The 112,346-nt window shown below is 65.6% G+C and carries 98 protein-coding genes, 2 tRNA genes, 3 rRNA genes and 1 pseudogene (2 of these 104 running past the window's edge); 58 read left to right on the forward strand and 46 right to left on the reverse strand.

Translation table 11 applies throughout. The annotated features are described in order from the left end of the window. The 10 genes from PJ259_RS20665 to PJ259_RS20710 all read left to right on the forward strand — a co-directional run. Positions 1 to 178: ribosomal RNA gene (locus PJ259_RS20665) — 16S ribosomal RNA — on the forward strand; it begins 1,359 nt to the left of the window's first position. Between the two features lie 97 nt (positions 179 to 275). After that, positions 276 to 352 (forward strand) — tRNA-Ile (locus PJ259_RS20670). Between the two features lie 6 nt (positions 353 to 358). Beyond that, positions 359 to 434 (forward strand) — tRNA-Ala (locus PJ259_RS20675). Positions 435 to 726: 292 nt separating this feature from the next. Further along, positions 727 to 3,619 (forward strand): 23S ribosomal RNA (locus PJ259_RS20680). Positions 3,620 to 3,778: 159 nt separating this feature from the next. Continuing rightward, a 5S ribosomal RNA gene (gene rrf, locus PJ259_RS20685) occupies positions 3,779 to 3,894 on the forward strand. The 16S, 23S and 5S rRNA genes sit together here with 2 tRNA genes alongside, the layout of an rRNA operon. A gap of 83 nt (positions 3,895 to 3,977) precedes the next feature. Then, entirely contained in the window at positions 3,978 to 4,925 is a 948-nt protein-coding gene (gene birA / locus PJ259_RS20690; RefSeq protein ID WP_271654011.1) for a bifunctional biotin--[acetyl-CoA-carboxylase] ligase/biotin operon repressor BirA, read from the forward strand. Beyond that, on the forward strand, positions 4,915 to 5,667 hold the full coding sequence (locus tag PJ259_RS20695; protein WP_271654012.1) for a type III pantothenate kinase: 753 nt from the start codon (positions 4,915 to 4,917) through the stop codon (positions 5,665 to 5,667). Before birA ends, PJ259_RS20695 begins: the two co-directional genes overlap by 11 nt. Next, on the forward strand, positions 5,664 to 5,843 hold the full coding sequence (locus PJ259_RS20700) for a hypothetical protein (protein WP_059313754.1): 180 nt from the start codon (positions 5,664 to 5,666) through the stop codon (positions 5,841 to 5,843). Before PJ259_RS20695 ends, PJ259_RS20700 begins: the two co-directional genes overlap by 4 nt. Before the next feature lie 28 nt (positions 5,844 to 5,871). After that, positions 5,872 to 6,330, forward strand: coding sequence for a DUF3301 domain-containing protein (locus tag PJ259_RS20705; RefSeq protein ID WP_271654013.1), 459 nt, complete (start codon positions 5,872 to 5,874; stop codon positions 6,328 to 6,330). Positions 6,331 to 6,427: 97 nt separating this feature from the next. After that, on the forward strand, positions 6,428 to 7,720 hold the full coding sequence (locus tag PJ259_RS20710; protein ID WP_271654014.1) for an MFS transporter: 1,293 nt from the start codon (positions 6,428 to 6,430) through the stop codon (positions 7,718 to 7,720). Positions 7,721 to 7,762: 42 nt separating this feature from the next. On the opposite strand, the gene PJ259_RS20715 is transcribed toward PJ259_RS20710, so the two are convergent. Then, positions 7,763 to 8,152, reverse strand: coding sequence for a hypothetical protein (locus PJ259_RS20715; protein WP_271654015.1), 390 nt, complete (start codon positions 8,150 to 8,152; stop codon positions 7,763 to 7,765). A gap of 120 nt (positions 8,153 to 8,272) precedes the next feature. Next, the gene (locus tag PJ259_RS20720) at positions 8,273 to 9,208 is read right to left on the reverse strand and encodes an alpha/beta hydrolase (protein WP_271654016.1); all 936 of its coding nucleotides are present in this window, start codon (positions 9,206 to 9,208) and stop codon (positions 8,273 to 8,275) included. Between the two features lie 120 nt (positions 9,209 to 9,328). Between PJ259_RS20720 and PJ259_RS20725 the strand changes: the two genes are divergently transcribed. The 9 genes from PJ259_RS20725 to PJ259_RS20765 all read left to right on the forward strand — a co-directional run bounded on the left by PJ259_RS20725 (position 9,329) and on the right by PJ259_RS20765 (position 16,373). Beyond that, on the forward strand, positions 9,329 to 9,847 hold the full coding sequence (locus PJ259_RS20725) for a hypothetical protein (protein WP_271654017.1): 519 nt from the start codon (positions 9,329 to 9,331) through the stop codon (positions 9,845 to 9,847). After that, positions 9,844 to 10,230: a DUF3140 domain-containing protein gene (locus PJ259_RS20730; RefSeq protein WP_271654018.1), complete on the forward strand. Its 387-nt coding sequence runs from the start codon at positions 9,844 to 9,846 to the stop codon at positions 10,228 to 10,230. The genes PJ259_RS20725 and PJ259_RS20730 overlap by 4 nt, the downstream gene beginning before the upstream one ends. A 142-nt stretch (positions 10,231 to 10,372) precedes the next feature. After that, positions 10,373 to 11,263, forward strand: coding sequence for an EamA family transporter (locus PJ259_RS20735; RefSeq protein WP_271654019.1), 891 nt, complete (start codon positions 10,373 to 10,375; stop codon positions 11,261 to 11,263). A gap of 56 nt (positions 11,264 to 11,319) precedes the next feature. Then, a complete protein-coding gene (locus PJ259_RS20740) occupies positions 11,320 to 12,102 on the forward strand; it encodes a DeoR/GlpR family DNA-binding transcription regulator (RefSeq protein WP_271654020.1) in 783 nt (260 codons plus the stop codon). 20 nt (positions 12,103 to 12,122) lie between these two features. Continuing rightward, positions 12,123 to 13,256, forward strand: coding sequence for an MFS transporter (locus tag PJ259_RS20745; RefSeq protein WP_271654021.1), 1,134 nt, complete (start codon positions 12,123 to 12,125; stop codon positions 13,254 to 13,256). A gap of 67 nt (positions 13,257 to 13,323) precedes the next feature. Continuing rightward, a complete protein-coding gene (locus tag PJ259_RS20750) occupies positions 13,324 to 15,372 on the forward strand; it encodes an AsmA family protein (protein ID WP_271654022.1) in 2,049 nt (682 codons plus the stop codon). 131 nt (positions 15,373 to 15,503) lie between these two features. Beyond that, entirely contained in the window at positions 15,504 to 15,740 is a 237-nt protein-coding gene (locus PJ259_RS20755; protein WP_058765520.1) for a hypothetical protein, read from the forward strand. Continuing rightward, entirely contained in the window at positions 15,737 to 15,958 is a 222-nt protein-coding gene (locus PJ259_RS20760; protein ID WP_059313765.1) for a YgdI/YgdR family lipoprotein, read from the forward strand. The genes PJ259_RS20755 and PJ259_RS20760 overlap by 4 nt, the downstream gene beginning before the upstream one ends. 13 nt (positions 15,959 to 15,971) lie before the next feature. Then, positions 15,972 to 16,373 carry a Rho termination factor N-terminal domain-containing protein gene (locus PJ259_RS20765; RefSeq protein WP_271654023.1) on the forward strand — a complete coding sequence of 134 codons (402 nt, stop codon included), beginning with the start codon at positions 15,972 to 15,974 and terminating at the stop codon, positions 16,371 to 16,373. 57 nt (positions 16,374 to 16,430) lie between these two features. Here the strand turns inward: PJ259_RS20765 and PJ259_RS20770 are convergent, their stop codons facing one another. The 4 genes from PJ259_RS20770 to PJ259_RS20785 form a co-directional block, all read right to left on the reverse strand. After that, on the reverse strand, positions 16,431 to 17,624 hold the full coding sequence (locus tag PJ259_RS20770) for a class I SAM-dependent rRNA methyltransferase (protein WP_271654024.1): 1,194 nt from the start codon (positions 17,622 to 17,624) through the stop codon (positions 16,431 to 16,433). Between the two features lie 67 nt (positions 17,625 to 17,691). After that, on the reverse strand, positions 17,692 to 17,931 hold the full coding sequence (locus tag PJ259_RS20775) for a hypothetical protein (protein WP_271654025.1): 240 nt from the start codon (positions 17,929 to 17,931) through the stop codon (positions 17,692 to 17,694). Between the two features lie 59 nt (positions 17,932 to 17,990). Beyond that, positions 17,991 to 18,377: a Cu(I)-responsive transcriptional regulator gene (gene cueR / locus PJ259_RS20780; RefSeq protein ID WP_271654026.1), complete on the reverse strand. Its 387-nt coding sequence runs from the start codon at positions 18,375 to 18,377 to the stop codon at positions 17,991 to 17,993. After that, the gene (locus PJ259_RS20785; protein WP_271654027.1) at positions 18,374 to 20,758 is read right to left on the reverse strand and encodes a heavy metal translocating P-type ATPase; all 2,385 of its coding nucleotides are present in this window, start codon (positions 20,756 to 20,758) and stop codon (positions 18,374 to 18,376) included. The genes cueR and PJ259_RS20785 overlap by 4 nt, the downstream gene beginning before the upstream one ends. A gap of 112 nt (positions 20,759 to 20,870) precedes the next feature. Between PJ259_RS20785 and PJ259_RS20790 the strand changes: the two genes are divergently transcribed. Further along, positions 20,871 to 21,065: a heavy-metal-associated domain-containing protein gene (locus tag PJ259_RS20790; protein WP_059313771.1), complete on the forward strand. Its 195-nt coding sequence runs from the start codon at positions 20,871 to 20,873 to the stop codon at positions 21,063 to 21,065. On the opposite strand, the gene PJ259_RS20795 is transcribed toward PJ259_RS20790, so the two are convergent. Further along, positions 21,047 to 21,676 (reverse strand): TetR family transcriptional regulator, encoded by a 630-nt coding sequence (locus PJ259_RS20795; RefSeq protein WP_059313772.1) that lies wholly within the window; start codon positions 21,674 to 21,676, stop codon positions 21,047 to 21,049. The genes PJ259_RS20790 and PJ259_RS20795 overlap by 19 nt on opposite strands. A 112-nt stretch (positions 21,677 to 21,788) precedes the next feature. Here PJ259_RS20795 and PJ259_RS20800 point away from each other — a divergent pair, with 112 nt between their 5' ends. From PJ259_RS20800 to zapE, 3 genes are all read left to right on the forward strand, one after another. Next, entirely contained in the window at positions 21,789 to 22,961 is a 1,173-nt protein-coding gene (locus PJ259_RS20800; RefSeq protein WP_271654028.1) for a multidrug effflux MFS transporter, read from the forward strand. Between the two features lie 66 nt (positions 22,962 to 23,027). Next, positions 23,028 to 23,414, forward strand: coding sequence for an MAPEG family protein (locus PJ259_RS20805; protein WP_271654029.1), 387 nt, complete (start codon positions 23,028 to 23,030; stop codon positions 23,412 to 23,414). Positions 23,415 to 23,499: 85 nt separating this feature from the next. Continuing rightward, on the forward strand, positions 23,500 to 24,549 hold the full coding sequence (gene zapE, locus PJ259_RS20810; RefSeq protein ID WP_271654030.1) for a cell division protein ZapE: 1,050 nt from the start codon (positions 23,500 to 23,502) through the stop codon (positions 24,547 to 24,549). On the opposite strand, the gene PJ259_RS20815 is transcribed toward zapE, so the two are convergent. Then, on the reverse strand, positions 24,546 to 25,190 hold the full coding sequence (locus PJ259_RS20815) for a hypothetical protein (protein ID WP_059313775.1): 645 nt from the start codon (positions 25,188 to 25,190) through the stop codon (positions 24,546 to 24,548). The two genes, zapE and PJ259_RS20815, sit on opposite strands and share 4 nt — an antisense overlap. Before the next feature lie 152 nt (positions 25,191 to 25,342). Between PJ259_RS20815 and PJ259_RS20820 the strand changes: the two genes are divergently transcribed. Next, on the forward strand, positions 25,343 to 26,953 hold the full coding sequence (locus tag PJ259_RS20820; protein ID WP_271654031.1) for an inorganic phosphate transporter: 1,611 nt from the start codon (positions 25,343 to 25,345) through the stop codon (positions 26,951 to 26,953). On the opposite strand, the gene PJ259_RS20825 is transcribed toward PJ259_RS20820, so the two are convergent. Continuing rightward, positions 26,921 to 27,805, reverse strand: a complete 885-nt coding sequence (locus PJ259_RS20825) for a LysR family transcriptional regulator (RefSeq protein WP_271654032.1) — start codon at positions 27,803 to 27,805, stop codon at positions 26,921 to 26,923. The genes PJ259_RS20820 and PJ259_RS20825 overlap by 33 nt on opposite strands. A gap of 150 nt (positions 27,806 to 27,955) precedes the next feature. On the opposite strand from PJ259_RS20825, the gene PJ259_RS20830 reads away from it, so the two are divergent. Together PJ259_RS20830 and PJ259_RS20835 are read left to right on the forward strand one after the other, a co-directional pair. After that, positions 27,956 to 28,381: a VOC family protein gene (locus tag PJ259_RS20830; RefSeq protein ID WP_059313778.1), complete on the forward strand. Its 426-nt coding sequence runs from the start codon at positions 27,956 to 27,958 to the stop codon at positions 28,379 to 28,381. A gap of 90 nt (positions 28,382 to 28,471) precedes the next feature. Further along, positions 28,472 to 29,770 (forward strand): flavohemoglobin expression-modulating QEGLA motif protein, encoded by a 1,299-nt coding sequence (locus PJ259_RS20835; protein ID WP_059313779.1) that lies wholly within the window; start codon positions 28,472 to 28,474, stop codon positions 29,768 to 29,770. Positions 29,771 to 29,856: 86 nt separating this feature from the next. Here PJ259_RS20835 and PJ259_RS20840 read toward each other — a convergent pair whose 3' ends face one another. Beyond that, positions 29,857 to 31,770, reverse strand: coding sequence for an AAA family ATPase (locus tag PJ259_RS20840; protein WP_271654033.1), 1,914 nt, complete (start codon positions 31,768 to 31,770; stop codon positions 29,857 to 29,859). 195 nt (positions 31,771 to 31,965) lie between these two features. On the opposite strand from PJ259_RS20840, the gene PJ259_RS20845 reads away from it, so the two are divergent. Beyond that, positions 31,966 to 32,739: an SIR2 family NAD-dependent protein deacylase gene (locus PJ259_RS20845; RefSeq protein ID WP_271654034.1), complete on the forward strand. Its 774-nt coding sequence runs from the start codon at positions 31,966 to 31,968 to the stop codon at positions 32,737 to 32,739. Between the two features lie 4 nt (positions 32,740 to 32,743). On the opposite strand, the gene PJ259_RS20850 is transcribed toward PJ259_RS20845, so the two are convergent. Next, a complete protein-coding gene (locus tag PJ259_RS20850; protein WP_271654035.1) occupies positions 32,744 to 33,511 on the reverse strand; it encodes a hypothetical protein in 768 nt (255 codons plus the stop codon). A 152-nt stretch (positions 33,512 to 33,663) separates the two neighbouring features. Here PJ259_RS20850 and PJ259_RS20855 point away from each other — a divergent pair, with 152 nt between their 5' ends. Then, a complete protein-coding gene (locus tag PJ259_RS20855; RefSeq protein WP_271654036.1) occupies positions 33,664 to 33,912 on the forward strand; it encodes a hypothetical protein in 249 nt (82 codons plus the stop codon). A gap of 53 nt (positions 33,913 to 33,965) precedes the next feature. Here the strand turns inward: PJ259_RS20855 and PJ259_RS20860 are convergent, their stop codons facing one another. Together PJ259_RS20860 and PJ259_RS20865 are read right to left on the reverse strand one after the other, a co-directional pair. After that, entirely contained in the window at positions 33,966 to 34,238 is a 273-nt protein-coding gene (locus tag PJ259_RS20860) for a hypothetical protein (protein ID WP_059313784.1), read from the reverse strand. Between the two features lie 124 nt (positions 34,239 to 34,362). Further along, entirely contained in the window at positions 34,363 to 35,175 is an 813-nt protein-coding gene (locus PJ259_RS20865; RefSeq protein WP_271655903.1) for an HDOD domain-containing protein, read from the reverse strand. 341 nt (positions 35,176 to 35,516) lie between these two features. On the opposite strand from PJ259_RS20865, the gene PJ259_RS20870 reads away from it, so the two are divergent. Continuing rightward, the gene (locus PJ259_RS20870) at positions 35,517 to 36,536 is read left to right on the forward strand and encodes a GGDEF domain-containing protein (RefSeq protein ID WP_271654037.1); all 1,020 of its coding nucleotides are present in this window, start codon (positions 35,517 to 35,519) and stop codon (positions 36,534 to 36,536) included. Here PJ259_RS20870 and PJ259_RS20875 read toward each other — a convergent pair. Then, the gene (locus PJ259_RS20875; RefSeq protein ID WP_271654038.1) at positions 36,509 to 38,071 is read right to left on the reverse strand and encodes a GGDEF domain-containing protein; all 1,563 of its coding nucleotides are present in this window, start codon (positions 38,069 to 38,071) and stop codon (positions 36,509 to 36,511) included. The genes PJ259_RS20870 and PJ259_RS20875 overlap by 28 nt on opposite strands. Positions 38,072 to 38,276: 205 nt before the next feature. Here PJ259_RS20875 and PJ259_RS20880 point away from each other — a divergent pair, with 205 nt between their 5' ends. Beyond that, positions 38,277 to 38,537: a hypothetical protein gene (locus tag PJ259_RS20880; protein WP_271654039.1), complete on the forward strand. Its 261-nt coding sequence runs from the start codon at positions 38,277 to 38,279 to the stop codon at positions 38,535 to 38,537. A 22-nt stretch (positions 38,538 to 38,559) separates the two neighbouring features. On the opposite strand, the gene PJ259_RS20885 is transcribed toward PJ259_RS20880, so the two are convergent. After that, positions 38,560 to 39,630, reverse strand: a complete 1,071-nt coding sequence (locus tag PJ259_RS20885; protein WP_442964863.1) for an AbrB family transcriptional regulator — start codon at positions 39,628 to 39,630, stop codon at positions 38,560 to 38,562. A 129-nt stretch (positions 39,631 to 39,759) separates the two neighbouring features. Continuing rightward, entirely contained in the window at positions 39,760 to 41,757 is a 1,998-nt protein-coding gene (gene betT, locus PJ259_RS20890; protein ID WP_271654040.1) for a choline BCCT transporter BetT, read from the reverse strand. 217 nt (positions 41,758 to 41,974) lie between these two features. Between betT and PJ259_RS20895 the strand changes: the two genes are divergently transcribed. Next, on the forward strand, positions 41,975 to 42,379 hold the full coding sequence (locus tag PJ259_RS20895) for a response regulator (protein WP_237140569.1): 405 nt from the start codon (positions 41,975 to 41,977) through the stop codon (positions 42,377 to 42,379). 335 nt (positions 42,380 to 42,714) lie between these two features. On the opposite strand, the gene PJ259_RS20900 is transcribed toward PJ259_RS20895, so the two are convergent. The 5 genes and pseudogenes from PJ259_RS20900 to PJ259_RS20915 all read right to left on the reverse strand — a co-directional run bounded on the left by PJ259_RS20900 (position 42,715) and on the right by PJ259_RS20915 (position 48,429). Further along, complete coding sequence (locus tag PJ259_RS20900) at positions 42,715 to 44,544, reverse strand: glycoside hydrolase family 15 protein (RefSeq protein WP_059313792.1); 1,830 nt, start codon at positions 44,542 to 44,544, stop codon at positions 42,715 to 42,717. Next, positions 44,537 to 45,340 carry a glucose 1-dehydrogenase gene (locus PJ259_RS20905; RefSeq protein ID WP_271654041.1) on the reverse strand — a complete coding sequence of 268 codons (804 nt, stop codon included), beginning with the start codon at positions 45,338 to 45,340 and terminating at the stop codon, positions 44,537 to 44,539. Before PJ259_RS20905 ends, PJ259_RS20900 begins: the two co-directional genes overlap by 8 nt. 91 nt (positions 45,341 to 45,431) lie before the next feature. After that, entirely contained in the window at positions 45,432 to 46,490 is a 1,059-nt protein-coding gene (locus PJ259_RS23035) for a methyl-accepting chemotaxis protein (RefSeq protein ID WP_420480505.1), read from the reverse strand. Between the two features lie 63 nt (positions 46,491 to 46,553). Then, positions 46,554 to 47,072 (reverse strand): annotated as a pseudogene (locus PJ259_RS23040) (MCP four helix bundle domain-containing protein); the annotation flags it as partial. Positions 47,073 to 47,199: 127 nt separating this feature from the next. Then, positions 47,200 to 48,429 carry an MFS transporter gene (locus tag PJ259_RS20915; protein WP_271655904.1) on the reverse strand — a complete coding sequence of 410 codons (1,230 nt, stop codon included), beginning with the start codon at positions 48,427 to 48,429 and terminating at the stop codon, positions 47,200 to 47,202. 482 nt (positions 48,430 to 48,911) lie between these two features. Here PJ259_RS20915 and PJ259_RS20920 point away from each other — a divergent pair, with 482 nt between their 5' ends. From PJ259_RS20920 to PJ259_RS20935, 4 genes are all read left to right on the forward strand, one after another. Further along, positions 48,912 to 50,357: a cytochrome ubiquinol oxidase subunit I gene (locus PJ259_RS20920; protein WP_271654043.1), complete on the forward strand. Its 1,446-nt coding sequence runs from the start codon at positions 48,912 to 48,914 to the stop codon at positions 50,355 to 50,357. Continuing rightward, positions 50,354 to 51,376, forward strand: coding sequence for a cytochrome d ubiquinol oxidase subunit II (gene cydB, locus PJ259_RS20925; RefSeq protein ID WP_059313796.1), 1,023 nt, complete (start codon positions 50,354 to 50,356; stop codon positions 51,374 to 51,376). The genes PJ259_RS20920 and cydB overlap by 4 nt, the downstream gene beginning before the upstream one ends. After that, positions 51,376 to 51,537, forward strand: a complete 162-nt coding sequence (locus PJ259_RS20930; protein ID WP_017640936.1) for a DUF2474 domain-containing protein — start codon at positions 51,376 to 51,378, stop codon at positions 51,535 to 51,537. The genes cydB and PJ259_RS20930 overlap by 1 nt, the downstream gene beginning before the upstream one ends. Before the next feature lie 1,028 nt (positions 51,538 to 52,565). Continuing rightward, on the forward strand, positions 52,566 to 53,459 hold the full coding sequence (locus PJ259_RS20935) for a proline iminopeptidase-family hydrolase (RefSeq protein WP_271654044.1): 894 nt from the start codon (positions 52,566 to 52,568) through the stop codon (positions 53,457 to 53,459). Here the strand turns inward: PJ259_RS20935 and PJ259_RS20940 are convergent. Together PJ259_RS20940 and PJ259_RS20945 are read right to left on the reverse strand one after the other, a co-directional pair. Beyond that, entirely contained in the window at positions 53,456 to 54,832 is a 1,377-nt protein-coding gene (locus tag PJ259_RS20940; protein ID WP_059313798.1) for a GTPase/DUF3482 domain-containing protein, read from the reverse strand. The genes PJ259_RS20935 and PJ259_RS20940 overlap by 4 nt on opposite strands. After that, the gene (locus tag PJ259_RS20945; RefSeq protein WP_271654045.1) at positions 54,829 to 56,217 is read right to left on the reverse strand and encodes a DUF2868 domain-containing protein; all 1,389 of its coding nucleotides are present in this window, start codon (positions 56,215 to 56,217) and stop codon (positions 54,829 to 54,831) included. The genes PJ259_RS20940 and PJ259_RS20945 overlap by 4 nt, the downstream gene beginning before the upstream one ends. Before the next feature lie 81 nt (positions 56,218 to 56,298). On the opposite strand from PJ259_RS20945, the gene PJ259_RS20950 reads away from it, so the two are divergent. Together PJ259_RS20950 and PJ259_RS20955 are read left to right on the forward strand one after the other, a co-directional pair. Then, positions 56,299 to 56,814, forward strand: coding sequence for a dihydrofolate reductase (locus tag PJ259_RS20950; protein WP_064308631.1), 516 nt, complete (start codon positions 56,299 to 56,301; stop codon positions 56,812 to 56,814). A 125-nt stretch (positions 56,815 to 56,939) separates the two neighbouring features. Next, positions 56,940 to 57,845, forward strand: a complete 906-nt coding sequence (locus PJ259_RS20955; protein WP_271654046.1) for a hypothetical protein — start codon at positions 56,940 to 56,942, stop codon at positions 57,843 to 57,845. Between the two features lie 417 nt (positions 57,846 to 58,262). Here PJ259_RS20955 and PJ259_RS20960 read toward each other — a convergent pair whose 3' ends face one another. The 4 genes from PJ259_RS20960 to PJ259_RS20975 all read right to left on the reverse strand — a co-directional run bounded on the left by PJ259_RS20960 (position 58,263) and on the right by PJ259_RS20975 (position 62,369). Then, a complete protein-coding gene (locus PJ259_RS20960) occupies positions 58,263 to 58,700 on the reverse strand; it encodes a hypothetical protein (protein WP_017640942.1) in 438 nt (145 codons plus the stop codon). Between the two features lie 164 nt (positions 58,701 to 58,864). Beyond that, positions 58,865 to 59,872 carry a nucleoid-associated protein YejK gene (gene yejK, locus PJ259_RS20965; protein WP_271654047.1) on the reverse strand — a complete coding sequence of 336 codons (1,008 nt, stop codon included), beginning with the start codon at positions 59,870 to 59,872 and terminating at the stop codon, positions 58,865 to 58,867. Positions 59,873 to 59,950: 78 nt separating this feature from the next. After that, a complete protein-coding gene (locus tag PJ259_RS20970) occupies positions 59,951 to 60,829 on the reverse strand; it encodes a GntR family transcriptional regulator (protein WP_271654048.1) in 879 nt (292 codons plus the stop codon). Between the two features lie 85 nt (positions 60,830 to 60,914). Further along, on the reverse strand, positions 60,915 to 62,369 hold the full coding sequence (locus tag PJ259_RS20975; RefSeq protein ID WP_271654049.1) for an amino acid permease: 1,455 nt from the start codon (positions 62,367 to 62,369) through the stop codon (positions 60,915 to 60,917). Between the two features lie 249 nt (positions 62,370 to 62,618). On the opposite strand from PJ259_RS20975, the gene PJ259_RS20980 reads away from it, so the two are divergent. After that, a complete protein-coding gene (locus PJ259_RS20980; protein ID WP_271654050.1) occupies positions 62,619 to 63,632 on the forward strand; it encodes a GlxA family transcriptional regulator in 1,014 nt (337 codons plus the stop codon). 174 nt (positions 63,633 to 63,806) lie between these two features. Next, positions 63,807 to 63,962, forward strand: coding sequence for a hypothetical protein (locus tag PJ259_RS20985; protein ID WP_156428930.1), 156 nt, complete (start codon positions 63,807 to 63,809; stop codon positions 63,960 to 63,962). Between the two features lie 219 nt (positions 63,963 to 64,181). Here PJ259_RS20985 and PJ259_RS20990 read toward each other — a convergent pair whose 3' ends face one another. Next, on the reverse strand, positions 64,182 to 65,081 hold the full coding sequence (locus PJ259_RS20990) for a DMT family transporter (RefSeq protein WP_271654051.1): 900 nt from the start codon (positions 65,079 to 65,081) through the stop codon (positions 64,182 to 64,184). Between the two features lie 97 nt (positions 65,082 to 65,178). Between PJ259_RS20990 and PJ259_RS20995 the strand changes: the two genes are divergently transcribed. From PJ259_RS20995 to PJ259_RS21035, 9 genes are all read left to right on the forward strand, one after another. Next, on the forward strand, positions 65,179 to 66,039 hold the full coding sequence (locus PJ259_RS20995; protein ID WP_271654052.1) for a LysR family transcriptional regulator: 861 nt from the start codon (positions 65,179 to 65,181) through the stop codon (positions 66,037 to 66,039). Positions 66,040 to 66,189: 150 nt separating this feature from the next. Then, a complete protein-coding gene (gene ugpB, locus PJ259_RS21000; protein ID WP_271654053.1) occupies positions 66,190 to 67,506 on the forward strand; it encodes a sn-glycerol-3-phosphate ABC transporter substrate-binding protein UgpB in 1,317 nt (438 codons plus the stop codon). A 74-nt stretch (positions 67,507 to 67,580) separates the two neighbouring features. Further along, a complete protein-coding gene (gene ugpA, locus PJ259_RS21005; protein ID WP_059313818.1) occupies positions 67,581 to 68,468 on the forward strand; it encodes a sn-glycerol-3-phosphate ABC transporter permease UgpA in 888 nt (295 codons plus the stop codon). Next, complete coding sequence (ugpE, locus tag PJ259_RS21010; RefSeq protein ID WP_271654054.1) at positions 68,465 to 69,310, forward strand: sn-glycerol-3-phosphate ABC transporter permease UgpE; 846 nt, start codon at positions 68,465 to 68,467, stop codon at positions 69,308 to 69,310. The genes ugpA and ugpE overlap by 4 nt, the downstream gene beginning before the upstream one ends. 2 nt (positions 69,311 to 69,312) lie before the next feature. Continuing rightward, positions 69,313 to 70,398, forward strand: a complete 1,086-nt coding sequence (locus PJ259_RS21015) for a sn-glycerol-3-phosphate import ATP-binding protein UgpC (protein WP_271654055.1) — start codon at positions 69,313 to 69,315, stop codon at positions 70,396 to 70,398. A 438-nt stretch (positions 70,399 to 70,836) separates the two neighbouring features. Continuing rightward, positions 70,837 to 72,027 (forward strand): MFS transporter, encoded by a 1,191-nt coding sequence (locus PJ259_RS21020; protein ID WP_271654056.1) that lies wholly within the window; start codon positions 70,837 to 70,839, stop codon positions 72,025 to 72,027. A gap of 200 nt (positions 72,028 to 72,227) precedes the next feature. Beyond that, the gene (gene sbcD, locus PJ259_RS21025) at positions 72,228 to 73,433 is read left to right on the forward strand and encodes an exonuclease subunit SbcD (protein WP_271655905.1); all 1,206 of its coding nucleotides are present in this window, start codon (positions 72,228 to 72,230) and stop codon (positions 73,431 to 73,433) included. Between the two features lie 100 nt (positions 73,434 to 73,533). Then, a complete protein-coding gene (locus PJ259_RS21030; RefSeq protein WP_271654057.1) occupies positions 73,534 to 74,373 on the forward strand; it encodes an SRPBCC family protein in 840 nt (279 codons plus the stop codon). Continuing rightward, positions 74,373 to 75,548 carry a zinc-dependent alcohol dehydrogenase gene (locus PJ259_RS21035; RefSeq protein ID WP_059313823.1) on the forward strand — a complete coding sequence of 392 codons (1,176 nt, stop codon included), beginning with the start codon at positions 74,373 to 74,375 and terminating at the stop codon, positions 75,546 to 75,548. Before PJ259_RS21030 ends, PJ259_RS21035 begins: the two co-directional genes overlap by 1 nt. 40 nt (positions 75,549 to 75,588) lie before the next feature. Here the strand turns inward: PJ259_RS21035 and PJ259_RS21040 are convergent, their stop codons facing one another. Next, positions 75,589 to 75,726, reverse strand: a complete 138-nt coding sequence (locus PJ259_RS21040) for a hypothetical protein (protein ID WP_156428931.1) — start codon at positions 75,724 to 75,726, stop codon at positions 75,589 to 75,591. 172 nt (positions 75,727 to 75,898) lie between these two features. Here PJ259_RS21040 and PJ259_RS21045 point away from each other — a divergent pair, with 172 nt between their 5' ends. The 3 genes from PJ259_RS21045 to treA all read left to right on the forward strand — a co-directional run bounded on the left by PJ259_RS21045 (position 75,899) and on the right by treA (position 83,107). After that, complete coding sequence (locus PJ259_RS21045) at positions 75,899 to 79,324, forward strand: AAA family ATPase (protein WP_271654058.1); 3,426 nt, start codon at positions 75,899 to 75,901, stop codon at positions 79,322 to 79,324. Between the two features lie 126 nt (positions 79,325 to 79,450). Next, positions 79,451 to 81,364, forward strand: a complete 1,914-nt coding sequence (locus tag PJ259_RS21050) for an ATP-binding protein (RefSeq protein ID WP_271654059.1) — start codon at positions 79,451 to 79,453, stop codon at positions 81,362 to 81,364. A gap of 99 nt (positions 81,365 to 81,463) precedes the next feature. After that, positions 81,464 to 83,107 (forward strand): alpha,alpha-trehalase TreA, encoded by a 1,644-nt coding sequence (treA, locus tag PJ259_RS21055; RefSeq protein ID WP_271654060.1) that lies wholly within the window; start codon positions 81,464 to 81,466, stop codon positions 83,105 to 83,107. A 326-nt stretch (positions 83,108 to 83,433) separates the two neighbouring features. Here the strand turns inward: treA and PJ259_RS21060 are convergent, their stop codons facing one another. The 9 genes from PJ259_RS21060 to PJ259_RS21100 all read right to left on the reverse strand — a co-directional run bounded on the left by PJ259_RS21060 (position 83,434) and on the right by PJ259_RS21100 (position 96,131). Then, positions 83,434 to 83,586 (reverse strand): hypothetical protein, encoded by a 153-nt coding sequence (locus PJ259_RS21060; protein ID WP_167348555.1) that lies wholly within the window; start codon positions 83,584 to 83,586, stop codon positions 83,434 to 83,436. A gap of 64 nt (positions 83,587 to 83,650) precedes the next feature. Further along, positions 83,651 to 85,462, reverse strand: coding sequence for an ABC transporter ATP-binding protein (locus PJ259_RS21065; RefSeq protein ID WP_271654061.1), 1,812 nt, complete (start codon positions 85,460 to 85,462; stop codon positions 83,651 to 83,653). A 1,166-nt stretch (positions 85,463 to 86,628) separates the two neighbouring features. Continuing rightward, positions 86,629 to 88,044 carry a GGDEF domain-containing protein gene (locus tag PJ259_RS21070; RefSeq protein WP_271654062.1) on the reverse strand — a complete coding sequence of 472 codons (1,416 nt, stop codon included), beginning with the start codon at positions 88,042 to 88,044 and terminating at the stop codon, positions 86,629 to 86,631. A gap of 120 nt (positions 88,045 to 88,164) precedes the next feature. Continuing rightward, positions 88,165 to 90,804, reverse strand: a complete 2,640-nt coding sequence (locus tag PJ259_RS21075; RefSeq protein ID WP_059313829.1) for an MGH1-like glycoside hydrolase domain-containing protein — start codon at positions 90,802 to 90,804, stop codon at positions 88,165 to 88,167. Between the two features lie 264 nt (positions 90,805 to 91,068). Next, the gene (mqo, locus tag PJ259_RS21080; RefSeq protein WP_059313830.1) at positions 91,069 to 92,706 is read right to left on the reverse strand and encodes a malate dehydrogenase (quinone); all 1,638 of its coding nucleotides are present in this window, start codon (positions 92,704 to 92,706) and stop codon (positions 91,069 to 91,071) included. A 490-nt stretch (positions 92,707 to 93,196) separates the two neighbouring features. Beyond that, positions 93,197 to 94,123, reverse strand: coding sequence for a 23S rRNA (adenine(1618)-N(6))-methyltransferase RlmF (rlmF, locus tag PJ259_RS21085; RefSeq protein ID WP_271654063.1), 927 nt, complete (start codon positions 94,121 to 94,123; stop codon positions 93,197 to 93,199). 56 nt (positions 94,124 to 94,179) lie between these two features. Further along, on the reverse strand, positions 94,180 to 95,151 hold the full coding sequence (locus tag PJ259_RS21090; protein ID WP_271654064.1) for an aldo/keto reductase: 972 nt from the start codon (positions 95,149 to 95,151) through the stop codon (positions 94,180 to 94,182). 60 nt (positions 95,152 to 95,211) lie between these two features. Continuing rightward, positions 95,212 to 95,916 (reverse strand): pseudouridine synthase, encoded by a 705-nt coding sequence (locus tag PJ259_RS21095; RefSeq protein WP_271654065.1) that lies wholly within the window; start codon positions 95,914 to 95,916, stop codon positions 95,212 to 95,214. Next, complete coding sequence (locus PJ259_RS21100) at positions 95,916 to 96,131, reverse strand: cysteine-rich CWC family protein (RefSeq protein ID WP_271654066.1); 216 nt, start codon at positions 96,129 to 96,131, stop codon at positions 95,916 to 95,918. The genes PJ259_RS21095 and PJ259_RS21100 overlap by 1 nt, the downstream gene beginning before the upstream one ends. Positions 96,132 to 96,443: 312 nt before the next feature. On the opposite strand from PJ259_RS21100, the gene PJ259_RS21105 reads away from it, so the two are divergent. The 4 genes from PJ259_RS21105 to ung all read left to right on the forward strand — a co-directional run bounded on the left by PJ259_RS21105 (position 96,444) and on the right by ung (position 99,219). Then, positions 96,444 to 97,565: a glycerophosphodiester phosphodiesterase gene (locus tag PJ259_RS21105; RefSeq protein ID WP_271654067.1), complete on the forward strand. Its 1,122-nt coding sequence runs from the start codon at positions 96,444 to 96,446 to the stop codon at positions 97,563 to 97,565. Between the two features lie 49 nt (positions 97,566 to 97,614). Continuing rightward, a complete protein-coding gene (locus PJ259_RS21110) occupies positions 97,615 to 98,067 on the forward strand; it encodes an NUDIX hydrolase (protein ID WP_271654068.1) in 453 nt (150 codons plus the stop codon). 95 nt (positions 98,068 to 98,162) lie between these two features. Next, positions 98,163 to 98,459, forward strand: a complete 297-nt coding sequence (locus tag PJ259_RS21115) for a hypothetical protein (RefSeq protein ID WP_271654069.1) — start codon at positions 98,163 to 98,165, stop codon at positions 98,457 to 98,459. Between the two features lie 64 nt (positions 98,460 to 98,523). Continuing rightward, entirely contained in the window at positions 98,524 to 99,219 is a 696-nt protein-coding gene (ung, locus tag PJ259_RS21120; RefSeq protein WP_271655906.1) for a uracil-DNA glycosylase, read from the forward strand. A 30-nt stretch (positions 99,220 to 99,249) separates the two neighbouring features. On the opposite strand, the gene PJ259_RS21125 is transcribed toward ung, so the two are convergent. The 4 genes from PJ259_RS21125 to plsB all read right to left on the reverse strand — a co-directional run bounded on the left by PJ259_RS21125 (position 99,250) and on the right by plsB (position 104,120). Next, entirely contained in the window at positions 99,250 to 100,191 is a 942-nt protein-coding gene (locus tag PJ259_RS21125; RefSeq protein WP_271654070.1) for a DMT family transporter, read from the reverse strand. Between the two features lie 90 nt (positions 100,192 to 100,281). After that, positions 100,282 to 101,007, reverse strand: coding sequence for an AraC family transcriptional regulator (locus PJ259_RS21130; RefSeq protein ID WP_271654071.1), 726 nt, complete (start codon positions 101,005 to 101,007; stop codon positions 100,282 to 100,284). A gap of 71 nt (positions 101,008 to 101,078) precedes the next feature. After that, positions 101,079 to 101,561, reverse strand: a complete 483-nt coding sequence (locus PJ259_RS21135) for a YbaY family lipoprotein (protein WP_271654072.1) — start codon at positions 101,559 to 101,561, stop codon at positions 101,079 to 101,081. 48 nt (positions 101,562 to 101,609) lie between these two features. Next, positions 101,610 to 104,120, reverse strand: a complete 2,511-nt coding sequence (plsB, locus tag PJ259_RS21140; RefSeq protein ID WP_271654073.1) for a glycerol-3-phosphate 1-O-acyltransferase PlsB — start codon at positions 104,118 to 104,120, stop codon at positions 101,610 to 101,612. Between the two features lie 371 nt (positions 104,121 to 104,491). Here plsB and PJ259_RS21145 point away from each other — a divergent pair, with 371 nt between their 5' ends. Then, positions 104,492 to 104,704, forward strand: a complete 213-nt coding sequence (locus PJ259_RS21145) for a cold-shock protein (RefSeq protein WP_059313843.1) — start codon at positions 104,492 to 104,494, stop codon at positions 104,702 to 104,704. 42 nt (positions 104,705 to 104,746) lie between these two features. On the opposite strand, the gene PJ259_RS21150 is transcribed toward PJ259_RS21145, so the two are convergent. The 3 genes from PJ259_RS21150 to dapE are packed head-to-tail and all read right to left on the reverse strand — an operon-like array spanning position 104,747 to position 107,087. Continuing rightward, on the reverse strand, positions 104,747 to 105,130 hold the full coding sequence (locus tag PJ259_RS21150) for a hypothetical protein (protein WP_271654074.1): 384 nt from the start codon (positions 105,128 to 105,130) through the stop codon (positions 104,747 to 104,749). A 5-nt stretch (positions 105,131 to 105,135) separates the two neighbouring features. Next, positions 105,136 to 105,948 (reverse strand): putative RNA methyltransferase, encoded by an 813-nt coding sequence (locus PJ259_RS21155; RefSeq protein ID WP_271654075.1) that lies wholly within the window; start codon positions 105,946 to 105,948, stop codon positions 105,136 to 105,138. Continuing rightward, on the reverse strand, positions 105,945 to 107,087 hold the full coding sequence (gene dapE, locus PJ259_RS21160) for a succinyl-diaminopimelate desuccinylase (protein WP_017641148.1): 1,143 nt from the start codon (positions 107,085 to 107,087) through the stop codon (positions 105,945 to 105,947). Before dapE ends, PJ259_RS21155 begins: the two co-directional genes overlap by 4 nt. An 84-nt stretch (positions 107,088 to 107,171) precedes the next feature. Between dapE and tcdA the strand changes: the two genes are divergently transcribed. Continuing rightward, positions 107,172 to 107,957, forward strand: coding sequence for a tRNA cyclic N6-threonylcarbamoyladenosine(37) synthase TcdA (gene tcdA / locus PJ259_RS21165; protein WP_271654076.1), 786 nt, complete (start codon positions 107,172 to 107,174; stop codon positions 107,955 to 107,957). Between the two features lie 700 nt (positions 107,958 to 108,657). On the opposite strand, the gene mltF is transcribed toward tcdA, so the two are convergent. Then, positions 108,658 to 110,142 (reverse strand): membrane-bound lytic murein transglycosylase MltF, encoded by a 1,485-nt coding sequence (mltF, locus tag PJ259_RS21170; protein WP_059313848.1) that lies wholly within the window; start codon positions 110,140 to 110,142, stop codon positions 108,658 to 108,660. 316 nt (positions 110,143 to 110,458) lie between these two features. On the opposite strand from mltF, the gene purL reads away from it, so the two are divergent. Further along, positions 110,459 to 112,346, forward strand: partial view of a phosphoribosylformylglycinamidine synthase gene (gene purL / locus PJ259_RS21175; protein WP_271654077.1) — the beginning only. The gene runs 2,012 nt beyond the window's last position; the window shows 1,888 of its 3,900 coding nt (coding positions 1-1,888); it begins with the start codon at positions 110,459 to 110,461; its stop codon lies beyond the right edge, outside the window.

A 112,346-nucleotide genomic window follows, 5' to 3' on the forward strand; every position in this document is an offset into this window, starting at 1 on the left:
GTCACGGTGAATACGTTCCCGGGCCTTGTACACACCGCCCGTCACACCATGGGAGTGGGTTGCTCCAGAAGTAGCTAGTCTAACCTTCGGGGGGACGGTTACCACGGAGTGATTCATGACTGGGGTGAAGTCGTAACAAGGTAGCCGTAGGGGAACCTGCGGCTGGATCACCTCCTTAATCGAAAGATGTCAGCTTGCTGGCAAGCACCCACACGAATTGCTTGATTCACTGATAGAAGAGCAATTGAGTTAGTTAGACTCAAGGTAAGACGATTGGGTCTGTAGCTCAGTTGGTTAGAGCGCACCCCTGATAAGGGTGAGGTCGGCAGTTCGAATCTGCCCAGACCCACCAATCGATGGGGCCATAGCTCAGCTGGGAGAGCGCCTGCCTTGCACGCAGGAGGTCAGGAGTTCGATCCTCCTTGGCTCCACCATCTCCACCTACCGCTAACGCGATTGCTTGAAAAGCTCAGACATGAGCGTTTGATACACCATCCGGTGTAGCCCAAACTCTGATGTCTGGTCTTTGATCAGAACTGTTCTTTAAAAAATTGGGAAAGTGATAGAAGTAGACTGCATTAACTGTTTTCACTGGCAGTTAGTGTCGTCAAGGTAAAATCTTGCGAACTCAAGCGCAAGTTTTCGGCGAAATGTCGTCTTCACTCATCTAACGCTTTGCAGATCGGTAGCGTCCTTGGACGCCAGCGAGATTGCTTGGGGTTATATGGTCAAGTGAAGAAGCGCATACGGTGGATGCCTTGGCAGTCAGAGGCGATGAAAGACGTGATAGCCTGCGATAAGCTTCGGTGAGGTGGCAAATGACCTGTGACCCGGAGATCTCTGAATGGGGAAACCCACCTAGCATAAGCTAGGTATCTTAACCTGAATCCATAGGGTTAAGAGGCGAACCAGGGGAACTGAAACATCTAAGTACCCTGAGGAAAAGAAATCAACCGAGATTCCCTTAGTAGTGGCGAGCGAACGGGGACCAGCCCTTAAGTTGATTTGAGAGTAGCGGAACGCTCTGGAAAGTGCGGCCATAGTGGGTGATAGCCCTGTACGCGAAACGCTCTTATCAATGAAATCGAGTAGGACGGGGCACGAGAAACCCTGTCTGAATATGGGGGGACCATCCTCCAAGGCTAAATACTCCTGACTGACCGATAGTGAACCAGTACCGTGAGGGAAAGGCGAAAAGAACCCCGGAGAGGGGAGTGAAATAGAACCTGAAACCGTATGCGTACAAGCAGTGGGAGCCCACTTTGTTGGGTGACTGCGTACCTTTTGTATAATGGGTCAGCGACTTATTTTCAGTGGCGAGCTTAACCGAATAGGGGAGGCGTAGCGAAAGCGAGTCTTAATAGGGCGTCTAGTCGCTGGGAATAGACCCGAAACCGGGCGATCTATCCATGAGCAGGTTGAAGGTTAGGTAACACTGACTGGAGGACCGAACCCACTTCCGTTGAAAAGGCAGGGGATGACTTGTGGATCGGAGTGAAAGGCTAATCAAGCTCGGAGATAGCTGGTTCTCCTCGAAAGCTATTTAGGTAGCGCCTCATGTATCACTCTGGGGGGTAGAGCACTGTTTCGGCTAGGGGGTCATCCCGACTTACCAAACCGATGCAAACTCCGAATACCCAGAAGTGCCGAGCATGGGAGACACACGGCGGGTGCTAACGTCCGTCGTGAAAAGGGAAACAACCCAGACCGTCAGCTAAGGTCCCAAAGTCCTGGTTAAGTGGTAAACGATGTGGGAAGGCTTAGACAGCTAGGAGGTTGGCTTAGAAGCAGCCACCCTTTAAAGAAAGCGTAATAGCTCACTAGTCGAGTCGGCCTGCGCGGAAGATGTAACGGGGCTCAAACCAGGCACCGAAGCTACGGGTATCACCTCTGGTGATGCGGTAGAGGAGCGTTCTGTAAGCCTGTGAAGGTGAGTTGAGAAGCTTGCTGGAGGTATCAGAAGTGCGAATGCTGACATGAGTAACGACAATGCGAGTGAAAAACTCGCACGCCGAAAGACCAAGGGTTCCTGCGCAACGTTAATCGACGCAGGGTGAGTCGGTCCCTAAGGCGAGGCTGAAAGGCGTAGTCGATGGGAAACGGGTTAATATTCCCGTACTTCTAGTTACTGCGATGGGGGGACGGAGAAGGCTAGGCCAGCTTGGCGATGGTTGTCCAAGTTTAAGGTGGTAGGCTGACTGTTTAGGTAAATCCGGACAGTTAAGGCCGAGAACTGATGACGATCCTTCTTTTAGAAGGAGAAGTGGTTGATGCCATGCTTCCAGGAAAAGCCTCTAAGCTTCAGGTAACTAGGAACCGTACCCCAAACCGACACAGGTGGTCGGGTAGAGAATACCAAGGCGCTTGAGAGAACTCGGGTGAAGGAACTAGGCAAAATGGCACCGTAACTTCGGGAGAAGGTGCGCCGGTGAGGGTGAAGGGTTTACCCCGTAAGCTCATGCCGGTCGAAGATACCAGGCCGCTGCGACTGTTTATTAAAAACACAGCACTCTGCAAACACGAAAGTGGACGTATAGGGTGTGACGCCTGCCCGGTGCCGGAAGGTTAATTGATGGGGTTAGCGCAAGCGAAGCTCTTGATCGAAGCCCCGGTAAACGGCGGCCGTAACTATAACGGTCCTAAGGTAGCGAAATTCCTTGTCGGGTAAGTTCCGACCTGCACGAATGGCGTAACGATGGCGGCGCTGTCTCCACCCGAGACTCAGTGAAATTGAAATCGCTGTGAAGATGCAGTGTATCCGCGGCTAGACGGAAAGACCCCGTGAACCTTTACTGTAGCTTTGCACTGGACTTTGAGCTTGCTTGTGTAGGATAGGTGGGAGGCTTTGAAGCGTGAACGCCAGTTTGCGTGGAGCCATCCTTGAAATACCACCCTGGCAACCTTGAGGTTCTAACTCTGGTCCGTTATCCGGATCGAGGACAGTGTATGGTGGGCAGTTTGACTGGGGCGGTCTCCTCCTAAAGAGTAACGGAGGAGTACGAAGGTGCGCTCAGACCGGTCGGAAATCGGTCGTAGAGTATAAAGGCAAAAGCGCGCTTGACTGCGAGACAGACACGTCGAGCAGGTACGAAAGTAGGTCTTAGTGATCCGGTGGTTCTGTATGGAAGGGCCATCGCTCAACGGATAAAAGGTACTCCGGGGATAACAGGCTGATACCGCCCAAGAGTTCATATCGACGGCGGTGTTTGGCACCTCGATGTCGGCTCATCACATCCTGGGGCTGAAGCCGGTCCCAAGGGTATGGCTGTTCGCCATTTAAAGTGGTACGCGAGCTGGGTTTAGAACGTCGTGAGACAGTTCGGTCCCTATCTGCCGTGGACGTTTGAGATTTGAGAGGGGCTGCTCCTAGTACGAGAGGACCGGAGTGGACGAACCTCTGGTGTTCCGGTTGTCACGCCAGTGGCATCGCCGGGTAGCTATGTTCGGAAGAGATAACCGCTGAAAGCATCTAAGCGGGAAACTTGCCTCAAGATGAGATCTCACTGGAGCCTTGAGCTTCCTGAAGGGCCGTCGAAGACTACGACGTTGATAGGTCGGGTGTGTAAGCGCTGTGAGGCGTTGAGCTAACCGATACTAATTGCCCGTGAGGCTTGACCATATAACACCCAAACAATCTGACCGCAGGTCAGAGCGTGAGGAAGACGACGCCGAAAACGGGCGCGTGGGTTCGCAAGACCCAAGACGAATTGTCTACTTCGATCACAGACCCAATTGGGCCAGCCAGGCAGCCTTATCGCCTGGCCAGCCAACCGAATTGCTTGACGAACATAGAGCATTGGAACCACCTGATCCCTTCCCGAACTCAGAAGTGAAACGATGCATCGCCGATGGTAGTGTGGGGTTTCCCCATGTGAGAGTAGGTCATCGTCAAGCGCCTAACACCCAGCACCCCCGCTCAGATCACTCTGACGGGGGTGTTGTCTTTGGGGCGGAATAAAGTCGAACGGAGTTCGGGCATGCCGTTGCTGAACCTGCTGAGTGATGGGAAATTTCATTCCGGCGTCGAGCTTGGTGAGGCCTTGGGCGTCTCCAGGAGTGCCATCTGGAAGCGGCTGAAGACGCTTGAAGAAGACTTTGGCGTCGAGGTGTTCAAGGTTCCGGGTCGGGGTTACCGCCTGGAGGAGCCATTGTTCCTGCTAGATGCCGAGCGGATCGCTCGGCAGGGTGGGTGGCCAGTCACCGTCCTGGCTTCGATAGATTCCACCAATGCCGAGGCGCAACGCCGGCTGCACCAGCACGAGCAACCACCCTTCGTCTTGCTGGCCGAGCATCAGCAGGCCGGGCGCGGACGTCGAGGTCGTGCCTGGGTCAGCCCCTATGGCAAGAATCTCTATCTCACCGCCGTGGTGTCCAGCCAGGGTGGCATCCAGAAGCTGCAGGCACTAAGCCTGACCATGGGCCTGGCCGTGATCCGTACCCTGCAACGGCTGGGTGTCGAGGATGCCTGGCTGAAGTGGCCCAATGACGTCCTGGTTCGTGGTCGCAAGCTGGCTGGCATTCTGATCGAGCTGTCGGGTGATCCGCAGGACGTCTGTCAGGCAATCATCGGAATTGGCATCAACGTCAACATGCGCCTGGCCGAGAACATCGATCAGCCGTGGATTTCCATGGCCGAGGCGCTGGGTGGCCTGCAGGATCGCAACGAGGTCGCCAGCCTCCTGCTCCAGGAGATAGACAACCTGTGGCGTATTCATCGCCAGTCGGGATTCACCGCCCTGCGGGACGAGTGGGAGCGTTATCATGGCTGGCAAGGTCGAGCGGTAACCCTGTCTTCGGGGGTTCGCTGTATCCAGGGCACAGTGGAAGGAGTTGCCGAAGATGGGGCTATCCTCATGCGCGTAGACGGGCAGACGCAGGCTTTCAGCGGTGGCGAATTGAGCCTGAGCCTAGATCATGATTCTTGAACTCGATTGTGGTAACAGCCTGATCAAGTGGCGGCTCTTGGCCAAGGGTGGCGGCGTGGTCGCTACCGGCATCGTCGACAGCGACGAAGCCCTGATCGCCGCATTGTCCCAGCCGGACACACCCGCCCTGGCGGCCTGTCGCCTGGTCAGCGTGCGCAGTGACGAAGAGACCCAGCAGCTCAAGGAGCTTCTCACGGCGACCTTCGGTATCGTCTGCCACCAGGCCTTGCCGGTAGAGATCTGGAACGGCGTGCGTAATGGGTATCGGGACCACCAGCGCCTGGGCATGGACCGTTGGCTGGTGGTCCTGGCAGCGGTGCAGTTGGCAGAAGGCAAGGCTTGTGTAGTGCTTGACCTGGGTACTGCGGTCACCGCCGATCTGGTCGATGCCCAGGGCGAGCATCAGGGTGGGTTCATCTGTCCGGGTATTCCGTTGATGCGTCGGGAACTGCAGACCCATACCCGTCGTATCCGCTACGATCCACATTGGGCCAGTGGTGAACGCTACGAGGCGCCGGGACGTACGACCATCGAGGCCGTGGAGCGTGGGTGTCTATACATGCTCAAGGGTTTCGTCCGTACTCAGTACGAACTGGCTCAGGATATGTTCGCCGAAGGTTGCGAAGTGTTTCTGACCGGGGGTGACGCAGAACTGGTCAAACATGTCGTTCCGGGTGCGCGAATCGTGCCCGATATGGTGTTTGCTGGATTGGCATTGGCGTGTCCGCTCGAGAACGAATGATGCGTTGGTTGTTTCTGCTATTGGCGGTACTGAACGTTTTCTACTACATATGGCACCAACAGCAGGCGCCTTTGTTAGGTAAGGAAATCGCCCCTCTGGCGTTGTACAAAGGCGAGCGTGAAAACATTCGCCTGTTGAACGAGACGGCATCCGGTGACGCTGTGCGGCGTCAGTGACGGCGGTACCCTTCGATGAGGAGCGAAGATGCTGACGCTAGGTAATCTCTGCCTGTTACTGGGCGCAGTCGGCATTGGTCTATGGTTCTGGCATGCCCATGGCATTCGCGAACAGGCTCTGAGGTTGGCGGAGCAGGAGTGCCGCCGCCGCAAGGTAATCCTGCTCGATGGCGCCGTGGCTTTTTCACGTTTTCGCTGGATGGCCGATGCCAAGGGTCGCAAGCGCCTGGCGCGGCTATTCGCCTTCGAGTTCACCGTGACGGGTGAAGAGCGGCTGAACGCCTCTCTCGCGCTGTTCGGCAAGACGCTGGCCAAGGTCGAGTTCGCCTCCTTCGTGGTACCCGAGGTCGAACGGCCGTCGGCGGACTCAGTGGTGGCTTCGGCTCCCGTCTATCAGGCCAAGCCCGAGCATGGCCAGGTGGTCTATCTGGATCAGTGGCGGCAGCGCCAGCGTACCGATACCAGCAGGCGCCAAGAGCCGGAGTAGGATCCGACGCTTCTTTCAAACCCTTTCCTTTCTTGGTCTCGACGATCAGCGCGTGCTGGTCCGTTCTGGCTTTTCGCTTCCTTTCATGTGATCCCTGATGTTCAGCCCTCTAGTTACCTTTCCTGCGCTCTATTTCGCCACCCTGTTGATGTTGGCCGGTTCCGGTCTGTTCACCACCTACATCGGCCTGAGACTCACTCAGCAGGGAGCTGGCGACCTCTGGACCGGCGCCCTGATGGCGGCCTATTACTTCGGGCTGGTGTGCGGGGGCAAGTTCGGCCACCGGCTCATCGCCGGTGTCGGCCATATCCGCTCCTATGTGGCCTGTGCCGGTGCCGCCACGGTCACCGTCCTCATCCATGCCTTGGTCGACGACCTGAACGTCTGGATCGCGCTGAGATTCGTCATGGGCATAGTGATGATGAACCAGTACATGGTGATCGAGAGCTGGCTCAACGAGCAGGCGGAGAATCATCAGCGCGGCAAGGTGTTCGCGGGCTACATGGTTGCGGTGGACCTGGGTCTGGTGATCGGCCAGGCGCTGCTGGCCTGGCATCCGCAACTGGATTACAAGCCGCTGTTGCTGGTCGCGATCTGCTTCGCCTCTTGCCTGATTCCCCTGGCGATGACGCGGCGGGTGCACCCGGCCAAGCTGGTGGCGGCGCCTCTGGAGATCCGCTTCTTCTGGCAGCGTGTGCCTCAGTCGCTGGTGACCATCTTTACCGCGGGACTGCTGGTGGGCGGCTTCTATGGCCTGGCACCGGTATTCGCCAGCCGTAGCGGGCTGGACACGGCGCAGTCGAGCTTCTATGTCGGGTTGTGCATCGTGGCGGGTTTCTGCGCCCAGTGGCCGCTGGGTTGGCTGTCGGATCGTCTCGATCGCTGCAAGCTGATCCGCGCCAATGCGGTATTGCTGTGCCTCGCGGCGGTGCCGCTGTGGGGCCTGATCACCTTGCCCTATCCCTGGCTGCTGGCCGCGGGATTCGTGTCGGGGATGCTGCTGTTCACCCTCTATCCGCTGGCCACGGCCTTTGCCAATGACCATGTCGAGCCCGAGCGGCGGGTGGAGTTGTCGGCGATGCTGCTGACCACCTATGGCGTGGGTGCGTGCATCGGTCCTCTGCTGGCTGGCGCCGCCATGGAGCACTTTGGCCCGGGCATGTTCTATGTGCTGACCTCGGCCTATGCGCTGATCCTGATCTTCTTCGTGCAACCGCGCTTCGTGAGTGGCGAGCACCGACTAGACGCGGCGCCGCTGCATCACGTGGCCATGCCCGATTCGGTGAGTCCGATGGCGGCGGCGCTGGACCCGCGGATCGACGAGGTGCCTCATGAGCTGAGCGTGGACGCACCCGCCAGCATCGGGCCGGGCAGCGAAAAGATTCATTGAGCGAGCCCGGCGCAAGGCCGGGCAGGAAGGCGCGGATAAGACTTAGGCCTGGCGGGTCTGGCCGGCCTTGATCAGGCGGTCGAGGGGCTGGGCCGACCCGTTTTCAGCCACTTCATCGCTATCCAGGCGCTGTTGCTGGTCTTCGATAACCTGACCCAGTGGGCGCAGGCTGGACTCTTCGGCGACCCGGTGTTCCTGCAGCTGCCGTTGCTGCTGCTTGATGATCTGGCCCAGGGGGCGCAGGCTGGATTCCTCGGCGAGGGTGTGTTCCTGCAGGCGCTGCTGCTGTTGCTTGATCAGCTGGCCCAGGGGGCGTTGGCTGGATTCCTCGGCGATCTGGGTCGCAGCGCTCGGAGCAGAGACGAAGTCCTGGGCGAAGGTGTTGAGGGCAAGAGCGGTCAGGGCAAAACCGAAGGCGATACGCAGGTTCATGGTGGTGTCCTCTGGGGAGACTGGTCTGGAGTGAGTTCAGTATCCCGAGCAGGGCCGCCCGAAAAAAATAGACTGGCGAGATAGTGACTATCAGCGCCGTCGATGGCTTTGCGAAAGTGTCTAGCCTCCTGTCGATGATTCTCGCTTTTCCGCTTCGCTCAGGTGCGCGCCACCGAACAGTTCGCGCAAGGCGGCGGCATAGTCGCGCGTGCCGATCACCATGCTGTTGGAGTGAGTGCCGCCCGGGATCAACAGCAGCCGCTTGGGCGGTTGCGCGGCTGCATAAAGCGCCTCGCTGAAGCGGGGCGGCACATAGCGGTCGTCGTCGCCGTGGACGATGAGCACCGGGATATGGATTTCCGGGATCTTGTCCAGGGAATCGAATTTCTCCGACATCAGCCAGCGCAGGGGAAAGCGGGTGTCGACCACTGCCGAGGCGGCGTCGGCCAGGGTGGTGAAGGTGGATTCGATGATCAAACCGGCCGCGGCGGGATAGTCGCCCGTCGGATCTCCGTCACGGGCGATGCGCCAGGCCAGATCCACCGCCACCGCACCACCCAGTGAATGGCCATAGATGTATCTCTTGCGGGGATCGGGCTGCAGGCTCTGCAGGTGCTTCCAGGCGATGCGGGCATCCTGGTAGACGCTGCGCTCCGACGGGACGTCGCCAGGGCTTTCGCCGAAGCCGCGATAGTCGATGGCCAGCACCGAATAGCCGAGTTGTCGCAGGGTGGCGATGCGCCGGACCTGCGCCGTGAGGTTCCAGCGGGTACCGTGCAGATAGAGCAGGGTGGGGGCGTCTGGACGGCGGGCGGGCCACCACCAGGCGTGGAGGTAGTCGGTGCCGGTCAGACCGTCCGGAACCGGCAGATTGAACTGGCGGACGCCTTCCGGCACGCCAGTGAACCAGCTGGCATTGCCCGGTTCGATGCTGAACACCCACTGACGTTCGCGATAGGCCAGTTCCGAGCAGCCATAGGGGACACCTACACCCACCAGCAGGATGACGAAGAGCAGCGGGATCCAGCGGCGGCGGAGCAGGGCGGCAAGGGACATGGCGTTCTCTGAAGACTAAGGCGGGGGACAGGAGCGTTCGTCGCCTGGCGCGAACCCCCGTTTCGGTTGGACAGTCATCCTAGAGTCAACGACTGCAATGTCTCCAACTTGAGGTGAGCCATGAGTGCCACGGCCAAGAAGAGCGATCCCGAACTCTGGGAAAAGGTGAAGCAAGAAATTACCGCGGGCGACAAGGGCGGCAAGCCCGGTCAGTGGTCGGCGCGCAAGGCGCAGCTGGCGGCCCAGGAGTACCAAAAGCGTGGTGGTGAATACCAGGGCGGCAAGGGCAAGGACAACCATCTGCAGCAATGGACCGACGAGAAGTGGGGCACTCGCTCCGGCAAGAAGTCCGAAGCGACCGGTGAACGCTATCTGCCGGAAAAGGCACGGGATTCCCTGAGCAAGGAAGAGTACCAGCGCACCACCGCGAAGAAGCGTCGCGATACGCGACGCGGTAAGCAGCATTCCAAGCAGCCTGCCGATGTGGCACGCAAGACTGCGACCGCGCGCGAATCGGGCCTGGCCGGTCTGACCAAGGACGAGCTGATGAAGCGTGCCGCGCGCCGCGAGGTGCAGGGCCGGTCGCGCATGAAGAAAGACGAACTGGTGAAAGCGTTGCAAAAGGCAGGTGAAAAATGAGCACCAAGAAAGCTTCCGACGACGACCGGAAAGACGTACGCAACGAATTCAAGCAGGTGGTCAATATGACCCCGAGCCAGCTGCGCAAATGGCTCAGCGGTGACACCAGCAAGGGCGTCGGCATGACCAAGGGCGGCAAGAAGGTCACCGCAGCCAACGACGGCAAGGCGGTCGGCCACGCCATGGGCGAGCGTATCCTGGAGCTCAAGGGCAAGCGCCAGGCCGAGCTGGAAGACGATGACTACCAGGCCATGCGCAAGGTCATCGGCTATGTCCATCGCCATCTCAAGCAGCGGCCGGAGGGCGATATCGAGGATTCGCGCTGGCGCAAGTCGCTGATGAACTGGGGCCACGACCCCCTGCGCGACAAGCGCAGTGCCTGATCCCGACTAACCGCAGCCCAGCTGCGGTTTTTCTTTTGCAGAGAGTGACTGGCCGAATTTGTGGGCAACTGTGACGCCGCAGCGCGGACACAAAGGAGTAGGGTAGCCGCCTATCTATCTGAACGCGTTCAAGGAGTTGTCGATGGCACCCCGGGATCTGTTGCTGGCACTGGTCGTCATCCTGGCCTGGGGGGTGAACTTCGTCGTCATCAAGCTCGGGCTGCATGGGGTGCCGCCCATGTTGCTGGGTACCTTGCGCTTCTGCCTGGCGGCCTTTCCGGCGATTCTGTTCGTGCGGCGACCCCAGGTGTCCTGGCGGCTGCTACTGGCCTACGGGCTGACCATCTCCCTGGGGCAGTTCGCCTTCCTGTTCTCGGCCATGTACGTGGGCATGCCGGCCGGCCTGGCCTCGCTGGTGCTGCAGGCGCAGGCCTTCTTTACCCTGGCGTTCGCCGCCACGTTGCTTGGGGAAAAGGTAAGACGTGCCAGCCTGGTAGGGCTGGCGGTGGCGGCCCTGGGGCTCTTGCTGATCGGTACCGAGCATGGCGTCACCATGACCCTGGCTGGTTTCCTGCTCACCCTGGCGGCCGCAGCCATGTGGGGCCTGGGCAATATCGTCACCAAGAAGATCGGCAAGGTGGACATGCTCGGTCTGGTGGTCTGGGGCAGCCTGATTCCGCCGCTGCCATTCCTGGCCCTGTCGCTGCTGCTGGAAGGCCCGGAGCAGATCGCCACGGCACTGACGTCGCTGTCGGGCGGGTCGGTCTTCGCCATCGTCTACCTGGCCTTTATCGCCACCCTGGTTGGCTACGGCATCTGGAGTCGGCTGCTGTCGCGCTATCCGGCCGGTCAGGTGGCGCCCTTTTCGCTGCTGGTGCCGGTGGTTGGCCTGACGTCAGCGGCCGTCGTGCTGGGCGAGCAGATGACCACCCAGCAACAACTGGGTGGGTTGGCGGTCATGCTGGGCCTGCTGGTCAATGTCTTTGGCGGTCGCTGGCTGGATGCTCGGAAAAGCGTGTCACCTAACGCATGATGTTGCACGTTTGTATTTGATTGTGCATGATCTGCTGATCCTCTTGGAGTATCGGTATGAGTGCAGCCATCCATCTTCCCGAAGAACGCCAGGCCGCGATCCTGGCCCTGCTGCGTGAGCAGGGACGAGTCCTGTCCGCCGAACTGGCCGCGACCTGGGGCATTTCCGAAGACAGCGTGCGCCGTGACCTGCGCGAGCTGGCCCGTCAGGGCCTGTGCCGACGGGTATACGGAGGGGCGCTGTCGCTGTTGACGCCGCCGGAGCCGCTGCCGACCCGTATCGGCCAGGACGAAACCGCCAAGCAGTCCCTGGGGCGGGCGGCGTCCCGGCTGGTGCAACCGGGGCAATTGCTGCTGCTGGATGCCGGCTCGACCAACCTGGCCATCGCCCAGGCGCTACCGGGCGATCAGCAGTTGACCGTGGCGACCAATGCGCCAGTAATCGCGGCGGCGCTGCTGCAGCGCCAGGGTATCCGGGTGCTGATGATCGGCGGGCTGGCCGCTCCGGAGTCGGGCGCTTGCCTGGGTGCACGCGCGATGCGCGATCTGCGCGGTGTCCGTGCGGACCTGGCTTTCCTTGGCGCCTGCGCCCTGGCAGTGGAAACCGGGGTGACCGGCTTCGATCTGGAGGAAGCCGAATTCAAGGCAGCCGTGGCCGAGCAGAGCAGTCAGGTCGCCGTCGCGATGACTGCCGAGAAGCTCGACAGCGTGGCCTTCTATCATGTGCTGAAGCTCGATCAGGTGAACCACCTGGTGCTGGAGCCGGGTTTGAGCGAGGGGCGCCTCCAGCCCTATCGCGACGCCGGTCTGCAGCTGCATTCGCTCGCCAGTGACCGTTAGCCTCTCGCCCTAGGATCCCCATGACCACTGCCGTCTTGCGTCGCCAGCGCCGCGCCACCTTTACCGTCTTTCTCGCCAATGGTTGCGGGATTGGCGGCTGGGCGGCGGCCATTCCCGAACTCAAGCGCAATCTGGCACTGGGGGACGGTCAGTTGAGCCTGGTGCTGCTGGCCGTCGCCCTGGGCGCCATGCTCACCATGCCCTTCGCCGGGGTGCTGGTGCCGCGGCTCGGCGGCACCGGACGCCTCACCCGCTTGAGCATCCTGGCCTTCGTATTGGTGCTGATCTGGCCCGGGGTGGCGCCGTCACTGGCCTGGCTGCTCCCCTGCGCGCTGCTGCTCGGCGCCTGCAATGGCCTGATCGACGTGGCCATGAACGCCCATGCCAGTGATGTCGAAAGCCGTTGGGACAGACCGCTGATGTCCTCTTTCCACGCCGCCTTCAGCCTGGGCGGCTTCCTCGGTGCTGGCCTCGGGGCGCTGGTGCTGCACCTGGGCGCCTCGGCATTGCTGGTGCTGCTGGCCGCGGCGCTAGTGGCGCTGGTGCTGGCGTTGCCGGCCGCCCTGGCGCTGGACGAAGGTGATCGCAGTCCGGTGAGCCATGCCCTGCGGTTGCCGGATCGGCGGGTGCTGGCGCTGGGGTTGATCGCCCTGGGCTGCCTGATGCTCGAAGGCGCCATGACCGACTGGAGCGCTGTCTACCTGGGTCAGGTGGGTGGGGCGACGCCGGTGGTCGCCACCCTCGGCTATGCCGCCTTTTCGCTGACCATGCTGGTGGGCCGTCTGTTTGGCGATGGCATTCGCCACCGCTTCGGCGGGCCCCAGGTGATCTTTGGCGGGGCCCTCCTTGCCACTCTTGGCCTGGCACTGGCGGTGATCCTGCCGGCACCCTGGAGCGCCATCCTCGGCTTTGCCCTGGTGGGACTGGGCCTGTCCAACGTGGTACCTGCAGCCTTCAGTGCCGCAGGCCAGGTGGCCGAGACCCCGGCCGCCGGTATCGCCATGACCGCCACCGCCGGCTATCTGGGCTTCCTGCTCGGCCCGCCGCTGATCGGGGCCGTGGCGGGGCAGGTGGGACTGCGCGGCAGCCTGCTGCTGCTGACTCTGATCGGGGTGGCGGTAGCGCTGCTCGCCCTGCGCCAGCGCAAGGCATGACGTCTATCCAGGGAACCCCGCTGCGCTGAGCAGACCCAAGAGGGAACGGAAATCCAAGGAGGCGGCCATGACGCGCCCACGCAAGATCCTCGCCTGGCTGCTGGGAATCATCCTGCTGCTGCTCGTCCTGCTGGTGGTGGTCCTCGCCACCTTCGACTGGAATCGGCTCAAGCCAACCATCAATGAGCAGGTATCGAGCGCCTTGCACCGACCGTTCGCCATCGAGGGTAACCTGGGCGTGGTCTGGCACCGCGAGCCGGATCAGGGCGGTTGGCGCGCCTGGATTCCCTGGCCGCATATCGCCGCCGAGGACCTGACCCTGGGCAACCCGGATTGGGCCAAGGAAAAGACCTTCGTTCATCTCGACCGGGTGCAGTTGCGGATCTCGCCGCTGGCGCTGCTGGCCAAGCAGATCTATATCCCGCGCATCGACCTCACCGGGCCGGTGGTCAATGCTCAGCGGCTGGCCGATGGGCGCAACAGCTGGACCTTCGAGACCGCCGAAAAGGATCCCAAGGCCGAGCCTTCGGCCTGGACGGTGGACATCGGCACCATCGGCTTCGATGCTGGCAAGGTGGGCTTCGACGATGCCCAGACCGCCACCCGGCTAAAGGCGCGCATCACCTCCCTCGATGCTCCCATCGCCTATGCCGACCTGGTCGGCAAGCAGGGCACCTCGCGCCAGCGGTCCAACGTCAAGCAGACCCAGGCCTTCCAGTTCGCCCTGGCGGTGGAAGGCAGCTACAAGCAGGTGCCGGTCAATGGCCGCGGCCAGATCGGTGGTCTGCTGGCCTTGCAGGATGCCGATACGCCGTTTCCCATCCAGCTCGATGCCCGGGCGGGTGAGACCCGGGTGCAGGTGTTCGGGACCCTGACCGATCCGCGACGCCTGGGCGCCCTTGATCTGCATCTGGTGCTGGAAGGCAAGAGTCTGGCGCAGCTCTATCCGCTGACGGGCGTTACCCTGCCGGAAACGGCACCCTATGCCACCGACGGTCATCTCACGGTCAAGCTCAATGACCCGGCTGGCGCCCGCTTCAGCTACGAAGACTTCAACGGCCGGGTAGGCAAGAGCGATCTGCATGGCGAGGTGCTGTTCACCGGTGGTAAGCCACGACCCAAGCTCAGCGGGACGCTGCGCTCCGATCAGTTGCTGTTCGAAGACCTGGCACCGCTGATTGGCGCCGATACCAAGGAGCAGCAGGCCGCCAAGGGTGAAACCAGCCAGCAGCCGACGACCAAGGCGCTGCCCGTGTCCGAGTTTCGCACCGATCGGTGGCGCGCCATGGATGCCGACGTGCGCTTCACCGGTAAGCGCATCGTGCAGAACGCGCAGTTACCGATCACCGACCTCAACACCCATGTACGCCTGACCGATGGGGTGCTGTTGCTCGATCCCCTGCGCTTTGGCGTGGCAGGGGGCGACCTGAACACCACGGTACGTCTGGAGGGCGACAAGACCCCACTGCGGGGGCGTGTCGACCTGCATGTACGACGGGTCAAGTTGAATCAGCTGTTCCCTACCGTGGAGACGATGAAGCGCAGCATGGGTGAGCTCAATGGCGACGCCACCCTGAGCGGCACCGGCAACTCGGTGGCGGCCCTGCTGGGCACCAGCGATGGTGAGCTCAAGCTGCTGATGAACGATGGCCGCATCAGCCGCAGCCTGATGGAGCTGGCCGGCCTCAACGTCGGCAACTACCTGGTCGATCGGCTGTTCGGCGATGACGAAGTGGAGATCAATTGCGCGGTTGCCGATCTCGACTTCAAGAAGGGCCTGGTGCAGCCCCAGGTGTTCGTGCTCGACACCGAGAACGCCCTGATCAACATCACCGGCACCATCAACCTGACGAGCGAACGACTGGATCTCACCGTCGATCCCCACAGCAAGGGCTTGCGCATCTTTTCCCTGCGCTCGCCGCTCTATGTGCGCGGCACCCTGAAGAATCCTTCGCCTGGCGTGAAGGCGCTGCCTCTGGCCGCCCGGGGTGCCGTGGCGGCGCTGCTGGCGACCTTCGCCGCGCCTGCCGCCGGTCTGCTGGCGCTGGTGGCGCCCAGCAATGAGCAGGGTGCCCAGTGCAGCGCGCTGCTCCAGCAAATGCGGGCCGCGCACTGAGGTAAAGCCGCTGAAAAGGAACTTGACAGGCGACCGTTCGGCGGCGTCGGACGAGCGGAAAAGAACCGGTTTGGTTGGTCGAGTTCTATAACAATAACCCGAGTCGGGCAGCCTTTTCGCGGAGACCCCTCATGCGTGACGACACCGATAGCCATTACGAAATTCACTACAAGTTGCTGGGCGAGAGCTATACCGACCGTATCAGCAATCTGGATGTACCCATCACCGACGTGGTCCGCGATCTGGCCTGCCGGCACCTGGATGCCATCAACGATGAGCGCTTCCAGTTGGCCGACATCGAGTCCGGTCAGGCGCTGGTGGCCCTGCATGATGTCTCCATTCATCGTGTCTCGCCGGAAGCGCCATGAGTCGCCTGGCAAGCGGTGGCGTGCTGGCCCTGACCCTCATGGGGCTGGCGGCCTGCTCCACCGAAACAGTGGTGACCCTGCAGGATGGCACCCAGTACATCACCGAGGATCGTCCCACTACCAAGACGGCTGACGGCTTTTATGAATTCACCGATGTGGCGGGTCGTCACGTGCGGGTGAAAGCCGGTGAAGTGGCCACCATCAAGGCTGAAGACTAATCGGGAGATTGCCATGCCTCGCGGCGACAAGTCCAAGTACAGCGACAAACAGGAGCGCAAGGCCGAGCACATCGAGGAGAGCTACGAGAAAAAGGGCGTCTCCAAGGATGAAGCCGAAGCGCGGGCCTGGGCGACGGTGAACAAGCAGTCCGGCGGTGGTGAAAAGGCAGGTTCCGGCAAGGCCAAGAGCGGCACCGCCAAAAGCGCGGATCGCAAGGATTCCGCCCGGCGGGCGGTGGCCACCAAACAGGGCCAGTCGCCCAACAGCGGACGTGCAGCGGCGCGTCGCTCGCGCAGCGGTAGTACCTCGCTCAGTGACCTGACCCGCGATGAACTGGTGAAGAAGGCAGCCGAGCAGAATGTTCGGGGTCGTTCGCGGATGAAGAAGGACGAGTTGATCCGCGCGCTCAGCTGAGGTTTGAACACGCACAAAAAAGCCGGACCTGGTCCGGCTTTTTCTTGGCCTGGCGTCTTAGCTGGGCAGCAGACGGCAGGTGAGGCTCTTGATGTAGCGGGTTTCCGGAATGGCCGGGTGTACTGGATGATCCGGGCCCTGGGCGCCGCGTTCGAGGATCTGCAGATTGCGATCCAGATGGCGGGCACTGCCGAGCAGGATGTTCTGCAGGTCGTCTTCGGGGAGGTGCATGGAGCAGGAGGCACTGACCAAGATGCCGTCCTTGTTCAGCAGCCGCATGGCCTGCTCGTTGAGGCGACGGTAGGCGGCCTCACCGTTCTTCAGGTCCTTGCGCTTCTTGATGAAGGCTGGCGGGTCGGCAACGATGACATCGAATTTTTCTTCACCGGCCTTGAGTTCCTTGAGCGCCTCGAAGACATCGCCCTCGACGCACACCAGCTTTTCCGCCAGGCCGTTGAGGGTGGCATTGCGCTCCACGCCGTCGAGGGCGAAGCCCGAGGCGTCCACGCACATGACTTCGCTGGCACCGAAGGCCGCGGCCTGCACGCCCCAGCCGCCGATGTAGCTGAACAGGTCGAGCACCCGCTTGCCTTCGACATAAGGCGCCAGGCGCGCACGATTCAGGCGGTGGTCATAGAACCAGCCGGTCTTTTGGCCTTCACGCACCGGAGCCTCGAAGCGCACGCCGTTCTCTTCCAGCCCCACCCAGTCGGGGACCTCGCCATAGGCCACTTCCACGTAGCTGGAAAGGCCCTCGGCCGCACGGGCGCTGCCATCGTTCTTCCACAGCACGCCCTGGGGTTTGAATACCTGCAACAGGGCGGCGAGGATGGCGTCGCGCTGGCGCTCCATGGTCGCCGAGGCGATCTGCACCACCAGGATGTCGTTGAAGCGATCCACCACCAGGCCGGGCAGGAAATCCGAATCGCCATAGACCAGGCGATAACAGTGGCTGCCGAACAGCCGCTCGCGCAGGCTCAGGGCGACCTTGAAGCGATGCACCAGCAGCGACTTGTCCAGCAGGTAGCCGGTGTCGCGGGAGAACAGCCGGGCGCAGATCAGGTTGTTGGGCGACAGCGCCACCAGGCCCAGCGGCTTGCCGCTGGTGGTTTCCAGGATGGCCTGGTCGCCTGGCTCGAAGGCGGTGAGCGGCGTGGCGACCACGTCCACCTCGTTGCTGTACACCCAGAGGTGCCCGGCGCGCAGACGGCGGTCGGCATTGGCTTTGAGGCGCAGGCGAGGCAGGGTCATGAATCACTCCAACGAAGGGGGCAAAAGCGCGGAATTATAGCGCAAAGCCACCTGCCTGGGCCGGCCGTCAGTCCCGCTGGCTGATCTCGATGTCGCTCAGCCCGGCTTCCTGGGCGCGGCGGGCGATGCTCGGCTGGGCATGGCGCTCCCAGGGTGCATCGACCACCACCTGGGGTTCCTCGACGTGCTTGATGAGCAATTGCAGCAGCGCTTCCTCCTCTGTGACCGGCTCGAAGCTTTCCAGCTCGTGGCTGAGTGGCTCGCCATTGAGGCGATAGTGAATCTGGTAGTGGTGCAGGGTCTGCATGATGGTGCCTCGGTAGCGGGGGGATAACCGATGGACCCCGCTGGGCGGCAGCGGTTGCGTCAGCCGCCCAGGCTATCGAGGATCGGGCAGTCGGGGCTGGCATCGCCGTGGCAGCAGGAAACCAGTTCGCCCAGGGTGCTGCGCAGCCGCGTCAGCTCGGCGATCTTCTGGTCCAGCTCGGCGATGTGCCGCTTGGCCAGCGCCTTGACGTCGGCACTGGCACGCTGCCGGTCCTGCCAGAGACTGAGCAGCTGGCGGATCTCCTCCAGGCTGAAGCCCAGCTCCCGCGAGCGGCGGACGAAGGCCAGCACCCGCAGGTCTTCGGCGCCGTACTGGCGATAGCCGCTGTCGGTGCGCCCGGCGGGTGCCAGGAGGCCGATGCGCTCGTAGTAGCGCAGCATCTTGGCGGTAAGCCCGCTGGCCTTGGCGGCCTGACCGATATTCATGACGGGGAGTCTCCGGACGGGCGCCAGCGGCCGAGCAGCAGGGCATTTGCCAGGACACTGACGCTGGAAAAGGCCATGGCGGCTCCGGCATAGACCGGGTCAAGCAGGCCGAAGGCCGCCAGGGGCAGGCCGATGACATTGTAGACGAAGGCCCAGAACAGATTCTGGCGGATCTTGCGCTGGGTACGCCGGGCGATGTCCAGTGCCGCCACCACCTGGCGCGGATCCTCCTGCAGCAGGGTGATACCGGCCGCATGGCGCGCGGCCGCGGTGCCCGAGCCCATGGCGATGCCCAGCTCGGCAGCGGCCAGTGCCGGGGCGTCGTTGAGGCCGTCGCCGACCATGGCGACGCCCCCCTGGGTCGCTTGCAGGCGGGCGACCACCGCGGCCTTGTCGGCGGGCAGTACCTCGGCCTCCCACTGCGCGATGCCCAGCGCCTCGGCCACCTGGCGGGCGCTGCCGCGGTTGTCACCGGTCAGCAGCCAGCTGTCGATGCCGTCCGCGCGCAACTGGGCGATGGCCTGGGTGGCGCCCGGACGAATCTCGTCGCCAAAGGCCAACAGCCCCAGCACCCGCGCCGGGGCACCAGTCTCCAGCAGCCAGGACAGCGTGAGGCCCTGGTCTTCCCAGTCGCGGGCCGCCTCGGCCAGCGGGCCGGCAGCCAGGCCCTGTTCGGCCAGCAGCCGGGCATTGCCGAGGAGCAGCGCGCGCCCCTGCCAGCTACCGCCCAGGCCGCGGCCGGGGAGGGCGCGGACGTCGCTGGCTGGTGGCGTATCCAGGCCACGCGCGCGGCAGGCTTTCAGCACCGCCGTGGCGAGCGGGTGTTCGCTGCCCCGTTGCAGACTGCCGGTCAGGCTCAGCAGCTCGTGCTCCTCGATTCCGGGCGCCGTGGCCAGCTGGCGCAGGCGCAACTGGCCGGCGGTCAAGGTGCCGGTCTTGTCGAACACCACGGTGGTGATGCCCTGGGCGCGTTCCAGGGTTTCGGCGTCCTTGATCAGGATGCCGTGGCGCGCCGCCACCCCGGTGCCGGCCATGAGCGCGGCTGGCGTCGCCAGACCCAGGGCGCAGGGGCAGGCGATGACCAGCACGGCGACGGCGGCGAGCAGGGCGGGTTCCAGGGCGTGTTCGGTCAGCAGCCAGCCAGCCAGGGTGAGGAAGGCCAGGCCGATCACTACCGGGACGAAGATCCGGCTGATGCGATCCACCAGTTGCTGGATGGGCGCCTTGCTGGCCTGGGCGTCTTCCACCAGGCGGATGATGCCGGCCAGCACCGTCTCGCCGCCCAGCGCGCTGACCTCGATGTGCAGATTGCCCTCGCCATTGATGGCGCCTCCGACCACCTCGTCACCGGGGCCTTTGGCGACCGGGCGGCTCTCGCCGGTGAGCAGGGCTTCGTCCACCTGGCTTTCGCCCAGCAGGATGCGACCGTCGGCCGGAATGCGTTCGCCCGGGCGAATCTGCAGGCGGTCGCCCAGCCGCAGCCGATTCAGCGCGACTTCTTCTTCCTCGCCGTCCGCGTTCAGGCGCCGGGCCTGCTCGGGTCGCAGGGCTTCCAGGGCGCGCAGGGCGGCACCGGTACGGCGCTTGGCGCGGGCCTCCAGGTATTTGCCCAGGCGGACCAGGGCGATGACCATGGCCGCTGTCTCGAAATAGAGATGGGGACTGTTCTTGACCAGCCAGAGGTAGAGGCTCAGGCCGTAGGCAGCGCTGGTGCCCAGGGCGACCAGCACATCCATGTTGCCGCTGCGGGCGCGCAGGGCATGCCAGGCGCCGCGATAGAAGCGGGCGCCGACCAGGAACTGTACCGGTGTCGCCAGCAGGAATTGCAGCCAGGCCGGTGGCATCAGGTGCCAGCCGAAAGGTGCCAGCAGCATGGGCAGGATCAGCGGGGCTGCCAGCAGCAGTGCCAGGGCCAGCTCCAGTTGATCCCAGGGCAGCCCCGCACGCCCCGGGGCAGGGCGGTCATCCTCGGCGAGGCGGTCCTGGGCGTCGTAGCCCGCGGCTTCCACTGCGGCGATCAGGGCGCCGGTCTCGACCGCGGCCAGGGTCTTCACACGGGCACGCTCGCTGGCGAGATTGACCTCGGCCGACAGTACCCCGGGCACGGCGCGCAGGGCCTTTTCGATGCGCCCCGCGCAGTTGGCGCAACTCATGCCGGACAGCGCCAGGTCGTGCTCGGCCTCGGCTACCCGGTAGCCGGCCGCCGTGATGGCTTCGGCCAGGGCCGGGGCCGCCTCGGGCGGTGCGCTGACGCGGGCCTTTTCGCTGGCGAGGTTGACCCCGGCCGCGCTGACCGCCGGCACCTTCTGCAGGGCGCGCTCGACCCGCCCGGCGCAGGCTGCGCAGGTCATGCCGCTGATGGAGAGTTCGAATTCGTGCATGGGCACCTCCTGACATCAGTGTTGACCTTGACCTCGGGTCAAGGTCAACACTGGAACCCGGTCCTGGCGTTTGGCGTCAGGAGAGATAGGTTTCGTCAGACAGGAGCAGACCATGCATGTCATCAAGGTAGTTGGAATGAGTTGCGCCCACTGCGTGAGTGCGGTCGAGGCGGCGGTCCTGAAGGTCGATAGCCAGGCACGGGTCGAGGTGGACCTGCAAGCGGGCGAAGTGCGCATCGACAGCGCCGAAGTGGATGCGCCTTTCCGCGCGGCCATCGAGCAGGCGGGTTATACCGTCGCTGACTGAGCCCAGTCGCGCACGATGGCGCGGAAGAAGGTGGTGAACACCTGCTCGGTGGCCAGCAGCGGCGCGAAGGTCTGTTCGTCGCGCAAGAGATCGGACAGGGTGCCAAGAAACAGGCTGTGCAGCAGTCGGCTGGCCAGCTGTGGTGTCACGCCCGGCTGCAGCCGGGCCGCCTGGGCGGTGAAAAGGGCGTCGGTAATGCGGATGAACTGACGCAGGAACTGCAGATCGCGTTCCTCGGCCTCGCGCAGTTCCTCGGTGAACTCGCAGCGGTGCAGCATGATCGTCATGACCCGCTGTTCACGTCCGGGCTTGGTGAATTTCTCCATGCCTTCGATACAGAGCTTGAAGAGTCGCTGCAGGCTGTCTTCCTCGCCATCGACGCGCAGGCGCTCGGTCAGTTCGTCGGCCGGGATTCTTATCTGGCTAAGCATTTCGTGGAACAGGTGGGCCTTGTTCTGGAAATGCCAGTACACTGCACCCCGGGTGACGCCGCATTCGCGGGCGATCATTTCCAAGCTGGTACGCGCCACGCCATTGGTCAGGAACAGGGCTTCCGCCGCATCGAGAATGGCTTGGCGAGTCTGTTCGGCTTCTTCTTTCGTACGACGCATGGGCGATCTGATTGGCAGTGGGTCTGCCATGCAGTTTAGCGCGCCTTGGCACTTTTACAAACATCATTGTATGTAACTGCGCGGCATTTCCGCTTCCACCGGATTGGCTTTCATGACCTTTCGCTTACTGTTGATTCTCGGGGCCCTCTCGGCCTTCGCTCCCTTCGCCATCGACATGTACCTGCCCAGCTTTCCTTCGCTGGCACTGTCGTTCGCCACTGACATCGAGCATGTGCAGCTGAGTCTGGCGGTGTATTTCGCCGGCCTCGCCAGCGGCCAGCTGTTCTACGGTCCCCTGGCAGATCGCTTCGGCCGACGGCTGCCGCTGCTGATCGGCATCGGCCTGTTCTGCCTAGCCTCGCTGGGTTGCGCCCTGGCGCCGAGCCTGCCCTGGTTGATCGCCGCGCGCTTCGTCCAGGCCCTGGGCGGCTGCGCCGGCATGGTGATCGCGCGCGCCGTGGTGCGCGACCTCTGCGAGCCGGTGGCGGCGGCACGGGCCTTCTCGCAGATCATGCTGGTGACCGGTATCGCCCCCATCATCGCGCCCTTCGCCGGCAGTCTGCTGCTGAGCACCTTCGGCTGGCAGGCCATCTTCGTCAGCCTGGCGCTGTTCGCCGCCGCCTGCGGCACCGCCGTGGCGCTCTGGTTGCCCGAATCCCTGCCGACGCACCATCCGCGGCCACCGCTGCGCGGGGCCTTGCGCAACTACCTGCGCCTGCTGCGCGATCGCGGCTTCATCGGCCATACCTTGACCGGTGGCATCGCCATGGCCGGCATGTTCGCCTACATTTCCGGCTCGCCCTTCGTGCTGATCGAACTCTATGGTGTTGCCCCCGAGCACTACGGCTGGGTGTTCGGTCTCAATGCCGCCGGCTTCATCCTGCTCGGCCAGCTCAATGCGCGCCTGGTGGTTCGCCAGGGGCCGGCCTTCTGGCTGCGCCGCGCGGTGGTGGCCTATGCCGCGGCGGGGCTGATCCTGCTGCTGGTCGGTGCCTTCCAGCCCAAGGCGTTGCCGGTGCTGATGATCCCGCTGTTCTTCGCCATCGCCCTGCTCGGCGGCATCGTGCCCAACGCCTCGGCCTGCGCCCTCGCCGGGCAGGGCGCCAATGCCGGCAGTGCCTCGGCGCTGATGGGTAGCCTGCAATTCATCCTGGCGGCGCTCGCCTCCAGTAGCGTGGGCGCGCTGCACAACGGCACCGTGGTGCCCATGTGCGCGGTGCTCGCCCTCTGCGCGGTAGCGACCGCTTTGATGGCGCGCTGGACCCACAGGCGCACGCCGGCCTGAGTCGGAGGGATTTTTCCCGGTACGGCGGGTCAGATAGGCGAACCCTCAACTTCCAGGGACGCCGACATGACCTTTGCCTACTGGTGCATCTTCCTCGTCTACCTCGTGCCCTATGGCGCGGCCTACTACGCCAAGTTCAAGGGCAGTGGCTTCACGCCCGAGGACAACCGTGATCCGCGTGGCTTCCTCGGCAAACTGGAGGGCGCCCGGGCGCGAGCCAATGCCGCCCAGCAGAATGCCTTCGAGATCAATCCGCTGTTCGCCGCGGCAGTGATCGTCGCCCACGTCACCGGTGGCGCCGACCAGGGCACCATCAACTTCTGGGCCTTCCTCTTCCTGCTCAGCCGCATCGCCTACACCTGGCTGTATATCCGCGACCATGCCACCCGCCGTTCCCTGGTCTGGGCCGGCGGTATGTTCTGCTGCCTGTGCCTGTTCATCGCCGCGGCCTGAGTCGCTCGAACGCGGACGCCGTCGGTCTTGACCGGCGGCGTCGGCTCCGGCTTCATTAGCGGCCTATCTTTCCTGGCCAGCCGCCATGACCTCCGCTTCGCCCGCCCAGCAGGTGCTGGGGCATTTCGCCGATCTGGCCCGAACCCGTGGGTACACCCTCGATAGCGCCCAACAGGCGGCCATCGAGCGCTTCGCCATCTTGGCCTACGAGCTGCTGCGCCCGCGGCTGTTCCGCCGCCAAGCGCCGCGCAGCCTCTACCTCTGGGGGCCGGTGGGGCGTGGCAAGAGCTTCCTGCTGGACGGCTTCTTCGCCGCTCTACCATTCGCCGAGAAGCGCCGTGTGCACTTTCATGCCTTCTTTCGCGACCTGCACGAGCGCATGTTTCGTCAGCCAGCGGGTGGCGATGCCCTGGCCGCCAGCCTGGACGACCTGCTGGAAGGTTGCCGACTGCTCTGCTTCGATGAATTCCATGTGCATGACATCGGCGATGCCATGCTCATCACCCGGCTGTTCAAGGCGCTGTTCAGCCGGGGTGTGGTGCTGATCACCACCTCCAACTATCCGCCCGAAGGGCTGCTGCCCAATCCGCTCTACCACGAGCGCTTCCTGCCGGCGATCCAACTGATCGAGACGCGCATGGACATCCTCTCGGTGGCCGGCCCCCAGGACTACCGCAGTGCCAGCTCCGTCGAGCCCGATCCCTTCGGCGTTGGCGCCTATCTCTGGCCGGGTAGCCCTGATCAGCGCTGCGCCCTGGGGCTGCCGCCGATGGCGGAGACGCGGGTGGAGGTAGCGGTGGGGCATCGCCATCTCCCCGCCATCAGCGCTGCGGATGGGCTGCTGCAGTTCAGTTTCGCCGAGCTCTGCGAAGGCGCCACGGCGGTCCTCGACTACCTGACCCTGAGCGAAACCTGGCACCGCTGGCTGCTCGACGAGGTACCTCCGCTGCGCGCGGCCAGCCCCGCCGCGCGACAGCGCTTCATCAACCTGGTGGATGTGCTCTACGACCGCCGGCTGGTGCTGTTCCTGGTCAGCGCCGCGCCTCTCGACGAGACCCTGGCCGACAGCGAGATCGCCGACATGTCGCGTACGCGCAGTCGACTGTCCCAGCTGCGGCAGATCGGCACCGGTTAGCGCTGTTGCCGTAGCTTCGCACTGTCCAGATGCCAGCGGCGCTGTTCGGCCGAGGCGCCATCGACGTCGTTGACCCGGCGCACCTGGTAGCTGCCGCTAAAGGTCTGGCGGGTGCCGTCGACCAGGCGCGCTCTTACCGTGACCGGAACGCTGACATAGCTCGAGCCCGCCGCGCCCTCGACCGGACCGGGCTGACCGAGGGTCACCTGCACGCCGCGGGTGCGGGCATAGCCCTGGCGGAATTTCTCGTAGCTGTTGCCGGGCTGGCCGTCGCTTCCCCATTGCTGCCAGGCGGTACCGTAGTCCCGGGCATCCAGCGCGCGGTAGTACCGCGCCACCACTGCCGCGGCGGCTTCGGCGCTGCTGGGTAGCGGACCGCAACCGGGCTGCTTGGCGGCCTCGTCGTCACCGAACAGGGCGCAACTGCGGGCGATTTCGTCCTGCATCAGCGCGCAACTGTTGGCGGCGTTGCAGGGCGGATGCGTCGCGGGGGAGAGCGCCCGACAGGTCGTGGCCAGCGCCTGGGCCGGCTTTTGCCCCAGCTCCTGGGCGCAACTGCGCGGGGCACGCTCGGTGGCGGCCAGGGCACCGCTGGCAAGGGACCACAGCAGAAGAGGACAGAGCAGCAAGCGTGGGGGCATAGGTGCGATCCTTGGCAAAGGCCCAGCCTAGCAGGCCGAGGTCGACACGGAAAAAGGCACGCGGCGGTCATCCGTCGTCTGGTCTCAGGGCTGACGTAAAAGCGTCATGCAGCCGGCGCAGGGTAGGCAGATCCCGTGTCGGAGTTCGCCCCATGCCTTCGTCCAGTCCAGCCGCCTCCCTGTCACCGCTGTCCCATCCCCTGCACAGTTCGCGCAAGCCCGGTCCGCTGCGGATCGTGCTGTTCATCGTGCTGCTGCTGACCGGTCTGGCGGTCACTCTCGGGGGTATCCACAGCGACGTCAGCGATGCCCAGTCGCCGCCCACCACCTGGCTGCCCTTCGCCGGGCTGGCGCTGGCACTGGTGATCGCCCTCGGCTTCGAATTCGTCAACGGCTTCCACGACACCGCCAATGCCGTGGCCACGGTGATCTACACCCATTCGCTGCCGCCCAATGCGGCGGTGCTGTGGTCCGGCTTCTGCAATTTCCTCGGGGTGCTGTTCTCCAGCGGCGCGGTGGCCTTCAGCGTCATCGCTCTGCTGCCGGTGGACCTGGTGGTGGAGATGGGCGCGGGCCGGGGCTTCGCCATGATCTTCGCCCTGCTGATCGCCGCCATCATCTGGAATCTTGGCACCTGGTGGCTGGGCTTGCCGGCGTCCTCGTCCCATACCCTGATCGGCTCCATCATCGGCGTCGGCCTGATGCACGCCTGGCTGGGCGGCCTGGATGGCAGCAGCGGCGTGGACTGGGGCCAGGTGGCCAAGGTCGGCTATGCGCTGCTGTTCTCGCCGCTGATCGGCTTCGTCTGCGCGGCGGTGCTGCTGGTGCTGCTCAAGCGGATCGTGCGCGACCAGACGCTCTATCAGGAGCCGAAAAGCGCCGAGCCGCCGCCGCCCTGGATCCGCGGCCTGCTGATCCTGACCTGCACCGGGGTGTCCTTCGCCCATGGCTCCAACGATGGCCAGAAGGGCATGGGGCTGATCATGCTGATCCTGGTCGGTGCCCTGCCGACCGCCTATGCGCTCAATCGCGCGGTGCCGGCCACCGCCACCCCGGCTTTTGCCGCCGTGGCCGAGGTCACCGCCAGCGGTCTGCGCCAGGCGGCGCCCCAGGCTGCGCCAGCCGATCCCCACGGCGTACTGCTGGAATTCGTGCGCAAGCGGCAGAGCAATCCCGAGGTGCTGCCGGCGCTGGCGGCCATCACCGACGACATCGCGCGCGAGGTGCGTCAGTACGGCGCCCTCAACAACGTGCCGGCGCAGAGCATGCCCAATGTGCGCAATGCCATGTACCTGGCGTCGGAATCCATCCGCCTGCTGGAGAAGGAGCACCTGCCGGGCCTGGCGCCCAAGGCGCAGGAGGACCTCAAGGAATTCAAGCGGCAGATCGATCAGGCCACCCGCTTCATCCCGCTGTGGGTAAAGGTGGCGGTGGCCATCGCCCTGGGCCTGGGCACCCTGGTCGGCTGGCGGCGCATCGTCATCACCGTTGGCGAGCGCATCGGCAAGACCCACCTGACCTATGCCCAGGGTGCCTCGGCCGAGCTGGTGGCCATGGGCACCATAGGCGCGGCGGATGCCTTCGGCCTGCCGGTCTCCACCACCCATGTGCTCTCTTCGGGCGTGGCCGGGACCATGGCCGCCAATGGTTCCGGATTGCAGTGGGCCACGGTGCGCAATCTGGCGCTGGCCTGGGTGCTCACCCTGCCGGTAGCCATGGCGCTGTCCGCTTCACTCTACTGGTTGCTGGTGCAGCTGTTCTGACACGGCCTCGGTCAGGCACTGGCGAAACAGCGCCACCGCCGGCAGATCGCGCCCGGCGTGGCGAGTGATGACCTGCAGTTCGCGATGGAAGGTGAGGGTGCCGAGCGATAGCCGGCGCACCCGCGCATGCTCCAGCCAGAGGCCGGCGCAGGGCACCAGGGCCACCCCCAGGCCGTGCTCCACCATCTTGACGATGGCGTCGAGTTCGTCGAGTTCGAGCACCTGGCGCACCGTCAGGCGCTGCTCGCGCAGAAAGGCGCTGACCCGGCGTCCGCCGAAGGAGTGGCGGTCGTAGCGGATGAAGGGTTGGGTCTCCAGCAACAGCCGGGGATCGTCACCTGTCAGCCCTGGCGGGACGATCAGCACGAAGGGTTCCTGCAACAAGGTGGTGGCGTGCAGCTCCTTGGGCAGCTCGAAGGGCGGGCGGATGAGGATGGCCAGGTCCAGCTCGCCGGCGTCCACCTGGCTGAGCAGGGCGAGCGACACCCCAGGCACCAGGCGGGGCTCCAGGCGTGGCGCCCGCTGGCGCAGCCGCACCAGGGTGCCGGGCAGCAGGCCGGTCTGGACGCTGGCGATGGCGCCGATGCGCAATTCGCCCTGGATCTCGTCCCCGGCGCCGGCCATGCGGGCGTAGGTAGCGAGGATTTCCTCGGCCAGGGGCAAGGCGCGGCGTCCCGCGGCGTTGAGCAGGGCGCTGCGTCCGTTGCGGTCGAACAGGTCCAGGCCCAGGTTCTGCTCCAGGTTGCGGATCTGGGCGCTCACCGCCGAAGGCGTCAGGCCTACGTGCAGCCCGGCCGCGGCGAAGCTGCCATGGCGGACGACGGCGAGAAAGGTCTTGAGTTCGCGAAGCATGGCGGATGCCCGGGGCCTGGGTAGGGCACTGTAGCGAGCCCAGCGCCGAGCGACAAAAATTTCGATGCTCGGAGGCAGGAATATGCGCTTCATGCGCAGGAAAACTTGAGGTGAGAATGAGCGATCCATCCTCCATCAGGAATTCCACGTATGGCCCTGTCGCCCTTTCACCTCGCCATTCCCGTCTACGACCTGGCTGCCGCGCGGCATTTCTACGGGGAGGTCTTCGGCCTCGCCGAAGGCCGCTCCAGCGACCACTGGGTCGACTTCGACTTCTATGGCCACCAGCTGGTGATCCACGAGCATCCCAAGACCGCTTCCCAGGACGAGGCTCACACCAACGCTGTGGACGGCCACAACGTGCCGGTGCCGCACTTCGGCATCGTGCTGGGCTGGGACGAGTGGGAAGCCCTGGCCGACCGTCTGCGCGCCCGCGAGACCCAATTCGTCATCGAGCCCTACATCCGCTTCCAGGGCCAGGTGGGCGAGCAGGCCACCATGTTTCTGTTCGACCCCTGCGGCAACGCCCTGGAGTTCAAGGCGTTCAAGGACATGAGCCAGCTGTTCGCCAAATAGCGCGGCTCGGCCGGTCTGCCGTCGTGAAACCTAGGCAAAAGACGTGGCAACGGCCATCCTTGAGGTCTTGCCCGTCGCCCGGTTGCCGTCATGAATGCCCGCCAGCCCTTTCTCGATCCCTATCACCAGACCATTCGCCAGCTGTCCGACCGCATCGTCGCGGCTCAGGCGCCGATCCGTATTCTCGATGCGGTGAAGTGGGACGACGAGGTGCGCCAGGGTTTCCTGGACGGCAAGGGCAAGCGCCTGCCGGCGGTGGATCGCGCCTTCTACGACGGACGTCCGCTGGGGTTCGATGCCGATGCGCTCAAAGGCGAATTCCAGAGCATCGAGCGGGAGGTGACCCGCCAGCTCGGCCAGTTCAATCCGGTCGGCCAGATCATGAGGCGCATGTGCCGCGAGTACCGCATGGTGATTCGCATGTTGCAGGCGCGTGGCACCCCGGATTTCGGGCTGATCTCCCAGGAGCTCTATGGCGCCGCCTCGGACGCCTTTCATGCCGGCGATCCGACCCTGGCCGACCTGGGCATGATGATGTCCAGCTATCTGGACAACATCGCCCATCGCGGTGCCCTGGAGGACGAGCCCAAGACCCTGACTGCCAAGGACGCCGTGCCCATCCTGCAGGAACGGCTGAATCGGGTCTTTGGCGAGACGGAAGGCACCATCCGGGTGTTCGAGTCCGACGGTATCGTCGCCGACGCCGCGGCGGGCGCCGACTACATCAAGGTGCGTGCCGACGCCCTGTTCAACGAGCGTGACGTGCGCGCCCTGGAGGTCCACGAGGGCCTGGTGCATGTCGGCACTACCCTCAATGGCCAGAACCAGCCGATCTGCACCTTCCTGGCCAAGGGTCCGCCGTCGTCCACCGTGACCCAGGAGGGCCTGGCGATCCTCATGGAAGTGATCGCCTTCGCCTCCTATCCGACCCGCCTGCGCAAGCTGACCAATCGCACCCGCGCCATCCACCTGGCCGAGGACGGCGCCGATTTTCTCGAGGTCTTCCGCTTCTTCCAGGAGCAGGGCTACGACCTGGAGTCGGGCTACCAGAACGCCAGCCGGGTGTTCCGCGGCTCGACGCCGACCGGGCTGCCCTTCACCAAGGACCTGTCCTATCTCAAGGGCTTCATCCTGATCTACAACTACATTCAGCTGGCGGTGCGCAAGGGCAAGCTGGAGCAGATCCCGCTGCTGTTCTGCGGCAAGACCACCCTGGAGGACATGCGCATCCTGCGCCAGCTGGTGGACGAGGGCGTGGTGGTGCCGCCCAAGTACCTGCCGGCACAATTCCAGGACCTCAACGCCCTGGCGGCCTGGATGTGCTTTTCCAACTTCCTCAATCACCTGAGCCTGGATCGGATCGAGGCGGACTACGCCAACATCCTTTGAGAAGCTGAAGGATCTGAACAGGCCCTGACATGAAAAAGCCCCGGCAGACCGGGGCTTTTCTTTGCCATGACCAGAGGTCGCCGAGATCAGTCGCCCTGGAAGGCCGCGGCGATGCTGGGTTCGCTGTCGCCTGCGCGCTCCGGCAGGTGGGCCAGGGCACGGTTGAGAGCGCCGCAGGCTTCCCGGCCACTGGCGCGGGCGATGGCTTCGGCCACGGCGCTGCCGGGGATGGTCTCGTCGCGCAGCAGTTGCTCGGTGATGTCGTCCAGTGCCGGCTTGAGCTCGGTGATCAGCGCCAGGCAGCGATGATCCAGGCTGTGCAGCAGCTGATCGGCAGAGGCGATGCTGGGCGCGGCGTCGAACTCGATCCCGGCGTCGCGCAGGGCCTGCAGGCTGAGCAGCGAGCCGCTCGGGCCCATGCCCAGGGAGGCGACCATGGACAGCGCCAGCTTGGAGGCTTCCTGCAGGTCCTGGGCAGCGCCCGAAGAGACCTCGTTGAAGTACAGCTGCTCGGCGCAGCGGCCGGCCAGCAGCATCTGGATACGGCCTTCGAGTTCCGACTTCAGGTGCAGGCGCTTGTCTTCGGTGGGGGTGATCAGGGTCACGCCCAGGGCCTGGCCACGGGGCAGCAAGGTGACCTTTTCCACCCGGCCGACGTTGAGCACGGCAGCGACCAAGGCATGACCGGCTTCGTGCACGGCGATGCGGGTGCGCTCGGCCGAACCCAGCGGGGTGACGCCGACCGGTTGCTCGCCGATCCGGCAGGTCTCGATGGCCTCGACGAAGTGGGCCATGGTCACGGCGCTGGCATTCTCGCGAGCGGCCAGCAGGGCGGCGTGGTTGCTGATGTAGGCGATGGCCGCCGGGGTCAGGCCCACGGTGCCGCGCGACAGGGCGGCGAGGTCCAGTTCGCCTTCGCAGGGCAGCTTGCCGGCATAGAGTTCGAACAGGGCGCGACGGTCTTCCAGGCTCGGCAGCGGCACGGCGATGGTGCGGTCGAAGCGACCTTCGCGGCGCAGCGCCGGATCCAGGGAGTCGGCGAAGTTGGTGGCGCCCAGGACCAGCACGCCACTGGTGCCGTCGAAGCCGTCCAGTTCGGTGAGGAACTGGTTGATGATGCGGTTGGCTTCGGCATCGCTGGAGCGCGACTGCTCGGCGCGGCGGCCGATGCCGTCGATCTCGTCGATGAAGATGATGCAGGGCGCTTTCTTGCGAGCCGTGCGGAACAGCGACTTGACCTTCTGGATGCCGACACCAAAGAACATCGAGGAGAAGTCGCTGCCGGTCACCTGAATGAAGTGGGCGTTGCACTCGGTCGCCAGGGCCTTGGCCAACTGGGTCTTGCCGGTGCCGGGCTCGCCGGTCAGCAGTACGCCCTTGGGCGGACGGGCGCCGAGGGCGGCGAAGGCCTCGGGATTGCGCAGGCAGGTGGTGACGTCTTCCAGGGCGCGCTTGGCTTCGGCGGCGCCGACCACATCCTTGAAGGAGATGCCGGTGCCCTTGCGGTGCAGCTTGAAGGGGCTGGCGAAACGCAGCGCCAGGGGCACGGCCAGCAGCAGCAGGAGCAGATATCCCGGCAGGTTGAACAGCAGGGCATCCAGCCAGGGGTGGCGCTGGCCGGACTCGCTCCAGGTGGCGACCGGGAACAGCGGCTCGGCCTGGGTAGCGTAGTCGGCCAGCAGCCGGTCGGTCAGGCGACCGCCATTGTCGGTCACCGCGTAGTGCTCGCCGCGAGTGGTGTCGATGTAGAGGGTATGGTCACCGATCACGGCGCCACTGATGACCTTGGCGCGCAGATCGGCCAGCAACACGGAGAAATCGCGAGGCTCCTGGGTCCAGTGTTCAGGCGTCTGCTGCACACTGGCGAGCATGGCCGTGGCGGTCGGAGCCGGGGTGGAAGGCTTGAGCCACCACCAACAGGCCAGGCTGACGAGGGTGACGAGGGCGAGAGCACCGGCGATCAGCAGGCGCGGATACTTGGAAACGACGGACTTCTTCATTCACATACCGTTGGGTAGGAGCGACATCGGACGCGGACTCCCGGATTATCGGCCTGTGGGAAAAAGGGTGAACCTCGGTTCCCGGGAAAACGATGAGCGGACTCACCATCCGTCGAGTATCGTCACACTTTCGGCCTTTTTAGCGGTCCGCAAGACCCCCTTGTGTTGCCTTAGATGTCAGGAGCCAGCGCCCTCATGCCTGATCCCTTCGATTGCCGGTCCGGACTCGCGCCGCTCCCCGAGGTCCTGCTCGATCGCTTGCGACAAGCCGACGAGGTGCTGGTGCTGACCGGCGCCGGCGTCTCGGCGGAGAGTGGCATAGCCACCTTTCGCGAAGCCCTGACCGGTCTCTGGGCGCGCTTCGATCCGGCGCAACTGGCCACCGCGGAGGCCTTTCAGGAGGATCCCGCGCGGGTCTGGAGTTGGTACGAGTGGCGGCGTGCCCAGGTGCTCAGGGCCGAACCCAACGCGGCCCATCGCGCCCTGGCGGACTGGGCCGACCGCCAGGGGCGGTTGCGGCTGGTCACCCAGAATGTCGACGACCTGCATGAGCGGGCTGGCAGTCGCGACGTCATCCATCTGCACGGCAGCCTGCATGAACCGCGCTGCTTCGATTGCGCGAATCCCCTGGCGGCGCCGCCACCCGTGGGCGCGGAGGCGCAGCTGCTGGCGCCGCCGACCTGTCCGCTGTGCGGCGGCTTGGCGCGGCCCGGGGTGGTGTGGTTCGGCGAGTCCTTGCCGGAAGCGGCCCTGGCTACCGCCTGGGCGCTGGCCGAGCGCTGCAACCTCTGCCTGGTAGTAGGCACGTCCGGTTTGGTGCAGCCAGCTGCCAGTCTGCCGGTGGTGGCGCGCCAGCAGGGGGCGACGGTGATACGCATCGACCCGCAGCCGGCGGCGGATTTCCAGGCGGACTGGCAGTTGCTGGGGGCTGCAGGCCTGATCCTGCCAGCGCTGCTGGAACGCCTTTAGGACATCAGTGCAGCGCCTGGCCGCCGGTGCCCAGGGCATCCAGGGTGCGCTTGAGCGCAGTGTAGGCCTGGCGCTGGTCCTCGTCTTCGGTCAGCAGGCCGTCGAACAGGGTGGCCACCAGCGCCGGATCCTGCGCCACGAAGCGGTCGATGAGGACATCGTTGTCCTGGCGACCCGCGGTGATCAGCAGCATGGCGAGCTGGGCGACATAGCGTGCGGCGAGCGGATAGGCCTTGAGGAAGACCTTGAAGGGCGCATCGGCCAGACCCGGCGCGAAGCCCTTGGCCAACCCCTGCTGGGCGGCGGCGATGGCCTGGCGGACGGCGTCCTGCCAGTTGCCGGCGGTTACCGCTCCGGCAGGCAGGGCACGGCGCATCTGGCCGAGCAGGCTGTTGAGGAAGATGCGGCGATTGGCTTGATAGTCATGATCGGTATCGAGCAGTTCGCTGCGGATGCGCGTCAGGACGCGATCGTCTTCGGCATCGGCGGTCACCGCCTGCTTGAAGGCCAGGGTCAGCTCGCGATCCAGCAGACCCGGCTTGCGACCCTCCAGCTCGGCCTGCAGCAGCGGGCCGCTGGAGTCGGCGAAGAAGAAGCGCTCGGCATGGGGCGCCAGGCGCTCGCGCAGGCGCGGCCAGAAATCTGCGGCAAACAGCTGCTCGGCCGTACCGCCGGAGACGATGACCCGGTGCTGCGGCGCCTCGGCCAGATAGTCGAACAGCGCAGGGCTATCGAGCGCGGTGCGATCGACGATGAGATAACGGTGCTTCACGGTCACTCCTGAATACGACGGCCGGACCTTTCGAGGCGCGGCGGGATGGCCATTAGTCTATAGGAAGGCGGGAACGCTTGGCCCGGCCTTTGGCCTAATCCACCAGGGTGCAGCCCGCGACACCCTTCCTTTCGCGGCAGGAGGACACCACGATGCGCAAGACCCCGCTGATACTTGCCCTAAGCGCCGCCCTAGCTCTGGTAGCCGGCCCTAGCCTGGCCGCCAGCAACAATGACGCCGGTGTGACCGGTAATGGCATCGGCGCGCCGGGCAGCTCCAACACCAGCAAGCGCGACAGCGCCGACGACACCTCCACGGCCAATCCAACCACCCAGAAAAAGACCGGCAAGATGCCTGCCACCAAGCAGGGCAGCCAGCAGAAGCGCGAACTCAACGATTGACGGTTACGAAAAAGGCGCCTCTTGGGGCGCCTGTTCGACAGCGGTTGCCAGACTCAGGACGCGCGGGTGTAGCGCACCTGCCAGTCGAGGCGTTCGTGGGTGGCCCGCTCGATGCGGGCGCGGCTGTCGCAGATGAAGGCTTCCAGCAGGGAGTTGTCGAGCAGATCGACCCGAGCAATGCGTCGCTGCAACAGTGCCGTGCCGTTGGGCGCATAGACCTCGACGTTGAAGGTCGCCTGATCCTGGGCGGTCATGGCGCACAACATGGGTTGGAAAGCGCCCTTGATAATGGTGTTCGCATCCGTGAACTTCAGCGGCTCGGCCATCGCAATCACTCCTGTCAGCTATAACGCTTCGACCGATTCTTGCGGTACCCGTTCGACTTTCGCCACGACCGGCTGGCAGATTTGTGATGCAGGTGCTAGCGCGCCTCGTGCAGAAGACGACCGGTCAGTTGATCAGGGTGCCAAAGGCCTTGTCGGCTTCGATGACCTGGGGCAGTTCGGCCAGCAGTTCGTCCAGATCCACGCCTTCCAGCAAGGCGTTGCCCAAGGCGACCTTGGCCTGTTCGTTGATGCCGCCATGGCGACGCAGGACAAAGGACACCAGGCGGGCCTGGGCCACCAGCCGCGCCTGGGTGGGGTCGTCGGGGGCGTCCTGGGGGTGCAGCTGATAGGCGATGGCGTGCTGGATCACCACGGGCAGCTGCCAGCGGCGAGCCAGCTCGGCACCCACTTCGGGATAACCGAAGCCGAGGGCTTCCCCTTCCACCAAGGGCGCACGCTGCTCGGCATCTATTCGCGCGGCGATGTCGGGTGCAGCCGTCCTGATCAGCAACTCGCCGATGCTGTGCAGCATGCCGCAGGTAAAGGCCGTTTCCGGATCGGCACCGACCTGGCGGGCGAGGACGCGACAGATGCTGGCCACGTCGAAACTGTGCTGCCAGAAATCTCGCGGGTCGAAGGCCGGGTTATGGCGGAAGGCCGCCGTGACCGCCGAGGCCAGCACCAGGGTACGCAGGGCATCGAAGCCCAGGCGGATAGCGGCGCCTTCGATGCTGGTGGACGGGCGGACGCCGCGAAAGCGTACCGAGTTGGCCAGGCGCAAGACCTTGGCCGAGAGCACTGGATCCAGCGCCAGGTTACGAGCGATGCCTTCGATGCTGCTGCGGGGATCGTCGAACTGCTGGATGAGCTCCTGCGCCACCTTGGGAATGCTGGGAAGGGTATGCAGGTGGTCGAACAGAGCATCGATTTCCATGATGGCGCCTGGTGTGTTCTATGCCGGTAGAAAAGGGGCTTGAGGTCGCTCGAAGCATGAACGACGGCTTGGGCACTGCCAAGCCTAGCCGAAAATCTCAAGCGCAGAGCTTAGCGGGAGGGGCCTGCGGGTTCGCAGGGCGAGCTGACCGGTGGCGTCTTTTCGCCGCCGTTCGTTTCGTCGGTGCGGTGGAGAAAGCGGTCCTATGCTGTCTGGTCAGAGGCAGGGTGATGTTCAGACGTCTATCGTCTTGCTTGAATCCGCTTTTCGCCGACGAAACGCAACGAATGGGATAGCATCTAATGATGTCAGTTGGCCACTAAATTTGGCGTTCGAGTTATGCAATGACCTATCAGACTCATATTCGCCAAATGCTGCAGTTGCCCAATGTGCTGGCGCAGACCACTGGCATCCTGGGTTGGTTGATCAGTGTGCTGATCAACCCCTTCCTGAGCGCTGGGGTCCCGCTGTGGGGCTGGCTGGCCTTTGGCGGGATGGTCGGCTCGTGCCTGACGATGGCCACGGCACGGCGCTTTGTCGTCTGGCGCTTGTTCGCCCTGGTATTCGTGCTCTTCGAAGCCCTGGCCTTTCGTTTCCAGATCCTGCAAATGGGCGAGCCCGGCCAGGCCTGGATGATTCCCATGGCCATCGTCATCACCCTGGGCTCGACCATCCTCTTTTCCCATGTGCTCGACTACGGCATCGCCGCCGCTGCCGTCTGGCTGTTGCTCTTTTACGGGCAGATGGACCTGGTCGCAGCGATGGGCCTGCCGCTGTTCGTGGTGATGCTCGGCGCCAGTTTGGCCCTGGGCGTGCTGCTCAACGCCACCTTCGTGCGTATCGTCGCCAGCACCCTGGAACTCAAGGAAAACTACCGGCGGCAGGCGGAGACCGATGCCCTCACCGGCATCAGCAACCGACGGGCGCTGATGCTGGACATGGAGCAGATCTGCGAGGAGGCCTCGCCGTCCTGGTATTTCGCCATGCTCGATATCGATGACTTCAAACGGATCAACGACCGCTTCGGCCATGATGTGGGCGACCAGGTACTCAAGGAAATCGCGACCATCCTGGGCCGGCATTTCCCCGCTGGCCGCTTCGGCCGCCTGGGTGGCGAGGAATTCGGCATGTTGCTGGAGGCCGAGGACGAGCGGCACCTGGCGCAACGGTTGCAGGCGCTGCTCGATGACATCCGCAGCAACACCAGCACCGGTACCTGCTTTTCCTTCAGTGCGGGTGTCGCACGCCTGGCCCCGGGTTATCAGCCTTCCGATCTGCTCAAGCAGGCCGATGGCGAGCTCTACCAGGCCAAGCGCGCCGGCAAGGACCGGGTGCACTACCGCGGTGGCATGATCTGCGGCTGATCGTCGTCGGGGTCCACCGATGGGTAGGTGCGATTACGCCCCAGGTGCTTGGCGCGATAGAGGGCGGCGTCGGCATTGGCCAGCAGCTCGGCGGGCTGCGTCGGCTGGAGCCCACCGGGTGCCTGGACGGCGAAGCCGAGGCTGACGGTGATGCGGCCGAAGGCGCTGGTGGCATGGGGTACCTCCAGAACCTGCAGCCGCTCCTGGACCGCAAGGGCCACCTGCTGGGCACCGGCCGCGTCGCAGTTGGGTAGCAAGAGAGCCATTTCCTCGCCGCCGTAGCGTACCGCCAGATCGCCCGGGCGCCGTGCTGCCGAGGCCACTACGCCAGCTACCGCCTGCAGGCAGCGATCACCCGCCGGATGACCGTAGTGATCGTTGTAGGCCTTGAAGTGATCGATGTCGATCATCAGCAGGCTGAGCGGTTGATGGTTGCGCTGCGCCCGCGCCAGTTCCACCGGTAGCAGGGTGTCGAACTGCCGGCGATTGCCCAGGCCGGTCAGGCTGTCCTTGAGCGTCAGCTTGTGCAACTCATCATGGGCCAGGCGCAGGGCCGCTTCGATACGTTCGCTGGCGCGGATTTCCCGCAAGAGGCTGAAGCCGAAGATCAGCATCCCCAGGATGATGAGGCCCACCACCGTCACCGAACGCAGCATATCCTGGCGCCAGCTGGCGAGGATATCGCTCTTGGAGATGCCGGCCAGGGCCACCAGCGGATAACCTTCCAGGTGCTGGAAGGCATAGAGGCGCTCGCGCCCGTCGATCATGGCGCGTACCAGGGCGGTACCTGTGGACGCCTGGGTCACGTACTGGCGAAACAGCACGCTGCTGGCCAGCGGCGTGCCGACGTGCTCGGGCACATAGGGGCGCCGTACCATCAGGGTGCCATCGTCCAGCGCCAGGGTGATGGCGCCCCGGCCGTCCAGTTTGAAGCGGGCGTAATAGTCGACGAAATACTGCAGGCGAATGGTGGCGAGCAGGACCCCGGCGAAGTGGCCAGCGCGGTCTTCCAGGCGCCGCGACACCGGAATGATCAGCTCATGGGTGCTGCGGCTTTCGATCACGGCGCCGACGTGCAGCCGGTCTTCCGGATGTTCCCGGTGAAACTGGAAATACTCACGGTCGGCGTTGCTGGCCTGGGGCGGGTTGCTGCTCTTGTCGGTCACCCGCCAGTTGCCGTCGCGATCGTAGATGAACAACCCGTGGAGCTGCGGCAGCAGAGTCGCCTGGCGTGCCAGCAGGCGATGCACCCGCGGGCGATCCAGCTGGTCGAGCGGTTGGTCCTCCAGGCGGTCACGGATGCTGACCAGCAACGAATCGGCTTCCTTGATGGCATCGTCGGCGTGCTGGGCCGCTGCCAGGGCGATGTTGCCGACATCGCTGCGCGCGCTGGCGAAGGCATTCTGGTAGTTGCGCCACACCTGCCAGGACTCCAGTGCCAGGATCACCGCGACCGCGCAGACGAGCAGCCAGAGTGCCAGGCGCTGGGTGGCCGGATTACGGGGCGGAGCGGGGTGATCGGCAGCGTCGACCATGGCGGGGCAGCTTCCTCGTCCTCGGTGTGCAGGAGACCGCAACCCGGCCGATTGAGACGTCATGAAAGGCGTAAAGTCATACAAGTCTACAGTTTCGTCGGAATCTTGCAGAGAGAACGAATCCTCGCGCCGTGCTCGTGGTCATTAGCGAAACAGCCGTCCATGGGGATGGTGAATCAGCCAGTACCTGACCAGGAGGTCACAGATGTCGCAGATCGCCGAACAAATCGTCGAAGACGCCATGCAGCGCATCGAGGAGGACGAGCTGCAGCATGCCGCCGATCCTGTACGCAGTTTTTCCCTGACCTTGACCGATCCGGCGGAAATCCAGGTCGGCGCGGAGATCTACTTTCTCTTCGAGCAGCGCCTCAAGGGCTTCTATCCCGATGCGCGCGTCGTGGTCCGTGGCCATGCGGCCGAGGGCTACAACATCACTGCCCAGGTCGAACGTCGCCGTTCGGCCTAGGCCCCGGCGTCCGCACCTCCTGCTAGGTGCGGGCAAGCTTGACCAGCTGCCGGGCCAGTAGTGGCCCGGTCAGTACCACGCCGATCAGCCGCAGTGCCTGCATGGCCAGTACCAGACCGACATCGGCGTGGGCATCCACCGCGATAATGGCCATCGAATCCAGTCCGCCCGGGCTGGTAGCCAGGTAGGCGGTGAGAAAATCGACGTGCATCAGCCGCGCCATCAGCAGCGCCGACAGGGCGCACAGGGCGATGAGCAGCAGCGAGGCGAAAATCATCTTGGGCAGGGCCCGCCAGACATAGCTGACGGTGGCCCGGTCGAACCTCAGACCCACATAGCAGCCCATGGCGCCATAGGCCGCCGCGAGCAGCAGGTGGGGCAGCGTGATATCCAGCCAGCCATTGAGTTGCAGCAGGGTGCCCAAGGCGATGGGTAACAGCAGGGCCCCGGCGGGAAACAACCGCCCGCCCAACCAGCTGCCGGCCAGGGCTACTGCCAGGGTCAGCGCCAGGTTGAAGGCGAAGTGTCCGTCCAGGCTGATGCCGGTGGCCTGATGACCCGTGCCGCTGCCTTCCGCGCCCAGTAGTCGGCCCACCAGGGCACTGATGAGCACCACACAGACCACGCGCACGTATTGCATGGTGGCGACGATACGCGGATCGGCGCCGTATTCCTCGGCCATGGCGACCATGGCGGCGGCTGCACCTGGCGTGGTGCCCCAGGCCGCGGTGCTACCGGGCAGGCCGCCAAAACGTACCAGCAGGGCCCCGGTGAGCAGGCTGAGCAAGACGGTCAGGGCGGTCGCCAGCAGCATCACCGGCCAGTGCTCGGCAACGGTGAGCAGTACCGCGGCGGTCATGGCATGGGCGATCAGACAGCCCACCACCCCCTGACCGGACTGGAACAGGCGCCGTGGCAGACGGATGCTGGCGCCGCTGACGCCAAAGGCGATGGCCACCAGCATGGGGCCCAGAAAGAGCGCGGCGGGCACCTGCAGCCAGCTGAGTCCGCCCCCGACCAGGGCCGAGCAGAGGATCAGGGCAAGCCATTGCAGCAGGGGAGGACAGGGCAGGTTGGCGGGCGGGATGGGCAAGACGGTCTCCAAACGGCGAGGGACCGGCGAGGCGTACCGACCCCGGGGCCGGCACGGGGCCGACCCTGGGAGCGATTATACGACGTCTATTGCTTTCAATGGCCTTTCAGTCGGCGAAAAAACCACCTTCTAGCGTACCAGGTGCAGGAACTGCAGGTGGCGTTCGTACTGATCGAGCATGTCGTTGAGGATCTGCTCGCGGTTGTAGCCCACCAGGTCGTAGTCCTGGCTGCCCTCGGTGAGGTGCACCTCGGCGCGGTAGTAGCGACGGTTCTTCAGGTGCAGCCGGCCGATGCCGGCGCGGGCGAAGGAGGGCGTGAAGTAGCCCTGCATGATCACCTGGTAGATGAAGGGGTGCTCCTCGCCGTGGCCGATGGTCAGCTGCAGGTTGGCATTGGTGGAATCGAACTGGGTTTCCACCACCAGTCCCTTCTCCCGCGAGACCTCGACCATCTCTTCCATGGCCGGCCGCACGAGGCTGTCCATGAAGCGGTACACCTCGTCCCGTGAGGGGAAGTACACCGCCTGGGACAGCCGTTGGCGCCAGCCGCCGTGGCGGGCCTTGCCGTTGGTCGCCACCGGCGCCAGGGAATGCAGTCGCGCGCGCTGGCGTTGGGATTCTAGGTGCAGCGCCTTGTGCAGGCCCCACATCATCAGCAGGACGACCACCGAGAAGGGCAGGGAGGTCAGCACCACCGCCGATTTGAGCGCATCCATGCTGCCGGCGAACAGCAGCCCGCCGGTGACCAGGGCCACCGCGGCGCCCCAGAACACCCGCAGCCATCTGGGACCGTCTTCGTCCGCCTCGCCGCCCTTGGACGACAGGGTCGACAGCACCACGGTGCCGGAGTCGGCCGAGGTGACGAAGAAGACGAAACTCACTAGCACGGCGACGCTGATCACCACACGGCTGGCCGGATAGGTTTCCAGTACCTGGTAGAAGACCATGGCGGGATCGGTGAGCGCGGTCTGTGCCAGACCGGTCATGCCTTGGCCGAGGACCAGTTCCAGGGCGCTGTTGCCGAAGATCGACAGCCAGGCCAGGGTGAAGCCCAGCGGGATGAACAGGACGCCAAAGACGAATTCGCGGATGGTGCGACCGCGCGAGATGCGGGCGATGAACAGCCCGACGAAGGGCGCCCAGGCGATCCACCAGGCCCAGTAGAACACCGTCCAGCCGCCGAGCCAGTCGGAGGGCTTGTCATAGGCATAGAGGTCGAAGCTCTTGCCCGGCAGCGCGGTGAGATAGTCGCCGATGTTCTGGATCAGGGTGTTGAGCAGATGTTGGGTAGGACCGGCGAACAGCACGAACAGCAGCAGGGCGACCGCCAGCACCATGTTGATGTCGGACATGATCCGCACGCCCTTGTCCACGCCGGACACGGCCACGGCGATGGCGGCGCCCATCATCAGCACGATGAGCACCAGCTGTACCCAGTGGCTGTGGCTGATGCCGAACAGGTAGTCGAGCCCGGCGTTGAGGTGCAGCACCCCGAACCCAAGGTCGGCGCCTAGGCCAAAGATGGTGGCGATGATGCCGAAGGCGTCCACGGCATGCCCGATGGGACCGTTGATGCGCTTGCCGATCAGCGGATAGAGCGCCGAACGCAGGGCCAGGGGCAGATTGTGCCGGTAGGCGAAATAGGCCAGGGACATGGCCACCAGGGCGAAGACGCCCCAGCCATGCAGGCCCCAGTGCAGAAAGAGGATCTGCATGGCCTGGCGGGCCGCTGCCGAATTACCGCCTTCACCTGCCGGGGGCTGGGTGAAGTGGGTAAGGGGTTCGGACACGCAAAAGAAGAACAGGGTGATGCTGATGCCGGCGGCGAACAGCATGCCGGCCCAGGACAGGTAGCTGAACTCGGGTTGGTCGTGGTCGGCACCGAGCTTGATCTTGCCGTAGCCGGACAGGGCGGTGACCACCACGAACACCAGGTAGAGCGACATGGCGAGCAGGTAATACCAGCCGACCGTGTTGGCAGCCCAGGTCTGCGCCTGCAGCAACCAGACGCCCGCCTGATCGGGCCAGCCGATGACGACCAGGGAAAACAGCAGGATCACTGCCGCCGCGCAATAGAAGGCGGGGGGATTGAGCTTTACGGTGCCGGATGAGGGCGTCGCACTCATGGGGACTCCTTACGAGCTGCCAAAGGGGATGGGGTTCTTTTTTTATTGATCGTTCAAACAAGAAAGAATATCACAGCGGGTTCTTGAGGTGAACGCCCAGGCTCAGCGAAACGCTGGAAAAATACCGCTTAGAGGGGTTGCCACTGCCGGTGGTCGACTTTGGTCGAGACTGGGCCAAGCCGCTAGAACCGCGCCTGTTTGGCAAAGTCTGTTGGTTATGACACAAGCATCTTCCCTTCTCGGCGGCTATCGTCCTCTACTGTTACTGGTGGAGGATGAGCCGTTGCTGCGGGAACTGGCCACCGAAGCGCTCGAGTCCCTGGTGGACCTGCAGGTGGTGGCCGTGTCCACTGCCGATGCGGCGCTGAGCTATCTGGAGCAGAACGGCGCTCGCATCGACGTGCTCTTCACCGACGTGCGCATGCCGGGCCGGCTGGATGGCGAAGCGCTCGCCCAACTCGTCTCCCAACGCTGGCCACACATTCCGGTAATCCTCACCTCGGGTGATCGCCTGACGGTGCCACGCGGCGCCGGCCGGACCCGCTTCATGCCCAAGCCCTGGCACATCGACGACATGGCGAACTGCGTCAACGAGGCGCTGGGGCAAAGCCGGGTGGCGTGAAGGGTTAGCTGACTTTCCTCAGTGTTTGAGCTACTCCACTTTCAGGTTCCACTAGTGAACCCCTTCGTGATCCTTGTGTGGATGAGACGGCGTCGTCATCCAGGCGAGGGGTCGAACCTTTGTCAGGCGGTCGCTCGATGCGCATGTAGGAGCGGCCCATGGCCGCGCTGGATTCGGCGCTGTAGCACCAGTGTGGAGAGGATAGCGGGAGGGGAAGCTTGCCTATCGCCAGCGCCCGGCCTCTTCATGATCATTTCGGCTACTGACGGCATCGCGGCCATGGGCCGCTCCTACGGATACCTCAGGAGCGACCCAGGACCGCGATCCAGATCAACCTACGGCTGCCACTGCGGATCCCGGCCGCTCAGTTTGCGATCCAGGAAGAAGGCGGTGCTGATCAAGGCCAGGTGCGACAGGGCCTGGGGCACGTTGCCCAGGGGATAGCCGCGCTTGTCCAGCTCCTCGGCGTACAGGCCCAGCGGATTGGCATAGCCCAGCAGCTTCTCGAACTCCAGGTGGGCCTCGTCGACCCGGCCGGCGCGGGCCAGGCACTCTACGTACCAGAAGGCGCAGGCGACGAAGGCGCCTTCCTCGCCCTTGAGGTTGTCCGCCGGGGTATCGACGGGGTTGTAGCGGCGGATCATGCCGTCGTAGGCCAGGTTGGTCTTGATGGCGTCCAGGGTGGCCAGCCACATGGGATCGGTGGCGCTGACGAAGCGCACCAGGGGCATCAGCAGCAGGGCCGCGTCCAGGCTCTTGCCATGGCGCGTCGAGGTGAAGTGCCCCAGCTCGGCGTTCCAGAAGTTTTCCCAGATGTCTTCCTGGATGGCGGCGCGGGCGGCGTACCAGCGCTCGTAGGGCATGGGCAGCGAGCGCTTGACCGACAGCCGCATGGCGCGGTCAATGGCTACCCAGCACATCAGGCGCGAATGCAGGAAATGCTCGGGATCGCCACGCATCTCCCAGATACCGGCATCCGGCTGATTCCAGTTCTCGCAGACGTGATCGATCATCCGCACCACGTCCTTCCAGCCGTGATGGGAGATGGCCTCGCCATATTTGTTGGACAGGTAGATGGCGTCCATCAGCTCGCCATAGATGTCCAGCTGGACCTGCTTGTAGGCCTCGTTGCCGATGCGCACCGGACTGGAATTGGCATAGCCCGTCAGGTGGTCCAGGGTTTCCTCGGGCAGATCCAGGCCACCGTCCAGGCGATACATGATCTGCAGCTTTTCCGGGGCGTTGTGGCTGTTTTCCACGCACTGACCCACCCAATGGGTAAAGTCCTTGGCCTCCTGGGTGTAGCCCAGACGCATGAAGGCGTAGACGGTAAAGGAGGCATCGCGGATCCAGGAGGCGCGGTAGTCCCAGTTGCGTTCGCCGCCCAGGGCCTCGGGCAGGCTGAAGGTCGCGGCCGCGGCGATGGAACCGTGCTTGCAGGAGGTCAGCATCTTCAGCGCCAGGGCGGAACGGGTGACCATCTCGCGCCAGCGACCCTGGTAATGACTCTTGGCGGCCCAGCGGGTCCAATAGGAGTGAGTCTCCTCGAAGCAGAGATCGCTCTGCCCGGTGACGACCTTGTCGTCCTCTTCGCAGCCAAAGACGAAGTCCAGCTGCTGGCCCTGTTCCAGCTCGAATTCACCGTAGGCGATATTGTTCTCCACCTGCAGGGTGACGCTGGAAGCCAGGCGCAGGGTCGGCTGGCCGTCGGCTTCGAACAGGGCACCGCCATCCACCAGACGCGCCCGGGTCTGGGCCCGGGCATAGTCGTGGGCCGGAGCGCAGACGAGGCGGAAACGGCAGCTTCCGGCCACCGCCTGCACGCGGCGCACGATGCGTGGCTTGGTGTCGTCGCTGCTGCACACCGGCATCAGGTCGGTGACCTCGGCAACGCCGTCCGCCGAAAGCCAGCGGGTCTGCAGGATATTGGTGTCCGGCAGGTAGAGCTGTTGTTCACGGGCATCCTCCCAGACCGGCGCCAGGCTGAAGTAGCCGGCCTTTTCCGAGTCGAGCAGAGAGGCGAACACCGAGGGACTGTCCAGATTCGGCCAGCAGAAGTGGTCGATGGTGCCGTCGGTGGCGACCAGGGCGCAGGTGCGCAGGTCGCCGATGACACCGTGGGCGCCGATACTGCGGCGGGCGTGCACGGAGGAGGAATCAGCCATTGTCTTCGAATCCCGGATAGAGGCACATGCCGCCGTCGACGAACAGGGTCGTCCCGACGATGTAGTCGGCCAGGTCGCTGGCCAGGAAAACCGCCACGTTGCCGATATCATCGACATGGCCGACCCGCTTGTAGGGGATCAGCCTGAGCAGCTCGCGCGCCTTGGCCTCGTCACCGGTGACCTCTTCGTTGATGGCGGTGGCGATGGCGCCCGGGGCGATGCTGTTGACGCGGATGCCCTCGGCGGCGACTTCCTGGGCCAGACTGCGCATCAGCAGATTGACCCCACCCTTGGAGGCCGCGTAGTTGACGTGTCCAGCCCAGGGAATGACCTCGTGCACCGAGCTCATGTGGATGATCTTGCCCAGGGCGCGGGAAATGTTCTCGTCGCGGCCCTGCTTGCGGAACTGGCGGATCGCCGCCCGGGCACAGAGGAACTGACCGGTCAGGTTGGTGTTGATCACCGTGTTCCAGTCCTCGAGCGACATGTCGGCGACCGCTGCATCCTTTTGCAGGCCGGAATTGGCGACCAGAATGTCCAGTCGGCCGAAGGCTTCCAGGGTTTGGTCGAACAGGGCCTGGACCTCGGCCTCGTCGCCGACATCACCGCCGACCGCGATGGCGCGGCCGCCGGCATCCTCGATGCGCTTGGCCAATTCCTTGGCCGGTTCGGCGCTGGAATGGTAGTTGATGGCGACGGCGGCACCGGCCTTGGCCAAGGCTTCGGCGACGGCGGCGCCGATCCCGGAGCTGCCACCGGTGACCAGGGCGACCTGACCGTTTAGGGAAAGCTGCATGTCCAGACTCCTGTGCGGGAAAAGGTGTCTGACTGCTGACCGTCACGCTTGCCGCTAGGTTCAGCCCGGGAGCGTTGCCGGATGTTCAGGTCTAGGCGGTGCGGAACAGACTCATGCGGCGCTCCAGATCCTCGGCCAGTTCCGCCAGTTGACGGCTGGCCCCGGCGATCTGCTGCGAGCCGCTGGCGGTTTCCAGGGTGGCCGAGTGGATGCGGTTGATGTTCTCGTTGACCTCTTCGGCCACCGCGGTCTGCTGGGCGGCTGCGGTGGCGATCTGGGCATTCATGGCGTTGACCGAGCCAACGTCGGCCCGAATGGCCGCCAGGGCCGTGACCGCGCGCTGGGTCAGCTCGGCGGTCTCATGGGCCTGGCTGCGGCTTTCTTCCATCTGCGCGGAGGCGCGGCTGGCGCCTTCCTGCAGGGTGGCGATCATGCCGCGGATCTCGCGGGTCGACTCCTGGGTGCGGGTCGCCAGGTTACGTACCTCGTCGGCCACCACGGCGAAGCCGCGGCCCTGCTCGCCGGCACGGGCTGCTTCGATGGCGGCATTCAGCGCCAGCAGATTGGTCTGCTCGGCGATGCCGTTGATGACGGCGACGATGTTCTCGATGCTGGCACTGTCGCTGGACACCTGCTGCACGGTCACGCTGGCCTGCTCCAAGGCCTGCACCAGTTGGCCGATGGCCTGGCCGGAGCTGGCCACCAGCTGGTTGCCGGTGTCCACCTGGGTACTGGCATTGCCGGTGGCCTGGGCGGCCTGAGCGGCGTAGCCGGCGACCTCGCCGATGGTGGCGGCCAGTTCGGTGACCGCCGCCGCCATGTGCTGGGCCTGGTTGGACTGGACATCGGTGTGCCGCTGGTTGGTCTGGGCGGTGTTCTGCAACTGGGCCGCAGCCGCGGCGACCGAAGTGGCGGTGCTGCGTACCTGGACGATGGTCTCGCCCAGGTGCGCCGTGGCGCTGCCCAGGGTGCCCATGACGCTGTCCGGGTGCCGCGTGGCAGGACGCTCGTCCAGGCGACCCTCGGCCAGCCGGCGAATGGCCGCAGCCACGGCGTGGGGCTCGCCGCCCAGGGTCGCACCCATCTGGCGAATGAGCAGAATGGAGACGGTCACGCTCAGCAGCAGGGCGATGGCGCAGGTCACCAGCATCAGCCAGCGGAAGCCGCCGGCGATGGTACGAACCTCGCCCAGATGGCCGCTGGCGATGGCTTCCTCGTGATCGATGAGCGCATTGATGCGCTTGAGCCACTCGACGTAGGCCGGTGAGACGCGGTCGAGCAGGAACACCCGGGCGCCTTCGAAATCACCGGCCTCACGCAGCTGCAACAGGCGATCGGTCAAGGGCAGGGCGATGCCTTCGATCTCCTTGATGGCCGCGAGCAGGCGCTGCTCCTCGGGGGTGGCGCCTTGGCTGGCATAGAGCTGATCCATGGGGGCGGCGGACTGGCTATAGAAGGCCTTGAGGCGATCGATGTCGGCCAGGCGGTTGGACAGGGGGGCGGCGTCGTGGATCAGCACCGTATCGCGGATGGCGATGGCGCGGTCGTGGACGCTGCCGCGGAAGTTGATGGCATAGCGCTGCTTGACGCTGGCGCCCTGGCTGACGGCGGTCAGGGTGTCGTCGATGACGTTGACGCGCTGGACGCCGACCAGGGTGATCAGCAGCATCAGCACCAGGATGAGGCCGAAGCCCAGACTCAGGCGGGCGGCTATGGAAAGGGGGGTACGCATGGAAACCTCAAGACTCGATCGGTATGTGACATGGATCACATTTTGCGATTAAGGTTTGCGCGATAAATGTCCCCTGGGCCGAACGGTCGTTCGGGGCGGATGAACGACCGTGGCGGCGACGGGCGGCTCAGCTGTCGACGCGTGGCTCGTGCAGGCGATCGCGTTTGGCCAGACCCGGGAACAGCTTCATCCAGGCCCCGGTGATGACCAGGGTGCCGACGCCGCCCAGCACCACGGCGGGGACCGTGCCGAAGAAGTGCGCGGTGACCCCGGACTCGAATTCGCCAAGCTGATTGGAGGCGCCGATGAACAGGCCATTGACCGCGCTGACTCGGCCGCGCATGGCATCCGGGGTCTCCAGCTGGACGAAAGAACTGCGGATCACCACGCTGACCATGTCGGCGGCGCCCAGCACCACCAGGGTGCCCAGCGAGAACCACAGCGAGGTGGATAGCCCGAAGGCGATGGTGGCCACGCCGAACAGCGCCACCGAGCCGAACATGACGCGCCCGACGTGGCGATTCAGGCTGACGTAGGCGAGCAGGAAGGACATGCCCAGGGCGCCCACCGCGGGTGCCGAGCGCAGCAGGCCGAGGCCCCAGGGCCCGGTGAGCAGGATGTCGGCGGCGAACACCGGGAGCAGGGCGGTGGCGCCGCCCAGCAGCACGGCGAAGAGATCCAGGGAAATGGCGCCGAGCACGTCCGGGCGACTCTTGATGAAGCGGATGCCGGCCAGCAGGTTGTCCAGGGTCGGCTTTTCCTTCTGGCTGGGCGTCTGCCGTGCCGGCAGGCTCGACACCAGCAGGATGGCGATGCCATAGAAGAGCACGGCCGGGCCGTAGACCCAGGCGGCGCCCAGGGCATAGAGCAGGCCACCCAAGGCGGGCGCGATGATGGTGGCGCCCTGCATGGCCGAAGCCGCCGCGGCGATGGCGCGGGGAAAGATCGCCGGTGGCACGATGTTGGGCAGCAGCGCCTGGGTGGTCGGCTGCTCGAAGGCGCGGGCGGTGCCCAGGCAGAAGGCCAGGATGAAGATCAGTTCGCGGGTCACCGCCTGGTTCAGGCTGCCCACTAGCAGCACCAGGGCGATCAGCCCCTGGCCGGTCTGGCAGAGGGCCGCGACCCGGCGGCGATCGTAGCGATCGGCGACATGGCCGGTGTGCAGCATGAACAGCACCCGCGGCAGGAACTCCACCAGGCCCACCAGCCCCAGGTCGAGTACGTTGCCGGTGAGGGAATAGAGGTGCCAGCCGATGGCCACGGTCAGCATCTGGAAGCTGCCGGCAGTACAGACGCGGGCGAACCAGAAGGCGACGAAGGGACGATGGTGACGCAGCTGCAGGGTATCGCCGGACATGGCTGGGGCTCGCGGGGGCAGAGGCGGCATCTTAAGCCACCTGGAGACTAATCGTCAGACAACCTGGCGGGGTGGTTCAGGCGTTCGTGAAAAATGGGCGAACGATTTTCTGCGGTTCGGTGCTCCGCTGGCGAGGCCAGGCGCCGCGGCGGCTCATGGCAGGGCTATGGTGAGGAGTGGCAATGCCGCCGCTGCGGACGAAAAAGCCCCGCCGCAATGACGCGGTCGACGGCTGAAACAGCGCACCTGGGGTGCGACAGCCTGCCCAGTGCGACATCGAACCGCGTAAGCAAATGTATCCAAGAGGACTACTCTAAAGCCTGACGTTGATCCACGTCAGTTTCCGGGCACGCCTGATCGGCTAGCCGCGCCACCTTTTTAGCGTCCCGCTAGAACCGCTGGCGATGCCTGGGGCTCGAACCTCGGTCAGCGTCATCTCGACCGGCTGCCCTCGACAGCCGGCGTGCCTGAGAGGAATAGCTATGTTCGGCCTCGAAGCCCTGGATCTCGCCCGGATCCAGTTCGCCTTCACCGTGTCCTTCCACATCGTCTTCCCGGCGCTGTCCATCGGTACCGCGAGCTTTCTCGCCGTGCTCGAAGGGCTCTGGCTGAAGACCGACAACCACGTCTACAAGGATCTGTATCACTTCTGGCTGAAGATCTTCGCGATCTTCTTCGGCATGGGCGTGGTGTCCGGTCTGGTGATGGCCTATGAGTTCGGCACCAATTGGAGCGGTTTCGCCGACTATGCCGGCGCCGTGACCGGTCCGCTGCTGACCTACGAGGTGCTCACCGCGTTCTTCATCGAGGCCGGCTTCCTTGGCGTCATGCTGTTCGGCTGGAATCGCGTGGGCCGCGGCCTGCACTTCTTCTCGACGGTGATGGTCGCCATCGGCACCCTGATGTCGACCTTCTGGATCCTGTCGTCCAACAGCTGGATGCACACTCCGAGCGGCTACGAGATCGTCGACGGGCGCATCGTCCCGGTGAACTGGCTGGCGGTGATCTTCAACCCGTCGTTCCCCTTCCGCTGGGCGCACATGACCATCGCCGCCTACCTGTCGGTAGCCTTCCTGGTCGGCGCCTCGGCGGCCTGGCACCTGCTGCGCGGCAACGACAACCCGGCCGTGCGCAAGATGTTTTCCATGGCCATGTGGATGGCCCTGCTGGTGGCGCCCATCCAGGCCTTCGTCGGCGACGCCCATGGCCTCAACACCCTGGAGCACCAGCCGGCCAAGATCGCCGCGATGGAAGGCCACTGGGAGAATCCCCCCGGCGAGGCGACCCCGCTGATCCTGTTCGGCTGGCCGGACATGGAGCGTGAGGAAACCCGCTTCAAGCTGGAGATCCCGGTACTGGGCAGCCTGATCCTCAAGCACAGCCTCACCGAGCCGATCCCGGCGCTCAAGGACTTCCCCAAGGAAGACCGGCCGCCGGCCTATGTGGTGTTCTGGTCGTTCCGCATCATGGTCGCCCTGGGCATGCTGATGATCGCCGCTGGCCTATGGAGCGCCTGGCTGCGCTGGCGCGGCAAGCTGTTCGAGACCCGCGGCTTCCTGCGCCTGGTCACCTGCATGGGCCCGGTGGGCCTCATCGCCCTGCTGGCCGGCTGGTTCACCACCGAGGTGGGCCGCCAGCCGTGGATCGTCTACGGCCTGTTGCGCACCAAGGACGGGGTGTCCAACCACAGCGTCACCCAGCTGAGCATCACCCTGGTGGCCTTCGTGGTGGTCTACTTCGCCGTGTTCGGCATCGGCACCCTCTATGCCCTGCGCATGATCGGCAAGGGTCCGCACACCGGTGAAGGCGATCTGCCCACCTCCGGCGGCCCGGGTACCGATCGCCATCCCAAGCGTCCGCTGTCCGGCGCCGATGGCGGCCTGGAAGAAGAAAACCCCACCGACCAGCTGACCGGAGACCGCACATGAACGGCATCCCTGGCATCGACCTCCCGCTGATCTGGGCGATCATCATCATCTTCGGCCTCATGATGTACGTGGTCATGGATGGCTTCGACCTGGGCATCGGCATCCTCTTTCCCTTCGTCAAGGGCAAGGAAGACCGCGACGTCATGATGAACACCGTGGCGCCCATCTGGGACGGCAACGAGACCTGGCTGGTGCTGGGCGGGGCGGGGCTCTATGGCGCCTTCCCGCTGGCCTACTCGGTGATCCTGCCGGCGCTGTACCTGCCGCTGATCTTCATGTTGATCGGCCTGATCTTCCGCGGCGTGGCCTTCGAGTTCCGCTTCAAGGTCCAGGAAGGCAAGGAAGCCCTGTGGGACAAGTCCTTCATCTTCGGCTCGCTGCTGGCCAGCTTCTGCCAGGGCGTGGCCCTGGGTGCCTTCATCGAAGGCTTCCCGGTGGAGAATCGCCAGTACGTCGGCGGGCCGCTGGATTGGCTGACGCCCTTCTCGATGTTCTGCGGCCTGGGCGTGATCGTCGCCTATGCCCTCCTGGGCAGCACCTGGCTGATCATGAAGACCGAAGGCCCGCTGCAGGCGACCATGCGCCGCCTGACCAAGCCGCTGCTGTTCCTGCTGCTGGCCTTCACCGCGGTGGTGAGCATCTGGACGCCGCTGAGCCAGGCGGCCATCTCCGCCCGCTGGTTCAGCATGCCCAACCTGATCTGGTTCCTGCCGGTGCCGATCCTGGTGGGCGTGGTGACCCTGGCCCTGCTGCGCGCCATCCTGCGCGAGGACTCGCACCATGCGCCCTTCCTGCTCACCCTGGCGCTGATCTTTCTCGGCTACAGTGGCCTGGGCATCAGCCTCTGGCCGAACATCATCCCGCCGGCAGTTTCCATCTGGGAGGCGTCGTCGCCGCCGCAGAGCCAGCTGTTCCTGCTCATCGGCACCCTGTTCATCATTCCCATTACCCTGATGTACACCTTCTGGGGCTACTACGTGTTCCGTGGCAAGGTCCGGACGGGGGAGGGCTATCACTGATGGTCGGCCGCTCGCGCGAACCCAACCCCGCGGACAACAAGCCGCTCTGGCAGCGGCTGGCCTGGATGGCCGGCATCTGGGCTTGCAGCCTGGTAGCCCTGGGCGTTGTGGCCTGGGTGCTGAGATTGGTGCTGACGGCGGCGGGGCTCAAGTCGCATTGACCCTTCCATGTGTCGGTGGATGAGGCTGCGCCGTCATCCACCCTACGCAGGGGTTTGTCCTTGCGTAGGAAACTTATCCTGCACACCGGATTACCCCCTCTCCCGCTTGCGGGGGAGGGCTGGGGTGGGGGCGGTTAGCTTGGTCGCCAAGCTGATTTGCGGTGTGCTCGGTAGGCTTTTGTTCCGCCCTCGCCGGGCGGGTTACTTTTTTCAGTCGCGGCTGCGCGCCCCGCAAAAAAAGTAATCAAAAACGCTCGCCTTGGTCATTCGGCCCTACGCTGCGCTCCGGGTCCCCTCGCTCTGCCGCTCTTTTGGCGGGCCGCCGTCGAAGGACTGTCCTGGCCCTCGACGCCTTTTGCGGCATCCCTGCTGCTCACCCGCCTCCAGAGCGGCTACTGAACAGGGCGCTTGGGTGCCGGCTGGAAGTGTCTTTTTAAAAGGCTGATCAGTTCTTCCCTTCTCTTCACATGTTTCTTGGCGGCACTAATTCAGTAGATCAGCAGGTTTGGAACGCAGGTCTGCTCTATGACGCCCAATTCTCAGCCAGCACCCCAGTGCCCCGTTTGGCCGGCCGAACGGCAGTGTCGCGGAAGTGGGTGAGCGGCATGGATGCCGCGAAAGGGGCCGAGGGCCAGGACGGCCCTTCGGCCCCGGCTCGCTGGAGCGGCGCTGACGTGAGGGCATCCTGCGCAAGGCGCAGGACCGGCCAGTCGGGGCGAGCGTTTTTGGTTACTTTTTTGGCAATTGAAAAAAGTGACCCGCCCGGCGAGGCGGAACAAGGATCGTCAGCAGATTCCTAAAATCAACTTGGCGGCCTGAGCAAAAGCACTACCCCCCCACCCTAACCCTCCCCCGCAAGCGGGAGAGGGGGCGGTCCGGCGTGAAGGGATCGAGCGCTGCGAATCAGCCTGGCCGCCGATCACAACTGCAACGCAGCCCACTCCTCAAACCTACAACTTTTCCCAGTTATCCCCCTGCCACCCGCCCGCTAGCCTGACCCCGTTCCCATCCAGACGAGGAAGGCATCCATGCAGGTTCGAGAAGGCTACGCCGATTTCCAAGGCCACCAGACCTGGTACCGGGTCACCGGCGACCTGGCCAGCGGGCGGCTGCCGCTGGTAGTGGCTCATGGCGGTCCCGGCTGCACCCATGACTATGTCGACAGCTTCAAGGATCTGGCCGAGCACGGCTGGCCTGTGGTGCATTACGACCAATTGGGCAATGGCCGCTCCACCCATCTGCGGGGGATAGATCCGGGGTTCTGGACGGTGGCGTTGTTTCTGGACGAATTGAACAACCTGCTGCGCCACCTGGGCATCGCCGAGTATGTGCTGCTTGGCCAGTCCTGGGGCGGGATGCTGGCTGCCGAGCATGGGGTGCGCCAGCCGCCGGGGTTGAAAGGACTGATCATCGCCAATTCGCCGGCTTCCATGGCGCTCTGGCGCGCGGCGGCGGCTGGACTGCGGGCCGAGTTGCCAGCCGAGGTGCAGGCCACCCTGGAGCGCCACGAGGCGGCCGGTACCACCGCCTCACCGGAGTACCGCGCCGCCAGCGAGGTCTTCTATGCCCGCCACGTCTGTCGGGTACAGCCCCTGCCGGCCGAGGTGGCACGGACCTTCGCCGCCATCGACGCCGATCCCACCGTCTATCACGCCATGAACGGCCCCACCGAGTTCCATGTGATCGGCAGTCTCAGGGACTGGAGCGTGATCGAGCGGCTGGCGCGGATCCAGGTGCCGACCTTGCTGATCTCCGGCCGCCATGACGAGGCCACGCCGGCCTGCGTGGAACCCTTCGAACGGCTCATACCGGACGTGCGCTGGCGCATTTTCGAAGACTCCAGCCACATGCCCCATGTGGAAGAGCGCGAGGCCTGCATGGCCCTGGTGGCAGACTTTCTCGCCGAGGTGGAGCGCGGCTAGGCGTCCGCGTCCAGGGCCGCGGCGATCTCGTCGATACGGGTCTGACGGTCGTCGGCTTGCAGGCGCGGACGCGGATTGAGCGCCGACCATTCCGGGTGGGCCCGCGCCACCTGCACGGCGGCGGGCAGCTTGCCCTCGCGCCAGCGCTGCTCGTCAGGCGCGGCTACTTCGATGGCGCCCTGGGCGGCGTGGCCGCGGATTTCCAGCGCCGCCAGCAGCTGACGCTGCCGTAGCGCCAGCAGGCGCAGCACGGCATCGTCGATGGACAGCTCCCGCCCGCCGCGCAACTTGCCGAACAGCCGCCGGCCGTAGTGGCCGCCGGTCTGCGCCAGGCCACCGGCCAGGGCACCCAGCACCGTGGCGGCGCCCAGGGTCAGGCCACCGGCGAGCAGGTCGAGCCCGACCCCCGCCGCGGCGCCGGCCGCCACGCCGCCGCCCAGGCGAATGCCCAGCAGGCGCAGGGTTTCCGGATTGAACAGGTCATCGCCCCAGCGCCCGTCCAGCAGCGGCAGGTCGCTGGCATGGGCATCGCCCGGGCGAAAGCCGAACAACCGCAAGAGTTCTTCCACACAACGTTGTTCGCGGCTGCGCAGGGCATCGCGCAACTCGGCGGTCGCGGTGCTCACCTCGGCTTCGCCGGGCGCCACGCTGCGCCGCGCGGCGGCGGCGTCCACCAGCAGTTCGGCGATCAGGCGCACGCCCTGCTGATGGCGGCGCCGGGCCTGTTCGGCATGGTCGGCGATCAGCCGTTGCAGCGCTGGGCGGCCGCTTTCCAGCAGGGTCGCCAGGCTTTCGTAGAGACGGGCCTCGCCGTCTGCCGGCGGCGCGACGCTGTCAAAGCGCACCAGGGCATGCAGGCCGAGGCGGGCCAGGGTCGCGCGCCAGTCGTCGGCGCGGTGGCCCTCGGCGGCGACGAAATTGAGTACCGGCACCAGCGGCCGGCCGCAGCCGGCCAGCACCGCCAGCTCGTCGCGGTACTTGGCCAGCACCGGCTCGCGGGCGTCGATCACATAGAGACCGGCATCGGAAGCGCGCAACTGGCGGATCACCTTGGCTTCCTGCTCGAAACGCTGGCGAGCTTCCACGCTGTCGAGAAAGCGCTCGAGCAGGGTGGCGGCGTCCAGGCGTTCGCCGGGGCGCTCCAATTGCTCCAGATAGTCGCGCAGGGCGATGGCGTCTTCCAGGCCGGGCGTGTCGTAGAGCTCCAGCAGGGCCTCGCCATCCACCGACAGCCGCGCGCCCTCGACGTGACGGGTGGTGCTGGGGCGATGGGAGACCTCGCCGAAGTCGACGTCGCGGGTCAGGGTGCGCAGTAGCGAGGTCTTGCCGACATTGGTGTGGCCAACCAGCGCCAGGCGCAGGGGGCCGCTCATGGATTCGTCTCCAGCCAGGCCAATTCTGTTTGATCGCCTTCGCAGTGTGCCAGATGCAGGGCGTCCAGTGCCTGGCGCCAGTCATCCAGGCGGATCGGATCGAGCTTGCTTCCCAGGGGCGCGGGCAGCAGCCAGATGCGGGTCGCCGTGGCGCAGCGCGACAGTTCTGCTAGCAGCGTCAGGGTACCGCGATCCGGTGAGCGACGGGGATCGCACGCGATCAGCAAGCGGCGCGCCGGATAGCGGGTCAGCTGTTCGAGCAGGTGGCGCCGCCCTTGACCGTCGTCGAGGACGCCGGCGTCTCGCACGCCCTCGGGCAGCGGCGGCGGCCAGGTATGGTCGCTGAGCTCGATGCCTACCAGCAGCGCCTCGTCGCCGGTGCGGGTGAGACCGCCGGCATCCTGCTGGGGCAGGTGCGCGGGGGCGGCGTCGTTCACGCCCAGGCGTTCGCTGGTGGGCAGCAGGCGTTCACGCAGGTGCAGATAGCCAGGGCGCTCCACGTCCAGGCGCAGCCGCTGGCGGCCGCGCTGCCAGCGCCACAGGCAGAGCAGGGTCAACAGCAGACGTGGCAGCAGGCCATAGACCAGCACCACCCCGAGCAGCCAGCCAGCCCAGGCTTGGCGTGCGGCGGCCAGGGGGCTGGCCGCATCGCCACTGGCGGCGATGCTGGCCGGATCGGGCAGGGGAAAACCGAGCAGGTGGGGCAGGGCGCCCAGCACCTGGGTCAGGAGCACGAAGGTATCACTGCCGAGCAGGGTGGTCTCCCAGACAAACAGATAGCTGCGCCCGGAGAGCAGCGCCAGCAAGGTCGCCAGGGCACTGCCGAGGATCAGTAGCCAGAGGCCATGGACCAGGCCGCCCAGGGCCCAGGGCAGCAGGCGGGCGCGGCCGAGCAGGCCGACCAGTGCCGGCCCCAGGTGCAGGGCCCGGGCATCGCGCGCCAGGCGACCGGATAGCCACAGCCAGAGCCGCGCCAGCGGCGAGGCCAGCTGCCGTCCGCCCCCCAGCAGGCCAAGGGCCCAGACCGCGAGGCTCAGCAGATTGAGACCGAGCAGACTGCCCAGCGCCCAGAACACATTGACCGGGCGACTGCCGTCACCCAGGGCGCCAGCGGCGAGGCCGGCGCCACAGAACAGCGCCACGATGCCGAGCAGCCAGGCGGCCAGCACCGCGCCCTGGCGCCAACGGCGCCGCGCGGCCAGCAGACCGTCACGCTGGCCGAGCAGCCGGGCGCGGGTCACCAGGCGCGTCTCGAAGGCACCACCGGCTGCTCGTGCCTGGCGATTGGCCTCGGCGTCTTCCAGCGGGCCGCTGTCTTCCTCGGTCAGGCGCAGGGCTTCGGTCAGCCAGAGATCTTCAAAGGCGGGAGAAGGGGGTGCGGTCACGCTGGGACGCCCTTGCGGCAAAAACGCCGAGGATAGTCCCTGGCGTCCCTGCTGTTAACGCCTCTGTTATGCTCTGTCACCATGAAAACTTCTCTCCCCCTTAGCCTGATAGTTGCCGTGGCCGACAACGGCGTCATCGGCATCGACAATCGTCTCCCCTGGCACCTGCCGGCGGAGCTCAAATATTTCAAGGCCGTGACCCTCGGCAAGCCGCTGGTCATGGGTCGCAAGACCTGGGATTCCCTTGGCCGCCCGCTACCGGGACGGCTGAATCTGGTGGTCTCCCGTCAGACTGATCTGGTGGCCGAAGGTGCCGAGGTCCGCACCTCGCTGGCGGCGGCGGTCGAGCGCGCCGAGGCCTGGGCCCTTGAGCACCAGGCAGCCGAGATCATGCTGATCGGTGGCGCTCAGCTGTTCGCCGACGCCCTGCCCCAGGCGCAGCGCCTCTACCTGACCCGAGTCGCCCTGGCGCCGCAAGGCGATGTCTTCTTTCCCCCATGGCAGGAGAGCGACTGGCAGCTCGTCTCGCGGCAGGAGCATGCGGCCGAGGACGATCGTCCCGCCTATGCCTGCGAGGTCTGGGAGCGGCGGGACTAGCGCCTGCCGCCTGCTGCTTTCCCGCGTCACGTCTCCGATCCTTGCCCCGGCCTTAAGTAAAACCTAAGACGGCTATGGCATAACGACGCTGAGGCAGGCCGCCTGGGCGGCCGGAGGGCACGACCATGAGGGCGATCGACAGCCAGACTTCGACGGCAACGACAGGGACTCAGCCTGCCAATCCGAGCGCTACCGGCAATCAGCGCGCACCCGCGGCCGACTCCGCCAGCGCGGGGGGAACCCCAGCCGGCACCGATGTCGCGGTGGACCTGTCGCCCGCCGCCCAGCTCATTGCCAGGCTGTTGCCGGGCCAGTCGAACGGTAACAGCGATCTCGACAGCTTCATGCAGATCCTCCAGCAACAGATCCGCAGCCAGGGTACCGACGCCGCCGTGCTCGGCGAGATGCCCGAGGGGGCCAGTCCCGACCGTATCCAGTTGGCGAAGCAGGCGGCCAATCACCTGCTGGTGAGCTATTACCATGACGACAGTCGCTATGCCGACGCCTCCACCCAGGATCCTTTCGCCAGCCTGGACAGCGACAGCCTGACGCGTATCGCCAGCGACGATTCGGGCACCTTCACTTCGGCTGAACGTCAGCTTGCCTATTTCGAAGGCGCGCAGCGTGGCACCGATGCGGCCAACGTGGCCTTCTCCGGGCTTTCCCCGCAGGATCAGGGTGCCGCGTCCTGGAACTGGGCTCCCGCCGCCACGGAAGATGCCGGCATCCTCGGTACGCTGAATCCCGGCATGCCGGATTGGCAACCCAATCAGTTGAGCAGCCAGCTCATCGACGGCCTGAGCCCCGGCGGCGTGGCGACCGCTGCCGCTCAGGAAACCGCTCAGCTGTCGGCGCCGACCTTCAACATCAGCACCGGTGCCGATGGTGCACCCCAGTGGACGGTGCTGCCGGCGGACAATCAGGGCGCAGGGGCAAACACCGCGCTGGATGGCAGTATCCTCACCCAGATGACCGGCACGACAGCCGCGCCGGCGCTGTCGCTTTATCGTCAGATCGCCGCGTTCGGTTGAGTGGGGCTGTTGGGCTCAGGCCTGCCTGTTGGGCTTCGACGATGAAGCCGTCTCAACCCAACCTACGGGAGCTTGGTAGGTTGGGCTGAGCGCCAGCGAAGCCCAACATCGTAGCGCTCAGGTCTGGCTGTTGGGTTTCGACGATGAAGCCGTCTCAACCCAACCTACGGGTCGGTAGGTTGGGTTGAGCGCCAGCGAAGCCCAACATCGTGACGCTCAGGTCTGGCCGTTGGGCTTCGACGATGAAGCCATCTCAACCCAACCTACGGCGCGGTAGGTTGGCGCTGAGCGCAGCGAAGCCCAACATTGTAGCGCTCAGGTCTGGCCGTTGGGCTTCGACGATGAAGCCGTCTCAACCCAACCTACGGGTTGGTAGGTTGGGCTGAGCGCCAGCGAAGCCCAACAGCGTGTCGTTGCTCAGATCGCCCGCAGTTTCTTCGCCGGCAGGTAGTCGCGATGGACGCGCTCTTCCACCAGGTACAGCCAGCAGGGGCCTTCCACCTGGGGGAAGAGGCGTACTTCCTGGATGCTGCTGGGCTTGGGTTCGCCATTGCCGACCTGCACCGCCACCGTCTGGCCGAGGCGGAAGCGCGGGACCACGCCGGCGTCCACCACGCTCTGCTCGGCCTTGGTCGCCGGGCGGCCCAGGTATTCGCCCAGGTCCACCGGGCCGGAGGGGCCTTCGGCCACGGTATCCACATGGAAGCTGTAGGCGGTGGCCAGGCCTTCGTCGCCACCGTGGGTCTCACCCTGCTTGATGCGCGACACGGCCTGGTCGAGGGCGGCGTCGAGCGTCAATTCATTGTTCGATTGCAGGGTGATGACGATGCGGCGTTCGAAGGGGTACTGGCTCATGGTTTCGACTTTTTCGGCAGATAAGGAAAAGAAGGGACATCTTGTGCCCCCTTTGGCCGGCCGCTGTCCAGCCGGGGGCGCCCGATCGGTGATCGCGTTTGCAACCCCAGGTGTCCAGGAGGCTCGACGGTCATTCGCCGATGACCGTGCTCGCTGCGTTCAGGCTAGTCATTGCGCCGCTTGAGCTGGTCCTTGAGCTGGCTGGGCACCTCGCGAATGATCAGCAGGTCCTGGCCTTCGTCGTATTCGATACGCGAACCCAGGAGGTGCGCCTCGAAGCTGATCGACAGCCCTTCGGCGCGGCCGGTGAAGCGGCGGAATTGATTGAGGGTGCGCTTGTCCGCCGGGATCTCCGGAGCCAGGCCATAGTCCTTGTTGCGGATGTAGTCGTAGAAGGCACGCGGGGCCTGGTCGTCCATCAGCTCGGAAAGGGCGTCCAGGGCCATGGGCTCGCCGCGCTTGGCCTGGCTGCTGGCGTAGTCCACCAGGGTATCGGTCTTTTCCTTGGCGGCTTCCTCGGGCAGGTCCTCGCTTTCCACGTAGTCACTGAAGGCCTTGAGCAGGGTGCGGGTCTCGCCCTTGGCGTCGACGCCTTCCTGGCAGCCGATGAAGTCGCGGAAGTAGTCCGAGACCTTCTTGCCGCCCTTGCCGCGGATAAAGGAGATGTACTGGCGCGACTGCTTGTTGTTGCGCCATTCCGAGAGGTTGATGCGCGCCGCCAGGTGCAGCTGGCCCAGGTCCAGGTGCTTGGCCGGGGCCACCTCCAGGCTCTCGGTGACGGTCACCCCCTCGCTGTGGTGCAGCAGGGCGATGGTCAGGTAGTCGGTCATGCCCTGCTGGTACTGGGCGAACAGCACATGGCCGCCGGTGGAGAGGTTGCTGCTCTCCATCAGGCTCTTGAGGTGCTCCACCGCCTGGCGACTGAAGGCGACGAAGTCCTGCTCGCCTTCCAGGTAGGCACTGAGCCAGCCGCTGAAGGGGTAGGCGCCGGATTCCTCGTGGAACAGGCCCCAGGCCTTGTTGGGCTTGGCGTTGTAGCTGTCGTTGAGATCGGCCAGCAGGTTCTCGATGGCCTGGGAATCGGTAAGGGTGGCGTCCCGCGCGTGCAGGGTCGCGGGCTGGCCGTCGGGCTTCTTGTCGATCAGATGGACGATGGCGTGACGGATCGGCATGGCGGACTCGGGTGACGGGAAAAGTCCGCCAGTCTAACGCCCCCGCGCCCTGGCGGGCAGGCCCTTGGCGCCGCAGGCTCAGCTCGCGGGCGCCGTCTGCTTTTCCTGCAGCGCGTTGCCGAGGTGCAGGGTCATGAAGGCTGCCGCGTCCTCGCGGCGGCCCTCCAGCAGCAGATCGATCAGCTGCAGATGCTCCTGGCAACGGCGCTGGGCCTGCTGGCGATCCACCGACTTCTGGTACTCGATCAGCCGGCGCAGGCGATTGAGGCGGCGCAGCGCATCGAGGATGAAGGCATTGCCCGAGCAGCGGGCGATGGTCTCGTGCAGGCGGGTGTTGGCGTCGAAGATTTCCGCGGGCGAGGCCTCGAACACCCGGCCCGCGGCCAGCAGCGCCTGCTCATCGCGGCAGCGCCGCAATTCACCGGCATCCAGGGTGAAGCCGGCGTCGCGGATGCCGGCGGGTTCGATCAGCAGGCGGAAGGCATAGCTCTGGGCGTAGGCGTCGGGCGAGGTGAGGCCTTCGACGAAACTCCAGCCATAGCCCGGCAGGCGCTCGGCCCAGCCTTCCTGGACGATGCGTCTGAGGATGTCGGCCAGTTGCCCACGGGTGACCTGGTAGCGGCGGATCAGCTCGTTTTCCGTGACCTTCAGCGGCAGTTCGCCCTCGATCCGGTCGCGGGCGATGGTCAGGTACAGGCGCTCGCTGGCGGACACCTCTTCGCGCGCCTGGGGCGTGGCGTCCAGGGCCGCGGCGGCCACGGCGAAGCCGCCTTCGGGATGGCGCGCCAGCAGGGACTGGTCGGCCATCTGCTGCAGGGCGCTGCGCACCGGCGAGCGGGAGACGCGCAGCCGCTCGGCCAGGGTGCGCTCGGGTAGTCGCGTGCCCACCGCCAGCTGGTGCGAGGCGATGTAGGTAAGGATCTCGGGGATCAGTTGGGAGGCGAGGGTGTTGCCCATGGCAGCGCTGGCGAGTCGACCGGAAAGGTCAGGATGCTAGCACGGGACCCACCGGACGCAGCCGGCAGGTCCCGCTGGCGGTCGCTCAGTCCCCGCTCGGACTGACGTCCATGTCCTTGAGCTTCACCAGGCGGCTGCGGTGCTTGAAGCGGTAGCCCAGCCAGACGGCGAGAAACAGCGGCAGGCTGATGTAGGTGGCGGCCAGGCCCAGCCAGTCGACGCCGTTCGGCCCGAACAGGGCGGCATAGTTCTGCCCCAGGGTGATCACCAGGCAGAGGGCGAAGGCCAGCAGCGGCCCGAAGGGAAACAGCTTGGCGCGGTAGGGCAGGTCTTCCAGGCGGCGACCCTGGGCCAGGTAGCCCTGGCGGAAGCGATAGTGGGAGACGGCGATGCCCAGCCAGGCGATGAAGCCGCACATGCCCGAGGTGTTGAGCAGCCAGCCATAGAGGGCCTTGTCGCCGACCAGGGAGGTAAAGAAGCACAGGGCACCCACCGCGGTGGTGGCCAGCAGGGCATTGCGCGGCACGCCATTGCGCGAGACGCGGGCGAACAGCCGCGGCGCCTTGCCCTGTTCGGCCAGGCTGTGCAGCATCCGGGTCGAGGCGTACATGCCCGAGGTGCCGGCGGAGAGCACCGCCGAGAGGATCACCGCGTTCATCAGGCTGGCGGCGAAGGCCAGGCCGGCGCGCTCGAACAGCAGGGTGAACGGCGAGACGGAAACATCGGTGGCATCGTTCTGCAAGAGGCGCGGATCGGTGTAGGGAATCAGCATGCCGATGACGAAGATCGCCAGCACATAGAACATCAGGATGCGCCAGAACACCTGGCGGATGGCAATGGGCACGTTCTTGCGCGGATTCTCCGATTCACCGGCGGCGATGCCGATCAGCTCGGTGCCCTGGAAGGAGAAGCCAGCGATCATGGCCACCCCGACCATGGCCTGCAGGCCGCCGACGAAGGGCGCCTCGCCCTGGGTGAACACGGAAAGCCCCGGCGGTTCGATGCCGCTGAAGATGCCGAGGATGGCAGCCAAGCCCAGGCCGATGAAGACCACTACGGTGGCCACCTTGATCAGTGCGAACCAGAACTCGCTCTCGCCGAAGCCGCGTACCGACACCGCATTGAGCAGGAACATCAGGCCCAGGAACAGCGCGCTCCAGATGAGCCCCGGCACCTCGGGAAACCAGAAGCCCATCACCAGCTGCGCCGCCACCAGTTCGGCGGCGATGGTCACCGCCCAGTTGTACCAGTAGTTCCAGCCCAGTGCGAAGCCGAAGCCGTCCTCGACGAAGCGACTGCCGTAGATGGAAAAGGAGCCCGACACCGGCTGGTAGGCGGCCATTTCGCCGAGGCTGGTCATGAGGAAGTAGACCATCAAACCGATCAGCGCATAGGCCGCCAGGGCGCCGCCGGGACCAGCGGTGGCCACGGTGGCGCCGGAGGCGACGAACAGCCCGGTGCCGATGGAGCCGCCGATGGCGATCATGTTGAGGTGACGGGGCTTGAGCCGGCGCTGCAGACTCGGAGAGGCGGTGGACATGGAATTTCCAGCTGGCAGTTGAAGGGGCCGGACGTTGGCTCTGGCGGCCATTCTCGGTCATGGGGTGCAGGGCGGTGCACCCACCGCCTGCGGCGACCTGCACAGGCAGGTGGCAAAAAAGCGGCGAAGCTTAGCAGGCTAAGGGCGTCAGGTGGGATGGCGGTCGTCGGTGCGAAGCTGTCGCAGTCCGATCATCGCCAGGCTGAGCTTCGGCTAGCATGAGCCCAAGGTCGGAGAAGGCAGCACAGCGTGATCGATTCAAGAACCTTTGGCAGCGGTATCCAGGGCAAGAACTACCTGCAGCTACAGTCGACGCGGCCGCGGCCGGAGTTTTCCCGGCTGGTAGGGTTCATCCTGCTCGACCATTTCTCCCTGCCGTCCTTTACCCAGGCGCTGGATACCCTGGTCACTGCAAACCTGCTCGCCGCCGGCACCTTCGCTACCCAGACCTACAGCCCGACCGGCGCCGAGGTGCTCAGCGACCTGGGCATCGTCATCCGCCCGGATGGCGACTACCGCGCCGCGGAGAATGCCCGCTTCGATCTGCTGGTGGTTTGTGGCGGGCTGCGAACGCCCCTGGAGCTGGATCCGCGGCTCAAGGCGCTGCTGGTGCGTGCGGCCAAGCAGCAGGTAACCCTCTGTGGCCTGTGGAACGGCGCCTGGCAACTGGGCCAGGCCGGGATGCTGGACGGCTATCGCTGCGCCATCCATCCCGAGCACCGCAGCGCCTTCAGCGAGCGGGTGCGTGGCTGCAAGACCTCGGCGGAAAGCCATGTACTGGATCGCGACCGGCTGACCGCCGCCAGCCCCAGTGGCGCCTTCCACCTGTTCCTTGAATGGATCGGTGCCCAGTGCGGCAGCGCCCTGGCCGATGGCCTGGTCAATATCCTGGCCTTCGAGGAATCGCGCTTCCGCCAGGTCAATCCCACCCTCAAGGTGCAGATGACGCCGCCGCTGCGCGAGGTGGTGACCCTGATGGAAGCCAACATCGAGGAGCCCCTGACCATCGAGCAGCTGTGCGACTACGCCGGCCGCTCGCGGCGTCAGGTCGAGCGGCTGTTCCGCGAGCAGCTCGACACCGCGCCCATGCGCTACTACCTGGAACTGCGCATCACCGAGGGCCGTCGCCTGCTGCAGCATTCCAGGCTGTCGGTACTGGAGGTGGCGGTCGCCTGCGGCTTCACCTCGGTCACGCACTTCAGCAAGAGATATTCGGCCTACTTCGGCTATCCGCCCTCCAAGGAACGGCGACTCAAGTACTAGGCAGGTCGTGATGGCAGCAACAATCCTTGCGGCAAAGGACCTGAATGGTCGGGCCTCTTCGTCGCGCACGGTGAACGGCCGCGCGCGGTCAGGATCGAATCATCACCCCGGTGCAACACTGCCCGCATGATGCGTCGATGGGTGTCCGAATGACTTTCAAGCCAAGGAAATCCCATGACCGATCCCCGTAACGTCGCCCACGACAAGAAAGTGCAACAAGAGAAGAAGCATCATGGCGAGGATATCGCGCCCGATGCCGAGCACGCGCCACAACCAGGCAAGAAGCCTGCGCTCAAGGATGATGACGACCAGGCCGACGACAAGGCCTGATCCGGCGCGCGCCTCGCGATGAACGAGGCGCGTGGTGATGCTGACGGCTGTCAGCATCACGCTTTCCAGTCAAAGCTTCTGCCCCGTGCCTGCCCAGGTTGGAAGCAAGGCCTGGGCCGGCATGAAGGGTCATGCCAGCTTGCAAAGGCCCTGCTGATGCACCCTGAGCTGTCTTTATAGGTAGGGAAGGGTGACGCCGGATGCGGCGCGGCGATGCCGTCATCTGTCCATTGCAGGCTCCAGTCGGCCAGTGCGCTCCGCCGCATTCAAACAGAGCAACCCCGCCAGGGCGAACAGCAGGCCGAGCAGCATGCCCGGCGCCAGGGGCTCGTCGAAGCAGGCCCAGGCCCACAGCAAGGCTACCGGCGGACTGAGGTAGAGAGCGCCGCTCACTGCCTGGGGGCTGCCCTGGCGCAGGCATAGCCAGTAGAGGCCGAAGCCGAGCAGGGTAGGGATCAACAGCCAGAGTACCGCCAGCGCGAAGCCGAGGGTCAGCGGAGGTGTCAGGGGACCTTCTATCCCAGCCACTCCCAGCATTACCAGGCTGCTGGCCGCGAGCTGGATGAACAGCTGGGTTCGCAGGGCCAGGCGACTGGGGGGCAGGCGACTCTGTACCAGGGTCGCCAGGGCCAGCGCCAGGGCGCCGCCCAGTGGCAGGGCATAGGCCCAGCGCGGTGCCACGCCCAGTCCCAGTCCTGCCCCGGTGGCGAGCAACACCCCCGCCAGCCCCAGGCCCAGTCCGAGCCACTGGCGTCCATTGGTGCGCTGGCCAGGCAGCAGGCAGCAACCCAGAGCCACCAGCAGCGGCGAAAGATCCGAAAGCAGCGCCGCCAGCCCAGGCGAGACGCCCAGTTCGATGGCCTTGGCTGCTGGCGCCGCCGCGCCGGCGAAGGCGAGCACTCCAATGACCGCCTGCTGACCGATGACTTTCAGCGGCAGGCGTCGCACGTCGGTCCAGGCGAAGGGCAGCAGCAGCGCGGCGGCCAGCAGCAGACGCCAGAAAGTCACCAGCAGGGTAGGGGCCTGGTCCGCGGCATAGCGATAGCCGACGAAGCCAGCGCTCCAGCACAGTACCAGGGCGAATTGACGTAGCAGGGAGGAAGAAAGGGCGCGGTTCATGGCCAGGCTCCTGGGAACGGGATGCCTTGAGCCTGGGCCAGAGTGGTAATACACTCAAACGACATTATCAGCATATATGATTCGATAAAGGTGCATCATGCCGGCTCCCCTCGACATCGACGTCCTGCGTACCTTCCACACCATCGTCCGGTTGGGGCAGTTCCGCGCCGCCTCGCTGCAGCTCAACCGCAGCCCCTCGGCGGTGAGCAGCCAGATTCGTCGGTTGGAAGAGCAGACCGGTGGCCGGCTGTTCGAGCGCGACAACCAGGCCGTGACCCTGACCCCGCTCGGGCGCCGCGTGCTGCTGGAGACCGCCGACCTGCTGCAGGCCCACGACCGTATCCTCGCGGGCCTCACCGGTCAGCCAGTGGTAGGCGAGGTGCGCCTGGGTGTGGCCGAAGACTATGCGGCCCGCTTGCTCAAGGCGGTGCTGCCGCGGTTGCAGGGCGAGCACCCGGGAATCGTGCTGGAGGTGCTGACCGGCAACAGCAGCCAGCTCCGTCGCTGGCTCGGCCAGGGACTGCTGGACCTGGCGCTGCTGGTCGGGCCGCCCCGCAGCGATCTGGCGGACGGCCAGATGTTCGCCCACACCCAGCCGGTGTGGGTCGCCGGGCCTGGGCTACATCTGAATCCGGATGCCAGCGTGCCGCTGGCCTTGCACGGCGAAGGTTGTAGCTATCGCGAACTGGGCATCGACCTGCTGACCGGCCAGGGCCGTCGCTGGCACGCGGTGGTGACCAGCGCCGCCTCTTCAGCCCTGGAGGCCGCGGTCGAACTGGGTCAGGCGGTGGCCATCACCGACCAGGCGCGCATGACCCCGCCGATGCGCGAATTGTCGCCGGAAGAAGGCTTCCCCAGGCTGCCGGTGCACGAATTGCGCTTGACCTCGCCACCGGGCGAACGCAGCCCCGCCTGCGCTCACCTGGCCGGGCTGATCGCCGAGGATTTTCGGATATGAACCCCTCTGTATCAGGCGTTTCCTTGCGATTCGGCTAGTGCCTCCGCTGTAGCCTTGCTGTCATCTTGCCCTGGCATGTTGCCTTGCGAACGAGGGGAGGCGCGATTTCGCGCTTCCTGCTTCTAAACCATCGGCAAGGGCGGCACAGATATGCAGGCTTCGCTTCGCGGTATGACGTTGGGATTGGTTCTTGGGCTGATGAGCAGCGGTCAGGCACTGGCGGCGACGCCCATTCCCTTTTGGCATTCGATGGATGCGGAGCTCGGCAAGGAAGTCGATTCCCTGGCCCAGCGATTCAACCAGGCACACCCGGAGTTCCAGGTGCAGCCGGTGTACAAGGGCAACTACGAGCAGAACCTGGCCGCCGGGATCGCCGCCTTCCGTACCGGCAAGCCACCGGCCCTCCTGCAGGTCTACGAGGTGGGCACGGCGACCATGATGGCGTCCAACGCCATCGAGCCGGTCTACCAGGTGTTCAAGGATGCCGGCCTGGCCTTCGACGAGTCGCGCTTCGTGCCTACCGTCGCCAGCTACTACAGCGATGGCAAGACCGGGCAGCTACTGTCGCAGCCCTTCAATAGCTCGACGCCGGTGCTCTACTACAACAAGGACGCCTTCAAGAAGGCCGGCCTCGACCCGCAGTCGCCGCCCAAGACCTGGCAGGAGCTGGCCGAGGACAGCGCCAAATTGCGCGCCGCCGGCATGAAATGCGGCTACACCAGTGGCTGGCAGAGCTGGGTCCAGTTGGAAAACTTCAGTGCCTGGAACGGCTTGCCGTTCGCCAGCCGCGACAACGGCTACCTGGGTACCGACGCCGTGCTGGAGTTCAACAAGGCGCCCCAGGTCAAGCACATCGCCCTGCTGCAGGAGATGGGCAAGAAGGGTGATTTCACCTATGTCGGGCGCAAGGACGAACCCACCGAGAAGTTCTACAACGGTGACTGTGGCCTGCTCACCACCTCGTCCGGCTCCCTGGCCAACATCCGCCACTATGCCAAGTTCGATTTCGGCGTGGCCATGATGCCCTACGACGGCGACCTCAAGGGCGCGCCGCAGAACGCCATCATCGGTGGGGCCAGCCTCTGGGTGTTCAAGGGCCAGGACGCGGCGGTGAAGCGCGGCGTGGCCGAATTCCTCGCCTTCCTGGCGCAGCCGGAGATCGCGGCCGAGTGGCACCAGCAGACCGGCTACCTGCCGATCACCAAGGCGGCCTACGACCTGACCCGCGAGCAAGGCTTCTACACCAAGAACCCGGGGGCCGACATCGCCACCCGGCAGATGCTGAACAAGCCGCCACTGGCCTTCACCAAGGGCCTGCGCTTGGGCAACATGCCGCAGATCCGCGCGGTGATCGATGAGGAGCTGGAAGGCGTCTGGACCGGCAAGCAGGCCCCGCAGCAGGCGCTGGACGCCGCCGTGCAACGCGGCAATGCCCTGTTGCGTCGCTTCGAGAAGTCCAGCCAGTAAGGCTGATGTCTGCCCCGGCGCCGGCATGCTTCCTGCCGGCGCCGGCCCTTCTTCTCGCAACGACTTTCCTGCCCATGTCCACATCGCGTCAGGTCTTTCCCTCCGGCTGGCTGCCCTATGCGCTGCTCGCGCCGCAGCTGGCGATCACCGCCGTGTTCTTTCTCTGGCCGGCCGGCAAGACGCTCTGGTATTCGCTGCAGAGCCTCGACCCCTTCGGGCTCTCCAGCCAGTTCGTCGGCCTGGACAACTTCATTCAGCTGTTCCATGACCCCCTGTACCTGGCCTCCTTCTGGACCACCCTGAAGTTCAGCGCCCTGGTGACCGGCTGCGGCCTGCTGGTCTCCCTGGTCTTCGCCGCCCTGGTCGATCTGGTGGTACGGGGTAGCCGGCTGTACCAGACCCTGCTGTTGCTGCCCTATGCGGTGGCTCCGGCCATTGCCGCGGTGCTGTGGATCTTTCTGTTCAACCCCGGCCTCGGCCTGCTCACCCTGCTGCTGGAACACTACGGCTACGCCTGGAACCACGCCCAGAATGCCGGCCAGGCGATGTTCCTGGTGGTGCTCGCCTCGGTGTGGAAGCAGATCAGCTACAACTTCCTGTTCTTCTTCGCCGCGCTGCAATCCATTCCACGCTCGCTGGTGGAAGCCGCCGCCATCGACGGGGCCGGGCCGTTGCGCCGCTTCCTGCAGCTGTCCCTGCCGCTGATCGCGCCGGTGAGCTTCTTTCTGCTGGTGGTCAACCTGGTGTATGCCTTCTTCGACACCTTTCCGGTGATCGATGCGGCCACCAACGGCGGGCCGGTGCAGGCCACCACCACGCTGATCTACAAGATCTATCGCGAGGGCTTCACCGGTCTCGACCTCTCGGCCTCCGCCGCCCAGTCGGTGGTGCTGATGCTGCTGGTCATCGTGCTCACGGTGCTGCAGTTCCGCTATGTCGAACGCCGGGTACGCTATCAATGATCGAGAATCGCCGTGGGCTGACGCTGCTGTGCCACCTGATGCTGGTGCTGGGCATCGCCGTCATCCTCTTTCCGCTCTATGTGGCCTTCGTCGCCGCCACCCTCGACGACCAGGCGGTGTTCGCCACGCCCATGACGCTGGTGCCGGGTCGCCACCTCTGGGACAACCTCAGCCTGATCTGGACCCAGGGCGTGGGCAACAGCACGGCGCCTTTCTGGCTGCTGCTGCTCAACAGCTTCCTGATGGCGCTGGGCATCACCCTGGGCAAGCTCTCGGTGTCCATCCTCTCGGCCTTCGCCATCGTCTGGTTCCGCTTCCCTCTGCGCAACCTGGCCTTCTGGCTGATCTTCATCACCCTGATGCTGCCGGTGGAGGTGCGCATCTTTCCCACCGTGGACACCCTCGGCCAATTGGGCCTGGTGGACAGCTACGCCGGCCTGACCCTGCCGCTGATGGCCTCGGCCACCGCCACCTTCCTGTTCCGCCAATTCTTCCTGACCCTGCCGGATGAATTGCTGGAGGCCGCGCGCATCGACGGCGCCTCGCCCTTGCGCTTCTTTCGCGACATCGTGCTGCCGCTGTCACGGACCAACCTGGCGGCGCTGTTCGTCATCACCTTCATCTACGGCTGGAACCAGTACCTCTGGCCGCTGCTGATCGTCAGCAACCCCGACCTCGGCACGGCCGTGGCGGGCATCCGCAGCATGCTCTCGCTCGGCGAGCGGGCGCCGCAATGGAATCAGGTGATGGCGGCCATGCTGCTCACCCTGATCCCGCCGGTGACGGTGGTGCTGGTCATGCAACGCGCCTTCGTGCGCGGTCTGGTGGATAGCGAAAAGTAACCATGGCAAAACTCGAACTAAGAGCCGTTTCCAAGAGCTGGAACGGTGGCAAGACCCAGGTTATCCAGCCCCTCGACCTGGAGGTGGCGGACGGCGAGTTCATCGTACTGGTGGGGCCCTCGGGCTGCGGCAAATCCACCCTGCTGCGACTGGTGGCCGGCCTGGAACGGGTCAGTGCCGGCAGCATCCATATCGGCGGAGCCGACGTGACCGCGCTTGAACCCAAGGCGCGCGGCATCGCCATGGTGTTCCAGAACTATGCCCTCTATCCGCACATGAGCGTGGCCGAGAACCTGGCCTGGGGCCTGAAGATCGCTGGTCTCGGCCGCGCCGAGATCGCCAGCCGGGTCAAGGAGGCGGCGCGCATCCTGGAACTCGACAAGCTGCTCGAACGCCGGCCGCGGGAGCTGTCCGGTGGGCAGCGACAGCGGGTAGCGATGGGCCGCGCCATGGTGCGCGATCCGGCGGTGTTCCTGTTCGACGAGCCGCTGTCCAACCTGGACGCCAAGCTACGCGTGCAGATGCGCCTGGAGCTGCAGCAGCTGCACCAGCGCCTCAATACCACCAGCCTCTATGTGACCCATGACCAGGTGGAGGCCATGACCCTGGCCCAGCGGGTGGTGGTCATGCAGGGTGGGGTGGTCGAGCAGCTCGGTACGCCAGTGGAGGTCTATGAGCGCCCGGCGACGCGCTTCGTCGCCAGCTTCATCGGCAGTCCGGCGATGAACCTGCTGGACGGCCAGGTGAACGCCGCCGGCAGTCACTGCGAATTGCCGGGTGGCCTGGGGCTACCCCTAGGGCCGGGTTATCGCCATCTGGCCGGGCGCTCGATCAGCCTGGGCATCCGGCCCGAACATCTGCAGCCCTGCGGCGATCCGGGGCAGGGGCTGCCACTGGTGGTCCACACGCTGGAGATCCTTGGTGCCGACAACCTGGCCCATGGCCGCTGGGGCGACCAGTCGCTGGTCGTGCGCCTGCCCCATCAGCAACGCCCGGCGCCGGGTAGCCTGCTGCAGCTGCGCGTGCCGGAAGAGCTCCTGCATCTGTTCGATGCCATCTCCGGGCAGCGCCTCGAACCCCAGGGTTGAACGGGCTCCGGCGCCCTTGAGGAGCATACGGCCCCTTGCCGCCTTGACCTCGCCAGCCCATTGGCAACCTTCCGCTGTCGGATCTGCCTGTCGTGGCCGGCGGATCGACCGCTGAAGGGGCGTCGTCGTGATGGCGAAATCGGCTTGCTGCACTGCGACATTCCCTTCGTCAGACCGCGCGACCCGGTGCGGAGCCAGACGCCGCTTCGTTTGACCGAGCGGCGTCGCAGCCACTAAGGTGCCCGCCTTGCCGCCCGCCCTGGCGCTGGTCGACCGCGACCCGCCGCAAGGGCAGGGCACCGCTCGAACGCGCCGGCGAGCCCCTGTGGCGGGCCCGCGCGCTCGTCCACTACGCGAGGTCCAGAGGGCCTCGTCGTCGCCTCCGGGGCTGGCCCCGTACCGCCTGTCTCGCCTCTCTGCCGGAATGCTTTCCTCGCCATGAATGCCCCACCCGCCATCCCTCGTCTCGTCTATCTGCTGGCCCTCACCATCTTCGCGCTGACCACCGCCGAATTCATGGTGGCTGGCATGATGCCGGCGCTGGCCACCGATCTCGGCGTTTCCATCGGCCAGATCGGCTATCTGATCTCCTGGTACGCCCTGGGCATGGCCCTGGGTGGTCCCCCGCTGACCCTGCTGCTGCTGGCGTTGCGGCTGGCGGAAAAGTCGGCGCTGCTGTGGCTGCTGTCGCTCTATCTGATCGGTGCCGTCGTGGCCGCGCTGGCCGCCAGCTATCCGGTGATGGCGGCGGGTCGAGTGCTCATGGGGGTCGCCAGCTCCGCCAGCATCGGCCTGTGCCTGACCCTGGGTGCCTCCCTGGTCACGCCGGACCGCCGCGGACGGGCGGCCTCGCTGGTGCTGTCCGGTCTCATGCTGGCGCCCGTCTTCGGTGTGCCGGGTACGGTATTGATCGAGCAACAGGCCGGCTGGCGGGCCAGCTTCTGGGCGGTCGCGCTACTGGCAGCCTGCTGCACCCTGCTGGTCGGCTGGTGCGTGCCTCGTGCACCGGCCCACGCCGTCGGGCAGCTGGGCCGGGAACTCCGTACCCTGCTCAGTGCCAGGCTTTGGGCCGCCTACGTGACCAGTGGCCTGATCATCGGCGCGACCTTCGCGGGGTTCAGTTATTTCTCACCCATCCTCATCAAGGTGACCGGGTTCGCGCCCACCACCATTCCCTGGTTGCTGATGGGCTATGGCATCGCCAATGTGCTGGGCAATCTACTGGTAGGCCGCTTGGCCGATCGTCACACCCTGAAGGTCCAAGGCGTTGGCCTGGCCGTGCTGGCTCTGGGTTTCGCCCTGTTCGCTCGCGGCGCTGAACAGCCGGCTGTCAGTCTGGTGGCCCTGGTACTCATCGGCGTGACCGGGGTGGCACTCAATCCGGCGATGGTCGCCCGGGTAATGGCTGCGGCGACGCCAGGGCCACTGGTCAATACCCTGCATACCTCGGTGATCACGGCGGGACTGGCGGTGGGAGCCTGGGCGGGCGGTGCGGCCATCGACGCCGGCCAGGGCCTGCAAGCACCGCTGTGGGTCGGTCTCGGGATGGCGGTGCTGGGTCTGCTCAGTCTGGCCCCGCTGGCCGTGAGGCGGAGTCGTCTCACGGCCAGCCAGCCGTGCGAAGGGTGACAGACCGGTCCGCTGCCAATCGCCCGCTAGCGGGTCGTGGCGCTCGGTATTTCCCTCCCTGCGGTGGGAGGAGGATACTGCGCCCTTTGCCGCGTTGACCTCGCCTGCCCATGGAAAACCTCCCGCTGTTCGATCTGCCCGCCGCCTCCGCGGAAAAAACCAAGTCCAAGCGCGCGCGCAAGGCCACCGCCCGTGGCGGCCTGCGCCTGCTGCACACCTCCGACTGGCACCTGGGGCAGCACTTTCTCGGCCGCACCCGCGAGGCCGAGCATCGCGCCTTTCTTGCCTGGCTAGTGGCTCAGGTGGAGGAGCAGGCGGTGGACGTGGTGCTGGTGGCAGGGGACATCTTCGATACCGCCACCCCACCGAGCTATGCCCGCGAGTTGTACAACGGCTTCATCGTCGCCCTGCGTGGCACCGGCGCCAGCCTGGTGGTGCTCGGCGGCAACCATGATTCGGCCGCGGTGCTGGCCGAGTCCCGCGAATTGCTGGCCTGCCTGGACACCCGGGTGATCCCCTGCGTCAGCGAGACGCCGGCGGATCAACTGCTGGAATTGCGTCGCCGTGATGGCGAAATCGGCGCGCTGCTCTGTGGCATTCCCTTCGTCCGGCCGCGTGACGTGGTGCAGAGCCAGGCAGGGCAGAGCGCCGATGAAAAGCGCCAGGCGCTGCAACAGGCCATCCAGGGGCACTATGCCGAACTCCATGGCCTGGCCGAGGCACGTCGCGCCGAGCTGGGCGTCGCCCTGCCGATCATTGCCACCGGTCACCTGACCACCGTGGGTGCCAGCGCCAGCGAGTCGGTGCGGGAGATCTACGTCGGCAGCCTCGATGCCTTTCCCACCAGCGCCTTTCCGCCGGCGGACTACATCGCTCTCGGCCACATCCACCGGCCCCAGCGGGTCGGGGGGCTGGAGCAGGTGCGCTACAGTGGTTCGCCCCTGTGCCTGAGCTTCGACGAAGAGCGCGCCAAGGAGGTCCTGCTGGTGGAGTTCGGCACGGGTCTGGAGCAGGTCACGCCGCTGGCGGTACCCTGTTTCCAGCCCCTGGCGGTGGTGCAGGGCAATCTGGATACCCTGGGCGCGGCCCTGGCTCAGGCGGCCGCCGACGGCAGTCCCGAGTGTCCGGTGTGGGCCGAGGTGGTGGTGGCCGGTGACGACTACCTGGCCGATCTGCAGCCACGCATCACGGCCCTGGTAGCCGAATTGCCGCTGGAGGTGCTACGCGTCCGCCGGGCACGTAGCACGGTGGCGCCGACCCTGCAGGGCGTCCAGCGCGAGACGCTGGATGAACTCAGCCCGCTGGACGTCTTCAGCCAGCGCCTGGCCGAGGAGACCCTCGACGACGAGCTGCGCACCCGGCTGGAAGGCCTTTACCGCGAGGTTCTTGGCGAGTTGCCGACCTGATCGCAGCGAGACGCGTCCATCGGGCCGATTTTCCCCTTCGGAACAACGTCCCACGCGCTGGGGTCACCCTCTCTATGTAGCCCAGACCGGAGGAGACCCCATGCACGACCTATCCCAACCCCTCGCCGCCACGCGCCATGAGCGTTCCGACAACCAGGTCCCCAACGTCCAGGGCACCGAACGTGTGGTTTCCCTGCTCGGCGGCGGTCTGCTGATCCTTGGCGGCCTGCGCCGCGGTGGCCTGGCCGGCTGCGTGAAGATGGCCCTGGGCGCCATGGCCCTCAGCCGGGGCGTGCGTCAGCGCTGCGAGCTCAAGGCCGCGCTGCAGCCGTCGCCCTTCGAGCAGGCCCTGGCCGAGCGCTGGGGCTGGCGCAATCCCACCGCCATCCAGCGCAGCGTCACCATCGCGCGGCCGCGTGAAGAGGTATTCGCCTACTGCGCCGACCTGCAGAAGCTGCGCGAGCTACTGCCCTTCGTCGACCGCATCGAACTGGGCGCCGATGGCGACAGCCACTGGCATGCCTCCGGTCCCCTGGGTCGCACCCTGAACTGGACCCTGGAGCAGAGCGAGCGCCGCGAGAACGAGTTCCTGCTGTGGAGTACCGTGCCCGGCACCTTCATGGCCCACAAGGCCAGCCTGACCTTCAGCGATGCACCCCAGGGCCGTGGCACCCTGGTGCAGGTCGTGCTGGCCTGCGAAGCCCCGGCCGGCCTGCTCGGCCATGCCGTCACCGAAGGCATCAGCCGCTTCACCGGCAAGGCGGTCAACCTCGGCCTGCGCCGCCTCAAGCAGCAACTGGAAACTGGCGAGATCGCCACCCCCGAGGTCTCGCGCAGCGGTCGCCCGCTGGCGCCATCCCATCCGCCGGTGACTCGCCCAGCCGACGAACCCTCGGCTGACATCGACGCCGGCCTCGGTACTCCGGGGAGGGCGAACTGATGCGTGCCCTGACCTGGCAAGCCCCCAACCGTCTGCAGGTGGAAACCGTCCCGGATCCGGAGATCCTCAATCCGCGCGATGCCATCGTGCGCATCATCATGTCTTCGGTATGTGGCTCGGACCTGCATCTCTTGGGCGGCTACGTCCCGGCGATGAAGCCCGGCGACATCATCGGCCATGAATTCCTCGGCGAGATCGTCGAGCTGGGCAGTAGCCTGCGCAACCAGGGCCTGGCCGTCGGCGATCGAGTGGTGACCGTCTCCATCATCGGGTGCGGGGACTGCGAGCACTGCCAGCGTGAGGATTACAACTGCTGCGACAACAGCAATCCCAAACCCGAGATGACCGAGCTGGCCTATGGGCAGCCCTGTTCCGGCATCTTTGGCTACAGCCATGCCTTCGGCGGCTATGCCGGCAGCCATGCCACCTACGTGCGGGTGCCCTATGCCGACGTCAACCTGTTCAAGGTGCCCGACGGCGTCAGCGATGCCCAGGCAGTGTTCGTGTCCGATGCCGTGCCCACCGGCTACTACGCCGCCGACATCGCCGACATCCAGCCCGGCGACACCGTGGCGGTCTGGGGCTGCGGTGGCGTCGGCCAGATGGCCATTCGCAGCGCCTACCTGTTGGGCGCGGAGCGGGTCATCGCCATCGACCGCTTCAGCGATCGTCTGCAACTGGCGGCCGAGAAGGCCGGCGCCATCGTCCTCGACTACGAAACCACCAACGTCCACGAAGCCCTGCTGGAGCTGACCGGGGGCCGTGGCCCGGATCGCTGCATCGATTGTGTCGGCATGGAGGCCCATGGCACCCAGCTGGATTACGCCTACGACAAGACCAAGCAGATGCTGCGCCTGCACACCGAACGCGGCTCGGCGCTGCGCCAGGCCATCCGCGCCTGTCGCAAGGGCGGTACGGTATCGGTGATCGGTGTCTATGGCGGCTTGATCGACAAGTTTCCCATGGGCGCCATCGTCAACAAGGCCCTGACCCTGAGGTCCGGCCAGCAGCCGGGGCAGCGCTATGTGGAGCGGTTGTTCGAACACATCCAGAAGGGCGAACTGGATCCCTCCTACCTGCTCACCCATCCGATGAGCCTGGAGGAATCACCCTACGGCTACGAGCTGTTCAAGTCCAAGGACAAGAACTGCATGAGAGCGGTGTTCATGCCGTAGTGGCCAACCCGGCGATCCTGGATCGCCGGGCTTTTTCCCGCTAGACCAGCCAGGTTACCAGCGGCTGCCAGAGCGCAGCGGTCTTGTGACCGCCACTGCAGCTGACCAGGGCCAGGATGCCCAGACCGACCAGCAGGGGCATGCCGAGGAAATCGAAGGGAGACAGGGGCGAGCGCACGGCGGATCCTCCCGGAAAAGGTAGTTGCAGAGCGATACCTTCCTGTTGAGAACCTCAGCGGGCACAAGTTCAGCAGTGGGTACGACCTCAGGTCGAGTGGTCGGTTGGCATGGGCGAGCGCGCCCAACAATGCCAGAATTGGCGGTTCGCCGAGTCGACCTGGAAAAGCCCGATGAAGATCCTCACCCTGCGCCTGAAGAATCTCAATTCCCTCAAGGGTGAGTGGAAGATCGACTTCAACGCCGAACCCTTCGCCAGCAGTGGCCTGTTCGCCATCACCGGGCCGACCGGGGCGGGCAAGACCACGCTGCTGGATGCCATCTGTCTCGCGCTCTATCACCGCACCCCGCGCATGAGCAAGGTGGGCGGCGAAAGCAACGAACTCATGACCCGCCATACCGGCGATTGCCTCGCCGAGGTGGAATTCGCCGTGCGTGGCGAGCGCTATCGGGCCTTCTGGAGCCAGCGACGGGCCCGGGATCGCGCCGATGGCGCGTTGCAGCCGCCCAAGGTCGAGCTGGCCCGACTCGACGGCACCATCCTCGCCGAAAAGACCGGCGATAAGCTCAGGCTCACCGAAGAACTCACCGGCTTGGACTTCGAGCGTTTCACCCGCTCCATGCTGCTGGCCCAGGGTGGCTTCGCCGCTTTCCTGGAGGCCAGTGCCAGTCAACGTGCCGAACTCCTCGAAGAGCTGACCGGGACCGCCGTGTACGGCCAGATCTCCCAGCGGGTCTACGAGCGCGCGCGGGAGGCCAAGGGCGTGCTGGAAGGCCTGCGCCAGCGTGTCGCGGGCGTGGAGGTATTGGACGACGAACGCCGCGAGGCGCTGGCCGCCGAGGGTGCCAGTCTGGCCGCTCGCGAGGGCCAATTGAGCGAAGACCTCAAGACCTGGCAGGGCCAGCGGCAATGGCTGACCGCACTGGAACAGGCGGCGGCGGGGGAGCAGGAGGCCCAGGCGCGCCTGGCCGGGGCGCAGCAGGCCTGGGACGCCGCCGAGCCGCGACGCCAGCGCCTGGCGGCGGCTGAACCGGCGGCCCGGCTGCTGCCCATCGAGCAGGCCTGGCGCGAGGCCGAGGCGCGCGAACAACGCAGCCAGGAAGAACGGGCGCAACTCGATCAGCGCCTCCAGAGCCTGGCCACTCGCCGCGCTGCTGCGCTGGCCGACGGCCTGGGCGCCAGTCTCGAACAGCTGCGCCAGGCCGAGACGGACCAGGCGCGCATCCTCGACGAGCAACAGCGCCTGGACGCCAGCCTGGCCGAGCGTACCGGCCATGCCGAGCTGGGCGAGCGTCTGGGCGACTGGCGCAGTCAGTTGGCCCTGCGCGACGAAAGAGCCGAGGCGCTGGCGCGTCTGACCCGGCGCCAACAGGAACAGACCCGTCAGCTGCAGCTCCTGGCCGAGGAGCGCGAGGCCCAGCAGGTCGCGGTGGCGCGCGCCCGCGAGCAGGCCACCCAGGCCCAGGCGGCGGAGCAGGCCCAGGACGAGCGCTGGCAGGCCGTGCTGGACGGGCGCGACGAAAAGGCCTGGCGCGCGCTCTGGCAGGCCGCGCTCGGACGAGTCAACGAAGTGGACCAGCTGGATCAGCTGGTCGAACGCCGGCGGCAACTGCAGACCCAGCTGGAGCGCCTGGCGCGCAGCCAGGGCGATCGCCAGCGTCAGCATGGCGAACACCAGGTGCGGCTGGATGCCCTGCGCGGTCGCTACCGCGAGGTGGCCCAGCAGGTGCGCGAGCGCGAGAAGCTGCTGGAACAGGAAAGGGTCATTCGCAGCCTGGAGGCCCAGCGCGCCGACTTGCGGCCCGACGAACCCTGCCCGCTGTGCGGTTCCCGCGACCATCCGGCGGTGGCCGACTATGCCGCCCTGGACGTCTCGGCGACCCAGACGGCCCTGCAGGAGGCCCGGACCGAACTGGAGCGGCTGACCCAGGAGGGCAAGGAACTGGGCGAGGCCCTGGTCGCCCTCAAGGCGCAGCTCGACCAGGCCAATGAGCAGCAGACCGAGGCCAGCCAACAGCTGGAGCAACTGGGCGAACTCTGGCGCCAGCGCTGCACGACGCTGGGCGCCGACCCCGAGGCGCCCGGCGCGGTGGCCGAGTTGCGGCGGCGGCAGGATCAGGAGCTGGCACGTATCCAGCAGGTGCTCGCCACCCTGGATGGCCTGCGCCAGCAGGGCGAGGAGAATCGGCAGGAAGCCCTGCGCCTGGCGCGCCAGCAGGCCGATGCCGAACAGCGCCTGGCGCTGGCCGAGGCGGCCTGGGAGCGAGCACGTCAAGGCCTGGCCGAAGGCGCCGAGGAACAGCGCGCGGCCCAGACGCAGCAGACCACGGCGGAGCGCCAACTGGCCGAGGATCTGGCCCTTTGGGGCTACGAGTTGCCCAGTCGCGCCGCCGAGTGGCTGGACCGGCGCGAACAGGAATGGCGTCGCTGGCAAGCCGATCGCCAGCGCGCGCAGGAGCTGCAGCAGCAATCGAAGGATATCGCTCAGCGCCTGGCCAGCCTGGCGCCCCTGGTAGCGACCTGGCGCGAGCGTGCCGCGGACATCGCACCGGCCACGGTGGCACCGGAGGCTGCGGCGACGCTTCTGGGCGAGGCCACCGGGACCTGGGAGGAATGCCGTGAACAGGGTGCGGCCCTGCAAGGTAGCCGGCAGGCCCTGAACGAGCGATTGGCCGGAGAAACGCGCCTGGCCCGTGAGGCGGGCGAACGTTGGGAAGCGGCCCTGGCCGCCAGCGCCTTCGCGGATGCCGAGGCCTGGCGCGCCGCGCAACTGGACGATAGCGAGCGCGATGCCCTGGACGAGGAGCGTACCCGCTTAGAGACCGCCCTGACCGAGTCGCGTGCCCTGGCCGGAGCTGCCCGGGAACGGCATGCCAGCCTAGGCGCCGTACCCCTTACCGAGCGCACCGCTGCCGAGCTGGATGCCGATCTGGCTGCCGCCACCGCCGAACTCCGCACCCTTGGTCAGCGCCAGGGCGAGGTCGGTGCGACCCTGCGCGAAGACGACCGCCGACGCGACGGCCTGCAGGCCCTGCTGGGCGAGATCGCCGCCCAGGAGCGCGATCATGACCTCTGGCAGCACCTCAACGGCCTGATCGGTTCGGCCGATGGCGCCAAGTTCCGCAAGTTCGCCCAGGGGCTGACCCTGGATCACCTGGTGCACCTGGCGAACGACCAGCTCAGGCGTCTGCACGGCCGCTACCAGTTGATCCGGCGGCAGGCGGCGGAGCTGGAGCTGCAGATCCTCGATACCTGGCAGGCCGATGCCCTGCGCGACATCCGTACCCTTTCCGGCGGGGAGAGCTTCCTGGTCAGCCTGGCCTTGGCGCTGGCCCTGTCGGATCTGGTCAGCCAGCGCACCGGCATCGATTCGCTGTTTCTCGACGAGGGCTTCGGCACCCTCGATGGCGAGACCCTGGAGGTCGCCCTCGATGCCCTGGACCAGCTCAATGCCGGCGGCAAGACCATTGGCATCATCAGCCACGTGGAGGCGCTCAAGGAGCGCATTCCCGTGCAGCTCAAGGTACGCAAGGGCGTCGGTCTGGGCCATAGCGGTCTGGAGCGGCGCTATGCCGTGGAGAAAAACGCGACCGAGTGAGTACTTTTTCTGGCGCAGTGGTCGAAGGCCAGCGCGAAGCGAAACGCTGAAACTGTTAATTTAGACGGGTTTCCTCTGTTCGCCCTCGCGGTGACCTCTTTTCTCCTAACCGGCCACCTACCTACCATGTCCCAATTCCTTGCCGTCGGCTTGTTCGAATACGATTCCTGCCGCGCCGAATGGCGAGCGGACGCCATCTGTGCGGCCATGCTGGAACGGGACGCCGAGCTGCTCGCCCGGGGCCTGGCGCCCGCCGAGCTGCTGGCCGGCCTGCAGAGCCGCACCGCGCCGCCCGAGGGCCTGCTGCCTGCTCCAGGAACGGTGTGGGAGGCCTGGCGCCAGGGCGCGGACGGTCAGCTGCGTTGCCTGCAATTCCAGCGCCGCGAGGCCGGTGGCGTGATGCTGGACGTTACCGCCCAGCGCCGTCACGAGGCCGAACTCTGGCAGGGTGAGGCCTTCAAGCGCAGCGTCATGGTCTGCAGTGTCGACTGCATCAAGCTGATCGATCTCGAAGGGCGCCTGGAATACATGAATCCGGGCGGCCTGATGGTCATGGAGATCGATGACTTCATTCCCTTCCAGGGCCGCCCCTGGGCCGAGCTCTGGCCCGAGGGGCAGCGTCACGAGGTGGTGGGCGCCATCGAGGCGGCGCGGCAGGGCGGCATCGGTCGCTTCACCGGGCTCGCACCTACCGCCAAGGGCACCCGCCGCTGGTGGGACGTGGTGGTCACGCCGATTCTCGACGATGACCAGCGCCCCATGAAATTTCTGTCCATCTCCCGCGACGTCAGCGAGACCGTACGGGCCCGCGAAGCCCTGGACGAACTCAATCGCAACCTGGAAGAGCGTATCGAGGCGCGCAGCCGGGAGCTGGTGGCCCTGGAAGAAGAGCTGCGCCAGGCGCAGAAGATGGAAGCCATCGGCCAGCTCACCGGTGGCATCGCCCATGACTTCAACAATCTGCTGACCGGTATCGTCGGCTCGCTCGACCTGATGCGGCGGCGGGTGCAACAGGGGCGCATCCAGGAGCTGGAACGCTACCTGGACACCGCTACCCGCTCGGCGGAAAACGCCGCGGCCCTGACCCAGCGGTTGCTGGCCTTCGCTCGTCGTCAGGTGCTCGAACCCCGCGCGGTGGATGCCGGGCAGCTGGTGCAGGACATGCACGAGCTGCTGCGCCATAGCCTGGGCAAGAAGATCCGCAAGGAGGTCCAGCGCGCCGACGATCTCTGGCTGCTGCACTGCGATCCCCACCAGCTGGAAAACGCCATCCTCAACCTGGCCATCAACGCCCGTGATGCCATGCCGGACGGCGGCAGCCTGAGTATCCGTGTGGAAAACGTCAGTGGGCCGCTCAGCGTCGGCTTGCCGATCGAGACGCTGGAGGGCGATTTCGTCCGTATCCAGGTCTGCGACACGGGGACCGGGATGGATGCCGACACCCTCAAACGTGCCTGCGAACCCTTCTTCACCACCAAGCCCAGCGGTCGCGGAACCGGCCTCGGGTTATCGATGATCTACGGTTTCGTCCGCCAGTCCGGTGGCCAGGTGGAAATCCACTCGGTGGTGGGCGAGGGCACCTGCATCAACCTCTATCTGCCGCGGCTGCTGGCTCAGCCTGAGGTACAGCCCGCTGCCAACGACGCCGAAGGCCCGGTGCTGCCGGAGGTATCCGGCGATTGCGCACTGATCGTCGAGGAAGAACGCGAGGTCCGCGTCATCATCGGCGAGGTATTGGCCGAACTGGGGTACACGCCGCTGGCGGTGGCCGACAGTGCCACGGCCGTGGCCCTGATCGCCTCCGGCAGCCTGCGCATCGATCTGCTGGTGACCAGCCTTGGCCTCGCCGGGCTGGATGGCCGGCAGCTGGCCGAACAGGCCCGTGCCACCACCCCTGGGCTGCCAGTGGTCTACCTGTCCGGCCAGGCTGATCCGGCGTCCCTTCCGGAGCTGGCCGAGGAGGGTGTCGAACTCATCGGCAAACCCTTCGGCCTGGAAGAGCTGGCGCGCTGCGTGAGGCGTCTGCGACCAGGCGCCTGAGGCCGTCGCGGCGAACTGTCGCGGCGCTCCAGGGTCGATCCTTTCGTGTCGCAACGTCCGTTGCGGCTGCTGTCGTGTCGACAAGAAAAGGAGCGCTTCATGAAACGCCTGCCACCTGCGCCACCCGCGCGGATGCTCGTCCTGTCCCTGTCCATCGCCTTTCTCGCCGGCTGTGCCCATGAGGCGAGCAAGCCGGAAACCTCGACCTGGAGTTGGCGCGACGCCAGCAATGCCCGCGCAGTACCGCCGGACCAGGCCTATCCCGAGCTGTTCGCCGCGGTGCAGCAGGGCAAGCTGTTCACCGACCAGAAGCACTTCGTCGATGCACTGCCCAAGCGCAACCCGGCCGACATTCGCCAGGACTACCTGAGCCAGCGCGACAAGCCCGGCTTCGACCTCAAGGCCTTCGTCAGCGCCAATTTCGAAGAATCCGCTCCGATCAAGGCGGCACCACCCAAGCCTGGCGCCGACCTGCCCACCCACATCAAGGATCTCTGGCCGGTACTGACCCGCCACTATGAAGAAGTACCGGCCTACAGCAGCCTGCTGCCGTTGCCCAAACCCTATGTGGTACCGGGCGGGCGCTTCCGTGAGGTCTACTACTGGGATTCCTACTTCACCATGCTGGGTCTGGCCAAGGACGGACGCACCGACCTGGTCCGCGACATGGTGGACAACTTCGCCCATGAGATCGACGTCTACGGCCATATCCCCAATGGCAACCGCAGCTACTACCTGAGTCGCTCGCAGCCACCGTTCTTCGCCTACATGGTCGATCTGCAGGCCAGCCTGGAAGGCGACTCGGCCTATCGCCGCTACCTGCCGCAGCTGCAGAAGGAATACGCCTACTGGATGGCGGGCGCCGAAGGCCTACAAGCGGGCCAGGCCAATGCCCATGTGGTCAAGCTGGCCGATGGCACCCTGCTCAATCGCTACTGGGATGCCCGCGACACGCCGCGTCAGGAGTCCTATCTGGAAGACCTGGCCACCGCCGGCCAGGCCAAGGGCCGTCCGGCCGGCGAGGTCTATCGCGACCTGCGCGCCGGCGCCGAGAGCGGCTGGGATTTCTCCTCGCGCTGGCTTGGCGATGGCAAGACCCTGGCCACCATCCGCACCACCTCCATCGCTCCGGTGGATCTCAACAGCCTGCTCTATCACCTGGAACAGACCATCGCCAAGGCCTGTGAGAAGACCGGTGAGGCCAGTTGCGTCCAGGCCTACAGTCAGAAGGCCAAGACCCGCCAGCAGGCCATCGACCGCTACCTGTGGAATCCGGCCGGTTACTACACCGACTTCGATTGGCAGGCCAAGCGTCGTACCGACAAGGTCACCGCCGCCGCGCTGTTCCCGCTGTACACCGGGCTCGCCAGCCAGAGCAGTGCCGACCAGACCGCCGCGACGGTGGCCAACCAGCTGTTGCGTCCCGGCGGCATCGCTACCACGACCGTCAAGACCGGTCAGCAGTGGGACGAACCCAATGGCTGGGCACCGCTGCAATGGGTGGCCGTGGATGGCCTGCGCCGCTACAAGCAGGACAAGCTCGCCGAGGACATCGGCACCCGCTTCCTGACCCAGGTGCAGAATCTCTACGCCCGCGAGCAGAAGCTGGTGGAGAAATACGACCTTACCGGCGGCCAGGGCGGTGGTGGCGGCGAGTACGAGCTGCAGGACGGCTTTGGCTGGACCAATGGCGTCACGCTCAAGCTGCTCGAACTCTACAAAGCGCAACCCGGCTCGAAATAAGGCCAAAGAAAAGGTCCGCCACGGCGGACCTTTTTCATGATGTGAAACCCGGTAGGTTGGGCTGAGACAGCTCCATCGTCGAAGCCCAATGTCTCAGTTAATGGTGGCAACGTTGGGCTTCGCTGCGCTCAACCCAACCTACGGGCCACCATTCACCCTCTCCCTCCGGGAGAGGGCTGGGGCAAATCCAACTCCAGATCCATCAGACGGCATACTACGGCGTCACAGCGGATCCACGGGCGGCGCATCGTCTTCGTCCGCCGGCAGCTCCGCAGGATGCAGCCCTTCCGGATCTTCATCCTCGGGCAGCGGCAGGATGGCGTTCATCAGCTGTACTCCGGATCGCGCGGATTCTTTTGCGGCAGGCGCTCTTCCACCGGCCGGTCTTCCGGGTCATCGCCCACGGGCTCTTCGGGATCGGGCGCGATGTCCGGATCGATGTCCAGGTCGTCGGGGTTTTCCTTGATCTGATCGTTCATGCGGCCTCCGCGAGTGGTTGTTAAGGTTGGGCAGAGCGCCCTGCGCGAAGTTCGCCACCGGCGATCAGCGATACCCGCGGGCCTGCAGATCGAACAGCTGGGCATAGCGGCCGCCGCTGGCCAGCAATTGGTCATGATCGCCGCGTTCGCGGATCTCGCCGCCCTCCAGCACCAGGATCTGATCGGCGTTGCGCACGCTGGAGAAGCGGTGCGAGATCAGCAGGGTCATGCGCTGCTGCGCCTGGGCCCGAAAACGCTCGAAGATCACTGCCTCGGCCGCAGCGTCCAGGGCGGCGGTGGGTTCGTCCAGCACCAGGATGTCGGCGTCTTCACGCATATAGGCCCGCGACAGGGCGATCTTCTGCCATTGCCCGCCAGACAGCTCCTGGCCACCGAGAAACCAGCGGCCCAGCTGCGTCCCGTATCCCTCGCGCAAACCGGCGATGACGTCGTCGGCCAGGCCCTGTTCCGCCGCCTTGCGCCAGCGCGCTTCGTCAGCGAAGGCGGCGGTGTCGCCGACCCCCAGGTTCTCGCCCGCGGTGAGCTGGTAGCGGATGAAGTCCTGGAAGATGACCCCGATGCGTCGGTGCAAGGCCGCTGGCTGCCACTCCTGCAGATCGCTGCCATCGAGCAGGATGCGCCCCTGGGTAGGGGCATGCAGGCGGGTCAGCAGCTTGATCAGGGTGGTCTTGCCGGAGCCGTTGGCGCCTACCAGGGCCAGGCTCTGGCCCGGTGCCAGATGAAAGCTGATGTCCTCTAGCGTCGGCGCGGTCGCGCCTGGATAGGTAAAGCCGACCCCTTCGAATCTCAGCCCGTCGCCAGGATGGCTCCCCACCGTCAGGCTGCCGCCCTCGGCGCTGGTTGGCTGGCCGAGATAGTCATAAAGATTGCTCAGGTAGAGGCTGTCTTCATAGAGACCGCCAAGGGCGGTAAGGCTCGCGCTGACCGCCGATTGGCCCTGGCGGAACAGCGTCAGATAGAGGGTCATCTGGCCCAGGCTCAGGCGACCCCGCACGGTATCGAGCACCACCCAGGCGTAGGCGGCATAGAAGGCAAGGGTGCCCAGGAGGCCAAAGACGAAACCCCAACCATCGCGTCTCAGGGTGAGGCGGCGATCCTCGGCATAGAGTTTGGCGAAGGTGGTGCGGTAGCGCTCCAACAGCAGCGGCGCCAGGCCGAACAGCTTGACCTCCTTGATGTAGGCCTCATGGGAAAGCAGGGTTTCCAGGTAGGTCTGGCGACGGGTCTCGGGCGCGCGCCGACTGAACAGGCGAAAGGCATCGCCGGAAAAGCGCGCCTCGGCCAGAAACACCGGCAGGGCACCCACCACCAGCAGCAACAGAGCCCAGGGCGAGAAATGCACCAGCAGCACGGCGAAGCTGACGAGCGAGATCAGGTTCTGCAGCAGGGTCAGGGACTTGGTCACCAGCGCCAGGGGCCGGATGGACGCCTCGCGCCGGGCCCGCACCAGCTTGTCGTAGAAATCCGCGTCTTCGAATTGTGCCAGCGACAGGGTCTGGGCCTTTTCCAGGATCAGCAGATTCACGGTCTGCCCCAGGCGTACCCGCAGCAGCGATTGCTGCACCGACAGCAGCCGCTGGGCTCCCGCCAGGGCGGCCAGGACCCCGGCTTCGGCCAGTACGAACTTCAGCACTGGCCACAGCGGCGCCTGGCCCTGCTCGGCATGCAGCCGCATGGCCGCCACTACGGCATCGACGATGCGCTGCCCGAGCCAGGCGGCCAGGGCCGGCAGCAGGCCGGCGACCAGGGTGGCCAGAACCAGGCCGATCATCAGCGCGGGAGAGGTGCTCCAGACCAGGCCGGCAGCGCGGCGCATCTGCTGTTGCACGATAGCGAAGGAAGTCGAGAGGGCCATGGCGGATCTTCGGCGAGGGTCAGCATTAGTCGAGGCGGCGGTCGCCGTGTTCCCGAGGCTATGGCAAAAGGCTTACACGCCCTGGTGTCACCTGGCCATGTTGCCATCTCGGTGGGCTGCGTAATCTACACCTATCAGCGGCGCAGGATGCGCAGCTCTGAGGTCACGGATGAAGACCAGGCCAGGATGGCGCCTGACAGGATGTTGGGATGGTCGCAACAAAGAACCCGCTTCGGCGGGTTTTTTGTTGGGCGCAATTTGAGGCCGGCAAGCGGACCGAGCAGGGTATGGCAAAAGGCTTACAAGGGCTGGTGTCACCTGGCCATGTTGCGGTCCTGGCAGGCTGCGTAATCTACACCCATCAGCCGCGCAGGATGCGCAGCCCTGAGGTCACGGATGAAGACCAGGCCAGGATGGCGCCTGACAGGACGTTGGGATGGTCGCAACAAACAACCCGCTTCGGCGGGTTTTTTGTTGCCTGGGATTCAGGGCCGAGCAGGGATGCTAGCGAAGGTATGGCAAAAGGCTTACACAGTGTGGTGTCACCTGGCCATGTTGCGGTCCTGGCAGGCTGCGTAATCTACACCCATCAGCCGCGCAGGATGCGCAGCCCTGAGGTCACGGATGAAGACCAGGCCAGGATGGCGCCTGACAGGACGTTGGGATGGTCGCAACAAACAACCCGCTTCGGCGGGTTTTTTGTTGCCTGGGATTCAGGGCCGAGCAGGGGTGCTAGCGAAGGTATGGCAAAAGGCTTACACAGTGTGGTGTCACCTGGCCATGTTGCGGTCCTGGCAGGCTGCGTAATCTACACCCATCAGCCGCGCAGGATGCGCAGCCCTGAGGTCACGGATGAAGACCAGGCCAGGATGGCGCCTGACAGGACGTTGGGATGGTCGCAACAAACAACCCGCTTCGGCGGGTTTTTTGTTGCCTGGGATTCAGGGCCGAGCAGGGGTGCTAGCGAAGGGATGGCAAAAGGCTTACACGGTGTGGTGTCACCTGGCCATGTTGCGGTCCCGGCAGGCTGCGTAATCTACACCCATCAGCCGCGCAGGATGCGCAGCCCTGAGGTCACGGATGAAGACCAGGCCAGGATGGCGCCTGACAGGATGTTGGGATGGTCGCAACAAACAACCCGCTTCGGCGGGTTTTTTGTTTGGGCGTCATTCCGCCTTGGAGTCCGATTCCAGTACGGATGCCGCGGCGATCCGGTTGCGGCCGGCGCCCTTGGCGGCATAGAGCGCCTGATCGGCGCTTTCGGTCAGACGATAGGCATCCATGCCGGCAGCATAGGTGACCAAGCCCACACTGAGGGTGATGGGGCGGCGCGACCAGGCATGGTTGGCAACCGCCGCACGACAGCGCTCGGCCACCAGCTGGGCCGCGTTGCTGTCAGCGCCCGGCAGCAAGATGGCGAATTCTTCGCCGCCATAGCGGAAGCAGGCGTCATTGTCGCGGCAGCTCTGCGACAGCAGCCGGCTGACGGCCTGCAGGGCGACATCGCCGGCCTGATGGCCAAAGGCGTCGTTGTAGGCCTTGAAGTGATCGACATCGATCAGCAGCATGGACAGCGGCGTGCCCTGTTCTTCGGCGCGTCGCAGATGCTCCGCCAGGCGCAGGTCGAAGGCGCGTCTGTTGTACAGGCCGGTCAGGGCGTCGGTGACACTGCGTTGTTCGGCGGCCTGCATCATGTCCAGCAGTTGGCGCTGCGAGGCCTCCAGCATGTGCTGCTGCTCGATATGCTCGGTGACATCCACCGACAGTCCCGCCAAGGCGATGCCCTGACGGGTGACCAGGGGAAACTTGTAGGACTGCCAGAAGATGCGTCGTCCATCGTGGGTGGTCATGCGCTCGACGAGGCGGCTTGGCTTGAGCTCGTTCATGACCTGCTCGTCGCTTTGACGAAAGCGCGGCGCCGCGTCTGGCCAGATGACGAAATCGTCCTTGCCGATGATCTCCTCACGGGTCAGCCCCAGCTGTTGCAGAAAGGGCTCGTTGACGTAGGAATAGCGCCAGTCGCGGTCCTTGATATAGGCGACGAAGGGACCGTTGTTCATGAAGGCGGAAAAGTTGATGTCCAGCTCTTCCAGCTGGCGCAGGGTGTCGCGCTGCTGCAAGAGGATCGTGACCTGCCGTGCCAGGCGTTGCAGGTTGTCGATCTGGGCGGTTTCGAAGCGGCGGACCCGATCGTCCATCACGCAGAGCGTACCGAGCGCGACGCCGTGTCGATCGAGCAGGGGGATGCCCAGGTAGGCACACATCCCTTCCAGGCCTGGTGCGGCTCTGAGGTGAGCCACGCGCGGATCCCTTTGCAGGTCTTCTACCATGAAAGGCTGTCGCGGGGTGCGGATCGCCAGATGGCACAGTGACGAGTCGACCGGGACCTCGTCCATTCTCAGGCCCTGGCAGGCCTTGAACCAGAGTCGATGACGATCGGCCAGGGTGATGAAGGCCACCGGCGCGCGGGTCAGTTGGCAGGCCAGGACGACGATGTCCTCGTAGGCGGCTTCGACCCCACTATCGAGAATCTGCAGCTCGCTCAGGGCGTGGAGACGCTGGGCGTCATCGGAGGCAGTCATGCGGGCTCTTGAATGCAGTGTCTCAGGCTTGAGCATAGTATCCAGCGCGGCGGAGGAAAACCGTGGCCGTTGCGCAAGTGACCGAGGCGCCGGCCGGAGCCGGCACCTCAAGCGACCACTTTAGCGCCTGGGTTGCAGCAGGAGCGCCACCAGGGCGCTCCAGCCGGTCTGGTGCGAGGCGCCGAGCCCGCGACCGTTTTCACCATGGAAATACTCGTGGAACAGGACCAGGTCGCGACTGCGCGGATCATCCTGCAGTTGCGGATAGTCGACCATGCTCGGGCGCTTGCCGTCGGCGTCCTTGAGGAACAGCCGGGTCAGTCGCTGGCTGAGACCATCGGCGACTTCTTCCAGGTTGGCCAGGTAGCCGGAGCCGTTGGGATATTCCACCGAGAAGCTGTCGGCATAGTAGCGGTGGAATTCGTGCAGCGACTCGATGAGCATGTAGTTGATCGGCATCCACAGCGGGCCACGCCAGTTGGAATTGCCGCCATAGAGTCGTGAATCCGACTCTGCCGGTTGGTAACGGGCACTGAGCAGATTGCCGTCGGCCTGGCGCATCTCGAAGGGTTGCTGTTCGTGAGCCTTGGACAGCGAGCGGATGCCGTACTCGGAGAGGAACTCGCTGTCATCCAGCATGCGCTTGAGCAGCAGCTTGGTGCGATGACCACGCAGCAGCGAGAGCAGGAATCTATTGCCCTGGCCGGGCTCGGTCCAGCGCGACACCAGGCGGGCGAGATCCGGACGTTGCCGCAGGAAACCGCGCAGGCGGCCACCCAGGCCCGGCAGGCCTTCATGTTCGCGCTGCTCCAGTACCTGCACCGCGAACAGCGGGATGAGGCCGACGATGGACCTCAGGCGCAGCGGTTCGGCACTGCCATCCGGCTTGTGCAGGACGTCGTAGAAGAATTCGTCCTGTTCGTCCCAGAGGCCGTCTTCGCGCTCGTCGCTGTGATTGATGGCGCCGGCGATGTGCAGGAAGTGCTCGAAGAACTTGACCCCCAGATCGACGTACACCGGATTTTCCTTGGCCAGCTCCAGGGCGATGCGCATCAGGTCCAGGGCATAGGCGGCCATCCAGGCGGTGCCGTCGGCCTGGTCCAGGTGATAGCCCGGAGGCAGCGGGGCCGAGCGGTCGAAGAGGGCGATGTTGTCCAGGCCGAGGAAGCCGCCCTGGAAGATGTTGCGGCCTTCGGTGTCCTTGCGGTTGATCCACCAGGAGAAATTCAGCAGCAGCTTGTGGAAGACGCGCTCCAGGAAGACGCGATCACCCACTCCGGTCAGGGATTTCTCCTGCAGGTAGACATGCCAGGTCGCCCAGGCATGCACCGGCGGATTGGCATCCTCGAAATTCCACTCGTAGGCCGGTAGCTGGCCATTGGGATGCATGAACCTGTCCTTCACCAGGAGCAGCAGCTGCTGCTTGGCAAAGCCGGGATCGATCAGCGCATAGGCCACCGCCTGGAAGGCCAGGTCCCAGGAGGCGTACCAGGGATACTCCCACTTGTCCGGCATGGAGACGATGTCGAAATTGAGCAGGTGCCGCCAGTGGCCGTTACGGATGCGTTCGCGCTGTGCCGGTGGCATGGGCTGGGCCGGATCGCCATTGAGCCAGCGATTGACCTCGAAATAGTAGAGCTGCTTGGACCACAGCAGGCCGGCCAGGGCCTGGCGCTGCACCAGGCGTGCATCGGGGTCGCTGATCTTTTCCTGCAGGGCGGCGTAGAAGGCATCGGCTTCGGCGATGCGTTCGGCGAAGATCGCATCGGCATCCACCGCAAGGGCATTCGTGGGGGCCAGCCGCAGGTAGATCACCGTCGTGGCGCCACCGTCCAGCTCCACGGCGAAATGGGCGGCTGCCTTGCTGCCGAAGTCGCGACGGATCGCCTCACGGGCGCCCTTCACCACGTAGTCGTTGATGCCGTCCTTGAAGGGCCCCTCGGCGGCTTCGCCGGTAAGACGCGGCAGGTTGGTTTCGTTGTTGCAGAACAGCCACTCGACGTCGCGCGGTCCCCAGGCGGTGACCACCAGGTCGGGGCGATCGAAATAGCTGGCGCGGACCTGCTCGCCTTCCAGGCTGAGCATGGAGCGCGGTGGGGTGCCGGTCCAGGCCCAGGTATTGCGCGACCAGATCTGTGGCAGTACCCGCAGGCTGGCGCGCTCGGCGCCGCGGTTCTCTACCGTGACCCGCATGAGGATGTCGTCGGGGGTGTGCTTGGCGTATTCGACGGTGACATCAAAATAACGATTCTCGGCGAAGACGCCGGTGTCGAGAATCTCGTATTCCCGATCATTCAGGCCGCGCCGGGCGTTTTCCTCGGTGAGCTGGGCATAGGGGAAGGCGGCGTGGGGGTACTTGTAGAGCATCTTCTGGTAGGCATGGCTCGGTACGCCATCCAGGTAGAAATAGAGCTCCTTGACGTCTTCGCCATGGTTGCCCTCGGCGTTGGTCAGGCCGAACAGGCGTTCCTTGAGAAAGGCATCGCGTTCGTTCCACAGGGCGATGCCCAGGCACCATTGCTGGGCCTTGTCGCAGAACCCGGCGAGGCCATCCTCGCCCCAGCGATAGGCACGGCTGCGCGCATGGTCATGGGGAAAGTAGCGCCAGGCGTCGCCATCGGCGCTGTAGTCCTCACGGACCGTGGCCCACTGGCGCTCGCTCAGGTAGGGGCCCCACTGGCGCCAGGCGGCGGCATCGGTATCGGCCAGGCGCTGGCCTTCGCGGGTATGCAGGATGCCCGGGGCGGGATGTGCCGTCATCGTGTCTCCTGATTCAGGTAACGGTTAAAGCTCGAGAATAGATCATCATTGTGGCGCGCAGAGGCGTCGACTGGCGCATCGCTGCCCTCTTAGTGCCTGATCGCAGCGGAAAAATTCACGCCGCTGCGGTTTCGGTCACAGGGTATCCGATGCGGACGCAGGTGCCTGACGCCTTGCGGCGGACGAAAAAAAGCCCCACGCCCGAAAGGGGTGGGGCTTTGCCAGGCTACGCGGCCCGAGAGGAATCCTCGGGCCGGTCGCTCATCAGAGCGCCATGTCGTTGGCGGCCTTGTCGGCGCGCGGGGCGCTGACGGTAGCCTTGGCGTTCTGGGTGCCGGTGGCGACTGGCGGGGTGGCCAGCTGCAGCACTTCGGCGGTGTAGTTCCACTCCTGCTGCACGCGCTCGGGATCGCCGTTGAGCTTGGTGCCGTAGCTGGGCACGATCTGGTGCAGCTTGGCTTGCCACTCCGGGGTCGCGACCTTGTCCTTGAACACCTTCTCCAGCACGCTCAGCATGATGGGCGCGGCGGTCGAGGCGCCCGGGGAGGCGCCCAGCAGGCCGGCGATGCTGCCGTCCTTGGCCGCGACGATCTCGGTGCCCAGCTTCAGCACGCCACCCTTGTCGGCGTCGCGCTTGATGATCTGCACGCGCTGACCGGCTTGCCACAGGCGCCAGTCTTCCTTCTTAGCGTTGGGGAAGTACTCGCGCAGGGCGGCCATGCGGTCGTCATCCGACAGCATCAGCTGGCCGGCGAGGTATTCCACCAGCGGGTACTCGGCCACGCCCACGCGGACCATCGGCCAGGCGTTGTGGGTGTTGGTGCTGGTCAGCAGGTCGAGGTAGGAACCCTGCTTGAGGAACTTGGTGGAGAAGGTGGCGAAGGGCCCGAACAGGATCACGCGCTTGCCGTCGAGCACACGGGTGTCCAGGTGCGGCACCGACATCGGCGGTGCGCCGACCGACGCCTTGCCGTAGGCCTTGGCCAGGTGCTGCTGGGCGATCTCGGGGTTGTCGGTGACCAGGAAGGAGCCACCCACCGGGAAGCCGGCGTAGTCGTTCGCTTCGGGGATACCCGATTTCTGCAGCAGGTGCAGGGCACCGCCGCCGGCACCGATGAAGACGAACTTGGCGTCGGTTTCGGTCTTCTTGCCGTCCTTGAGGTTCTTGTACTCCACGCGCCAGCTGCCGTCGGCATTGCGGGTGATGTTCTCGACTTCGCTGGACAGGTTCAGCTTGAAGTTCGGCTTGGACTGCAGGTTGGCGGCGAACTGGCGGGTGATCTCGCCGAAGTTGACGTCGGTACCCAGCGGGCTCCAGGTGGCAGCGATCTTCTGCTTGGGATCGCGGCCTTCCATCATCAGCGGGACCCACTGCTTGATCTGCGCGGGATCCTCGGAGTACTGCATGCCGGAGAACAGCGGGCTGGCCTTCAGGGCTTCATAGCGCTTCTTCAGGAAGGCAATGTTCTCGTCACCCCAGACGAAGCTCATGTGCGGGGTGCTGTTGATGAAGCTGCGGGGGTCCTTGAGGACGCCGTTCCTGACCTGCCAGGACCAGAACTGACGGGAGATCTGGAAGGCTTCGTTGATCTCGATGGCCTTGGAGATGGTGACCTTGCCGTCTTTGTCTTCAGGGGTGTAGTTCAGCTCGGCCAGGGCGGAGTGGCCGGTACCGGCGTTGTTCCAGCCGTTGGAACTCTCTTCGGCGACCTTGTCCAGGCGCTCGACCATTTCCATGGTCCAGTTCGGCTCCAGCTCGTTCAGCCAGATACCCAGGGTGGAGCTCATGATGCCACCGCCGATCAGCAGGACGTCGACCTTCTTGGCATCTTCGGCCTGTGCGGTGCCCAGGGCGGAGGCGATGGCGACGCCGAGCAGCGCGCCAGTCATTTTCTTCAGCATGTGGTCTCTCAATCGATAGAAGCTGGGTCTGCTTATCGAGTTTCGGTGCGGTGCGGCACCATGGCACATGGGGGTATGTGCAGTGGGCAAGGCAGAATGCAGCCAGAAACACGCAAGGGCAGGTTCTTGTCCCTCCACCGCCCCTCTCTCGTGAGTCACCGGAGGAGTCGGAGCAAAAACGCATACGCGGTCTTGGCAACGGCTGGCCGGAGACAGAGGTCTCGGGCGCGGTTGCGTGCGCGTGGCGTTTTTGTTGGCCGGCATTTTAATGAGAAGACCCCGGGATTCCTAGTCCGTAATTCATAGGCTTTGGCTATTAGCCTTTGGTCTAATCCTGTGCGAACTGGATCAAAGTCCCGTCACATGCCCATCAGGCGGAGCGGGCAGGTTCCGCCTGGCTGCCTGCAGCAGGAGGCAGCACCGACGAAACCGGCCAGAAAGCCGCTGAAGGGTCAGGGTTCGAGGCGCCCGGCGGGCGCCGGACACTCGACTAGGCGAAGCGCCAGGCGAGAAAGCGACTCTGCTTCTGGCCTTGGGCCATGGCGACGACGCGGACCTCGCGGGCCTGCTCGCGGCGCAACGCCGTCTGCAAGGGCGGCAGGTTGCTGGCCTTGGAGACCAGGCAGGTGAACCAGCCGACCTGAGCGGCATGGCTGCGGCTCTCACGGATCATCCGTTCGATGAAGGCCGCTTCGCCACCGGGGCACCAGAGTTCGGCCGCCTGCCCGCCGAAGTTGAGCAGCGGCACCGCCTTGCCGGTGGTCTTGCCCAGGTTTTTCCATTTGCGCTTGCTGCCGCGCACGGCGTCGTCGGGGCTGGCGTGGAAGGGCGGATTGCACAGGGTGGCGGCGTAGCGCTCACCGGGTTTAAGGATGCCCGCAAAGATCGCCTGGAAGTCCGGCTGGCGGCGTAACTCGATGGCGGCGGCGCAGTCCGGGTTGGCGGCCAGCGTGCGCCCGAAGGCGGCCAGGGCCGCTGGGGCGATGTCGCTGCCAACGAAATGCCAACCGTACTCCTTGAAGCCGATCAGCGGATAGACGCCATTGGCGCCCGTGCCTACGTCCAGCAGCCGAATCGCCTCCCCGCGAGGAATCTGGCCGCTATTACCCTCGGCCAGCAGGTCGGCCAGGTGGTGCAGATAGTCCGCCCGACCGGGAATCGGCGGACAGAGAAAGTCGGCGGGGATGTCCCAGTCGCGCACGCCATGGTGCAGCGCCAGCAACGCGCGATTCAGTGCCCGGACCGCCTGGGGATCGGTGAAATCGATGGAGAGATTGCCCCGCGGCGTGGGTGCCACGAATGGCTTGAGCGCCGGGCTCACGCGTATCAGGGCCGGAAAGTCGTAGCTGCCCTGGTGGCGATTGCGCGGATGCAGGGGAGCGGGGCGGCCCGGCAGGGGCCGGCGTGGCGAAGTCATGGCGGCGGACAGGGTGGAAAAGGGGGCGGCAGCCTAGCACAGCCGCCCCCCTGGACTCACGCCGGCGTCGGCGCATCCTCTGGCAGCACGCCGATCTCGCGCAGATTGCGCCAGAAGGCGGCAGGGATGGCTGCCCGTAGCAGTTCAGCGTTCTGCCGGGCCCGCTCCGGGGTGCTGCTGCCCGGTATGGTGGCGGCGACGGTGGGATGGGCGAGACAGAACTGCAGGGCCGCGGCGCGGATATCTACCCCGTGATCCTGGCAGACACCCTCGATCAGCTCGACCTTGCGACGCAGTGCCGGCTCGGCTTCGGCATAGTTGTAGTGCTTGCCACCGGCGAGCAGACCGGAGTTGAAGGGCCCGCCCACCACGATACCCACGCCACGGCGTTCGCATTCGGGAAAGAGCGTATCCAGGGCTTCACGATGATCCAGCAGCGAATAGCGTCCGGCCAGCAGGAAGGCGTCGGGATCGCTTTGCTCCAGCGCCAGCCGGCAGGGCTCCACCAGGTTGACGCCCAGGCCCCAGCCCAGGATCAAACCCTCCTCGCGCATCTCGGTGAGGGCCTTGGCCGCCCCCTGCATGGCCTGGGCGAAGTAGTCGCGCCAGGCGGGCCCATGCTGGTCCTCGGACAGATCATGGATCCAGACCAGGTCGAGCCGGTCGGTCTTGAGGCGTTCCAGGCTGGCTTCGATGGAGCGGCGGGCGCCATCGGCGGAATAGTCGAGCACCCGCTTGAAGGGCAGTTCGTTGACGAACGGCGGGGCGTTTTCCGGCTTGTCAGCCGGCTCCAGCAGGCGGCCTACCTTACTGCAAAGCACGAAGTCATCGCGCGGCTTGTCGGCCAGCACCTCGGCGAAGCGGCGCTCGGACAGGCCGGCGCCATAGTGCGGCGAGGTATCGTAGAGGCGGATGCCGGCCTCCCAGGCGGCTTCGAGAGTCGCTCGGGCGTCGGCGTCGCTTACCTCGCGGAACATGTTGCCTAACGGGGCGCCGCCAAAACCGAGGGAGGGGATGTCGATACGCATGAGAGGTCTCCGGGTGGTGCGTGTCTGCATCCCGACCGGTGCTCCCGAGGTCCTGTTCCCCTAATCCGCCGGACGTAACAGCGCCACTTCCTGCTCTGTGAGCGCGCGATGAGCACCCTCTGCCAGTGTTGGATCCAGCGCCAGGCCGCCAATGCGATCGCGGTGCAGGGCGATGACCTCGATGCCGAAGCGCCCGAACATGCGCTTGACCTGGTGATAGCGGCCCTCGACCAGGGTCAGGTAGGCACTGCGCTGATCTAGCAGCTCCAGATGGGCGGGCTGGGTCGTGAGGTCTTCGTAGGCGAAATAGAGGCCCTCGGCAAAGGCGGCCACCAGGTGCGGCGGGATGACCTCGGCGGTGGTGACCAGGTAGCGCTTGGTCTGCTTGTGCCGTGGATGGCTCAGGCCACGCGACCACTGGCCGTCGTTGGTGAGCAACAGCAGGCCCGTGGTGTTGAAGTCCAGCCGCCCGGCCAGGTGCAGATCGGCACGCTGGCCCGCATCGAGGCAGTCCAGCACCGTGGGATGGCGGGTATCGACCGTGGCGCTCACGCAACCACGCGGCTTGTGCAGCATCAGGTAGCGACCGCCGGGGCCGTCTTGCAGCAGGCGCTCGTCGGACTCGATGCGATCGAAGGCGAACACCTCTCGCTCGGCCTGCAGGGTCGTGGCGCCGTTGACCTTTATCCGACCCTCGGCGAGCAGGCGGCGGGCCAGCTGGCGACCCAGCTCGGGGCGATTGCCCAGCCAGCGATCCAGACGCATCAGCTGCTCTCGACCTGGGCCCCGACGGCGCAGGCGGGGCAGAGGCAGCGCCGATCACGCTCCTCCTCGGGCAGACGCGCCAGGGCGGCCGGAGCGATCGGCGTCTGCAAGCACCAGCAGTCGTGGATCTCACCGCCGGCGGCGAGGACGCAGCGATTTGGCCTGCCGCAGAGCGGACAGCGTGTGGGATCGAAGAGGGTGGGAGAGGCGGCCATGGTGATCTCGTCAGGCGAAGCGGGCGGCAGAGTACCGGAAATTGCGACCTGGATAACGTCTCCTGCGCCGGGTGTCTGCGTAATGTCGCCTCCAGGGTGCAGTCTGCACCCTGAACGCAGTTCGGAGGTGGCTCCGCCTGACGCAGACCACGCGGAAACGGGCCCCTATCGGCCTGTTCCCTGGGGATGCCTATTCGTCCACCTTGAACTAGGCTTCTGCAGCTGTCTTCCTGGAGCCGCAGTCGATCCTACCCAGGCTCTCACGATCTGCAGCAGGCCTCAGCGCTACCCGTCGGACCACCCGAGGAACCCATGACAATAAACGCTCTGCGCACCCTGATCCGTACCCTCATACCCGGCACCCTGCTGGTCAGCCAGCTGGCCCTGGCCACCGAAGCCGATGTCGGGCAGACCCTGGCACGCCAGGCCGGCATTCCCTGGCCGGCGGTGATCGCCCATCGCGGCGCCTCCTTCGATGCCCCGGAGTCCACCGCCCCGGCCTATCTGGTGGCGCGGGAGCTGGGCGCCGACTACCTGGAACTCGACCTGCAGCGCACCAAGGATGGCCAGCTCATCGCCCTGCATGACGATACCCTGGAACGCACAACCGATGTCGCCAAGCGCTTTCCCGACCGTGCCAAGGCACCGGTCAGCCAGTTCACCCTGGCCGAACTCAAGTCGCTGGACGCCGGCAGCTGGTTCAACCAGGCCCACCCTGACCGCGCCCGCCCGACATTCGCCGGACTCAAGATCCTCACCCTCGACGAGGTCATCGACATCGCCGAAGGCGGTCGCAACAAGCCGGGCCTCTACATCGAGACCAAGCAGCCCAAGCTGTTTCCCGGCATCGAGCGTGACCTCAAGGCCAAGCTGACCCAGCGCGGCTGGCTCGGCCAGCCCAAGGCCGGCGCCACCGGCGTCGCCGCCATGCCCGGCCGGGTGATTCTGCAGACCTTCGAGAAGAGCAGTCTGGAGCTCTTGCAGAAGGAGATGCCCAAGACGCCGAAGATCCTTTTGCTGTGGCTGGGCGACGACTACATCCCGGCCAAGGCCGGACCGAGCTATGCCGACTCCGGCGAGGCGAGCAAGGCGGCCTACTATGCCAAGCAGCAGGTGCGCTCCGAGGGTGACTTCACCGCCTGGATCGAGTGGGCCAAGGCCCATGGCGCCATCGGCATCGGCCCGTCGGCGGCCCTGGAGGAGGGCGGCGACCAGAGCTATGCGGATCTGGTGAAGCCCTGGATGAATGATGTCGCCCATGAACGCGGCCTGCTGGTGCATGCCTATACCGTAGATTCGGCGGTGGACTACGCCCGGCTGGCGCCGCGTGGTGTGGATGGCTTCTTCAGCAACCGCAGCGCTGAATTGCTGAAGTTCTACGAACGGCCGGCCAAGCAGGAGCCGGATGCACTGCTCAAGCAACTCGGCTACTAAGTCGCTACGGTGAGGCCTTGCGGTCTCCCCACATCCAGCGGAGATCGCCATGTCACTCGAAGCCTTCAACGGTGCCAAGCTGGCCTTGCTCTGCGCGGACCAGATCCTGGTCTATCAGCGCGACGACAAGCCCGATATTCCCTGGCCGGGACTCTGGGACCTGCCCGGTGGCGGTCGTGAAGACGGCGAAACGCCCGAACGTTGCGCCTTGCGTGAACTGGAGGAGGAGTTCGGGCTGGTGCTGGACGAATCGCGGCTGATCTGGGGCCGCTGCTATCCACCCCGCCAGCCGGGCTACCTGCCTAGCTGGCTGTTCGCCGGGGTGCTGAGCCAGGCCGACATCGCCGCCATCCGCTTTGGCGACGAAGGCCAGGACTGGCGGCTGATGAGCGTCGTCGACTTCCTCGCCCATCCCCAGGGGGTGCCCCATCTGCAGGAGCGGCTACAGCACTACTTGGCCGAGCGGCAGAAGGATGGGCCGGCGGCGACCGGCGTCTCTTAATCCCGGCTGAATGAACGTGCGATAGCTGGGCGCGCGGCACCGCCGCAGCTTAAGCTTTCTCCAGGCCCATCCGGGCCGTTCTGGAGACTCCCCCCATGCGCCATTTCCTCTTGGCGTCGCTCTGTGCCCTGACCTTCACCGGCTGCACCGTCTACGACACGTCCCCACGCTATTACAGCCGTCCGGCACCGCCTGCGGCCGTCTTCTATGGCACGCCGGCCTATCCGCCGCCCGCGGTCATCGTGCGGCCCTATGGCTACGGCTACTACTATCGACCGGCACCTCCGCCGCCACCGCACTGGGGGCCTCCGGGCTGGGGACCGCGTCCGGGCTATGGTCCGCCCGGTTGGGGCCCACGTTACGGGCCTCCGGGGTGGGGCCCGCGCTGGTAGCGGGTTTGACAGGGGCAGCCGGCTTTTCTAGGGTGCTGCCCTTGTCTTGACCAGGAAGCCTCGAATCGTGGATGACGATCGCATCAAGCTCGACCCCCAATGGAAAGCCGCGCTGCGCGACGAATTCGAGCAGCCCTACATGCGTCAGCTGAGCGAATTCCTGAGGCGCGAGAAGGCCGCGGGCAAGGTCATCCATCCGCCCGGTCCGCTGATCTTCAATGCGCTCAATACCACCCCTTTGGATCAGGTGAGGGTGGTCATCCTTGGCCAGGATCCCTATCACGGCCCCGGCCAGGCCCATGGCCTGAGCTTTTCGGTGCAGCCCGGCGTGCCTGCGCCGCCGTCGCTGCAGAACATCTTCAAGGAACTCAAGCGCGACCTGAACCTGCCCATTCCCAACCACGGCTACCTCCAGCACTGGGCCGAGCAGGGCGTCCTGCTGCTCAACACCTCGCTGACGGTGGAGCAGGCCAACGCCGGGTCCCACGCCAAGGCGGGCTGGCAGCGCTTCACCGATCGGATCATCGAAGTGGTCAGTGCCGAGCGCGAGAACCTGGTGTTCCTGCTCTGGGGCAGCCATGCCCAGAGCAAGCAGACGCTCATCGACCCCCACAAGCACCTGATCCTCAAGTCGGCGCACCCTTCACCACTGTCCGCCCACCGCGGCTTCATCGGCAACGGCCACTTCGGCCGCACCAACGAATTCCTGCGCAACGCCGGCCTGAACCCCATCGACTGGGCGCTGCCACCGCTGGCGTAGGATGGGTGCAGACGGTCGGGACCCTCAGGGTCAGGTCGCCGCCGCTGCCGTCGGGGGCGGCCGCCGGTGGCATTGCAGGCACCAGCTCGTTCCGAGCACGAGCAGAAGGATCGCCAGGGATTCCAGGCGAGTCGGCCAGCGCCCGTTCCAGAGAAAGCCATAGGTCAGCGAGGCCAGGGTCTCGATGACGATAGCCTGACCACTCAGGGTCAGGGGTAGCCGGCGGCTGGCCTGGTTCCAGCAAGTGCCGCCGATGACCGAGGCGAGCAGCGCCACGCCGGCGGCCACCAGCAGCGGTTGCAGCCAGTCCGCCGGTGCTCGCAACACCATTTGCTCGCTAAGCAACCAGGGCGCGGCCAGCAGTGCCTGGGCGCCGGCCATCCCGCCCAGCAGCAGGCCCCAATCGTGGGCGCCGATCGGCGTGCTGGCCAGAAAGCGCGTGTTGACCACCGCGAACCAGGTCCAGGCCAGCAGGGCGCCACAGGCGCACAGCAAACCCAGGACGGGTTGCTCGCCGACTGCGGTGCTGGTCAGCGTCTCGTAGCTGATCAGGACGACGCCGAGCAGTGCGCAGCAGAGCGATGGCCAGAGGCGACCGAAACTCACGGCGCCCGCGTCGCGCTGCCCGGCCAAGGCCACCAGCAGCGGGATCAGGCCGACGATCAGGGTGGTCGCCGCGATACCGGCCTGCTTCACGCCCACGCCGACCAGGGTGTAGTAGCCCAAGTTGCCGATCAGGCTGAGCCAGAACAGGCGCTTGCCGTCGGACCAGGTCAGTTGCGTGCGGAGTCGGCGCCAGCCGGGCAGCAGCAGTCCGAGTGAAACCAGCCCGTAGCAGAGAAAGCGCAGCACGGCGAACTGGGCGCCGCTCAGGTCAGGGACCAGTGCCGGGGCCAGAAAGATCACGCCCCAGCACAGGCCTGCCGCCAGCCCGTAGCCGATACCCACTGCCGATAGCTTTCGTTCCTGCATCGCGCCGTCTCCATCCATTCACCACCAGTGTGGCGACGGCGACATGGACCGGTCTTGCGCGAGCCTGCGAGGCTTTTTACCTGGACTGCGTTACCTGGGCAGTCGCTGGCCGCGCCGCCAGGCGGCCGGGCTGATGCCCTGGCGGCGGGTCATGGCGCGAGTCAGGGCGGCCTGATCGGAAAAGCCGACGCGCAGGGCGATGTCGGCAATGGGCAGGTGGCTGTCGGCCAACCAGCGCTGCGCCTGGCGCAGGCGCAGATCGGTGAGCCAAGCCTGGGGCGTCTGGGCGAAGCGTTCATGGAAGAGCAGGTGCAGTCGGGTCAGACCCAGGCCCGCGAGGCGGGCCATGGCCGCATTGCTCCAGTCACCCGCGGGCTGGGCTTCCATCTGCGCCAGCAGCCGGTCGAAGGCCGAGGCGGCGGTTGCGGCGTTGAGCGACGCGAGCAGCAGGCGCGTGAGTTCGGACGCATGCTGGTCGAGAGCGTCAGGCGAGGTCAGTTCGGCAAAGGCGATCAGCTGGCGCGTCGCTGGAGGAATCTCCAGGCCAGCCTGGTGTAGCGCACGATCCAGAGTTTGGGCGGGCAACCAGTCGGCCGCGCAGTCGATCACCAGAAAGCGGCTGCCTGGCTCCGATTGCTGGGCATGACCGCATTCGGGCGCGACCAGGGCCGCAAGACCGGTATGCAGCCGTGTCCCGGTACGCCCGGCGAGCTCCAGCTCCATGCCGCCCTGGATGGGTAGCACCAGCTGCGCGAAGGCATGGGCGTGGGGCTGGTGTTCGCCCTGATAGCGCTTGATGGCGAGGCGAGGGGTCAAGGCACACCTCGTTGGAGAAACGGGAGGTCGAGAACCTTGATCCTAGCACGCCACATCGGACCTTTCGGACCTCAGCGTACCGGCTGCAACGGCAACTCCACCTCGCCACCGCTGCCGAGGTCCACGACCACGGGTTCCTGGGTCAGGTACAGCGGGCGACCGCCCAGCAGGATGCGGCCGCTGAGCAGATAGCGTTCGCCGCTCTTGACCTTGGCCGGGGCGTAGTCGAGGCGGAAGGGCACCTGATCCTGCTGCTTGACGAACAGGGTGCGCTGGGCCAGACGGCCGCTTGGGGTGTCGCCGGCGCTGGCGCTGTACAGGCTGATGGTGAGCTTGGCGGTGGGCGGTACCGGCTCGCTGGCGGTAAAGGTGGCCTGGCCGCTGAGGCTGGTCATGCTTGGCTGGGCAGGCACGCCGGGAGTGGTGGTCTGCGGCTGCTCGGTAGGCGGCAGCGGCTGGCCGGCCGGGGACGGCGGTGTCGCGGGGCCGGGGCGCAGCCCGCTACAGGCGCTGAGCAGCAGCGAGGTGGCGAGCAGGGTGGCGATTCTTTTCATGGATGAATCCTAGGTTGAAATCGACTGCTGTGACCGGTGCCGGCGCGCTTAGTTGCTGGCAACGGGTAGGGTTTCAGGGTCCGGCAGGTCCGGGGCATCGGGTCTATCCAGGGCCACCTGGCGGATCGACAGGCGAATCTCCGCGGGCAGCACCCGCTTGCCTGCGCCCTCGGCCAATTCACCCAGCAGTTCGTGGTGGCCCAGGGTGCCGTCGTCCGCCTTACGCAGCACCCCCTCGGCCAGCAACGTCTGGATGAAATGGCGGAACAGCGACTTGTCGAAGAATTCCGGCGCATTGAGGCCATGCAGCACCGACAGCCGCTGGGCCATCACCGTGCAGAGCTCCTCCAGCTGCGGCGCGGTCAGGCTGTTCTGGCCATGGTTGAGGATGAGCGCGGTCGTCATGTAGTAGCGCTGCAGGGTCTGCAGGATGGCCCGCGCCAACAGGGTAAGGCGGACGAACTGCCGCGAGCTGGGCGCGGCGCGCACGAAGACGTCGTCTTCGATGCGCAGCAGGCCGCGCTCCACCATGGCCTCCAGCCAACCGTCCAGCACCAGGGGTAGCTCGTCGCGCTCCCAGTGGATGAACAGCTCGGCCTGCAGGTAGGGATAGAGTGCCAGGGCGAAGCGGTGGATCAGCTCGCGGGTCATGCGCCCGGTGTTCTGGAAGAAGCTGGCGATCAGCGCGGGTATGGCGAAGAGGTGCAGGACGTTGTTGCGGTAATAGGTCATCAGGACCGCGTTCTGTTCGTCCAGGTAGAGGATGCGCCCCAGGGCATCCTGCTGCTCGGCGAGGAATCCCAGGCCACGCACCTCCTCGATGATGGCCTGGCCGTCGCCCTCGGGCAGGGTGACACTGTTGGAGTAGGGCACCCGCCGCAAGAGGTCCAGATAGAGGTCGATGGCGCGCACCAGGGCGCCTTCGTCGAGGGCCTGGCGGTTGGTCGACAGCAGCGCCAGGGCCACCAGGTTGACCGGCGTGACCGCCGCGGCGGCATTGATGCGGCGCACCACCCGCTCGCCCAGTTCGTGGGTGACGGGGTTGAACCAGGCCGGTTTCAGGTCTTCGTCGAGGGGTTCGTCGCGCCAGCCGGGGCGCCGCGCATCGAGGAAACCCTGCAGCGGAATGGGTTCGCCGAAGTTGACCCAGACCCGGCCGAAGCGTTGGCGCAGGGCGCCAAACACCTTGACCAGATCGAAGAGGGATTCCTTCTTCTTGGTTGCGCCGCGCAATTCGCCCAGGTAGGTGCGGCCTTCGAAGACCTTTTCGTAGCCGATATACACCGGTACGAAGACGATGGGTCGCCGGGAGTCGCGCAGGAAACTGCGCAAGGTCATGGCCAGCATGCCGGTGCGCGGCTGCAGGGTGCGTCCGGTACGCGAGCGCCCCCCCTCGACGAAGTATTCGGTGGAGAAGCCGCGGCTGAACAGGCTGTGCAGGTATTCGTTGAACACCGCCGCATAGAGGGCGTTGCCCTTGAAGCTGCGCCTCATGAAGAAGGCCCCGCCGCGGCGCAGGATATTGCCTACCACCGGCATGTCCAGGTTGATGCCGGCGGCGATGTGCGGCGGCGTCAGGCCGTTCTGGAAGAGCAGATAGGAGAGCAGCAGGTAGTCGATGTGGCTGCGATGGCAGGGCACGTAGACGACGGTGTGGCCGGGCGCCATCTCCTGGATCCGCTCGATGTGGCTGACCTTGACGCCGTCATAGATGCTGTTCCAGAACCAGCGCAGGCCGACGTCCAGGCAGCGCACCACCGGATAGGAGAAATCCGAGGCGATCTCCCGCGCATAGTGCGCCGCCTCGTCTTCGATACGTCCCGGCGTGGCCTTGCGCTGGGTAATCTCCCGGGCAATGGTCGCTCGCACCTGGGGCGCGCGGAGCAGCCCGCGCAGCAGGGTGCGCCGGTGCGACAGGTCGGGGCCGATCACCGCCTGGCGTACGTTGCGGAAGTGGATGCGCAGCCGGCGCATCACCAGGCGCTCCAGGCGCTGCGGATCAGGGCGCTGAGCGGCCAGCTCACCGAGCGACAACGGCTTGGAAAACTGCACCCGGGTCAGGCGGCCCAGCACCAGGATGCGCGCCAGCTTGCGCAGCCGTCCGGTCACCACCCAGTTGTCCGCCCAGAGCAGCTTCCAGGGACTGGTCTCGCGATCCGGCGACTGGCCCCAGAAGACGCTGACAGGTACCAGCTGGACGTCCGCCAGACCCTGTTCGGTTACCGCTGTCACCACCCGGCGCAGGGTGGGCGGTACCGAGCGCCGTGCCGGACGCCCGCGCCAGTTGGCTTTGCCGACGGCGTTGAAATAGGCCAGTGGCTCGGTGCGGCTACCCAGTACCAGCGGGCGCAACGGGCGCGGCAGTCCGGCCTTACGGCATTCGCGGTCAAGCACCGCCAGATCGCTCAGCGAGGCCTCGGGGAGCACATAGAGCACCGGCTTGCTGGGGTCGATGCGGGTGAGCAGGCTGGCCGCCTGGGTCGTCTCGGAGCGAACCCAGAGATAGAGCAGGCGCTTGAGCAGCGAAAAGGCCAGAAGGCGCAGCGGCGAACGAGTCATGGAGGGCTACCGGATGGGCGAGGCGGCAGTGTGCCGGATGGCCTGGTGGGCGTAAAACCACCCGCCTTGTTCTGACTTCGACCCAGCAGTCGGCACCTTGTCCCCGCCGTCGAAAAAATGCCGTCTAAATCGTCGAAAACCCGTCGCCAGTGCGGCTTTCAGCCATGATGGCACTTTGCGTAAAGAACGTTGCTTTTGCCGGGAAAGCCATGCTTTATAAGGTGTCGGCAGGTTCTTGCCGATGGTCGGAAACGGGCTGCCAGCCTGGCGACCGGTCCGGCGAGCGATCTGTACCGATATAACAAAGCAACCCGATCGCCCACCTTGTGGCGAGCGGGGATAGGAAATCCAGAAAGCTTCGGAGAGATGTGATGGGTGAGCAACGCGAAACCGGGACCGTCAAGTGGTTCAATGACGCCAAGGGATATGGATTCATTCAACGCGAGGGCGGTGCCGACGTGTTCGTTCACTACCGCGCCATCCGCGGTGAAGGTCACCGTTCCCTGATCGAAGGCCAGCAGGTGGAGTTCTCGGTGATCGAGGGCCAGAAGGGCCTGCAGGCCGAAGACGTCGCCCGGGTCTAAGACTCGTTTCGCGAGGGGCTCAAGGCTCCTCGCGCCTTCAGATCACTCGGTACGCCAGACGATTTCCTCGATACCCTCGTCTGTGACCTTCAGCCAGCGATCGGCGGCTTCGTCCTCTTCTTCTTCGCTCCAGCCACTGGGGGCACAGCGCACCTGTACCTGCAGGGCCGCCTGGGCGTCACGCGCGCAGGCCAGGTCGTCAACCCAGGGCGATACATCGCTTTCCAATAGCAGGCTGTGCCACTTGCCGACCGCCTTGGGCAGCCAGGTGACCGGAATAGGCTCGCCACCATAGCGCAGGGTGCACTTGAAGGTCTGCCCGCGGGCCTGCCAGGCGCAAGGCATGGCGAACACCTGTTCGAGCCAGGCCGAGACGGCGTCCTGGTCGACGTCCTTGAGATAGATTTCGATATCGGGCTGGCGCATGGGGCTTAGGCTCCGGATTTGACGATCCAATCGTAACGTACTGCCACCCGCACCTCGAAGGGCTCGGCCAGGACCCGCTCGCGACGCTTGGCGTTGACGCGCCAACCGTGGGGCGTCATGGCCAGCAGGTCTTCGCGGGTCTGGCGCTCGGCCAGCGGCAGCACGAATTCGAGCCCTTCGCTGTGGGCCAGTTCCAGCCCGGGCGGCAGATCTTGCAGGTGCTTGTCTTCGGCATAGTCACGCACCTCGTCATAGAGCCGCTGGCGCAACTCCAGCAGGTGGGCGCTGGCCGGGCCCAGGCGCAGGATGCCGCCACCGGGTGCCAGCACGCGCAGGGCCTCGGCCCAGTCGATGGGGCTGAAGACACTGGCCAGCAGCTGGCAACTGGCGTCCGGCAGCGGCAGGCGCGCCATGCTCGCCACCAGCCAGGTCAGCGCCGGGGTACGCCGGCAGGCGCGGCGCACCGCCTCGCGGGAGATGTCCAGGGCATAGCCGTCAGCGGCGGGCAGGGCCTGGGCCAGGCGTGCGGTATAGAAGCCTTCGCCACAGCCCACGTCGATCCAGCGCTGGGGCGCGCGTTCGGCAGCCAGCTGCGCCAGGCGCTCGGCCAGGGGCGCATAGTAACCGGCATCGAGAAAGCGTCGGCGTGCCTCGACCATGGCGGCGTTGTCACCCGGATCCAGGCTCTTCTTGTGCTGCACCGGCAGGAGATTCAGGTAGCCCTGGCGGGCGCGGTCGAAGCGATGGCCGGCTGGGCAGCCGACGCCACCTTCGAGTTCGGCCAGCGGTGCCTGGCAGAGCGGACAGATGAGCTTCATGCCAGCAACCGCACCAGGGTGCCGTAGTAGACCTCGGTCAGGAGGTCAAGGTCGCTGGCCAGCACGTGCTCGTCCACCTGGTGGATGGTGGCGTTGACCGGACCCAGTTCCACCACCTGGGCGCCCAGGGTAGCGATGAAGCGACCATCCGAGGTGCCGCCACTGGTTGAGGCCTCGGGGCGATAGCCGGTGACCGCCTCCACGCTGGCCGCGACGGCGTCGAGCAGGTCGCCCGGCTCGGTGAGGAAGGGCAGGCCGGACAGCGACCAGTCGATGTGCCAGTCCAGGCCATGGCGGTCGAGGATGGCCTCGACGCGGGCCTGCAGGCCTTCCACGGTGGATTCGGTGGAGAAGCGGAAGTTGAACAGCGCCTGCAGTTCGCCCGGCACCACATTACCGGCACCAGTGCCGGAGTTGAGATTGGAAATCTGGAAGCTGGTGGGCGGGAAGAAGGCGTTGCCGTCGTCCCATTGCTCGGCGGCGAGATCCGCCAGGGCCTGGGCCGCCAGGTGGATGGGATTGCGCGCCAGGTGCGGATAGGCCACATGGCCCTGCTTGCCGCGCACGGTCAGGCGGCCATTGAGCGAACCGCGGCGACCGTTCTTGACCACATCGCCCAGCAACCGGGTACTGGAGGGCTCACCGACGATGCACCAGTCCAACCGCTCGCCGCGCTCGCGCAGGCGCTCGACCACGGCGCGGGTGCCGTGCAGGGCGGGGCCTTCCTCGTCACTGGTGATCAGGAAGGCGATGGCACCGCGATGGTCGGGATGGTCGGCGACAAAGCGCTCCACGGCGATGATCATGCTCGCCAGGCTGCCCTTCATGTCGGCGGCACCACGGCCGCGCAGCATGCCGTCGGCATCCACATGGGCATTGAAGGGCGCCTGCTGCCAGGCCTCCAGCGGTCCGGTGGGCACCACGTCGGTGTGGCCGGCGAAGCACAGCACCGGACCCTCGCCGCCACGGCGCGCCCAGAAGTTGTCCACCTCCTCGAAGCGCAGGGGTTCGAGGGCGAAGCCCAGGCGCTCCAGACGCTGCATCATCAGGGCCTGGCAGCCTTCGTCCAGCGGCGTGACCGACGCTCGGCCGATCAGGTCGCAGGCGAGTTCCAGGGTGGGGGTGAGGGCGGTGGTCATGGCGGGTCCCGGGAGGCAGCTAGGGTTCAGAGGGAGCGGTATGGTAAAGGAAAACCTATACTGTGGCTTTTGTGGAAAGCTTTCATGACGTTCGATGAACAACGCTTCGGCGGGATCGCCCGGCTCTATGGGCAGGAGGCCGTCGAGCGCCTGGCCGCCAGTCACGTCGCCGTGGTCGGCATTGGCGGGGTAGGTTCCTGGGCTGCCGAAGCCCTGGCTCGCAGCGGCGTCGGTCGCATCAGCCTGTTCGATCTGGACGACGTCTGCGTCAGCAACACCAATCGCCAGGTGCACGCCCTGGAAGGGCAGGTGGGCCGGCCCAAGGTCATGGTGATGGCCGAGCGCATCCAGGCCATCAACCCGGCCTGCGAGGTGAAGGCGGTGGCGGACTTCGTCACCCGCGAGACCATGGCCGACTACATCACCGAGGATCTCGACCTGGTGCTGGACTGTATCGACAGCGTAGCCTCCAAGGCGGCGCTGATCGCCTGGTGCAAGAGACGCAAGATCGCCATCGTCACTACTGGCGGTGCGGGCGGCCAGATCGACCCCACCCAGATCCAGGTGGTGGACCTCAATCGCACCTACAACGACCCCCTGGCCTCTCGGGTGCGTTCGCTGCTGCGTCGCGACTATGGCTTCTCGCGCAATCCCAGCCGCCACTACAGCGTGCCCTGTGTCTTTTCCACCGAGCAGCTGCGCTACCCCAAGCCGGACGGCAGCGTTTGCCAGCAGAAGAGTTTCGTCGGCGAAGGCGTGCGCCTGGACTGCGCCGGCGGCTTCGGCGCGGTAATGATGGTCACCGCCACCTTTGGCATGGTCGCCGCGGCCCGGGCTGTGGACAAGCTGATCCAGAAGCCCAAGGGCTAACACTCTCGTAGGCTGGGCTGAGCGCAGCGAAGCCCAACGCTGCCCAGGTCGAGCCCGCATGTTGGGCTTCGACGATAGAGCCGTCTCAGCCCAACCTACGTCCTGAGAGCGAAGGGGCGCTTCGGTAGGTTGGGCTGAGCAGGGCGAAGCCCAACGCTGCCCAGGTCGAGCCCGCATGTTGGGCTTCGGCGATGGAGCTGCCTCAGCCCAACCTACGTCCTGAGGGCGAAGGGGCGCTTCGGTAGGTTGGCTAAGCACGGCGAAGCCCAACGCTGCCCAGGTCGAGCCCGCATGTTGGGCTTCGACGATAGAGCCGTCTTAGCCCAACCTACGTTCTGGAGGGTGATAGCGGCGTAGGGTGGACAACGGCGCAGCCTTGGCCACGCGGGATGGTGCCGGATGCCAGTGGAAAACGCTGCGCGGTTTTCCACGCTACGGGCTTCGTTTGGCTAGACCCTCTCCCCGAGGGAGAGGGGGCAGTGTCGTGCCTCACATATCCTGCGGCGTTTCCCGGGTGTGGCGGTCGTCGGCGATGTGGGGACGTGCAGCTGCGTAGGGTGGACAACGGCGCAGCCTTGTCCACGCGGGGTGGTGCCGGATGCCAGTGGAAAACGCTGCGCGGTTTTCCACGCTACGGGCTTCGTTTGGCTAGATTCTCACCCCAGCCCTCTCCCCGAGGGAGAGGGGGCAGTATCGTGCCTCACATATCCTGCGGCGTTTCCCGGGCGGGCCGGTCGTCGGCGATGGCGGGGACGTGCAGGCCGGTCTTGGCCAGTTGCTGGCCTTCCATCTGCGGCTGGGTGGTCCAGGTGAGGATGTCGTAGTAACGGCGCACGTTCTGCACGAATTCCACCGTCTCGCCGCCGCGGGCGTAGCCGTAGCGGGTCTTGCTGTACCACTGCTTTTGCGCCAGGCGCGGCAGCATCTTCTTCACGTCCAGCCAGCGATCCGGGTCCAGGCCCTGGGACTCGGCCAGGCGGCGGGCGTCGAGGATGTGGGCGATGCCGATGTTGTAGGTGGCCAGGGCGAACCAGGTGCGATCCGGTTCCTTGATGCTGTCCGGCAGGTCGTCGCGGATCTGGTCGAAGTACTTGGCACCACCGGTGATGCTCTGCTCGGGGTCCAGGCGATTGGATACCCCCATGGCCTGGGCGGTGTTGTTGGTCAGCATCATCAGCCCGCGTACCCCGGTCTTGGAGGTGGCGTCCGGCGTCCACAGCGATTCCTGGTAGCCCATGGCGGCGAGCAGGCGCCAGTCCAGCTGGTGCTTCTGCGCCACCTTGCGGAAGTGCTTCTCGTACTTGGGCAGGCGTTCCTGCAGGTGCTGGGCGAAGGTATAGGCACCGACGTAGCCGAGGACGTCGACATGGCCGTAGTAGCGCTCCTTGAGCTGCTGCAGGGTGCCGTCGCGGCGGACCTTGTCCAGGTAGGCGTTGACCGCATCGAGCAGGCTGTTGTCCTCGCCGGGTTGCAGGGCCCAGGCCTGGCCCTGGTTGTCGCCCAGGTCGAAGGCCACCCGCACGTTGGGGAAATACACCTGGTTCATGGCCAGCTCGTTGGAATCCACCAGGGTCAGGTCGATCTGGCCCTCGTCGACCATGCGCAGCAGGTCGCTGACCTCCACCTGATCGGATTCGTCGAAGGCCAGCCCCGGCACTTGGGCCTGCAGCGCCTTTAGTTGCTGGGCCTGGCTGCTGCCCTTGAGCACCAGGATGCGCTTGCCGACCATGTCCTTGGGCGTGCTGGGGCGAACGGTGCCGTTGCGATAGATGACCTGGGGCACCACGTCCAGATAGCTGCGGGAAAACTTGAGATTCTGGCGATTGACCGAGGGCGTGAGTCCGGCCGCGGCGATCACCGGCCCGTCCGGCGCGGTCAGGCGATTGAAGAGGTCGTCGAGGTTGTCGGCGGTGCTGATTTCCAGGCGCACCTTGAGGGATTCGGCGAAGCCCTTGACCAGTTCGTATTCGAAACCGGTCTCGCCGTTGCGGTCCTGGAAGTAGGTCGCCGGGCTGTTGCGCGTCACCACGCGTAGCACACCCGCCTGCTGCACCTGCTCCAGCGCGGTCGGCTTGGGCGGCACAGGCACGTCGGCCTCCCCGCAGCTCATGAGCAAGGCGAGGAAGGGCAGGGTAAGCCAGGCGAATCGCTTGAAGGCTCTATTCAAATGGGCTAGCTCGGCCATACGGCATCAAAACGGCACTGGCGCCTTGCTGACGCGCCTCATCGGTCGGCCCCTCCGGGCACTCGTTATGGTCGGGACGCTCCGCGCCACCGGTCCGGCCAAAGGCTCTATCCTGAGCCCAATGGGGAGCCGCGTCCATGGGGCGCGGCAGGCCGTAATGGCGGGCAGTATACGCGAGAAGTGGCAAAGCGCCCATTTTATACATACAAGGGTGGTGGTAAGGCTGCATGAACCCTCGTCGCCGGAAGGTGTCCCCGGCGCGCCTTTAGTCTAGAATGCACGGCCCCAAAGTGACTTGGCCCCGAGGCTGTCCCCGATGCTGATCCTGCGCGGCGCTCCCGCTCTTTCTTCGTTCCGTCACGGCAAACTTCTCGACCAGCTGACTCGCCTGGTTCCCGGTGTCTCCGGGCTCTATGCCGAGTTCGTTCATTTCGCCGAAGTCGCCGGCACCCTGAGCGCGGAGGAAGAGGGCATCCTCGGCCGACTGCTGCAATACGGCCCCAGCGTCCCCCAGCAGGAACCCAGCGGCGCGCTGTTCCTCATCGTGCCCCGCCTGGGCACCATCTCGCCCTGGTCGAGCAAGGCCACCGACATCGCCCACAACTGTGGCCTGGCGCAGATCGAGCGCCTGGAGCGCGGCGTCGCCTACTACGTCGCCGGCGAACTGGACGCCGCTGCCCACGAGCAGCTGGCCGCGGCCCTGCATGACCGCATGACCCAGCGCGTGCTGCCGACCCTGGACGCCGCCGCCGACATCTTCAGCCATGCCGCGCCCAAGCCGCTCACCGCGGTGGACGTGCTCGGCGGTGGTCACGCTGCCCTGGAGCAGGCCAATCTGGAGCTGGGCCTGGCCCTGGCCGAGGACGAGATCGACTACCTGGTCAAGAGCTTCACCGCCCTGGGGCGCAATCCCCATGACATCGAACTCATGATGTTCGCCCAGGCCAACTCCGAGCACTGCCGGCACAAGATCTTCAATGCCAGCTGGGACCTCGACGGCGAAAGCCAGGAGAAGTCCCTGTTCGGCATGATCAAGAACACCTACGAGATGAACCGCACCGGTGTGCTGTCCGCCTACAAGGACAACGCCGCGGTCATGGAAGGCTTCACCGCCGGGCGCTTCTACCCCGACGCCGAGTCCCGCGAATACGGGGCGCACAGCCAGCCCGTGCACATCCTGATGAAGGTGGAGACCCACAACCACCCGACCGCCATCGCCCCCTTCCCCGGCGCCTCCACCGGCTCCGGCGGCGAGATCCGCGACGAAGGTGCCACTGGTCGCGGCTCCAAGCCCAAGGCCGGCCTGACCGGCTTCACCGTCTCCAACCTGAACATCCCCGGTTTCGAGCAGCCCTGGGAGCAGCCCTACGGCAAGCCCGAGCGCATCGTCACCCCGCTGGACATCATGATCGAAGGCCCGCTGGGCGGCGCCGCCTTCAACAACGAATTCGGTCGTCCGGCCCTGGCCGGCTACTTCCGCACCTTCGAGCAGCAGGTCGAGACCCCGCGTGGTCCCGAGGTGCGTGGCTACCACAAGCCGATCATGCTCGCCGGCGGCCTGGGCAACATCCGCGCCGACCACGTGCAGAAGGGCGACATCTCGGTGGGCGGCAAGCTCATCGTGCTCGGTGGTCCGGCCATGCTGATCGGTCTGGGCGGCGGCGCCGCCTCGTCCATGTCCACCGGTGCCAGCTCCGCCGACCTGGATTTCGCCTCGGTGCAGCGCGAGAACCCGGAAATGGAGCGCCGCTGCCAGGAGGTCATCGACCGCTGCTGGCAGCTGGGCGAAAACAACCCCATCACCTTCATCCATGATGTAGGCGCGGGCGGCCTGTCCAACGCCTTCCCCGAATTGGTCAACGATGCCGGTCGCGGCGGCCGCTTCGAACTGCGCAACGTGCCGAACGACGAGCCAGGCATGAGCCCGCTGGAGATCTGGTGCAACGAGTCCCAGGAGCGCTACGTGCTCTCCGTGGACGCCGAGAACTTCGAGACCTTCAAGGCCATCTGCGAACGCGAGCGCTGCCCCTTCGCCGTGGTCGGCGAGGCCACCGAGGAGCGCCAGCTGACCGTGGCCGACAGCCACTTCGGCAACAACGCCGTGGACATGCCGCTGGACGTCCTGCTCGGCAAGCCGCCGCGCATGCACCGCAGCGCGACCCGTGAAGCCGAACTGGGCGACGCCTTCGACGGCGCCGGCCTGG

Origin of the sequence: Pseudomonas sp. JBR1 (genome assembly GCF_028198185.1) — a bacterium.
Classification (GTDB): domain Bacteria; phylum Pseudomonadota; class Gammaproteobacteria; order Pseudomonadales; family Pseudomonadaceae; genus Chryseomonas; species Chryseomonas oryzihabitans_E.

What these genes read in the sequence shown, in the direction of transcription:
- PJ259_RS20820 (WP_271654031.1), top strand. Translation starts at nt 25,343, where the DNA reads ATGCCTTCGTCCAGTCCAGCCGCCTCCCTGTCACCGCTGTCCCATCCC.
- PJ259_RS21135 (WP_271654072.1), bottom strand. Translation starts at nt 101,561, where the DNA reads ATGAAAAGAATCGCCACCCTGCTCGCCACCTCGCTGCTGCTCAGCGCC.
- yejK (WP_271654047.1), bottom strand. Translation starts at nt 59,872, where the DNA reads ATGCCGATCCGTCACGCCATCGTCCATCTGATCGACAAGAAGCCCGAC.
- PJ259_RS20760 (WP_059313765.1), top strand. Translation starts at nt 15,737, where the DNA reads ATGAGTCGCCTGGCAAGCGGTGGCGTGCTGGCCCTGACCCTCATGGGG.
- PJ259_RS21115 (WP_271654069.1), top strand. Translation starts at nt 98,163, where the DNA reads ATGCGCCATTTCCTCTTGGCGTCGCTCTGTGCCCTGACCTTCACCGGC.
- PJ259_RS20765 (WP_271654023.1), top strand. Translation starts at nt 15,972, where the DNA reads ATGCCTCGCGGCGACAAGTCCAAGTACAGCGACAAACAGGAGCGCAAG.
- PJ259_RS21060 (WP_167348555.1), bottom strand. Translation starts at nt 83,586, where the DNA reads ATGAACGATCAGATCAAGGAAAACCCCGACGACCTGGACATCGATCCG.
- PJ259_RS20905 (WP_271654041.1), bottom strand. Translation starts at nt 45,340, where the DNA reads ATGCAGCTTTCCCTAAACGGTCAGGTCGCCCTGGTCACCGGTGGCAGC.
- PJ259_RS21090 (WP_271654064.1), bottom strand. Translation starts at nt 95,151, where the DNA reads ATGCGTATCGACATCCCCTCCCTCGGTTTTGGCGGCGCCCCGTTAGGC.
- PJ259_RS20940 (WP_059313798.1), bottom strand. Translation starts at nt 54,832, where the DNA reads ATGAGCGGCCCCCTGCGCCTGGCGCTGGTTGGCCACACCAATGTCGGC.
- PJ259_RS20950 (WP_064308631.1), top strand. Translation starts at nt 56,299, where the DNA reads ATGAAAACTTCTCTCCCCCTTAGCCTGATAGTTGCCGTGGCCGACAAC.
- plsB (WP_271654073.1), bottom strand. Translation starts at nt 104,120, where the DNA reads ATGACTCGTTCGCCGCTGCGCCTTCTGGCCTTTTCGCTGCTCAAGCGC.
- PJ259_RS20970 (WP_271654048.1), bottom strand. Translation starts at nt 60,829, where the DNA reads ATGGGCAACACCCTCGCCTCCCAACTGATCCCCGAGATCCTTACCTAC.
- PJ259_RS20725 (WP_271654017.1), top strand. Translation starts at nt 9,329, where the DNA reads ATGAGTGCCACGGCCAAGAAGAGCGATCCCGAACTCTGGGAAAAGGTG.
- PJ259_RS21105 (WP_271654067.1), top strand. Translation starts at nt 96,444, where the DNA reads ATGACAATAAACGCTCTGCGCACCCTGATCCGTACCCTCATACCCGGC.
- PJ259_RS20790 (WP_059313771.1), top strand. Translation starts at nt 20,871, where the DNA reads ATGCATGTCATCAAGGTAGTTGGAATGAGTTGCGCCCACTGCGTGAGT.
- PJ259_RS20715 (WP_271654015.1), bottom strand. Translation starts at nt 8,152, where the DNA reads ATGAACCTGCGTATCGCCTTCGGTTTTGCCCTGACCGCTCTTGCCCTC.
- PJ259_RS20860 (WP_059313784.1), bottom strand. Translation starts at nt 34,238, where the DNA reads ATGGCCGAGCCGCTGAAGTTCACGGATGCGAACACCATTATCAAGGGC.
- PJ259_RS20695 (WP_271654012.1), top strand. Translation starts at nt 4,915, where the DNA reads ATGATTCTTGAACTCGATTGTGGTAACAGCCTGATCAAGTGGCGGCTC.
- PJ259_RS21020 (WP_271654056.1), top strand. Translation starts at nt 70,837, where the DNA reads ATGAATGCCCCACCCGCCATCCCTCGTCTCGTCTATCTGCTGGCCCTC.
- PJ259_RS20800 (WP_271654028.1), top strand. Translation starts at nt 21,789, where the DNA reads ATGACCTTTCGCTTACTGTTGATTCTCGGGGCCCTCTCGGCCTTCGCT.
- PJ259_RS20960 (WP_017640942.1), bottom strand. Translation starts at nt 58,700, where the DNA reads ATGAGCCAGTACCCCTTCGAACGCCGCATCGTCATCACCCTGCAATCG.
- betT (WP_271654040.1), bottom strand. Translation starts at nt 41,757, where the DNA reads ATGAGTGCGACGCCCTCATCCGGCACCGTAAAGCTCAATCCCCCCGCC.
- PJ259_RS20720 (WP_271654016.1), bottom strand. Translation starts at nt 9,208, where the DNA reads ATGTCCCTTGCCGCCCTGCTCCGCCGCCGCTGGATCCCGCTGCTCTTC.
- PJ259_RS21075 (WP_059313829.1), bottom strand. Translation starts at nt 90,804, where the DNA reads ATGACGGCACATCCCGCCCCGGGCATCCTGCATACCCGCGAAGGCCAG.
- PJ259_RS20840 (WP_271654033.1), bottom strand. Translation starts at nt 31,770, where the DNA reads ATGAAGAAGTCCGTCGTTTCCAAGTATCCGCGCCTGCTGATCGCCGGT.
- PJ259_RS21050 (WP_271654059.1), top strand. Translation starts at nt 79,451, where the DNA reads ATGTCCCAATTCCTTGCCGTCGGCTTGTTCGAATACGATTCCTGCCGC.
- PJ259_RS21015 (WP_271654055.1), top strand. Translation starts at nt 69,313, where the DNA reads ATGGCAAAACTCGAACTAAGAGCCGTTTCCAAGAGCTGGAACGGTGGC.
- PJ259_RS20880 (WP_271654039.1), top strand. Translation starts at nt 38,277, where the DNA reads ATGTCGCAGATCGCCGAACAAATCGTCGAAGACGCCATGCAGCGCATC.
- PJ259_RS20830 (WP_059313778.1), top strand. Translation starts at nt 27,956, where the DNA reads ATGGCCCTGTCGCCCTTTCACCTCGCCATTCCCGTCTACGACCTGGCT.
- PJ259_RS20710 (WP_271654014.1), top strand. Translation starts at nt 6,428, where the DNA reads ATGTTCAGCCCTCTAGTTACCTTTCCTGCGCTCTATTTCGCCACCCTG.
- PJ259_RS20990 (WP_271654051.1), bottom strand. Translation starts at nt 65,081, where the DNA reads ATGAACCGCGCCCTTTCTTCCTCCCTGCTACGTCAATTCGCCCTGGTA.
- PJ259_RS20920 (WP_271654043.1), top strand. Translation starts at nt 48,912, where the DNA reads ATGTTCGGCCTCGAAGCCCTGGATCTCGCCCGGATCCAGTTCGCCTTC.
- PJ259_RS20915 (WP_271655904.1), bottom strand. Translation starts at nt 48,429, where the DNA reads ATGTCCGGCGATACCCTGCAGCTGCGTCACCATCGTCCCTTCGTCGCC.
- PJ259_RS20835 (WP_059313779.1), top strand. Translation starts at nt 28,472, where the DNA reads ATGAATGCCCGCCAGCCCTTTCTCGATCCCTATCACCAGACCATTCGC.
- PJ259_RS20995 (WP_271654052.1), top strand. Translation starts at nt 65,179, where the DNA reads ATGCCGGCTCCCCTCGACATCGACGTCCTGCGTACCTTCCACACCATC.
- PJ259_RS20935 (WP_271654044.1), top strand. Translation starts at nt 52,566, where the DNA reads ATGCAGGTTCGAGAAGGCTACGCCGATTTCCAAGGCCACCAGACCTGG.
- PJ259_RS21110 (WP_271654068.1), top strand. Translation starts at nt 97,615, where the DNA reads ATGTCACTCGAAGCCTTCAACGGTGCCAAGCTGGCCTTGCTCTGCGCG.
- PJ259_RS20815 (WP_059313775.1), bottom strand. Translation starts at nt 25,190, where the DNA reads ATGCCCCCACGCTTGCTGCTCTGTCCTCTTCTGCTGTGGTCCCTTGCC.
- zapE (WP_271654030.1), top strand. Translation starts at nt 23,500, where the DNA reads ATGACCTCCGCTTCGCCCGCCCAGCAGGTGCTGGGGCATTTCGCCGAT.
- PJ259_RS21030 (WP_271654057.1), top strand. Translation starts at nt 73,534, where the DNA reads ATGCACGACCTATCCCAACCCCTCGCCGCCACGCGCCATGAGCGTTCC.
- PJ259_RS21125 (WP_271654070.1), bottom strand. Translation starts at nt 100,191, where the DNA reads ATGCAGGAACGAAAGCTATCGGCAGTGGGTATCGGCTACGGGCTGGCG.
- PJ259_RS20805 (WP_271654029.1), top strand. Translation starts at nt 23,028, where the DNA reads ATGACCTTTGCCTACTGGTGCATCTTCCTCGTCTACCTCGTGCCCTAT.
- PJ259_RS20730 (WP_271654018.1), top strand. Translation starts at nt 9,844, where the DNA reads ATGAGCACCAAGAAAGCTTCCGACGACGACCGGAAAGACGTACGCAAC.
- PJ259_RS23035 (WP_420480505.1), bottom strand. Translation starts at nt 46,490, where the DNA reads ATGCTGGTGACCTGCGCCATCGCCCTGCTGCTGAGCGTGACCGTCTCC.
- PJ259_RS21145 (WP_059313843.1), top strand. Translation starts at nt 104,492, where the DNA reads ATGGGTGAGCAACGCGAAACCGGGACCGTCAAGTGGTTCAATGACGCC.
- PJ259_RS20900 (WP_059313792.1), bottom strand. Translation starts at nt 44,544, where the DNA reads ATGGCTGATTCCTCCTCCGTGCACGCCCGCCGCAGTATCGGCGCCCAC.
- cydB (WP_059313796.1), top strand. Translation starts at nt 50,354, where the DNA reads ATGAACGGCATCCCTGGCATCGACCTCCCGCTGATCTGGGCGATCATC.
- PJ259_RS20750 (WP_271654022.1), top strand. Translation starts at nt 13,324, where the DNA reads ATGACGCGCCCACGCAAGATCCTCGCCTGGCTGCTGGGAATCATCCTG.
- rlmF (WP_271654063.1), bottom strand. Translation starts at nt 94,123, where the DNA reads ATGACTTCGCCACGCCGGCCCCTGCCGGGCCGCCCCGCTCCCCTGCAT.
- PJ259_RS20785 (WP_271654027.1), bottom strand. Translation starts at nt 20,758, where the DNA reads ATGCACGAATTCGAACTCTCCATCAGCGGCATGACCTGCGCAGCCTGC.
- PJ259_RS21045 (WP_271654058.1), top strand. Translation starts at nt 75,899, where the DNA reads ATGAAGATCCTCACCCTGCGCCTGAAGAATCTCAATTCCCTCAAGGGT.
- cueR (WP_271654026.1), bottom strand. Translation starts at nt 18,377, where the DNA reads ATGAATATCGGTCAGGCCGCCAAGGCCAGCGGGCTTACCGCCAAGATG.
- PJ259_RS20855 (WP_271654036.1), top strand. Translation starts at nt 33,664, where the DNA reads ATGCGCAAGACCCCGCTGATACTTGCCCTAAGCGCCGCCCTAGCTCTG.
- PJ259_RS20700 (WP_059313754.1), top strand. Translation starts at nt 5,664, where the DNA reads ATGATGCGTTGGTTGTTTCTGCTATTGGCGGTACTGAACGTTTTCTAC.
- ugpE (WP_271654054.1), top strand. Translation starts at nt 68,465, where the DNA reads ATGATCGAGAATCGCCGTGGGCTGACGCTGCTGTGCCACCTGATGCTG.
- mqo (WP_059313830.1), bottom strand. Translation starts at nt 92,706, where the DNA reads ATGCTGAAGAAAATGACTGGCGCGCTGCTCGGCGTCGCCATCGCCTCC.
- mltF (WP_059313848.1), bottom strand. Translation starts at nt 110,142, where the DNA reads ATGGCCGAGCTAGCCCATTTGAATAGAGCCTTCAAGCGATTCGCCTGG.
- PJ259_RS20755 (WP_058765520.1), top strand. Translation starts at nt 15,504, where the DNA reads ATGCGTGACGACACCGATAGCCATTACGAAATTCACTACAAGTTGCTG.
- PJ259_RS20735 (WP_271654019.1), top strand. Translation starts at nt 10,373, where the DNA reads ATGGCACCCCGGGATCTGTTGCTGGCACTGGTCGTCATCCTGGCCTGG.
- PJ259_RS20875 (WP_271654038.1), bottom strand. Translation starts at nt 38,071, where the DNA reads ATGGTCGACGCTGCCGATCACCCCGCTCCGCCCCGTAATCCGGCCACC.
- PJ259_RS20985 (WP_156428930.1), top strand. Translation starts at nt 63,807, where the DNA reads ATGACCGATCCCCGTAACGTCGCCCACGACAAGAAAGTGCAACAAGAG.
- PJ259_RS21035 (WP_059313823.1), top strand. Translation starts at nt 74,373, where the DNA reads ATGCGTGCCCTGACCTGGCAAGCCCCCAACCGTCTGCAGGTGGAAACC.
- dapE (WP_017641148.1), bottom strand. Translation starts at nt 107,087, where the DNA reads ATGACCACCGCCCTCACCCCCACCCTGGAACTCGCCTGCGACCTGATC.
- PJ259_RS20795 (WP_059313772.1), bottom strand. Translation starts at nt 21,676, where the DNA reads ATGCGTCGTACGAAAGAAGAAGCCGAACAGACTCGCCAAGCCATTCTC.
- PJ259_RS20895 (WP_237140569.1), top strand. Translation starts at nt 41,975, where the DNA reads ATGACACAAGCATCTTCCCTTCTCGGCGGCTATCGTCCTCTACTGTTA.
- treA (WP_271654060.1), top strand. Translation starts at nt 81,464, where the DNA reads ATGAAACGCCTGCCACCTGCGCCACCCGCGCGGATGCTCGTCCTGTCC.
- PJ259_RS21100 (WP_271654066.1), bottom strand. Translation starts at nt 96,131, where the DNA reads ATGGCCGCCTCTCCCACCCTCTTCGATCCCACACGCTGTCCGCTCTGC.
- ugpB (WP_271654053.1), top strand. Translation starts at nt 66,190, where the DNA reads ATGCAGGCTTCGCTTCGCGGTATGACGTTGGGATTGGTTCTTGGGCTG.
- PJ259_RS20975 (WP_271654049.1), bottom strand. Translation starts at nt 62,369, where the DNA reads ATGTCCACCGCCTCTCCGAGTCTGCAGCGCCGGCTCAAGCCCCGTCAC.
- PJ259_RS20930 (WP_017640936.1), top strand. Translation starts at nt 51,376, where the DNA reads ATGGTCGGCCGCTCGCGCGAACCCAACCCCGCGGACAACAAGCCGCTC.
- PJ259_RS21155 (WP_271654075.1), bottom strand. Translation starts at nt 105,948, where the DNA reads ATGAAGCTCATCTGTCCGCTCTGCCAGGCACCGCTGGCCGAACTCGAA.
- PJ259_RS21095 (WP_271654065.1), bottom strand. Translation starts at nt 95,916, where the DNA reads ATGCGTCTGGATCGCTGGCTGGGCAATCGCCCCGAGCTGGGTCGCCAG.
- ugpA (WP_059313818.1), top strand. Translation starts at nt 67,581, where the DNA reads ATGTCCACATCGCGTCAGGTCTTTCCCTCCGGCTGGCTGCCCTATGCG.
- PJ259_RS20775 (WP_271654025.1), bottom strand. Translation starts at nt 17,931, where the DNA reads ATGCAGACCCTGCACCACTACCAGATTCACTATCGCCTCAATGGCGAG.
- PJ259_RS20745 (WP_271654021.1), top strand. Translation starts at nt 12,123, where the DNA reads ATGACCACTGCCGTCTTGCGTCGCCAGCGCCGCGCCACCTTTACCGTC.
- PJ259_RS20740 (WP_271654020.1), top strand. Translation starts at nt 11,320, where the DNA reads ATGAGTGCAGCCATCCATCTTCCCGAAGAACGCCAGGCCGCGATCCTG.
- PJ259_RS20955 (WP_271654046.1), top strand. Translation starts at nt 56,940, where the DNA reads ATGAGGGCGATCGACAGCCAGACTTCGACGGCAACGACAGGGACTCAG.
- PJ259_RS21065 (WP_271654061.1), bottom strand. Translation starts at nt 85,462, where the DNA reads ATGGCCCTCTCGACTTCCTTCGCTATCGTGCAACAGCAGATGCGCCGC.
- PJ259_RS21070 (WP_271654062.1), bottom strand. Translation starts at nt 88,044, where the DNA reads ATGACTGCCTCCGATGACGCCCAGCGTCTCCACGCCCTGAGCGAGCTG.
- tcdA (WP_271654076.1), top strand. Translation starts at nt 107,172, where the DNA reads ATGACGTTCGATGAACAACGCTTCGGCGGGATCGCCCGGCTCTATGGG.
- PJ259_RS20705 (WP_271654013.1), top strand. Translation starts at nt 5,872, where the DNA reads ATGCTGACGCTAGGTAATCTCTGCCTGTTACTGGGCGCAGTCGGCATT.
- PJ259_RS21150 (WP_271654074.1), bottom strand. Translation starts at nt 105,130, where the DNA reads ATGCGCCAGCCCGATATCGAAATCTATCTCAAGGACGTCGACCAGGAC.
- PJ259_RS20770 (WP_271654024.1), bottom strand. Translation starts at nt 17,624, where the DNA reads ATGACCCTGCCTCGCCTGCGCCTCAAAGCCAATGCCGACCGCCGTCTG.
- PJ259_RS20845 (WP_271654034.1), top strand. Translation starts at nt 31,966, where the DNA reads ATGCCTGATCCCTTCGATTGCCGGTCCGGACTCGCGCCGCTCCCCGAG.
- PJ259_RS20870 (WP_271654037.1), top strand. Translation starts at nt 35,517, where the DNA reads ATGACCTATCAGACTCATATTCGCCAAATGCTGCAGTTGCCCAATGTG.
- PJ259_RS20825 (WP_271654032.1), bottom strand. Translation starts at nt 27,805, where the DNA reads ATGCTTCGCGAACTCAAGACCTTTCTCGCCGTCGTCCGCCATGGCAGC.
- birA (WP_271654011.1), top strand. Translation starts at nt 3,978, where the DNA reads ATGCCGTTGCTGAACCTGCTGAGTGATGGGAAATTTCATTCCGGCGTC.